Raw genomic sequence first — 85,241 nt, forward strand, 5'->3', positions numbered from 1 at the left:
GCGAAAATAGCAGATTGCCGGGTAAGAGAAGAGAGGAGGGTTTCCTCCTTTTTTTTGTGTTGAAGTATAAGGAAAGGGAGATGTAGTCATAGGATTAATCTCCTATAAATAGTGTGAACTGTTCGTCTATTGGTGTCTATATAGAACAAAAGGAAGGATAGAGATAGATAGATGAATAGTGGTACCTTTCATCTATCTTTTTTTGTTTTATAAGAGGAATGAAGAATAATGATTTTTTTTAAAAATAAATGAAAAAAAGTCTTGTAAATAGGGAATATTTAGTATATAATCTATCCGTTGGCGTGCGAAGAAGTGCGAGGTTGCTGAAACACCGATAAACGTTGTCATGGCAGTGTTTCAGGTAATTCGCATGGAGCAGTCTATTATTTAAATAGACGAAAGGAGGAAGTAAACATGGCAAACAACAAAATTAGAATTAGATTAAAAGCTTTTGATCACAAGATCTTAGATGGGTCAAGTGAAAAAATCGTAGCAGCAGCTAAAAAGACTGGTGCACAGGTGGTAGGTCCAGTACCTTTACCAACTGAAAAAGAAATTTACACAGTATTGAGAGCGGTTCATAAATACAAAGATTCACGTGAACAATTCGAAATCAGAACACATAAGCGTTTAATCGACATCGTTAATCCAACACCAGAAACAATTGATGTTTTAACTAGATTAGAATTACCAAGTGGTGTGGATATCGAAATCAAATTATAGAATGAAAGGTAAAAGGTGTAACTCATGAAAGGAATCTTAGGTCGTAAATTAGGAATGACTCAAGTGTTTACAACTGATGGGTCTTTAATTCCTGTAACTGTAGTTGAAGCTACTGAAAACGTTGTATTACAAAAGAAAACAGTAGAAAACGACGGTTACGAAGCCATCCAAGTTGGTTTCGAAGACAAAAGAGAAAGTTTAGCAAACAAACCTGAAAAAGGGATTGCTAGCAAGGCAAACACTGCCCCTAAGCGCTTCATTAGAGAGTTTCGTTATAGCGAAATGATGAGTTATGAAGTTGGAGACTCAATTAAAGTTGATAGCTTTGTAGCTGGAGAAGTAGTGGATGTGCAAGGAACTTCAAAAGGTAAAGGTTATCAAGGTGTAATTAAGAGACATGGTCAAAAAATTGGACCAAAAGGACATGGGTCAGGGGCTCATAGAATCGTTGGATCAATGGGGCCAATCGCTCCAAACCGTATTGCTCCGGGTAAAAAATTACCAGGACAAATGGGGAACGTAACTAGAACGATTCAAAACTTAGAAATCGTAGCAGTTGACGTTGAAAATAACTTGTTATTAATTAAAGGTTCAATTCCAGGACCTAAAAAAGGATTAGTAATTGTAAAATCTGCTGTTAAAGGAAACGGAAAAGTAAACCCTGCTGTTGAATTAGTCGTTAATCAACAACCAGTGGAAGAAATCGAAGAAGTAACAGCTGTAGAAGAAAATACAGAAGCGGCAGTTGAAGTGACAGCTGAAGCTGCTGAATAATTGTAGGGAAGGAGGATTTTACAAATGGCAAAAGTTGCAGTATACAACCAAGATGGTGCTAATGTAAAAGAAATCGAATTAAACGATATGGTATTCGGTATCGAACCAAATAAACAAGCGATGTTTGATATGGTGTTATTACAAAGAGCATCTATCAGACAAGGAACACATAAAGTTAAAAATCGTACAGAAGTTGCCGGTGGTGGTAAAAAACCATGGAGACAAAAAGGAACAGGTAGAGCAAGACAAGGTTCAACTCGTGCGCCTCAATGGCGTGGAGGGGGAGTTGTTTTCGGACCTACTCCAAGAAAATATGGCTTCAAACTTAATCGTAAAGTTGGTAGACTTGCATTAAGATCTGCATTATCAAGCAAAGTAGTGGACTCTGAATTAATGGTAGTGGATACTATCACAATGGAAGCTCCTAAAACTAAAGCAATGATAAAAGTATTAGAAAATCTTCAAGCTCCAGCAAAAACATTATTAGTTGTTGACGAAATCGATATGAACGTAGCGTTATCTGCTAAAAACATCCCAGGTGTGATGATTTTAGAAGCTAACAAAATCAACGTATATGATATCTTAAACAGTAATAAAATGATCATCACTGAAGCTGCTGTAAAAGCAATTGAGGAGGTGCTTGCATAATGGCACATATTACTGACGTATTAAAGAGACCTGTCTTAACAGAAAAATCTTTAACATTACAAGCTGAAGAAAACAAATATACATTTGATGTTGAATTAACAGCAAACAAGAATGAAATCAAGACTGCTGTAGAAAAAATGTTCGACGTTAAAGTTGAAAGAGTAAACGTAATTAGAGTAAGAGCTAAAACTAAACGTGTTGGTAAATACACAGGTAAAACTAACAGAAGAAAAAAAGCTATTGTTACATTAGCTGAAGGAAGCTCAATCGATTTATTCGGAGAAGAATAGTCGATACATTATTGGGTAAGCTTACCCAGAAAATAGGAGGAAACTAGAGATGGCAATTAAGAAATATAAGCCAGTCACAAATGGTCGTCGTAATATGACATCATTAACTTATGATGAAATTACTACAAATAAACCACAAAAATCACTAGTTGTTCGTATCGGTAAAAAAGGTGGACGTAATAACCAAGGTGTTATCACTACTCGTCACCACGGTGGAGGACATAAACGTTTATACCGTATTATCGATTTCAAACGTAATAAATTTGACGTTCCTGGAAAAGTAGCAACTATTGAATACGATCCAAACAGAACAGCAAACATTGCATTGATTAACTATGCTGATGGTGAAAAAAGATATATCTTAGCCCCTAAAGGGTTGGAAGTAGGAATGCAGATCGTTGCTTCTGAAAATGCGGATATTAAAGTAGGAAACTCATTACCAATGGGAAATATGCCTGAAGGTACAGTTATCCACAATATTGAAATGCACCCTGGTAAAGGTGGACAGTTAGCAAGAGCTGCTGGTGTGTCTGCACAGATCTTAGGGAAAGAAGACAAATATGTCATTATTAGATTAGCTTCTGGTGAAGTAAGAAAATTCTTATCAGTATGTACAGCAACTGTTGGTGTAGTAGGAAATGAAGATCATGGACTAGTAAACTACGGTAAAGCCGGACGTATGAGATGGAAAGGTGTTAGACCAACTGTTCGTGGTTCTGTAATGAACCCTAATGATCACCCTCATGGTGGTGGTGAAGGTAAAACTTCAATCGGTCGTAAAGCACCAATGACACCTTGGGGTAAAAAAGCACTTGGTGTTAAAACTAGAAAATCTAAAAAGGCTTCAACTAAATTAATAGTTCGTCGTCGTAATGCTAAATAAAGGAGGATAAAATAATGTCACGTAGTCTTAAAAAAGGGCCTTTCGTAGATGGTCACTTAATGAAAAAAGTAGAAGCATTAAACGCTTCTGGTAAAAAAGAAGTTATTAAAACTTGGTCAAGACGTTCAACTATTTTCCCTCAATTTATTGAGCATACATTCGCAGTGTATAATGGAAAAGAACATATTCCAGTTTATGTAACTGAAGATATGGTAGGACACAAATTAGGAGAATTCGCTCCAACAAGAACTTACCATGGTCATGGTGCAGATGACAAAAAAGCAGGTAAGAAATAAGAGAGGAGGAAGATGTCATGGAAGCTAGAGCAACAGCTAAAATGATTCGTGTTGCCCCTCAGAAAACAAGATTAGTTGTAGACTTGGTTAGGGGTAAGGATGTAAAGGAAGCGTTAGGTATTTTAGAATATACTAACAAATCAGCTAGTCCAGCAGTTTATAAAGTAGTAAAATCAGCAGCTTCAAACGCTGTTAACAATCAAGGATTAGATGCAGATAAATTATTCATCAAAGAAATTTATGTTGATGAAGGTCCAACTTTAAAGAGATATACTACTAAAGCAAAAGGTAGTGGCGCTCAAATTTTAAAAAGAACTAGTCATATCACAGTTGTGGTAGATGAAAGATAGTAAGAAGGAGGTTACACAATGGGTCAAAAAGTTAGTCCAATAGGATTACGTGTAGGTATTAACCGTAATTGGGATTCAAGATGGTACGCTAATGATAAAGATTTCGCAGGATTATTACATGAAGATATTAAAATCCGTGAATTCTTAGGAAAAGAATTGAAATCTGCTTCTGTATCAAGAATTGAAATTGAAAGAACTAAAAATCGTGTAAACGTTTATGTTCATACTGCAAGACCAGGTATCGTTATCGGTAAAGATGGTGAATCAGTAGAAGCATTACGTAAAAAAGTAGCAAAAATTACTGGTGATAAACAAGTATTTATTAACATTGTTGAAATCAAAAATCCGGATACAGTTGCTCAGTTAGTTGCTAGAAGCATCGCTGAACAATTAGAAAACCGTGCTTCATTCAGAACAGTACAAAAACGTGCTATTCAAAGAGCAATGAGAGCTGGAGCAAAAGGAATTAAAACTAGCGTTTCAGGACGTCTTGGTGGGGCTGATATGGCTCGTGCTGAAGGATATTCTGAAGGTAACGTACCTCTTCATACTTTAAGAGCTGACATTGATTATGCTACTGCTGAAGCGGATACTACTTATGGTAAATTAGGAGTTAAAGTTTGGATTTGCAAGGGAGAAATCTTACCAGAAAAGAAGAAAGGGGATAAATAACCATGTTGATGCCTAAAAGAACAAAATACAGAAGACCACACAGAGTTAGATACGAAGGTAAAACAAAAGGTGGAGCAGAAGTATCATTTGGAGAATATGGATTAAAGGCAGCTGAAGGTGCTTGGATTACAAGCCGTCAAATCGAAGCTGCACGTATCGCCATCAACCGTCACATGAAACGTGGTGGTCAAGTATGGATTAGAATCTTCCCTCATTTAGCAAAAACAAAAAAACCATTAGAAGTACGTATGGGTTCCGGAAAAGGTAATCCAGAAGAATGGGTAGCAGTAGTAAAACAAGGTAGAGTGATGTTTGAAGTAGCAGGTGTTGATGAAGAAACAGCACGTGAAGCTTTAAGACTTGCATCTCATAAACTACCGATCAAATGTAAAATCATTAAGAAAGGTGAGTAATGATGAAAGTTCAAGAAATCAGAGAAATCGAAACTAAAGAGTTACTTAACAAAGTAGAAGAGTATAAAAGAGAATTATTCGAATTAAGATTCCAACAAGCAACTGGTCAGTTAGAAAACACAGCTCGTGTTAGACAAGTGCGTAAATCAATTGCAAAGATCAAAACAGTAATTAGAGAAAGAGAATTAAACCAGTAAGGAGGATGAACAATGGAAAGAAATAGTCGTAAAGTATATACTGGAACTGTTATTTCTGACAAAATGGATAAGACAATTACAGTATTAGTCGAAACTCATGTTAAACATAAGTTGTACGGAAAACGTGTGAAATCTTCTAAAAAGTTTAAAGCTCATGATGAAGAAGGTATTGCAAAAATCGGTGATACAGTAACAGTTATGGAAACAAGACCGTTATCTGCTACAAAACGTTTCCGTTTAGTAGAGGTCGTTAAAAAAGCTGAAGTTATCTAAATACTTCGAAAGGAGGTCAATCAGAAATGGTCCAGAATGAATCTAGATTAAAAGTAGCCGACAATACTGGTGCTAAAGAAGTATTAGTTATCAGAAATCTTGGTGGTTCAAATAAAAAATCAAGCGGTATCGGTGATATCGTTGTATGTACAGTAAAGAGTGCCGCTCCAGGTGGTGCCGTTAAAAAAGGTGATGTTGTTAAAGCAGTTGTGGTAAGAACAAAATACGGTGTAGGTCGTACAAACGGATCTTACATTAAATTTGATGACAACGCAGTTGTTCTTATCAAAGATGATAAATCACCTAGAGGGACTCGTATTTTTGGTCCTGTTGCCAGAGAGTTAAGAGATGCAGATTTCATGAAAATCGTTTCACTTGCTCCTGAAGTATTATAATAGGAGGTATAAGTATGAAAATACGTGTAGGTGACAAAGTAGAAGTTATCGCAGGTAAAGATAAAGGTAAACAAGGTGAAGTACTACAAACTCTTCCTAAAGAAAACAGAGTCGTTGTTGAAGGAGTAAATATGGTAACAAAACATATCAAACCTTCTCAGCAAGATCCTGAAGGTGGTATTATCTCCAGAGAAGCCCCAATCCATGTATCTAACGTAGCTTATTATGATGAAAAAGCTAAATCAATTACTAAAATCGGTTTCGAAAGAGTTGACGGACGTAAGATTCGTATAGCTAAAAAATCAGGAAAACAAATCGATAAAAGTAAGAAAAAATAAGGAAGGAGGACATAACGAATGAACCGTTTACAAGAACGTTACAAACAAGAAGTAGTTAAATCGATGATGGAAAAATTTAATTACAAATCAGTAATGCAAGTTCCAGCTATCGAAAAAATTGTAATCAACATGGGAGTTGGTGATGCTGTATCTAATTCTAAAGTATTAGATGATGCTGTAAATGAATTAGCACAAATCACAGGACAAAAACCAGTTGTAACTAAAGCTAAAAAATCAATTGCGGGGTTCAAATTACGTGAAGGTATGCCAATTGGCTGCAAAGTAACTTTACGTGGAGAAAAAATGTTCGAATTCCTTGATAAATTAGTATCTATCAGCTTACCTCGTGTAAGAGACTTTAGAGGTGTATCTAAAGATGCTTTTGACGGTAGAGGTAACTATACATTAGGTATCAGAGAACAATTAATTTTCCCTGAAATCAATTTTGATAAAGTAAATAAAATCAGAGGGATGGACATCGTAATTGTAACAACAGCAAACACAGACCAAGAAGGTCGCGAATTGCTAGGACAATTAGGAATGCCTTTCCAAAAATAGTAAAGGAGGACTTAACGCATGGCTAAAACATCTATGAAAGTGAAACAACAACGTCCTCAGAAGTATAAAGTACGTGAATATACACGTTGCGAACGTTGTGGAAGACCACATTCAGTTATTCGTAAATTTAAGCTTTGCCGTATTTGCTTCCGTGAATTAGCTTATAAAGGTGAAATTCCGGGTGTAAAGAAAGCAAGCTGGTAATATAGACTTAGATATAATGATCCAAGTGGAAGGAGGACTTGCAGATGGTTATGACAGATCCAATTGCAGATATGTTAACAAGAATCCGTAATGCTAACCAACAACGTCATGAAACAGTTGTTGTGCCGGCTTCAAATATGAAAGTGGAAATCGCTGAAATTTTGAAAAATGAAGGATTTATCAAAGGGTATAAAGTCGAAGGTGAAAAAGCAGAGAGAAATATCACATTGACTTTAAAATACAAAGGTAACGACAGAGTAATTTCTGGGTTAAAAAGAATTTCTAAACCAGGGTTACGTGTTTATGCGAGAGTAAACGAAATTCCTAGAGTATTAAATGGTTTAGGTATCGTTGTCTTATCAACTTCTCAAGGTATTATGACTGATAAAGAAGCAAAAGCTAAACAAATCGGTGGAGAAGTATTAGCTTATATTTGGTAATAAAAAAATTAATCCAGGAGGTACTATAAATGTCTCGTATTGGAAATAAACTTATCCAGGTACCTGAGGGAGTAACAGTTGATATCGCAGCAGATAATACTGTTACTGTAACAGGACCTAAAGGGACTTTAGTGAAACAATTTTCTCCCGTTATTACAATTGAAAAAGACGGAGAAACAATCACTGTAAAAAGAAGCAGTGAAGTTAAATCACATAAACAATTGCATGGTACAACAAGAGCGCTTTTAGCGAACATGATCGAAGGTGTCAACGTTGGGTTCAAAAAAGAATTACAAATCGTTGGTATCGGATATCGTGCTGCTATGCAAGGTAATAAATTAGTAATTAATATTGGATATTCTCATCCAGTAGAAATGATTCCTGAAGAAGGAGTTACAGTTGAAACTCCTAACCAAACAACAATCGTTGTTTCTGGAATCAACAAAGAAAGAGTTGGCGAAGTTGCCGCTCAAATCAGAGCTGTAAGAAAACCTGAACCTTATAAAGGAAAAGGGATTAAATACAAAGATGAAACTATTATTCGTAAAGAAGGTAAAACTGCTGGTAAGAAATAGTTAACTTAAGAAAGGAGTTACAATATTATGATTAAAAAGGTTTCACGTAATGATGTTAGATTAAAACGTCATGCTAGAGTTCGTAATAAAATTAGTGGAACTCCAGAATGCCCACGTTTAAACGTATTCCGTTCTAATTCTCACATTCATACACAAATCATTGATGATGTTAACGGTGTAACTTTAGTGTCTGCATCAAGTGTTGAAATGAAATTAGAAAACGGTGGAAATATTGAAGCCGCTAAAGCTGTTGGCGCTGAGATTGCTAAAAGAGCATTAGCTAAAAATATTGATAAAGTAGTATTCGACCGTGGTGGATATGTATACCATGGACGTGTAAAAGCTGTTGCTGAAGCAGCTAGAGAAGTTGGGCTTAAATTCTAAAAGGAGGTAAAACATGGAACAACGTAGACAAAGAAATCCTAGAAACTCTAGAGGTCCTAAGAATCCAAGAAATCAAGAAAAAGAATTTGAAGAACGTGTTGTTACGATTAACCGTGTTACAAAAGTAGTTAAAGGTGGACGTAAATTCCGTTTTGCTGCTTTAGTAGTAATTGGAGATAAAAAAGGTCGTGTTGGGTTTGGTACAGGTAAAGCAAACGAAGTACCAGATGCAATCAGAAAAGCTTCTGAAGCTGCAAAACGTAACTTAATCAATGTGCCTATTCTTCACGGAACAATTCCTCATGAAGCAACAGGAGTATATGGTTCTGGTAAAGTATTTATTAGACCAGCTGCTCAAGGTACTGGAATTATTGCCGGAGGACCTGTTCGTGCGGTTGTCGAATTGGCAGGATACACAGATATCTTATCTAAATGTATTGGATCAAGAACACCAATTAATATGGTTAGAGCGACTATGGAAGGTTTAGCCGGATTAAAGACAGTTAAACAAGTTTCTCAGTTAAGAGATAAAACTGAACAAGAAATATACGGATAGGAGGCGTAAATAATGGCCAAACAAGTGATGATTACGCTTGTAAAAAGTCCAATTGGGTCTTCTAAGAGCCAAAAAGACACTCTTAAAGCGTTAGGATGTACAAAAATTAGAAAATGTGTTACTAAAGAGGACAACGTGATGATTCAAGGAATGATCAGAAAAGTTGCTCATCTTGTAGAAGTTAAAGATATTTAATAGGAGGTGTCACAATGAAATTACATGAATTGCAATACACTGAAGGTGCTCGTAAATCTAGAAAACGTGTAGGTCGTGGAACAAGTTCAGGTACTGGTAAGACATCTGGTAGAGGACAAAAAGGTCAAGGTGCTCGTTCAGGTGGAGGTAAGAAACCTGGATTTGAAGGTGGACAAACTCCTTTATTCATGCGTCTTCCAAAACGTGGGTTTACTAACTTCACTAGAAAAGAATTCGCAATCGTTAATTTAGATTCATTAAATCAATTTGAAGATGGAACTGAAGTAACGCCAGAATTATTAATCGAAACTGGATTAGTTAAAAAAGAATTAGATGGTATTAAAGTATTAGGTAATGGTGAATTAGAAAAGAAATTAACTGTAAAAGCTAACAAATTCTCTAAATCTGCTATTGCCGCTATCGAAGCAGCAGGTGGAAAAACTGAGGTGATCTAATATGTTTACCTTCTTAAAAAAGATATTTCAAAAAGGTGAATTGAGACATAAGATAATCTTTACGCTTGGGATGTTATTTGTCTTCCGTATTGGAAGTGCGGTAACTATCCCGGCGATCAATTCAGCGAAATTATCTTCCGGTTTAGAAACAACAGGAATCCTTGCTATCATGAATATGCTAGGCGGGGGTTCATTAGAAAGATTCTCCCTATTTTCATTAGGGGTTTCGCCGTATATTACGGCATCCATCATTATTGAATTATTATCAATGGATGTTATCCCAACGTTAACGCAATGGCGTGATGAAGGGGAAACAGGAAGAAAGAAAAAAGATAGAGTAACACGTTATGTGACTGTTATTCTAGCAGCAGTTCAAGCCTTCTCATTGACATATGCATTCGATAAGAGTTATGGAATTTTGAGAGAATCTACGCCGCTTTCATATGCTTACGTTGTTATCATCATGGTAGCCGGAGCTATGTTTGCAATGTGGATGGGTGATCAGATCACAAATAAAGGAATCGGAAATGGGGTTTCTTTATTGATCTTTACAGGAATCGTTTCAAACTTACCTACAAGCTTTATCACCGTCTTCAATACTTTAGTTGTTACGAACCAAGGCACTCAGAAGTTAGTGATGGGTGCACTTAACTATGGCCTGTTCGTCCTACTCTACTTGCTTATTGTAGTATTTGTAGTGTATAACGAAGGCGCTAATAGGAAAATCCCAATTGTTTATGCGACAAATTCGAATCCAATGATGAGAACCAAGGATGGAACTCATATGCCGATCAAAATTAATACATCAGGAGTAATTCCGGTTATCTTTGCGTCATCCGTTTTAGCAACACCGCTGACAGTTTCGCAATTAATTGGGAATACTAATGTAAGTAATATGATCCAAAAGATTTGTACGTATAATCAACCCGTACAATACCCAATCGGATTCGTTCTGTATTTGGTATTGATTGTTGCTTTCTCATTCTTCTATGCGAACTTACAGATTGATGCAGAGAAGATCTCAGGCGACTTAAGAAAGAACGGAGGATCTATTCCTGGTGTTCGTTCAGGAATTGAAACTCAAAACTATATTAAAAAAGTATTAAACCGAGTAACAGTAGTTGGATCAATCTTTTTACTGATTGTTGCGGTTATCCCAATTATGATTCCGGTTATTTGGAAAACAGTAGCCAATTCAGCCGTTACCTTATATGGTACCGGATTGATTATCGTAACAGGGGTTGCCCTTGAAACAGTAAATCAGATCAAAACGCACTTAACTCGTAAAGAATACAGAGGCTACATTCGTAGATAACAATAATAGAAAAGAGGCATTACAATGAATATTATTTTAATGGGTCCTCCAGGTGCCGGAAAAGGAACTCAAGCTGAGAAATTAGTTGAGAAACTGGGACTTGTACAAATCTCAACCGGAGATATGTTTAGAGCTGCCATGAAAGAAAATACAGATGCTGGTGCAAGAGCCAAATCCTACATGGATCAAGGTTTATTAGTACCTGATGAAATTACTAATGATATCGTGAAAGAAAGACTTCTTCAGGGTAATTTTGGTAATGGATTTATCTTGGATGGTTATCCACGTAATGTATTCCAGGCAGAATCTTTAGAAAAAATCTCTGAAGAGCTAAATATTAAAATTGACGCTGTAGTAAATATTGACGTTGATTTTGAAAAGCTGATTGGCAGACTTTCTGGAAGAAGAATTTGCAGAAGCTGTGGGGCAACTTACAATCTTAAATTCAAACCTAGTAAAGTTGAAGGAGTTTGTGATAAATGTGGCGGTGAACTTTATCAGCGCAGTGACGAGGATGAAGAAACTGTTAAAACACGTTTGAACACTTATGTGGAACAAACTCAGCCTTTGATTGATTATTATACAAGCAAAGGTGAATTGATCAGTATTAATGGTGATCAAGCTATGGATGATGTCTTCAATGACATTAAAACTCAGTTGGAGAAATAGAATGATCATTACTAAAAACCAAAGAGAAATTGATCTCATGAGAGAAGCTGGTCGTATTGTGGCTTTGGTTCATCAAAAGATGGCAGAGGTGATTCGACCAGGAATCACTACTTTAGAACTAAATGCTATTGCAGAAAAAATCATTTTAGATCATGGAGCTAAGCCTTCATTCAAGAACTATAATGGTTTTCCTGCAAGTATTTGTACTTCGATCAATGAACAGATCGTTCATGGAATTCCGAGTAAGTATGCTTTAAAAGAAGGAGATATAATCTCTATTGATGTTGGAGCCTGTTATAAGGGATATCATGGCGATAGCGCTTGGACTTATGCTGTTGGCGACATCAGTGATGAGGCAAAGCGTGTGATGGAAGCGACAAAAGGTTCTTTATTTGCCGGTTTGGCAATGGTCAAGCCCGGTAATCGATTGTCTGATATTTCTCACGCTGTTGAAGTGTACTTAAAAGAACATGGTTGTACAACTCCTTTAGAATATACTGGTCATGGGGTTGGAAGTGCATTGCATGAAGATCCGGCGGTGCCTAATTATGGTGCACCGGGACGCGGACCAAGGCTTGTTGAAGGAATGACCCTCGCTATTGAACCGATGGGTCATGGCGGAAAAGCAGATATTCATATACTAGAAGATCATTGGACTGCTATAACGGAGGATGGCTCTTTAGCAGCTCATTATGAACATTCCATCGTCGTTACGAAAGATGGATATGAAATTCTAACAAAACTTTAAGGTGAAGGAGCGATATTCAATGGCTAAATCAAAAGATAATGTAATTGAAGTTGAGGCAACCGTTATAGAAGTATTGCCAAATACGACTTTTAAGGTTGCTTTGGAAAATGGAGCTGTTATTGATGCTCACGTTTCTGGTAAAATCCGTATGAACTACATTCGTATTTTACCAGGGGATAGGGTAACAGTGGAAATATCTCCATATGATTTAACACGTGGGCGCATCACATTTAGACATAAATAAGTCTTCCAAAAGGAGGTAAATGAAGATGAAGGTAAGAACATCAGTTAAACCAATCTGTGATAAATGTAAAGTTATTAAACGTAAGGGAAAAGTCATGGTTATTTGTGAGAACCCTAAACATAAACAAAGACAAGGATAATTAGGAGGAAATAGTAAATGGCACGTATTGCAGGTGTAGATATACCACGTGAAAAACGCGTTGTAATCTCATTAACATATATTTATGGAATTGGTAAGCCAAGAGCTCAGGAAATCTTAAAAACGGTTGGTATCAGTGAAGATGTCAGAGTTAAAGATTTAACTGAAGAAGAAGTTACAAAAATCAGAAAAGAAATAGAAAATTTTAAAGTTGAAGGTGACCTTCGTAGAGAAACAGCATTAAACATCAAGCGTTTAATGGAAATTGGTAGCTACCGTGGAATCCGTCATCGTAAAGGGCTTCCTGTACGTGGGCAAAAAACTAAGACAAATGCTCGTACACGTAAAGGTAAGGCACGTCCAATTGCTGGAAAGAAGAAATAGTGAGGAGGTTGTACTAAATGGCAAAGACTAAAACAAGTACACGTACTAAAAAACGTGTTAAGAAAAATATTGCAAAAGGTGTAGCACATGTGCATTCAACTTTTAATAACACAATCATTACCATTGCAGATGAACATGGTAACGTATTAACTTGGTCTAGTGCTGGAGCATTAGGTTTCAAGGGATCAAGAAAATCTACTCCATTCGCAGCGCAAATGGCAGCTGAAGCAGCAGCTAAAGCTTCAATGGATCAAGGAATGAAAACTGTTGAAGTAAACGTAAAAGGTCCTGGACCAGGACGTGAAGCAGCAGTTCGTGCTTTACAAGCAGCTGGATTAGAAGTATCAGCTATCAATGATGTAACACCAATTCCACATAACGGATGTCGTCCACCAAAACGTCCTCGTGGATAATAACTAAATTCCAAAGAGGAGGGAAAAGGCATGCAGAAATTTGAAAAAGCAAACTTTAATATCCAAGAATATGATGAGTCAGCAAATTATGGTAAGTTTGTCATCGAACCTCTAGAAAGAGGATTCGGTACGACTTTAGGGAATTCATTAAGACGTGTATTATTATCATCTCTTCCTGGATCAGCTGTAAACTCAATCAAAGTTCAAGGAGCAATCCATGAATTTTCAGCAGTTGATGGGGTAGTTGAAGATGTGACAACGATTATCCTTAATTTAAAACAATTAGTTTTTGATATTGATAAGGAAGATGAACAAGTCACTATGGTAATTGACGTACAAGGACCTGCAACAGTTACTGCAGCAGATATCCAATGTCCGTCAAATGTAAGAATGATCAGTAATGATTTAGTCATCTGCCACGTAGCAGAAGGGGCTAATTTTTACATGGAGATGTACGCGAAAAAAGATCGTGGATACATTAGTTCAGATATTAATAAAAAGTCGATTAATCAAATTGGAATTATTCCAACTGACTCTATTTACTCTCCAATTGAAAAAGTATCTTACTCTGTTGAACCAACACGTGTAGGACAAAGTGCTAAATATGATCAGTTAATGATGGAAGTCACAACAAATGGCTCTATCAAACCTCATGAAGCACTAGCATTAGCAGCAAAGATCTTAGTTGAACATTTAAATTTATTTGTTGAATTAAATGATATGGCTGTTAATATGGAAATCATGTCAGAAGCTACTACTGATTCTACTAACAAAGTATTAGATATGACAATTGAAGAATTAGATCTATCTGTTCGTTCTTATAACTGTTTAAAACGTGCAGGCATTCAAACTGTACAAGAATTAGCAGATAAGAGTGAAGATGATATGATCAAAGTTAGAAACTTAGGTAAGAAATCTCTTAAAGAGGTAAAAGAAAAATTACATGAATTAGGATTAGGTTTTAAACCAGTTGAATAATTCTAGATAGGAAGGAGCGCTAATTAATGGCTAGAAATAGAAAATTAGGACGTACATCTGCTCAAAGAAAATCTATGTTACGTAATCTTGCTACTGAAGTAATTATGTACGGGCAGATTGAAACGACTGAAACAAGAGCTAAAGAAGTTCGTTCTGTTGTTGATGAATTGATTACTTTAGGAAAACGTGGAGATTTGCATGCAAGAAGACAAGCGGCAGCTGTTCTTCGTAACATCAAAGATGAAGATTCATCTATGAATGCAGTTCAAAAATTATTTGATGAAATTGCACCTAAATATGCAGATGTGAACGGAGGATACACTCGTATCTTAAAAACTCACAACCGTAAAGGTGACAATGCTCCAATGGCAATCATCACTTTAGCATAACAATCAAGGAGGGTAAACCTCCTTTTTTTAATGTCTTGACAGATGTCTTGTTAAACACTACAATAAATACAGTATATTTTTCAAATAGAAAAATAAGGAGGAACTATGACCAAAAGTATCGAGATTAAAAACTTGTTTTTTGAATATGATGAAAATTTAAATACGATCGATAATGTTTCTTTTGATGTAGAAAACGGAAGCTATACAGTGATCTTAGGTCATAATGGGAGTGGTAAGAGTACGATTGCTAAATTGATCATTGGACTTCTGGAAGCAAAAAGTGGAAAGATCATTGTCGACGGTATTGAATTGAATGATGAAAATGTATATAAAGTTAGGGAAAGAGTAGGAATTGTTTTTCAGAATCCGGATAATCAGTTCATTGGTGCAACTGTGCGTGATGACATTGCCTTCGGTTTGGAAAACCGTTGTGTTCCTCAAGGGGAAATGGATGGGATTATCAACAAATATGCACAAAAAGTAGATATGATTGATTTTCTTGATCACGAACCGACAAAATTGTCTGGTGGGCAGAAGCAGCGTGTTGCCATTGCGGGCATTCTTGCTATGTCTCCGGATATTATTATCTTAGATGAAGCAACCAGTATGCTTGATCCAAAAGGGCGCCGTGAAATCAATGCATTGGTGAAAGAATTGAATGAAGAAACCAATATGACAGTTATCTCTATCAGCCATGATATTGAAGAAGCGGTGAATGCCGATCATGTGGTTGTTTTAAATAACGGAAAAGTAGTAAAAGATGGGACACCGGAAGAAATATTAACGGATGAATCTTTAATGTATTCATTGGAACTTGATGTTCCTTTTGCCTATAAAGTATCGAAGAAGCTTGTTGAAAGCGGAATAAATGTAGGATTAAATCTTAAAGAAAAGGAGTTGATTGAAAAGTTATGTCTATTAAATTTGAACAAGTAAGCCATACATATTCAAAGAATACTCCTTTCCAGTATATTGCGTTAAAAGATGTTGATTTAGCTATTGAAAAAGGTTCGTTTACTGCGATTATCGGACATACCGGAAGTGGGAAGTCAACTTTGATTCAGCATATCAATGGATTGATTTTACCTTCATCGGGTGTTGTAACAGTCAATGATTTTGTGGTGGATGCTAATCATCTGCCAAAGGTATTAAGACCATTGCGTCAGATGGCAGGATTGGTTTTCCAATTTCCAGAATATCAGCTATTTGAAGATAGTGTGGAAAAGGATATTATCTTTGGACCTAAGAACTTTGGCGTAGATGAGGAAACAGCTAAGCAAAAAGCGAAAGAAGCTTTAGCAATGGTCAAAATGGATGAAAGTTATTTGGAAAAATCTCCTTTTGATCTTTCTGGCGGACAGAAGCGCCGTATTGCAATTGCTGGTATTTTAGTCATGGAACCGGATATTCTTGTCTTAGATGAGCCAACGGCAGGATTAGATCCGCAAGGGGCTAAAGAGATGATGGAATTATTTAAAGCATTAAATGATCAAGGAAAGACCGTAATAATTGTTACTCATGATATGAATCAGGTCTTGAATTATTGTGATCATGCGGTAGTGATGAATAAAGGCGAAATTATCAAAACAGGAACAGTCGATGAAATTTTCAAAGATCCGGAGTATCTTGAAACATTAAGCATTGATTTACCGATTATGACACATTTTATTCATGAATTAAATAAAAATGGATTTGATATTGATCCATCGATTAAAGATTTAGATACATTAATTAAAGCGATAGGGGGTAAATAAATGGGAAACATGACATTAGGAAAATATTTACCGTTTGATTCCTTTATCCATCGCTTAGATCCTCGTATGAAGATTGTCAGCTTATTATTCTTACTGATCAGTGTTTTCTTCGATGCAGGCTTTATCGGATATGGCATTATTGGATTGTTTGTGTGTCTGGTAGTGGTTTTATCGAAAATTAAAATTACGTATATCCTTAAATCATTGAAACCAATGATCTTCATGATGTCTTTTTTAATGATTTTAAATGTGTTTATGATACAAAAAGGAGCTGTATTATTCAGTATAGGTCCCTTATCTGTCTACTCAGGCGGTTTAATCCAAACAGCCTATATCTTAATTCGTTTAGTGTTGATCGTCGCTTTAACAACCGTTTTGACAGCTACGACTAAACCTTTAGATCTTACATTAGGATTGGAACATCTCTTTAATCCTTTAAGGAAAATTGGATTCCCAGCACATGAAGTCTCTATGATGATTTCCATTGCTCTGCGTTTTATCCCAACATTATTAGAAGAAACAGAAAGAATTATGAAAGCACAGGCGAGCCGTGGCGTTGATTTTAAAGAAGGTTCTTTAAAGGATAAAGTGAAAGCCATTGTTTCATTGATTGTTCCTTTATTTATTTCTGCGTTTCAGCGTGCGGAGGATTTAGCCAATGCGATGGAAAGCCGTGGCTATAATCCGGATGGTAAACGAACAAAATATAAGGTGTTAAAATGGCGTTTGAGCGATACATTAAGTTTACTGACAACAGTGGTGATGTGTGTTGGAATTATAGTAATGAGTGTGATATAAGATGCCGAGAATTAAATGTTTAGTCAGTTATGATGGCTCTAAGTTTTATGGTTTTCAGGTTCAGGATAAGCAAAGAACGATTCAAGGAGAGATTCAGAAAGCTCTTCATAATATTACCCGGGAAAACATTATTATCCATGCTTCGGGAAGAACCGACGCAAAAGTCCATGCCAGAGAACAGGTCTTTCATTTTGATACAGCAAAAGAATTGCCAGATGAACGCTGGAAGATGGCGATGAATCATTTCTTACCCAATGATATTTATATCCATGATGCTCAGCAAGTAAGTGAAGAATTTCATTCTCGTTACAGTGCTGTCGGTAAAGAATATCGTTATTATTTAAATACAAAGGAATATTCTGTTTTTGACACAAATTATATCTATCAGTATAACCGACCATTAGATACTGCATTGATGAATGAAGCCGCAAAACTATTTATCGGTGAACATGATTTTGCTTCTTACTGCGTCAGTGATCAGCATGGTACAACAGTGCGTACGATTTATCAGTTTGATGTGATAGAAAAAGATGGCATTGTAGAATTTATTGTCAGTGGAAATGGTTTTAGACGCTATATGGTGCGTCATTTGGTAGGGGCATTAATTCAGATCGGTGCTCATCGTTTTACCATAGAAGAAGCAAAGAAACGATTAGAAAGCTGTGGAGAAAAGCATATTTTGTTTAAGGCAAAGCCACAAGGTCTTTATTTATGCAAAGTGAATTATGAGGAAAATGAAAATGACGCTTAATCATACCGGAACGATTGAATTAAAATCGGATCGACTTTGCCTGCGTCCTTTTTCTTTGGAGGATGCATCTCCTTTTTATAAGCATATTACAAACAGTAATGAAGTAAGACGTTACTTTTTGATTCCCTATCATGCCGATTTCAATCAGACAGAAAAGATGATCAGACAGATAATCAAAGGATATCATTCAAAAACATATAATTGGGCAGTCACTTTAAAAGAAGAAAATAACATGATCGGTTTGGTACGTCTCTTTGACGTTAATGATGATGATGTTTCTGCCGAGATTGGCTATGCTCTCGCTTCTGACCATTGGAACAAGGGCTATATGAGTGAGGCGATAACCACCGTTTTAAATCATTTGTTTATAACAGTAGGCTTTAAAAAATTAACCGCAGACTGCATGAGTGAAAATCAAGCCAGTTGCCGTGTACTTGAAAAAAGCGGAATGAAGTTCATCACCAAGACAAAAAACGGAATCTTATGGCAAGGCAGAGATCATGATGTTTTACATTATTCTCTATTAAGGGATGACTATCTAACAAAAAAGCATTTTTAATATAAATATGGCAACCCTAAGCTAGGGGAGAGGTTTGATGAGAAATGTTTTTTTAATTTATATAGAGATGGGAAAGTTGATATGCCATTAAATAAAATAAGTAGCAATTAGTATAAGGGAGTGAGGTCATAGACAAAACATGTGCAAATATTGGGGAAGAACAGACTGTTTTTCCATTACCTTTGAATTGGAGCAACACGACTTGTCTTAATGAAAATTGAGATTAGATGAAAATTGGTTATTTATAGTTTTACCACAAGCATATAAAATTAGATTTATTTGATTAATAGACAATAACAGACCGATTATTATGATTTTAATGCTTAAATAGATGAAATATTTTATTTTAATCTATTGACATTCAAAATACGAAAAAGTATAATGAATACTGGCACTGTTATGCCTAGTAGCCCCGGAAACTACAGGAGGAATTTACAATGCGACAAACAACAATGGCGAAGGAATCAACAATTGAACGTAAATGGTTCGTAGTTGACGCTGAAGGACAAACTTTAGGACGTTTAGCTTCTGAAGTGGCAACAGTATTAAGAGGAAAACACAAACCAACTTATACACCACATGTGGATACAGGTGATTATGTAATTATTATTAATGCTGAAAAAGTAGTAATGACTGGTAAGAAATTAGATAAAGTAAAATATTACAGTCACTCAGGATGGTTAGGTGGTTTAAAAGTTAAAACTGCCAGAACTTTCCAAACTAAAAACCCTACTGGATTTGTAGAAGCAGCCGTTAAAGGGATGTTACCACACAATACATTAGGTAGACAACAAGGTATGAAATTATTTGTTTATACAGGTAATTCTCATCCACATGCAGCTCAAAAACCTGAAGAATTGAAAATTAAAGGATAAGAAGGAGGAAGACTATGGCAATCGTACAATATAGAGGAACTGGAAGAAGAAAATCATCTGTAGCTCGTGTTATTTTAAGACCAGGTACAGGGAATTTCACAATCAACGGAAGAGGCGCTAAAGAATATTTAAATAATTCTGACGTCTTAACAATGGTAATCAACCAACCATTAGAATTAACAGCTACTAAAGATAAATTCGATGTAATTGTTAATGTATATGGTGGTGGATACACTGGTCAAGCTGGTGCTATCCGTCATGGTGTTGCAAGAGCTTTATTAGAAGCTGGTTCTGATTACAGACCTGCATTAAAAGCAGCTGGATTCTTAACTCGTGATGCCCGTGCTAAAGAACGTAAGAAATACGGACTTAAAGCAGCTAGACGTGCTCCTCAATTCTCTAAGAGATAATTACAATCAAGTTTTATCAACTGCATGGACCTCTCAGGGCGTCTCAGGACCCCTCAGAGCGCTTCAAAACCCCATTTTTGGGGTTTTTTTGTTTTTTAAGAGTTGGAGAGAGTTGTGGAAGAGCGATCAGTTGGTTACAAATATGTAACAAATATGTAACAAATCTCCTCATGAGTTGGCGTAAGTCTCGGCGTAAAATTCAGCGTAAAATTATGTGAGAGCACTGACAAACTTTTCAATAAGCGTTAATATATAAATATAAAATAATGTTTTTTGAAAGGAGTAAAATAGGATGAAGTATAAAAATATGAGTGCCGGTATAAAAGCGACTGGAATCCATCGAAAAGAAATACAGGCCTCTGGATTAACTGCTTCAACTCTAGCTAAGAAAATTGATAAACATCATAATGTCATTTTATCTATTGAAAATGGTTCGACTGATCCATCAATAATGACAATGAGTGATATCCTATCCGCGTTAGGAATGGAATTTCATGAGTTCTTTGATGAAAGATATGATGAATTGTTCAAAGAAGCTATTCAGGAGGGTTTTTATGAGTAGGCTTATAATTTAATGATGATACAGTCTTAAAGGCTTTAGGAGACCGATTAAAGCAGTTAAGAGAGCAACATGGACTATCATATAAAGAAATGGCAAAGTCCGCAGGTATTAACTTAGACAATTATATGAGAGTAGAATGAGGACAAAGAAACTCATCATCTGGATTGATTTGTAATATAGCTTCTGGATTGGATATCGTTCCTTCTGAAATCTTTAATGAGGATTATCAGGAGATATTATGTCAACATGAGGAAAAGAGACAAGTAGAATTACTTATGAACAGTGATCAATATTATTTGATAGATAAAAAGAAAGTGATTAGATTACTGAAAAAATATAGAGTAAAAGAAGGAATTAGTCAAAAAATATTATCCATAAGAACAGATGTGTCAAGAGATCTTATTAATAACTTTGAATATGGACGTGGAAAAGTCAAACCAAAACTAATTATAGGATTAGCTGATCTATACCATATAAGCATGGATGAATTATGAGATGAAATCGTATATAGTTGATAAATAAATTAGTGTTCAAATTTAAATGCCTCAATAAGATTGATATCTAAATTTACACCTACTAAACTAATTGATATAATGTAAGAGAGGTGACACTTTCAATATTTATTCTATTCACATATCAGTAAGATTTATGAAAAAAATAATAGCTTTAAGTTTACTTACAATTAGTTTGCTTTTCTTTAGTGTTTTTACACCAGTTATTACATTTGAAAATGATTTATATTCAAGCATAAAAGAGTCAGATTGTTACATATCTCAGTACTTAGATGAGCTATATAACAGTGCGAAGCATATATAAAAGTAGTTCATATCGTGCAGAGTTGGTCAATAAATTTGGTGAATCTTATGATGTAATTGCTTATGAAGTAGATACAAGTGACCTTATTGAAGGAACGGACATGAAATCAAAACTTTTATTGCTGATACACAGGATGTTCAAAATAATAATACAAGATCAATTAAGAAAGATGAGTGGGATTCAATATTAAGTGTCCAAGCCTATATTACTATTTATTATAGTACAAGGAATACACCTACTGAATATCTTTTAACTTCTGTAAGTGGTGGTTATGGAAGAGCAGATACAACAGTTAGTGTAACAAGTCAGGAAGTAACATATGGATGTAATGGAGTTCTTCCATGGGTAGTAACTTCTCAAACTGGTTATCAATATCCTGGCAATTTGATTTATTGGAGTTACAATACCGGATTTTCACAATACGTTGCATTGGATGGGTATTCAGGGTATGTTATAGGATGCAATAATCTTCTGACATTAAAACGTGGAACTTCAAGCGTATGGAGTTTTCGACTAATAAATAATTTATAAAAATAACGCAAGAAAGGATAGTATATGTGGTTAAATAAAAAAGAAGTGTTTGTTGGAAATAATCTTGAAGATTATCAAAACTGTATAAAAGCACTAGAAGCTGGTTCTATAAAATATAAACCAAAGGTAGTCGCAAATGATGGTGCTGAGTTTTCTATATTTAGCATGTTTTTTAGATATGGACGAAGGGCAAGAGGGTCTTACGGACAGGATCCAGATTACATGAAGACTTATTATGTTTATGTCGATCCAAAAGATTATGACGAAGCAATGTACTTATTAAATAAATAAAAAAGCAAAACAACCTGTAATCTCAGTTAGGTTGTTTTGTTTTTTTACATAAAATAGGAAATGTTCAAATTTGAACATATTAAAAAAAATCTTAGTAAAGGGAAATTTTTGACTGATTACAAAGGCTTATTATTGAGAGGAGATATTAAAAAAAGGGATGGAGGTACAGACAATTACTGGATCTTAATTGAAATAGCAGGTCCAAGAAATTGTCCGCACCTCCATCCCTCAAGATAAAGTATTATCTAAATCCAAAATATCCAAAGCGATAAACTATGCATTAAATCATCAACAAGGATTGTGCGAATATCTTAATGACGGTTACCTTCCAATGACAAATAGTCTAGACGAACGTACAATTAGACCGTTTACTGTAGGTAGAAAGAATTGGCTCTTTAGTACGAGCGTTAAAGGTGCTGAATCAAGTGCTACAGCTTATAGTATTATAGAAACAGCTAAAGCTAATAATCTTGATCCATATAAATATCTATCATATATCTTCAAATATTTACCTTGCGAGGATATAACAAATAAAGATATCTTAAATTCATTCATGCCTTGGAATGATAAAATTCAAAAAGAATGTAAATAAGCCAGCAATATCTGTAATCGATATCACTGGCTTTTTAAATACACTATTTTATTTTGCGGTTACGCAGTAAAAGAGAGAACATCAAATAATCTTTTTTCAATTTTGATAAGATGAGTTGAGGAAAGATGGTTACCTTTATAAGTAGTAGGTATAAAAGTACTTCAATTTGTGAAGGAGAAAAAACAACCAGGAAAAGTATATCAAATATAAAGGTGAAAGAGTGACTTCCATTTACAGGAAGTTAAATATTCATTTTACAATAAAAAAGTGCAAAAGTAACATCATCTAAAAAGCATTTAGTCCTTCAAAAATGAATTTACCTTTTCATTTTATTGTCTTTTCTGATAAAAACCTTGACTTAGGGTTTACCCTAAGTTTTATAATCACAGTAAAAAGGTGGGGATAGGTTATGATAAATATTATAGAACCAAAGGTTAAAGTATCAAAAGAAAGACAAATATTCAGTAATTATGATTTAAAAAGATTAATAATACCATTATTAGTAGAACAATTACTACTTCTGCTGGTAGGAATGACAGATACATTAATGGTCAGTTATGCTGGGGAAGCAGCGGTTTCAGGAGTTTCTTTGGTCAATCAAATTAATTCAATTTTTATAGCGGTATTTACTGCTTTAGCATCAGGAGGAGCAGTTGTGATAAGTCAGTATATTGGTAAGAGAGATAGAGAAAACGGTATTCGATCTGCAAATCAATTATTGCTTTTATCCATAATAATATCTATAGTCATTACTATACTTATTAGTATTTTTCATGCTCCATTATTAAGATTGTTATTTGGACGTGTTGAAACTAACGTAATGGAGGCTAGTCAGACATATTTATTACTTACCGCACTATCATTTCCAGCGTTGGCAATTTATAATAGTTGTTCAAGCATTTTAAGAAGTATGTCCAAAACTAAAATAACAATGTATGTCTCTATTATTATGAATCTCATTAATATTGTTGGAAATTATGTAGGTATTTTTGTGTTGAATGCGGGAGTTGCAGGGGTAGCAGTTCCATCACTTATTTCTAGAATGATTGCAGCTATAATTATGTTTGTAATTTGTACCAATAAAAGCCATGCTGTATATTTAAGACTGAAAAATTTATTGCATTTTCAAAAAGAGATAATTCATAAAATTATTAATATTGCAGTTCCAAATGGAATTGAAGGTGGTATGCTTGATGCTTCTAAAGTTGCATTAAGTAGTATTATTGCCATGTTTGGAACAACTCAAATTGCAGCTAATGGGGTTGCCCAAAGTTTTTGGTCAATTGCTGCCTTGTTTTCCATTGTGATGGGACCAGTGTTTATCACTGTCATTGGGCAATGTATAGGGGCTAACGACTATGAGGCTGCTCAATATTATGTTAAGAAACTTTTAAGAATTACTTATTTAGGGTGTTTGGTTTGGGATACTGTCATCTTTATTATTACACCATTCATTTTGAATTTATATAGTTTATCTTCTGAGGCAATTCACCTTGTAATTATTTTATGTTTTCTTCATAATGTTTTTAATGCAATATTGCATCCATCTGGTTTTGTTTTAGCTAATGCTTTAAGGGCAGCGGGTGATGTGAAATATACGATGTATACTTCCATTTTCGCAACAGTGATCGTACGTGTTATTTTATCGATTATTTTTGGAGTTTGGATGAACTTAGGGGTAATTGGTGTTGCGATAGCAATGGGATGGGATTGGCTTGTAAGAGTTATATTAATTGTATCAAGGTACAGAAGTGGAAAGTGGAAACAATTTAAAGTTATATAAAACAAAAAAATGTCAAGATCTTAATTTGACATTTTTTATTTTCTCTTATTCCTATGACGGGGATTTTTTAAATCAATAGTGTTATTTTTAATTAGAGAATCAACATAATCAATTTTTTTTGTAATATATTCGTACTTCTTTTTTGCTTCATCAATGTTCTTTTTGGCTATTTGCTGATGTTTAAGCAAAAGCCTTTCCCTCATTTGAAGAGAGTCTTGATCGTCAAACATACAATATTCATGGTATTCTTGAATCTCACTAATGGAAAAGCCTAAGTCTCTTAAATATTTAACACCACGTAACCAATCTAAATCTTCTTCATCATAAATTCTCCGGTTATTACGATCACGCTTGGGGTTAGGAATTAATTTATTATCAGTATAATGTCGTAGAGTGTGTTCTGACATGTTTAAAATCTGACATACTTGTTTAAAAGTGTACATAAAATCCCTCCTATTAGTTTAATAATTATAACAAAATTGGGGAAGAAAGTAAAATTGGGGATATATGGAACTACAGTTAGTTATAAGAGAATGTGTAAAGGAAATTCTCTCTTATATATAATAAGACAAAAGATATTTGTTTATGTAGCGGTATAATAATTAGTCAATCTTTTAAAAACTTATTTACAGTCAAAAGTTAACCAATGATTACACTATTTAAAGATTATAATTTGATTGTAATTATTGAATTATACCAGTTTTATGAATCTTTATCATCTATAGGTATATAGTTATATTTTTGGGAACCAGTTATTTTTATTGTTTCATCTGAAGAAATTAAAATGAGATATTTTAAACCAGTTTTGAATTATTTAGGATATATGTATTCATTAGATCATAATATTATAAATACTGAAAATATGATTGGTATTGTCATACGTTTAAATGAAATAATACATTTTTGCCTGTTGATTCTATAAGTAGTTCAGATTATGATGAAGGAAATAACTTACATAAAACCACTCCAACAATTTTAAGAATGTTTGATATGAAAACACACGCCTCTATAGATAATGGGGTGTGCTTTGTTGCGCTTGAATATTAATGTAAGTTCTATTTCTAGATGGCACTGTAATGTTTTTATATCATTTTTTTAGTTTGAATCCTTTTTTGTCGGTCTAAATGTTTCACAGATATGTTTACTTACAGGCTACCCTTGTCTTTGGTGAACATTGGTTGACAGATAGGTTTATTAGTCGCTATGCTCAGACAGATAAGTTAGAATCTGCCTTTTTTGCTTTTTATCACCTTACATAGATGGTATATTAGGATTTTAATTCAATAATTTCCAAAATTAAGGTATAAAAGATTTGTTTTGTAACATAACTTAATATATAGTCTGTTTTAATATTATGCTTAAAAAACAAGTGTATTTAGAGAAATATGTTTACTTTTTTAACAAGAACATGTTATATTATAAGGGTAGTAAAGTTATTAAAATCGGAGGACCATAGCCTGAGTTGGAACTACTAAATCGGAGAACCATAGCCTAAGTTGGATGAAACAGACTACAAAACAGGGATAAGCCTCATGCTGTCTCTGTTTTTTGTTATAAAATGAAGGAGGAATTTCAATGAGATTTTTCAAACCAAATCCGAATTATTTAGAATATATGTATTCATTAGATAATAATATTATAAATACAAAAAATATGATTGGTATTGTCATACGTTTAAATGAAATGATTTATTTCTTGCCTGTTGATTCTATAAGCAGTTCAGATTATGATGAAAAGAATAACTTACGTAAAACAACACCAGCCATTTTTAGAATGTTTGATATGAAAACACATGATTATATTGGAAAATGTTTATTCTCCAATATGTTTCCAATTCCATATAAAGATTTAATGCCAGTGGAAATGAGTGATTTTGAAAAGAAAGAAGTATCAATTCATGAAAAAAAGTTAGAATACCTACGTATACAAATGGATAGAGTTCTAAAGGCAGCAAATAGGTTATACACCCAAAAAAACAGAAAATATCATCAAGCATATCTAGCTGCTACAGTAGACTTTCAAAAATTAGAGATTGTAGCCAATCGCTGGGAATTAGAGCGTTATCATAAACATTACAATCGTTTTCCTGATTCACAATATTTTTTGACTAATCCAAATATAAATGGAGTGACAGAATATTATTTGATGAATAAACACACGAAAATAGCGAGGATAGAGTTTGATAATGAGAAACAAAGAGTCATAAGGATTATTGAGTTATATAATACAAAATATGCACCATTAGAGTGCTTTGAAAATGGAATCATGACCCCTATTGCAATGACAGAATGGTTTAGAGGCAGAGGGATACCATCATGGAGAGACGGACTTGATGATTTTTTAGATAATATTGGTATTGAAAATAAAGATACACTATTGAATAAAGCTTTTGGATTATCATTATCAGATCAATATTGGATGAATCCTGCAAATATGATCATGGATTGGAAAGATATTAATTTCTTTGAGAATGATTTTAATAGTTCGGATTATGAAGAGGCTGTTTTTGAAAACAGAATTTTTGATATAAAACAAGTTGATCTATACTCACCCAATAATACTTCAGATGGAATGTTGAAAAAGACCTGGGTTGTAGGAGACAATGGAAAGAGATATATGTTAAAGGGGTCTTATAAAGAAAAAGGTATGGAACCTTTTAATGAAGTTCTGGCGAGCATGATATGTGAGGTATTAGAACTCGATTATATAAATTATACATTAGAAATCTTACATGGAAAGGTTTTATCAAAGTGTGAATGCTTCGTAGATAAGAATACAGAGTTACTATCAGCTTATTCAATTTTAAAATATAATGAAATAGATATGGCTTCTACAAATAAAAATGTTTATGAGACGTATGTAAATATTTTGAAAGAAAACAGATTAAAAAATGTAGAAGAAAATATAGCTAAAATGTTTGTGCTTGATTACATAATTGCAAATGTAGATCGACATCTTGGCAATTTTGGCGTCATTAGAAACGTAGAAACATTGGAATGGGAAAAGATAGCTCCAAATTTTGATAGTGGTCAAGCATTGCTTTCTCAAAAAAGAGTATATGAGATGAATTTTAATAGTGTTTATGGTAGTTTCTTTAATGAGAAAGAAGTTGATTTTGAAGTCATTCTTCAAAAAATAAAGGACTGTATAAAATTTGAAATTGATTTTGATAGTTTATATACTGTATCAGATAAATGGAGAGAATTACTCATTTCGTATCAATATGTATCTCATATAAGTACAGAAAGAATAGAGAGAACGTATAGCGGATTAAGAGAAAGAATAAAAAAATTGAGTTTAAATTTTAAAAATTAATATTCTAATGAATTTGTGCTAGTCTAATAGAAAAAGTAGAGTGACTAGAAACAGATTATCTCTGACAATATTATATCATTGAGATTGAACAATGAATTAAAATCTAATATGTTATATTTTGTATGAATAACAATAATTTAAGACAGTTTAAATTGTACTTTATGTGGGAACCTCATAGATGACAATACTAATAAAAAGTTGGAGAGAGGGTATAGTAGTTGGAAAAAAGGGCTGGGTTGGTTACGGGGTGGTTACAAAATGCCTTAAAACCCTTGAAAACTCTAGGACTGTAACTAAGCAAGAGATAATTACAATCAAGTTTTATCAACTGCATGGACCTCTCAGGGCATCTCAGGACCCCTCAGAGCGTTTCAAAACCCCATTTTATGGGGTTTTTTTGTTTTTGAGGTTTAAAGAGAGTAGTGAAAGAGCGCTCGGTTGGTTACAAATCGCATAGATTTTATTTGGCATAGTATAGAAAATTATGGAAATGAATTAAAGTTATGAAATTAAAGATATATTAGATAAAAAGGTGATGATAGATTGATGTTAAAAATATATTTATAAGATATAATATATTTTTTAATATTAAATGAAGAAAGTCTTTTAAATAAAGATGTTTTTTTCTTTTTAAGTTAAGTATAATTAAATAAAGAAGGGTTAAAGATGGAGGAAGATTTTATTAAATTCTTAGAAATTTGACTCTAAAAAATAGTTTTAATTAAAAAGACTGTTAGTAAAACTGAAATAATTACCGAATAAAATATTAACAGGATTTATGATAGGAAACAAAATAACACAATGATATATTGTTTAGAAAAGCTCTCATTCAGGTATTGAAATGATTTTTGGCTTTTTTTAATAAATGGGTATGTTTAATTACGTATAAAAGTAGATGATAACGAACAGAAGTTCAGAAAGGGTGGAAGATTATGGCAGAATATTTATCACCGGGAGTTTATGTAGAAGAGTTTGACAGCGATGTAAGGTTACTAGAGGGGGTAAGCACGAGTAGAGCAGGATTTATCGGTCTTGCACAAAGAGGACCAATTGTTGATAAACCTATCTTAGTAACAAGTTTCGCAGAATATCTAAGATTATTTGGTAAATATGTTCCAAGTAGCTTTAAAGAAAAGCGTTATTTGGCATACAGCGTTGAACAGTTTTTTGGAAATGGCGGAACTGCCGCCTATATCATGCGAGTAGCCAACCCTAAAGATACCTGTGCCGTTCACGATATAGATGGGGCAATATCGATTCATGTAGAAAGTGCGAATGTTGGTTCGTGGGGAAACCAACTGAAACTAAAAATTAAAAGAAACTATGGGCGGAAGGGGACGGTCTTAGGCGAAGGATCAGCGGCATGCAGTTATATTGTGAGAGAGGCAAATGTCTTTTGTGTAGGTGAGTTAGTAGAGTTCACTGATGGTGAGAAAGCAGGATCGTTCTATAAAATCTTGTCAATTCAAGATCAATGTATAACCCTAGATACTCCATTAAAAAAAGGAGATACCTCTTTAACCGAAAGTTATTTATATGCCATTCAATATGACATACATGTAGGAATTGATGAATTTGAGGAATCTTATATTGGCGTATCGATGCAGCAAGATCTATCGAATAGTTGGGATAAAATAGTGGCAAAATCACAGCTTATTAATGTTAAATTGGATCAAAAAGAAGCGGATAAGGCGGCCTATCAAGAGTTAGATCAGATACTTTGTGCGGATGATGTTTATCAGATGGCTTTCACTCAAGGAACAACCAATAGCGTGGAGGATGATCTATCAATATATTTGGGTGAAGACCATGGTCCTGGTAAGAGCAGTGGACTTTATGCTTTTCAAGAAGTGACAGACGTAAGTATAATGTGTATCCCGGGTATCACCTCTCCTCAGGTACAGTCTGCTTTAATTGCATATTGTGAAAAGAGAGAAAATTGTTTTGCCATATTGGATATGCCTTTCTCTGCAAAAACAGTAGATGAGCTATTAGATCATCGTTCTCATTTTGATTCAAGCTACGGCGCTATGTATCATCCATGGTTAGAATGTTTTGATCGATTGGAAAATCGCCCGGTTTTTTTACCTCCATCAGGGACTATGGCAGGAATATATGCAAGAAGTGATCATGAAAGAGGAGTGCATAAAGCTCCTGCTAATGAAATCGTTCGAAACTGTACAAAATTGTCTGTCAGCTATAATGAAGCTGAACAAGCAAAGCTGAATCCTAAAGGGATAAATTTAATCCGTTCTATTCCTGGAAGTGGCATCCGAGTATGGGGAGCGCGTACATTAAGCTCTGATTCTAATTGGAAATATGTCAATATTCGTCGTTTATTCATTTATATCGAAGAAACTATTCGATCAAATATTCAATGGGCAGTGGTTGAACCTAATGGTGAGCTTCTTTGGGAAAGAGTCCAGAAAACAATTATAATATTTTTAACGACTCTTTGGCGTAATGGCGCATTAATGGGGGCTACTACAGAAGAAGCTTTCTTTGTAAATGTCGGTAAAACAACAATGACACAAGATGACATCTTAAACGGACGTCTCATCTGCGTTATGGGGGTAGCACCTATTCGCCCGGCAGAATTTGTGATATTTAAAATTACTCTAGAAATGGAAGCAGATGCTTAATGCAAATAGAATCAGAAAAACAAAATAAAAGGAGTTATAAAATAGATTACGAAATACAGGATAAACTATAGTGTCAAAATTAAGAAGATATTTATTAAAAATGCACTACTTTTTTTACTTTACTAAAGGGACGATGTGAAAAGTCTGCAGTCATACCCTTGTAACCAATTTTGCTATAATGAAGCAGATAAAAGATATATGGAGAATAGTATAATAAAACAAATTGTTAAAAAGATAGAAGAAACGATATCAAGAAGGAATTTGCTTTTTTTATCAAAGCTAATCTTATTATATGACATCAATTACATGAGTTTGAGAATGTATTTAGGAACATTTAAAAAGTCAGTCAGAGGATAAAATAAAAATATTTGTAGTTTTATAAAATTGTGAGATAATTATATAAAGGAATAAAAAGGAGGAATAAAAAAATGAGTTTTCCTAAAAATTTTTTATGGGGTGGTGCTACAGCTGCCAATCAATGTGAGGGAGCGTGGAATGTGGATGGACGTGGTCCTGCTTTAACAGATGTTACAACGGGTGGATCAGTAACCACAAGACGTCAAGTCACTTATATTGATAAAGATGGAAATCATTGTAAAATGGTGACGAGTGAAGGGCAGGCTCAATTACCTGAGGGAGCACGTTTTGCTTGCTTAGAAGAATGTTTATATCCTAATCATGATGCGATTGATTTCTATCATCATTATAAAGAAGATATTAAAATGTTTGCTGAAATGGGATTCAAGACATTTAGAATGTCTATCTCTTGGTCTAGAATATTCCCAAACGGAGATGAAGAAACCCCTAATCGAAAGGGAATTGAGTTTTACCGCAATGTATTTAAGGAATTAAGAAAATATAATATTGAACCTTTAGTCACAATTTGGCATTTTGATACGCCATTATACTTAGTAGAAAAATATGGCGGATGGTCTAATAGAAAATTAATAGAGTTCTTTGACCGTTATGCTAAAACTGTTTTTACAGAATATAAAGGATTAGTCAAATATTGGCTGACCTTCAATGAAATTAATAATGCGATTATGGGATTAGGTTTATTCTTTGACGCCAAAGAAGAAGATTATCAAAGAGCTTATCAGTTACTGCATTATCAATTTGTAGCCAGTGCCCATGCTGTTAAGATGGGACATGAAATAGATTCAGAAAATATGATCGGCTGTATGATTTGCGGGATCACAAGTTATCCGGCTACATGTGATCCTAAAGATATTCTAGCTAATAGACATCAGTGGGAAAAATCAATTTTCTACTGTGGTGATGTTCAATGCTTTGGTAAATATCCAACTTATGCAAAACGTTTATGGAACGAACATGATATTGAATTAGATATTACGGAACAAGATTTGATTGATTTGAAAGAGGGTACAGTCGATATGTACACATTCTCTTACTACATGTCTTCTCTGACAACAACGCATAAAGTCGAAGATAAAGTGGGAGGAAACTTCACTACCGGAGCAAGAAACGAATACCTTAAATATTCAGACTGGGGTTGGGCATTCGATCCGGACGGATTACAATATTATTTGGAAATGATTTATGATCGTTATCAAATCCCTCTGATGGTAGTAGAAAATGGATTAGGAGCTTTTGACACCGTAGAAGAAGATGGATCTATTCATGATAGTTATCGTATAGATTATTATCGAGATCATATTCAGGCAATGGATACAGCAATAAAAAATGGTGTGGATTTGATTGCCTATACGACTTGGGGTTGTATTGACTTAGTTTCAGCGGGTACCGGTGAAATGAGAAAACGTTACGGATTCATTTATGTGGATAAACATGATGATGGAACCGGTACAATGAAACGTAGCCCAAAGGATTCATTTTATTGGTATAAAAAGGTGATCGCCAGCAATGGTGAAAATCTAGATTAAAACAAACCAGTATTCTATATTGATGAATATTGTAAGGGGTTCTTTATTTAACTGCCAATAAAAAATAGAAGCTATGCTGTTTTAGTTTTGAAATGGTATAGCTTTTTTACTATACATAAAAACGAAGAAGGAATTAGCTATCATGTTTTTAGGGCATTCTAAGTCATCACGATTAAGGAAACTATTTCATGCACTATTCACTAGGTGTCATCATTTCATCTATTTATGCTATTTCATTTATGATAGAATATGAGTGATAGGAAACACGAAAGCGAGTGTGAGATCATGCAGTTATATTTGGAGATAAAAGAGAATAAAATAACAGTTCAATGCCAAATAATGGTATCGAGCGATTCTTTTTCTTTTGCTTTAGGTGCCACATTAGAGGTATTTCATTTTAAAAATAATCAAACAGAAGTTTTCCCGGTTGTAGAACCGTATGAATTTCAGTTTCGGCCACCTATGAAAAAATATACCTTATCAAAATTAGAGAAGGGAATTCTAAGTTTTGAATATTATGGTATTTTGGAAGGAAATCTTTTATTTATGCAGGAAGAGATTTATCATTTTAGCCTATATAACGGCTGGTATCCTATTGGCTTTGATGTTATGGAAGAATATGAATTGACTGTAAAATGTGAAGAAGCTTATAAGTTAATTAATGGCTGTTTTGATAGTGATGCAAGGTGTTGGCATTATACCACGCAAAATCAGAGCTTAGTTGACTGTAATATCATGTTGATTAACAAAGCAAAAGCTCATTGCTTGGAAAATGATGGGATAAGCTTATATTATTTCAATGATGAATATAAAAAAATTCTGCAATTATTCTTTGAGGAATACACTTCTATTTATCAATTTTATCTATCTTTGTATCAAAATAATAAACTGAACTTTAATACAATTGTCTTTCTTCCAAAAAAATTCCAGTTAGGGGCATATAAGCGCGATAATCTTATTGTTTTTAGTGAAGTTAGTAAGGATCTAAAGAAAGAAATTCATAAACTAGCTCATGAAATGGCACATGCTTATGCAGTGGGTGCGGATATGCATTCGTGGGAGGACTGGCTGAATGAGACTCATGCAGAATGGAGTGCATTATTATACGAAGAAGAATATCACCCGGCTTATTTTGAGCACCTGATCCAAATAAAAAAAGAAAACTATCAGGGTGATTGGAGATTGAATCCTAAAGATGGTCATAGACCGAATGATGTTCATGAAACAGGAACTCTGCTTTATTATAAGATTTACCAGAAATATGGCAGTGAAGCTATCAGAACTTTATTGAGAGCATTTGATCGGAGCGAAGAAAAACAGACAACGGCTTTCCTAAATATGCTTATGGAAGAAGAACCAAAGCTGGCTAAGGAAATCGATAGTTTAATATAAAAAGGGATAATGGATAAGGATCATCAGAAAAAGGAGAAGGTTATGAAATTAAATTATTTAACAATTATGGTAAGAGATATTGAAAAATCGGTAGCTTTTTATCAGGAATTGGCTGAATTAAAGGTAATCAGAGAAATGAATCCAGGAGCTGGAAAAATTGTGTTTTTGGCAAATCAGGAAGGTCAAACAATGTTGGAACTCATTCAATTTGATCATGCAGATAAAGTATTAATTAAAGGAATGGTGATGAGTTTTGAAGTGAAAGAAAACCTTGAAGAAATACGTGAAAAAGCAATAGTGAAAGGATATTCGCCTAGTGAAATTATTGAGAAAGGACCAAAGCCAAAACATTTTAGAGTTCAAGACCCAGACGGTATTATTGTAGAATTTGGTATATAAGAAGTTATTTTAACTTATCGTTAAGGAGAGGTTAAACCATAAAATTCATCAATCAGTAGGTTCTATAATCACTATGATTCTATTTTTTTAACCTCTATAACTATTGCAGTTTAGTCATAATAAGAACGGAAAATAAGATCAGTTCAATATTTAAACTAGAATCTTCAAACTAAATAAAAATAGAATATATAATGAAATGAAGGATAGATTGAGCAGATAGTAAAATACATAAACCATCTAATGAGGGGGCATAAAATGAACAGCAATAGGCTAACTGTATCTGTTGTAATATTTTATCTTATAATATTCCTATGTATCGGTTCCTCTATAGCTGCTGGCTGCCATTTGGAAAAACATATTTATTTTTATAAGAATTATATTTCTGTTGGATCCCATTATCATATCTGCAAGGATGTTGTTTAAATATGGATTTAAAGAAGATAAAAATTTGTTAAATAGAATGCTGAAGAAAGTGGGAGCTGTTCTAGGATCCTTGTCTTTGGTGTGATTCTTAGTGGTCTATTCTTTTGGCTTTTTGAAAGAGGCTGCATATTTGCAATATATACGGAAATCATGTAATAGTCGAGGAGGGTGTTTGGCTGGATAATAATCATATCATTACATATGAAAAAAACTTTTTCTTTGTTAAACGTATTGATGATTATGAAAAAATATCTAAATAGCTAAAATGCGTTTGATTAAAACTATTTTGCTGCAAGGTGATAATCTTTAATAAGAATACACATTGATAGCACAAGATTTGACGTAAGGCTATAGGATCTAAAGAGAAGAAGGAAAATGGAAGAATAAGAGAAATGGCACATACATTAAAGAATCTAATGTATCAGAATTGGATATGTGTTCAAATCATTATGAATTGTGCATATGATTACACCTTAGCCAATTATTGAAGCAATAGATATTTTTATCCTTATTATCTAAAGAAATAGGAAGCATCAAAATAATAATATATTCATTAAAAAAGCATAACCAACATTCATAAAGGCTATGCTTTTTTATATACAAACAGCTTTAAATATAGGAAAGAGGGCTGATATTATTTGTAAAGCTTTTATATATTTTCAGAGAGTATAAACCATGTTTCGTCTTAAATTTCTACTGTGATAGAATAGGAAATGATTTTATACTACTGTACAGCTATGAGTTCTATGTGGATAAGATCGTAATATTTTTTAACATATTCTTTAAATAATAATCTCTATTTTTTGTTAAAAAGGGGTTAATGAGCAAATACTTCTTATAGAGATACTGCTTCAAAAATGTAAAATATAACATATAATGTTAAAATAATAATGAATAGAGTGTCTATAGGAGGAAATAAGATGAAAAGGGATCATCAGATCTATGCGGCAATTGATTTGAAATCATTTTATGCATCGGTTGAATGTCAAGAACGAGGCTTAAACCCTTTAACAACTAATTTAGTAGTTGCAGATTCAAGCCGAACAGAAAAAACAATCTGTCTCGCCGTTTCGCCATCTTTAAAAAAGTATGGGTTAGCCGGCAGAGCAAGATTATTTGAGGTTGTTCAAAAAGTAAAAGAAATCAATTATCAGCGGTTAAAAAAAGCAGTTGGGCGGAAATTTACAGGAGTTTCCTTTGATGATTTAGAATTGCAGAAAGATCCTAACTTAGAACTTTCTTATATAGTGGCAACGCCAAGAATGTCTTTTTATATTGAGTACAGTGCAAAAATATATCAGGTGTATTTGAAATATCTGTCACCTCAGGATATCCATGTTTATTCTATTGATGAAGTTTTTGTCGATATCACAAGTTATTTACACACAAATAAAATGACAGCTAAAGAATTTATAAAAAGGATTATTATAGATATATACGAAACCACAGGAATTACGGCAACAGCTGGGATCGGAACAAATCTTTATTTATGCAAGGTCGCAATGGATATAATGGCAAAGCATGTTAGAGCGGATAAAGATGGAGTCCGAATTGCACAGCTCGATGAATCACGATACCGTCAATATTTATGGAGTCATACACCATTAAGAGATTTTTGGCGAGTAGGAAGAGGTTATACAAAAAGACTGGAGAAATTAGGGTTATACACGATGGGGGATATTGCAAGATGCTCCCTTCATAATGAAGATTTATTATATGATGAATTTGGCATTAATGCGGAGCTGCTGATTGATCATGCGTGGGGATATGAGTCCTGTTCTATGAAAGATATTAAGGCATACCGTCCCGAAAATCAAAGCATCGGCAGCGGACAGGTATTGAGTGATCCCTACGACTTCAAAAAAGCAAGACTGGTGGTAATCGAGATGGTGGATCAGCTTGCCCTTGATCTCGTTGATAAACAGCTGGTGACCGATCAAATAATACTTACTGTCGGTTATGATAAAGACAACCTTGCAGATCACAGTTCTTTATATAGAGGAGAAATAACAACAGATTACTATGGGCGCAAAATACCTAAACATGCTCATAAAAGTATTCAGCTTGACATGTTTACCTCATCTTCTAGTTATATTATTGAAAAAGTTTTAAGCGCTTATGATAAGGTTGTGGATAAAAAATTGTATATCAGAAGAATCAATATTTCTGCCAATCATGTAAGGTATGAGGGGGAAACCCAAAATCAGGAGATTGTTCAGCAAATGAATTTATTTGAGGATAATGAAGCAATAGAAATACAAAGAAAAAAGCAAAAAGAAGAATTGGAAAAAGACAAAAGAATACAACTGGCAACATTAGCGATTAAGAAAAAATATGGAAAGAACGCAGTTCTAAAGGTAATGGATCTTGAAGAAGGAGCAACCGCTATTACTCGTAATAAAACGATTGGCGGACATAAGGCTTAGAGATAAACTATGAAAAAAGATATACATCGTTATGAGGATATTATCAATATGCCCCGACCTGTTACTAAGAAACATCCGCAGATGGCAAGACAGGCTCGTGCTATTCAGTTTGCTCCCTTTGCAGCCCTTACCGGACATAAAGAACGAATTGTGGAAGCTGAACGCTTAACTACTCAAAAGAAAGAGCTTGATGCAAGCCAGCAAGAGATCATTAATAGGAAATTACAACAGCTGCTTAGAAACATTGATGATTGTCCAGAGGTCACAATCACGTATTTTATTGCTGATTTAATTAAAACGGGAGGAAAATATATCACAATTACCGGGCAAGTAAAAAAGGTCGATTCCTGTGAAAAACGTATTGTATTATTAAATGGAACTATCGTTAAGATCAGTGATATCTGTCAAATTGAAATACTATCAAGTTCCAATGAGTACAATGGTTAAGTATTATTTATACAATTAATCTGATCGATTATATTAATCAGAGTTTAGAATATTTTCTGTATATCACTTATGAGAGTGATATTTTTAATTCCTTATAAAAGAAAATGACTTAGTAGTGGGTCAATGCTATAATGGGTACATGAAAGTTCTTTATGAGACATAGAAATAATTAAAATGAGTGCGGGAAGGAGAAATGATGATGGAAGGAATGCGATATAAATTTATCGGGAAACCTTATTTATATTCATCTACAAATGATGTAGGTGGTTGGACCATTGTTCCTTTCCCCAAGGCTTTATCAAAAGAAATAAGAGATAATTTTAAACATTTGGAAGAAGGCTGGGGACGAATGAGAATTACCGCTAAAATTGGTAATAGCGAGTGGCAAACCTCTATTTGGTATGATACTAAACAAGGGACTTATTTTCTCCCATTAAAAGCTGTAATTAGAAAAAAAGAAAAGATAATATGCGGTCAAGAGGTAAATATCGTCATCTTGATTTAATTAACTCATCTTTAGAAGGATTAAATCATATTGGAGGCAATCATGTATATAAAAAAAGTAATGAGTGGGAAAAAAGATTATTTAGATTTATTGTTATTGGCTGATGAACAGGAAAATATGATTGATCTATACCTTGACCATGGAGATATGTTTATTTTACAGGATGATGGGATTAAAGCGGAGTGTGTGGTTACAAAAGAGGCTGATGGTGTTTATGAACTAAAAAATATTGCAGTATTGCCCGGTCAGCAGCGAAAGGGATATGGTAAATCTCTCATCGAATCTTTATTTGCTTCATATCCGGATTGCAGGGTCTTATTTGTTGGAACCGGAGATTGTCCTTCTGTTCTTTCTTTTTACCATAGCTGCGGCTTTATAGAATCACATAGAGTAAAAAACTTTTTTGTTGATCACTATAATCACCCCATGTTTGAAGACGGTAAACAACTCATTGATATGATTTATCTTAAAAAGGTACGCTAATATATACCAATTTATAAAGAGGAAAAGAGATAACTATATGAGAAGAATAGATCAGGATACAATAGATTAGAAAGCAGGATACAAGTCACGATAGCGGTAGTTGTCGTGTATTTTTATGTTATTGTATAATTCTGTCTTAAAATAATAACATTGTTCTTTCTTACTTTTAGTTGTCAGCCATGTTGTTTTTATTAAGTTTTGTCATAGTAAAATCCCCTCTGCCGATTTATTCAGCAAAGGGGAATGTATCATTATCTAAATAATGGTTTTATATAAAACTATTTTATCTAACTTTCAACCGTTTCCTTAATAAGCTGTTTATCATACATTTTCATAAAAGGCAGTATAATCGCAATATCCAGTACTAATAGAATTGCCCATAAAATCACGGCTTTAAAATCCATAGTCGAAAGGAAAGCAGCAAGTGGCGCCGGGGTTGTCCATGGTACGGTTAAATACATCTTACCCACGATACCTGTACTCATGGAGATATAGGCAATAGTAACATTAAGTAATGAACTCAGGGTTATTCCGAAAAATGTATAGACATTTAAAACGGTAGGAATACCAAAAATTAGTGGTTCATTAACATTAAATGCGGTTGATATCGGTGCTACCTTACTGATTGATTTTAATTGCGGAGATTTACAGAAAATGATTAATGTAATCAAGATAGCAGTATAGGTAAGCCAACCTCCATAAATACTATTGAAAGAACCCGCGAAAATAGCGGTCATTGGTTTTCCGGCGTTATAACCTTCTAGGTTTAAAGCAATATTAGCGGTAGTGACAGGGGTAACAACTGCACTTACCATGTTGTTGCCATGAATTCCGAAGAACCAAAAGATTTGCGTTAATAATGTAATAAATAAAATAGAAGGCAGTGATCCGGTTGCCGATAGTAATGGCTGGAAGATTTTAAAAACCAACTGTGTTAGTCCAGCTCCGGTCATAGAAGTGCATAATAGATTTATTCCAAAGAAGATAAAAGTTGAAACGATCAATGGAATCAAGACTTCAAATGGACCGGATACATTAGGCGGTACAGATTTAGGCATATTGATTTTTATATTGTGTTCAATTAAAAAATGATTGATCTCTACTCCCACGATAGCGACAATGATAGCGGCAAACATACTGGAAGCACCCAATTGTGCCGTAGGAATGGCACTCACTGTTGCTTCACCTACTTTATAGGCTTCCGGTGCAGCCGATATACAGGTAAAAATAAAGGTTGTGACAAGTGTATTTGCGATGGCGTTCATCTTATAATGAGAAGCTAGTTTGTAAGTAATCCCCGCAACGACATAGATGGAAATAATACCGATGGTCAGATTGTAAGGAATCATCAGTATATTAGAATATTGGCTGGCCCAATCTTTCCATGCCAGCATAAACTGATAAAAGAAGTTTGTTCCTTGCAAGTTAGCACTGACAGGCGGTGAAGAAATTAAAATCGACAATCCACCAATAATGGTAAATGGTACTAAATACGTTAAACCATCACGAATGGAAGCAAGATGGCGTTGACTGCTTAACTTAGATGCTGTAGGTAAAATAAACTCTTCAATTTTTTCTTGAATTTTAGTAATAAATAAGTTTTGATTATCCATGTTTGTATCCCCTTTCACTTTGTAATTTTATTCTATTATAAATTAATAATTAATTCAATATATTTTTATATAAATAGTATAAAATATTCATAATATTGATTTAATGGCGATTTAATGCTATTATGTTTAATATATAAATATTTAATACGTTAATATTTAAAAAAATAAAGAATAAAATATACAGGAGGAATAAAAATGGATATTGCAATACAAAAAAGAAATATTACCCCGGACAAGGCCTGCTTTATGGGCGGTTATGAGCGACAGCAAAAAAGTATAGGGGTTTTAGATGAAATCGATATGATCAGCTGTGTAATGAAATTTGACAAAGAGATACTGATTTTTTGTTCCATCGATACAATTTGTATAGAAAAAGAATTTAGAGACGCTTTGGCAGATTATTGTAAAGAGGAATATGGTGTATGTGACGATCAATTTAATCTTTCTTGCATTCATACACATTCTGCTCCGGCAATTTTTAAACTGCCAACATGCAATGAAGCGTGTGAGGAAGAATTGAAGGAGAAAGCTTTTGAATATTTTAAAGAAGATATTGCGCTATGTATGAATAACTTACAGGAAGTGACGTGTACTTACCGTACAGGATTAATAGATGGCTGCTATGGAAACCGTAATATTAAAGGTGGAAGTCAGGATAAGGAAGTTCTTACGATGACCTTTTATCAGCAGGAAAAGGCAGTGGCGATGCTAGTGAATATGGCATGTCATCCGACTATTTTAAATGGTGATAATCTGTTGCTGTCTTCCGATCTGTTAGGGAATATACGTGAACAATTAGCTGCTTATTATCATGTTCCGGTTATTTTATTTAACGGTGCCTGCGGTGATGTCAGTACACGATTTTATCGAGAAAATCAGCAATCGAATGTTGTAGAGCTGACTGCAGAAAAAGTGGTAAAGCAGATTATTAATCATAAAGAGGAGCCAATCGAGATAGCTTTTATTGGCAAAGGAACATTTGGTTTTAAAACGACGTTTGATATTAAACAGGATGAATGGACAAATAGGGAAATTAAACGTATCCAGCAGGATTTAAACAATGATTTAAAAAAGTATCGCTTTGAAAAAAACTTGCTGCATCGTTTAGAGATGAAAATGAGTAGGGGAAAGATAGAATGTGATCTGATGAGTCATGTCTATGTCTTTAATAAGCTTCTTATCGTCACGATTCCTGGAGAATTGGTTTCAAAAGTAGGTTTAGCACTTAAACACAAATATCATGATTATCATGTCATCATCATCACCTATTGCAACAACTATGTATCTTATTTGGTGGATAAGGAAGATTATGGAAAATATTTTGAAAGCTATGTGGCAATTACTAAAAAAGGAACTGTGGAAACATTAATAAATGGAATTACAACTAAGATTGATCAATTATTAAAAAATAAATAGATATAAAAAAACTGCAATGAAAGAACAATTTAAATTCATCTTGCATCAACAGATGAAAATATTTTCTAACATATTGCAGTTTTTATAATGTCGTATCATGTTTTTCTTTATCAATCAGTAAAGCTAAATGAGAAGTCAGTAAATCTACAAAAACGAAGAATTCCACCTGACTTTCTAATCTTAACGAATAATCATTTCGTACAGCAGGAGGCAGCACTGCCATATAGTCGACTTTATTTTTATATTTATTAGCTTGTGTCATCGTAATTAGCAGTACTTTAGCTTTAAATTCATTATCTAAACTATCATAAAGAGCTTCTAAAGCACCTTTTGAGGCACGAACAGAAAACACGATGATAAGATCGTCTTTTTGAACAATCTCCTTAATATCGCTTATTTCAGTATATGAAACACTGCTTGAATAAAGCCCGAGCTTTCTTAAGTTAATTTCAAACAAGCGGGCGGGAAGAAAACTCTGACCTACTCCGGTAGTAAAAATATGCTTTGATTTGAAGATACATCGTGCTAGTTCAAATAATCTTTCTTTTGTCATAATATGATCAAGATCTTTTAATAAACTGATATAGTTTTCAATGGCAGGCAGATTAAAATTTCCACTTGATTCCTTTTCACTGGTTTTAATTTTCGCGTAAGAATAAATCGCAAATTTAAAATCGGCATACTTATCAAAACCAAGTTTCTGGCAAAAGCGCGTAATGCTGGGCTGCGACACTTTACATATTTTTGCCAAATCGACAATGCTGTTGCGGGGAACTATTTCCGGATCAGCTTTGATTGTTTCATATATTCTTAAATCACTCTTAGAAAAGTTGTCAATATTCATTTCCATTTTCAAAAACGGGTCCATAAAACCACCTCTTTTTAATATTGTACTAAAAAGTAAAGGAATAGTATATAAAATTTTGTCTGAGAAGGAAATCAAATTCAATGGTATTACTTTTAAAATAAGATCAATATTCCTTCATTATGTTTTTATTTTCTTTCAGCCTATATTTTATGTCCTTTTTAAGAAACTAAAAGAGTTTCCTTTTATTATTATGAAATACAGCATAATATTTAATCCTAGCTGTCTTGTCACTAATGGAAATATTGATATGATTGTTGCTGTCATTTCGCATTAAAGTAATATTTGTCCTAAAATGCAGCAAAGCAGAAGAACGAACTATTTCATTAAAAACAGTTTTATCATTTTGAATTAAAAGGTGAGATATTTTGAAAATGACTTCTGCTATGAAAAATGGACTGGTAATTTGATAGGTTCCATAACTTAGATACCAATATGGACATTACCTTATTTAAAAATAAAGGATTAGGAAATTTTATTTGTTTTATGATAGAATTAGTAAAAAGGAGGTTACTATGAGACTGTTATTTAAACAAAGACTTTTTTCATGGCTGGATAGTTATGATATATATGGTGAAAATCAACAAGTTTTATATACTGTTGAAGGCAAATTAAGCTGGGGGCATTGCCTTCATATTCATAATGATCATGATGAGCATATTGGGACGATCAAAGAAGAGGTTTTGACTTTCCTGCCTAAGTTTAATATGTATGTTCAAAATCAGTATATCGGGCGTATTTATAAGGAATTTTCTTTTTTCAAGCCTGTTTTTCGCCTTGATTGTAACGATTGGCAGGTTAATGGAGACTTATGGCAATGGGATTATCAGATTACAGATGCCCATTCCCATTTGATTGCGACTGTTTCCAAAGAGGTGTTTCATCTCACGGATACTTATGTGATTGACGTACTGGATCCACAAAATGCATTGTATGTTTTAATGATTGTTTTAGCCATTGATGCGGAAAAATGTTCACGTCGTAATTAAATATAAAAACTTTATTCATAGTTGCCTAGTTGCCGCTATTTCATCACATAAGATCGTATCATTATTCTTTCGTTTGTATTTTGAAGCATTAATGGAACATAACAATTTCATACTGTACTTATGAAAATGGCTGTCTCAACTCATCTTATTGCGTTGTAGCTTGATATAATTAGAATAAGAAAAAGGAGGATTTAAAGGTGAACAGATATGAAGAGGGTTTAAAATTAATTGAGGAAAGCTGCGGAAACGGAAAAGATAATGTTATTGGTCTTGCGACTGTTGCATTGGAATTAAATTCGGATGGAAAACCACGCCCTTGTATTCGTGATGTAGACGCTTATTATGAAAACGGTGTATTTTATGTTTCAACCTGGGGAAAATCCAATAAAATGCAGCAGATTGCACAAAATAATGAAGTAGCCTTTGCAGTGAATTTTGAGGGGATATCAGGAAAAGGGATTGGTGGGAATTTGGGATGGGTTTTAGATCCTAAAAATGCAGATATTAGAATGAAATTGCGTAAAGCGTTCAGTGATTGGTACGATGATGCAAACGATGAAAAAAATGAAAACTGTGTTATTTTAGCGATCTACATCACTCAGGCTGTAATATTTAGAGATCATGGGGCTGTATACTATCATCTTGACTTGGTTAATAAAAAAGAAATCCAAGATACAAATTAAGTTAAATATTTAAATTTATCATTCATCACTATTTTAATAGGCTAGAATGAGAAGATCAGTACTTACAAAATAAGTGCTTTTTTTGTTTGATTTACACCATTAAATCTAAAATATGGTACACTGATGATAGTAATGAAAGAGATAATTATAAATAGATAAATGGAGGATAAATATGGAAGGAGAATTTATAAACTTAATCCCAGAAAATCTGGCGAGTGAACACGTAAGCTGTATCATCCGTACAAAGAAAGTCCATCAGGGCATAGAAGGAAAACGTCAGTGGCTTGCAGATCGGTTGAAAGAAGGACATGTTTTTAGAAAGCTGAATGAGAAGGCGACTGTGTTTATAGAATATGCGCCTTGTGAAACGGCATGGACTCCGATTATAGGTGACAATTACTATTATATGTATTGTTTATGGGTGGATGGCGCTCATAAAGGGAAAGGCTATGCAAGCTCACTGATGGAGTACTGTATAGCGGATGCGAAAGAGAAAGGAAAATCCGGTATCTGCATGCTAGGGGCAAAAAAACAAAAAGGTTGGCTTTCGGATCAGTCCTTTGCGAAAAAATTTGGTTTTCAAGTGGTAGATACGACAGAAAATGGATATGATCTGCTTGCTCTTTCTTTTGATGGAACGTTACCTAAATTTGCACCTAATGCGAAAAAGATGGAAATCGAGAGTAACGAACTGACGATCTATTATGATAAGCAATGTCCTTATATCGATCAATATATTCAAAGGATAAAAAAATATTGTGAACTAGATGAAATACCTGTTAATTGGATTCTAGTAGATACATTGGAAAAAGCCAAGGCATTGCCCTGTGTGTTTAATAATTGGGCAGTCTTTTACAAGGGTAAATTTGAGACAGTCAACTTAGTAGATGCCACGTATATAAAAAGAATAATGAAAAAATAAGAAACATTAGAAATATTTTTGATCTTATCCTAGGTAAATAAGAGTCATGTAGAGAATGAAATAGATATGAAATTTATAAAGGAGATCTTGAATGAAAATTCGATATATAACGCCTGCAGACGATAGGATGGTAATAAGCAAAATATATGCAGAAAGCTGGAGATATGCTTATCAAGGCATGATTCCTCAAGACTATTTGAATTCCCTTTCAGATGGACAATGGATACCCCATTTAGCCAATCCGAACCGAAAGATTTTACTTTGTATGGAAGGTGATATAATGGTTGGAACATGCAGTTTTAGTCACTCTCAATCAGAACAGTTTAAGGGCTGGGGTGAAATTATTTCGATCTATTTATTGCCTGCTTATATGGGTAAAGGATATGGAAAGACACTGATTAATTTTGCATTAAAAGAATTAAAAAGGCTAGGGGATCGTAAGATCTTTTTATGGGTGCTTGAAGAAAACAGGAAAGCAAGATGTTTTTATGAAAAGATAGGATTTAAACCAACTGATGATTATTTAAATGTTGAAATGGGTGGTAAAGAAGTAAGAGAAATCAGATACATCTATGAAGACTGAGAAATTTTAGATCTTAGAAGAGTTTATCGCTGTATAACTCTCTTAGTTGATGAAGATCATGATTATACAAAAAAGAGCTAGAAAATTATATCTCTAGCGCTTTTTACTTTATTCTATTGGAATGTATCTCTTCTGTTCTACTTGTTTTATCGTATCTTTAGGAATTGAAATCTTCAATTCACCATTATCAAATGATGCTTTAATATCTTCTTCTTTAATACTGTCACCAACGTAGAAGTTACGCGTGCAGCTGCCGCTGTAGCGTTCACGTCTAATAACATGTCCTTCTTCATCTTTTTCTTCATTATTAATATCTTTGGATGCATTAATAATTAAATAACCATCTTTTAGTTCCATTTGAATATCTTCCTTTTTATATCCGGGAAGTTCCATGTTCAATAAATAATTTCCATCTTTTTCAACAATATCCGTACGCATATGTTCCGTTGAAACATGCTGGAATGGATCATGGAATAAATCATCAAATAAAGAATCAATTGCAGGTAGGAATTTCATAAAACATCGCCTCTTTCTTTTATAACTTTTCATCAAAATGATTCTCAGTAATAACGCTGGGAAATGAAATATACTACCTCGTTAGGATACCTCTCCTAACTACAATTTTATTATATCATAATTTTTAGCACTGTCAATATTTAAGTGCTAAAAATAAAGCTTTATGTAATAGTTTAAAAAATTATGGGAGTTATTCTACTTGTCTTGTTCAGCATATTTTGTTTGTTAGAATGATGGATTGAAACTACGGAAAAAGTAAGAATGACGTTATTACTAGAGAAAATCTTTTTTTAATTTTTGAAAATTGTACCGCTGTATGAAACATGTTTCATAATTTAAGATATTGATACGAAAGCCTTTAGAATTCGTTATAATAAATTATAAATATACTATGGGAGGAAAGTAAAAAACAAAACTTTAAAAAGAAAATCTGATCTTATGAAGCTGAAATTAAGATACTGGGAACTTCGTATAATCTAAAAATTTTTGTTGGAAGATAATTATCGTGATCGTTGTATCGATTACAGCACTATTCAACACCATTTAAAGTAGAGTCACTATAAATAGACTGAATATCATTTCGCTTTAAGAAAGCTATGCAAATTTAGAACCTCAATGAGAGCTAAGGTTCATGATACAAGAGATAGGGATCAAAATGAGAGTTCCCATGTTTATCAGGGATTGAGGGTGATTGTTTATTGACGGCTAATATTAATTTTATTAGGCGGAAATTTGATACTATATCTATAGGGTACCAGTGACTCTATAAAAATAAAGAGAGAGAGGAATCAAGATGAAACATAGAGGAATTGTAAGTGGATATAAAGGGATGGTTTCTTCCGCCCATACATTAATCTCCGCATCTGGTTTAAAAGTATTAAATCAGGGAGGAAATGCGATGGATGCCTGTATTGCGATGGCTTTGACGAGCGGGGTTGTATTGCCGGATATGTGTGGATTGGGTGGAGATGCTTTCATGCTTTACTATGATGCTAAAACGAAAAAAATTACAGCAATAAACGGTTCCGGAGGAGCACCTGCACATGCAACCTTGGAATATTTTAAAAATAATGGCTATGAAAGAGTTCCGGGAGATGGAATCTTATCAGTAGCTGTACCGGGAGCGGTAGATGTTTATTTTGAATCCTTGAAAAGATACGGGACAATGAGCTTTGAACAGGTAAGTCAAGATGCTGTTGATCTGGCTGAAAACGGTGTTCCCGTATCTGAAAAAGTGGTTAGACACATGCACACAGATTATGATAAAATGTGCAAATTTAAGAATTTAAGTGATATTTTCTTAAATGAAAAGAAGCCATATGAGTTTGGAGATCTTGTTTATAATAAAGATTATGCAGATAGTATTCGCTATTTGCAAAAACATGGGAGAGATGGTTTTTATAAAGGGGAACTAGCTGATAAAATTGTTGAGTATTCTAAGAAAAAAGGCGGTCTATTTGAAAAAGAAGATTTTATTAACTATCATTGTGATATCCTAGAGCCTATTTCAGTAGATTATAGAGGCTACCGTGTTTATCAGACACCACCGGTTTCACAAGGTATTATTCACTTGGAAGAGTTGGCTATTTTAAATCAATTTGAAATGTCAAAATACCAGCCGGACAGCGCTGAAGCGATTCATTTGATGGTCGAAGCAAAAAAGGTTGCCTTCCATGACCGTATGAAATATTTTGGTGATCCTGATTTTGTTACTAACCCAATCGAACAGCTATTAAGTACTGAATATACAAGTAAAATCGCGTCAATGATCAAGATGGACAGCTGTTTGAATGAATCAGATATATTTGAACCGGATTTAGGACATACTACAAGCATGATTGCAATTGATAAAGAGGGAAATGCGGTATCATTCATACATAGTATTTCTGCTACATGGGGCTCAGGAGAAATTGTTGACGGTACCGGTATTTTATTGAATAATCGTGCGGGAACAGGCTTTAACCTTAAAGAAGGACATCCAAATGTGATTGCTCCCGGAAAAAAGACGATGCATACTTTAAATACGTATCTGATCACAGATCAATTCAATAATTTAAGATATATCGGAAATACTCCTGGAGGAGATAACCAGCCTCAATGGAATATGCAGGTTGTCTGCAATCTGTTAGATTTCGGACTGGATGTGCAAAGTTCTGTAGAACATGGAAAATGGGCAGATATGCATACGATTCATAGTGATGGATCAGTTTCCCATGTTTTAAAAATCGAATCACAGGTAGGAGAAGAAGTGTTGAATCGCCTTAAAGAAATGGGACATGAACTGCTTATTATTGAACCGTTTACTTGTTCCGGGGCATCTCAAATCATAGAGGTTCGTGAAAATGGATTAAGATTGGGCGGCAGTGATCCACGTGCGGATGGAGCTGCTATGCCGGAAGTATAATTGAAATGGAGATATTGATATGAAAGAATTTTGGCAATTATATTTAATTTTTGCTCGAATAGGAAGTATTACCTTTGGCGGTGGCTATGCCATGCTGCCCATTCTTCAAAGGGAGCTAGTAGAAAATAGACAATGGGTGAGTGATGAGGAACTGATGGATTACTTTGCTATCGGTCAATGTACACCGGGGATTATCGCACTAAATGTATCCACCTTTATTGGCAATAAGCGAAAAGGCATTCTTGGTGGTATTATCGCAACGCTGGGATTTATTACGATCCCTATCATTTTGATTATTATCATTGCCCTTTTTCTAAATAACTTTTCTGAATATGCCGTTGTTAAAAATGCATTTGCCGGAATTCGAGTATGTGTATGTGTACTGATCTTGAATGCAGTGGAACGTTTATGGAAAAAATCAATCATCAGCAGGACTACATTTTTGTTGTTTGCGGTGATCTTCTTATTAACAATTTTTACCGAGATACCATTATATCTATTAGTTATTTCTTCTGCAGTGGCAGGAATCGTCATTAATGCTTTAGAAAGGAGCCACGAACAATGATTCTGTTACAATTATTTATTGAATTCTTTAAAGTAGGGCTATTTTCTATTGGCGGCGGATTAGCGACATTGCCATTTCTTTATCATTTGTCAGATACAATGCAGTGGTTTACACATGCAGATATTGTCAATATGATCGCTATCGCTGAATCAACACCGGGAGCAATCGGAATCAACATGTCTACTTATGCAGGATTTACAACAGCGGGATTTTTCGGCGCAGTGATTGCTTCAATCGGACTTGCGGCACCGTCTGTTATTATTATATTAGTAATTGCGAATCTGCTTAAAAAATTCAAAGAAAATAAACATGTACAAAGTGCTTTTTTAGGATTAAGACCAGCTTCTTTGGCGATGATTGCGGCTGCCGGAATTAGTGTTGTCAAAGTGTCTTTAGTCAATATACCTGCCTTTGAACAGACAGGTCAAGTTCTTGATCTATTCGTATTACCTGCTATCCTATTAGGGGTTGTACTTTATATTTTGTCAAAAAAAACAAAATGGAATCCGATTGTACTTATTGCTTTAAGTGCGGCAGCAGGGATCATTTTCCAATTTGCCGGTGCTTAGAGAAAAGTATAAGAAAACTTTATACACTGATAAAATATTACTTTATTTATAAATTTACTCACTTAAATATTCATAAAGATATGAGAATAAGACAACTCATATCTTTTTCATATAGTTTTTAACTATGGCAAAATATGTAATATAGGTATTTGTTATTTTATGAATACCCCTATAAGATAAATATATAAGATGGAAATATATCCTTTGATAAAGTTAGATTAGTAAAATAGATAGTTTAAATGGGTGTAAGACAATCTAGTTTGGTTGGAAATGATTTGTTATAGGAAGGTCTTCATCGATATGCTGGTTATGATAAAGTCAGCAAGCTGTGTATAAGACAGAAATAAAAATGAATGATCAGATGTATTAGGAAGAGGGGGCGAATTAAAATGAATAAAATATTAGTGGTTGTTGGCAGTGGAACTAAAATGGGGAATACCGATCAATTAGCTGATTCATTTATTAAAGGGGCAACAGATGCAGGACATCAGGTACATAAAGTCAATTTAACGGAGCATATAGAAGGATGTCGTGGCTGTGGAGCTTGTCAACGAAATGGAAATCATTGTGTTTTAAATGATATTATGCAAGAGATTTATCCATTATTTAAAGAAGCAGAAATGTTGGTTATGGCTTCACCGCTCTATTTTTGGAGCATTTCCGGCAGATTAAAAAGTTTTATTGATCGCTTATATGCAATATCTACAGAGGATGAATATCCTCATAAAGATACAATGCTGTTAATGACCAGTGGGAGCAAAGGATTTTATGCCTTTGAACAGGCAGTTTCATTTTATCGATTCTTTATAAATGCCCTCGGCTGGACAGATCGAGGCATGATTCTTGCAAAAGGATGTAAGGGGGAACCGGGACATCGCCTTATTGAAGAGCATTATTTGTTAGAAGCTTATAGATTAGGAAAAACAATTTAAACACATGCTCCTGAAGTGGAATGATGACTGTTAATGGATCGATAGTACAAACGTATTATAGGATGGTACATTAACCAAGAATGTAAAAATAAACAGTACGAAGCTTCAACAATATCTTCGTATTTTTTTATATCAATATGGAATATTAAGTTATTTCCAGTTCCTCTTTTTTAAATATTAGTATGCCTAATAAACATGGCTTTCTATTTGATATAGGTATTTGATATTTCAATAATGTGAACCTAAAATAAGATGAAGGAGGGGAACTTATCATGAACCAACTATCAAAAGAGAGCATTAAACGAAATTTAGAGGATGCCGGCTGTGAAACACAGACTATAGAGACATTTTTAAACTATAGAGAAACTGAAACTTTGCAGAAACAAATATTATTTTTGAAATGCCAAAGATGTGGATTATTGGAAGAACTACATCAGGCTCAAAAGAAAATCGATTGTTTAGATTATTTAATTTATATATTGAAAGTAGAAATGACAAACAAAGATATGTCATTGAAATGATAGGTTAACTCTGATAATTGATTTACATAAATAAGGAGGAATTATAAATGGAATTAGTGAAACAGAAATATTTAAGTGGAGAAAGAGCTTTATTCCAAAGTGAAGGAATGAGAATAGAAGATTCAGTTTTTGCTGATGGGGAGTCTCCATTAAAAGAAAGTAAAAACTTGGAAATAGATCAGAGTGTTTTTAAATGGAAATACCCACTATGGTATTGTCAAAATATACAAATGACTAACTCAGCATTACTGGAAACAGCACGTTCTGGGATCTGGTATACACATCATATCCATATTCAAGACAGCGTTATTGAAGCACCGAAAACATTCAGACGTGCAAGTGATATTACTTTAGAAAATGTGGATATGCCTTTAGCTGAACAGACATTTTGGAATTGTCAGGATATTAAATTGAATAAAGTCTCTGTTCGAGGAGATTATTTTGCCATGAATAGCGTCAATATCACAGCAGATCATTTAAACTTAACGGGAAACTATTGTTTCGATGGAGCAAATCATATTGTTGTGAGAAATTCCAAACTGCTATCTAAGGATGCCTTTTGGAACTGTGAAAATGTAACAGTATACGATTCAACCATCATTGGGGAGTATCTAGGGTGGAACTCTAAAAATATAACATTTATTAATTGTACAATTGAGAGCCTTCAAGGTTTATGTTATATGGAGAATGTGAAACTGGTAAACTGTAAATTAATGAACACATCGCTGGCTTTTGAGTATTGCTCTAATATTGAAGCAGATATTCATTCACATATTGACAGTATTAAAAATCCGATTTCCGGAGTGATCCGTGCACAAAGCATCGGAGAAATTATTTTAGAGGAAACTAAGATCAACCCTGCAGAAACCAAAATTGTTGTTGAAAATAAAAGCTATAATGAAACAATTCAATCTGAATGTGTACATTGCTAGAATGTTGAAAAATATAAAAATGAGCTAGGTGGCGGACAATGAAAATATATCGAGTGATTTTAATCATTTTACTCGCCTTATTGATGACCGGTTGTCAAAATAAATCAATTCAGGAACCCGATGCTTTAAATTCAGAGGTGGGGAAGAGTGAGATGAAAATAGAAGTATTATGTGAGAATAAAAGAGTTGTTTTTCAGCTAAATACGAGCAGTGCAAGCAAATCCTTATATGATCAGCTGCCTTTAGAAATCGCAGTAAGTGACTATGCGCATAATGAAAAAATTTTTTATCCGCCCAATTCACTAGATCTAAGTGATACCCCTATGGCAACAGGAGATCAAGGAACCTTAGCATACTTCTCACCATGGGGAGATGTGGTCATGTATTTTGGGAGCTTTGATGCCTATACCGGACTTTATGAATTAGGGTATGTCATAGAAGGTGAAGAGTGGATAAGTGAATTAATAGGAATAATTTCTATAAATAAAATTGAAAGTTAGATGAGGTGAAAAAGATGTATGACTTTTCAAAATTAACCAATCGATTTAATACGGATTCATTGAAATGGGATGTAATGGAGCATGAGTTACCGATGTGGGTGGCAGATATGGATTTTGAAACTGCCCCGGAAATTGTAGCGGCATTAGAAAAAAGAGCAGCTCATAAAGTATTTGGTTACAATATTGTTCCCAAAGAATACTTCGAGAGCATTCAGAAATGGTGGGAAACACGTCATCATTATTCTATTCAAAAAGATTGGATGATGTTTTGTACCGGAGTAGTTCCGGCGATCTCTTCTATTGTCAGAAAAATAACGACAGTGGGGGAGAGCGTTCTAATCCAGTCTCCGGTATATAATATTTTTTATAATTCAATTTTAAATAATGGACGCCACGTCTTATCGAGTGATTTAGTTTACCATGACGGAGAATATCATATTGACTATGAAGATTTGGAAAAGAAACTAGCAATGCCGCAAACAACGCTGATGATTTTATGCAATCCTCATAATCCGATAGGAAAAATATGGAAAAAAGAAGAATTAAAACGTATTGGAGATTTAGCGGCAAAACATCATGTTGTGGTGGTTTCTGATGAAATCCATTGCGATATTGTTGCTCCTGATAAAGAATATATACCTTTCGCAAGCGTTTCAGAAACTAATTTGAAAAACAGTATTACTTGTATTGCACCGACTAAGGCATTTAATTTAGCGGGATTGCAGACTTCTTGCATCGTTGTTCCTAATGAGATATTGCGTCATATGGTCAATCGAGGTATTAATACTGATGAAGTGGCGGAACCCAACAGCTTTGCTGTGACGGCATCTATCGCTGCTTTTGAAAAAGGTGGGAATTGGCTTGATGAATTAAGGGCGTATATCGAAAACAATAAGCAAACGACAGAAGCCTATATAAAAAACAACCTCCCTGATCTTTATGTCGTGCCTAGTGAAGCCACTTATTTGTTATGGATTGATTGTTCAAAGTTCTGTACAAACAGTGTAGAACTTGTACAGTTTATTAGGGAAGAGACAGGATTGTATCTTTCTGATGGACTTGAATATGGTAAAAATGGTGAAAGTTTTGTGCGTATGAATGTTGCTTGTCCACTGGAACGATTGTTAGATGGGTTAGAAAGGTTAAAGGTGGGCATAGAAAAATATAAAATTAAAAACAGTTAATAAGATTTATAATAAAGATCAGTATTTATTAAATATGGAATGAAAAGAGGACAAAACATTGAAAAATGATTATATAAAAGAACTTAGCAGTCAGGTGGAAAGAAAGTCGGTTACTTATCAAAACCGTTATGGTTTCCAAATAGCCGGAGATTTGTATTCCCCTAAGAATAGGAATGAAGTAAAAAAATATCCGGCTTTGATCATAGGAGCTCCCTACGGCGGAGTAAAGGAACAGGGACCTTGTGTTTATGCTGATGAGCTGGCACAACGAGGATTTATCGTACTGACCTTCGATCAGTCTTTTATGGGAGAATCAGAGGGGAATCCTCGACATGTTTCTTCTCCGGATATCTTTACCGAAAACTTTAGTGCCGGGGTCGATTTTCTAGGACTGCAAAAATTTGTGGACAGAGAAAAGATTGGAGTAATCGGTATTTGTGGATCAGGTGGTTTTGCTTTATCGGCGGCACAAGTAGATACACGAATTAAAGCGATTGCCACAGCAAGTATGTATGATATGAGTGAGGCTATTAGAGGCAGCGGTCAATTAGACCAAACAGCCTTGCAATCTTTGAAAGAAAAACTCTCCATGCAAAGATGGAAAGACACCGAAAATGGCTATCCGGAATACATTCCCAGCTTTCCAATCGAACCTTTGAAAGAAGTTCCTGAAGGCTTAGATTCAACTTCTGAATTATGGTTCAGATTTTACGGATTAAAGCGTGGACACCACCCACGTGCAAGAGGTGGATTTACGACAACCAGCAGTTTAACTCAATTAAACTTTAGACTATTGGATTATATTCATGAAATCTCACCAAGACCGATCCTATTTATAATGGGAGATCGTGCTCATTCAAAACATTATAGTGAAATGGCTTATGCAAAGGCTTTGTGGCCAAAAGAATTATATGTGGTAGAGGATGCGGATCATATTGATTTATATGATCGTACAGATCGTATTCCCTTTGATAAATTGGAATCTTTCTTTAAAGAAAATTTATAGGTTTTTATATGTATAGAAATAATCACCGTATTAGGTGGGTACATCTTTATTATTAAAGGAAGTGACAAAATAAAACCAGTTAGTTCGGACGTTGTTATATGATAAAGGACTGCCAAATTGTGCCAACTCTCAAAGTTAGACTATTAGTTTAACTTTTGGAGCTATATCAAATAAGGCAGTCTTTTAACGATTTAAAATTTATCGAGATTGAAGCTTGGCGGTACATCATTCGGATTAAAGTTTTGACCATCAAGATCAGATAAATCAAAATAGATGCGTGAATCTTGGGTTACACCCCAATCCTGCTGTGAACCAGCCGTTTTTTGGATCTTATTAAAAGCTTGTCTGAACATTGTATTATGAGCTTCTTCGCGGTTTAATAAGAAATCGATGGTTTCTCTTACCCCCTGATCGTCAATTTGACGATACAAGTTTTGATAGACTACTTTGGCACGCTGTTCAGACGCTATATCAGATAGGATGTCAGCAGCGAGATCACCGGTTTCATTTACATAAGCAGCAGTCCATAAATAGCCGGATGCATTCGCCAACATTGGGGTTAATCCACTTAGGACATGCGCTTCAACATTTCCTATAGTAGCATTATTAGCATTAGGTTTATCTCCATTCAATAGGTTAATGAGTTGAGCAATCATCTCTAAATGACATAACTCCTCTGTAGCAATATCTAAGAATAAATCTCGGATCTCTTTATCACGGATACGAAAGCTTTGAGCGAAATACTGCATAGCAGCTTTAAGCTCACCTTGCGGTCCGCCTAATTGTTCCTGTAACAATGTGGCGTAGTTTGGATTAGGTTTATCCACTTTAACAGGATGTAAATAACGACTTTCATATTTAAACATAATTTATTCACCTCATAGTTATTATTGCTTGATTTATAGAGAATTATTAAAAAATGTGAATATTGATAGTTTTTGACTGTAAAAAATACTATCAACATCATATTTATGAGCAGCTTATAAATTTCTGAGTATCTTCAAATTGTTTATTTACTGGTATAAAATGAGTGGGAAATTTGAATGAATAGGGAGGATTTATATGGCTGTTTTATATTTAGAAATTGTTTTTTAAGTTATTATACTACTTTTAGTGTTACACCGTCCGTTGTATCAGGCCCTAATTAGGTGGTTTAACGGTATTGCTTTTTCATATCCCAATGCAAATGGTACTGACACAGGTAATGCAGGTCTTTTCAAATTGAAATTCACTGCAGATTTTAGTTTCTTTATATCTGATTACTTTCTTACAAAAATGTTGGAAGCAAGACAGCAAATTAAATTTGTACAGTAGAATCTTAATGGTCTCTTTCATAGGCGAGTCAATGCAAGCGGAGCACCTTTATTTATTGGTTTATTGCCTTTAGCAGCAGATTATTTTCATGTGAGCTTAGGTGATCCGATTCGTAAAACATTACCTAAGACATTAATATTCTGTGCATTTGCTATTGTTTACTACAATATTGTGATCTATCTTTTTTAGTCTGAAGAGAGATTTTTAAAAGAAATCTGTTTTTTATGATCGTCTTACAAAGTAAATTTGATTGTGACTAAGATATAAATATAGTAAGATGAAGATAAGAAAGACAGGGGGAGATGTTATGCTGATTGAACAAAAACTAGAAGAAATAAAACTTACCTCTGCTCAGCAAACAGTAGCTCAATATCTTTTAGATAAGCGCAGTACAATCGAGTGCATGACGATTCATGAGCTGGCAAAGCAGACTTATACCTCTACGGCTACGATTATCCGTTTGGCAAAAAAATTGGGATATAATGGCTATCAGGAACTAAAAGATGACTTTTTAAAGGAAATTCATTATTTAGATACTCATTTCAACAATATTAATCCGAATTATCCTTTTGATCCAAACGATAATATTCAAAAGATTGCCGTTAAAGTATCCGTGCTGGAAAAAGAAACCATTGAAGATACATTGACATTGATTGATCATGATTCTTTGCAGAATGCAGTTTGGACAATGAAAAAATCACGACAGATTCATTTATGTGCGATCTCTTATTGTCTGCTTTTAGGACAGATGTTTAAATTAGATATGATGAGAATCGGGGTATCCGTGAATATCTGTGATCTAAGTGGTGATGAACTATTTTTGCCAGCTCTTGCAGATAAAGAGGACTGTGTTATTTTTATCTCTTATTCAGGACAGATTGATAAATTGTGCTTGCTGGCAAAACAGGTGAAGAAACAAGGAGCAAAAGTCATTGTGATATCTGCATTAGGCAATAATGAATTGAAAAAATATGCCGATAGTGTTTTAAATATTTCAACCCGTGAAAAGCTGCTGTCAAAAGTAAAGGGATATGCCAATGAGGTCAGCATAAAACTAATTTTAGATATTCTTTATTCCTGTTTTTTTGCGATTGAGTATCAAAGAAATAATGAAAAGAGAATTGAAATCAGTAAGTTTGCAGAAACGAGTTCCTATTCAACAAAGCGAAATTCAACAATAGGTGTCATGAAGGAAGAATAGCGTCATAAGAGTACGATTTTGGTTCCTTATTATTCTTTTTATCGAAACGTGAGGTCAATAGAATGAAAATCACTTATCTTTAAAAAAGAAATGGACTAATATTTTGATGATACAAAAGTGAGTAAGGGGGAGAGTATTATGCTGCATTATTTACCTGGTTGTGACGTAAGAAAAAATCATCCTGAGGCTGTTTCAAGGATGCAGGCGTATATGGAAAATAAAGGTATTGTAATCGATCAATGTTGTCGGATAAAGAATAAATTTTTACAGGATGGAGATACTATCATTCATAATTGCACGCTGTGTCAGCTCATCTTAAATGAGGTTTATCCCAATAATGAATGTCTTAGCCTCTATGAATATGTTTTAAATGATCGCAGTTTTCCTTGGGTAGATCATCAAGGTGAAATGATTACAGTTCAGGACTGCTGGCGATCACGAAACAACAAACCATTACAGCTCGCAATAAGAGAATGTCTAAAAAGAATGCATTATACTATTATTGAAATGGATGAAAATTATAGTAAGACGACTTACTGTGGAGTGTGGCTGAATAATGCTCCGGCAAAGGATTGTGTTGAGATTGCACCAAAAACCTTTGCAAGGATTACAAAGAATCATTTGCGTTTGCTTTCATTAGAAGAACAAATAAAAAACATGGAACAGTGGGTTCAGCAATACACTACAAAACAGATTCTTGTTTACTGTAATGGCTGTGAAAAGGGTATCAGGCTTGGTGGAAAACAACCCATTCATTTGATTGAACTGCTGTCAGAAGGATTATAATCATTAACAATGAAAGGGAAAAAACAATGATTTCAGAAATTATGAAGAAAATGATAGAACAGGCAAATGGGAATACACATGATATTCACCATTTTATTAAAGTATGGACCTATTCTAAAATAATTGGCGAATTAGAAAAGCTAGATGAGAATACGCAGTTGATTTTAGAGATTGCCGCTATCACACATGATATTGCCTGCCCTAAATGCAGAGAAAAATATGGCAATACTAACCATCATTATCAAGAAAAAGAAGGGATGGTACTTGTTTTAGAGTTTCTTAATGAGTTTGATCTTACCGATGAACAAAAAGCAAGAGTGGTATATCTTGTAGGACATCACCATACCTTAAAAGATATTAATGGACAAGATTATCAGATCTTGATTGAAGCAGATTATTTGGTCAATGCAGATGAAATGAATTTTTCAATGGAAAATATTAAAAACTTTGCAGATAAGGTTTTTAAGACTGGAACAGGATTGTCTTTATTGAAAACAATTTATAAATTATAAATCTTTTAATACTTTAAACAATGATTGACATAAATGATGAATATCTTAGACAGGTATTCATTTTTGTGCTTTTTCATGAAAAGGTATTGACTTGGAGTCCACTCCATAGGATACAATTTTCATGTAAAGACTAAAGAAAGAAGGATAAAGCATGGAAGATAAGTTTGGTTTTGGTTGTATGCGTTTGCCAATGAATGGTGAGCAGGTAGATTATGAAGAATTTAATAAAATGATTGATATGTATATGGCTTCCGGGTTTAACTACTTTGATACTGCCCATGGTTATTTAGGTGGGAAAAGTGAAACAGCGATTCGTGATTGTCTTGTACCTAGATATCCAAGAGATTCTTATATTTTAACAAATAAGTTAACCGGTAATTTCTTTAATTCAAAGGAAGATATTTATCCTTTGTTTGAAGAACAATTGGAAAAAACAGGGGTTGAATATTTTGATTATTATTTAATGCATGCTCAGGACAGAGAACATTATGCCCAGTTTAAAAAATGTGAAGCTTATGAGGTAGCTCAGGAATTAAAGGCTGCCGGAAAGGTAAAGCATGTTGGTATCTCATTTCATGATACAGCAGAAGTGTTGGATATGATTTTAACGGAACATCCGGAAATCGAAATCGTACAGCTGCAATTTAACTATGTCGATTACAACAGTGCCAGTGTGCAGGGGAAAAGAAATTATGAAGTCTGCCGTAAGCATCAGAAGCCAGTTTTAATTATGGAGCCAATCAAAGGAGGCGGATTAGTAAATTTGCCTGACGAAGCAAAAAAAGTGCTGGATGATTTAGGTACCGGTAAGAGCTATGCAAGTTATGCAATGCGTTTCGCCGCTTCTTTTGAGGGTGTATATAAAGTCTTATCCGGGATGAGCAATTTAGAGCAGATGGAAGACAATATTGATTCAATGAAAGATTTTAAACCATTTACGTCAAGAGAGTTCGAAGCTGTTCAAAAAGTAACCGACATCTTAGACAGTTTGGGCGGAATTCCGTGTACTGCTTGCCGCTACTGCACAGACGGCTGCCCGAAAAAGATATCAATTCCTGACCTGTTTAACTGCTATAATGCTAAAAAGCAGTTTAACGATTGGAACAGTGACTATTATTATGGTGTTTATACAAAAGAGAACGGAAAGGCAAGTGAATGTATTGGCTGCGGTCAATGTGAACGTGTCTGTCCACAGCATTTGAAGATCATCGATCATTTAAAAGAGGTAGCGGAAACATTCGAAAAGAAATAATATAAAAATGATGATTCATTGAATATTTCATATTAAGAAGAAAAGTCCTGTTAACAAGTGTACCCGATATTATTTTTTTAAATTTCGGATGCCGATAGGACTTTTTTATTATAAATTGGTATGAAGTCATCTTATATCGATAAGGATTGAATGATCGCTTGTTTTTTTAATTTTATCCTGTTAATACTTCTCTCTTTGTTTTTATTCTTCATTAGTAAGATTTTTTTGTCTCCTCATCTTTAATGTGCATAGACTGTAATATTCGGACTGTTATATGCTGTTTCAGATATAAATCTAATAAACGAACGCAGTTCAAAGTCATTTAATCCGCATATTTGATGTCACGTTATCATATTATGACTTGGGTGATATAGATGATAACATATGATACAGAACTGCAACTACATCAAAGTTATAAAATACCAGCCTTTGAAGGTTGGTATTTTCGTATAGTGGATAATCAGATTTCCATTGCTGTTATTATAGGCATTGCGAAAACAAAGGAGAAACAAGAAGTATTTATACAAATTTTTCATACATTAAGTGAATCAATGGAAAAAGTCAATTATGATATTGATTATTTTCAGTATCAAAAAGAACCGTTTCAGATTATGATTAAGGATAGTGTATTTAGAAAGGATCATCTTCATATTGAAGATGAAAGATTATCTGTCACATTGGATATTGATATAAACGCACCTAAACTACTTTGTCAGACAAAATATGCACCGACTATTATGGGACCGTTTGCTTACCTTAAAAATATGCAGTGCAATCATGCTGTCTTGAATTTAGGGAGTCCAACGCAGGGAACACTCATTTATCAGGATCAATCTTATAAACTGGAGGGACTCCTATATCAGGAAAAGGATTGGGGAAATTCTTTTCCTAAAAAGTATATCTGGGTTCAATCCAACTGCTGTAAGGAAAAGTCAGCTGTACTATTTTTGTCGTGTGCTACAATCCCGTTTAAATGTATTGGTTTTACTGGGATTATCATGGTCTTGATGATCGGGGAGCAGCAGTATCGTTTTGCTTCCTATTATGGTGCTTTAATCACACACGCCAAAAAAGTTCAGGATACTTACCAACTTACGATTAAACAAGGCAAATATAAGATTAAATTCAAAATAAAAGCCGGGCAGACATATCGTTTAGATGCTCCGGAGAATGGTGTGATGGAGCGAAATGTTGAAGAATCTCTGCTTGGTCATACGGAGATAAAGCTTTATAAATATCATCAGTGTTTAGAAACGCTTTCTTTTGATTGCTGTGGTATTGAAAATGACCATTTCTTTTTATAAATAGGAAATACGAATATTAAAAGCCTCTTCAAAAGAGGCTTTTAAACTGTCTTAAGATTGTAAAAATAATTGCAGCATTTCACTGACCATCATGATCGAATAACGTATTTCTCCGCTTGGAGTACGAGTAGAATGACAATCTTCATAAAGAATGAGAATGTGTGTGTCCACAATATCTTTTGTGTAATAAACAATACTGGAAATTGTATTTCGATCTAAAAACCATGCCTTAATTTTTTCATCATCCATTAGCTGAACGTTTTCGTAGGCAAAAAATTTATTACCGGAAGTTACTACGTTGATGAGATCTGCGGCAATGGTCAGCTCTTCTTCCTCTATCACATAGATATTCTCCCTGACGTATTGAAAAGTTTTATAATAAGAAGATTCGTACAGTTCATAGATTGTGATGCGGTCACAATCAAAAGCTCTCGCCATCATTTCCAACAGGGAAGGAATTACAATTTGCCTATTGGATTCTTCTAATAGACATTGAAGAGTATATTCGATAATACGATCATGGAAAGTTTTCTGCATGTATTTTTGAGGAAGAATATGATAAGTATTCTTAGATTTACCTTGCTGATAGACGCGATATCGTCCTTTACCGTCCTTTTTAGCTTCATATAAGGCAAGATCGGCACATTCTAACAAAGAAGTGAAGTCAAGCCCATCGGTAGGATAGAAACTAATGCCAATGCTGCAGTTGATCTTAAAACCAAAAGCGTCTTTCAAGCTTTCTCCAAAAATATTTTGGATACGTTCAACTTTATTGAATGCAACTTGTGCATCAGGAAGATTCATTAAACAAATGACAAATTCATCTCCGCCGATTCTGGCAATCATATCGTTTTTTCGTATGACTGAGGTTAATTCTTCACTAATTTTTCTTAATGTAAGATCTCCTTTAGAATGACCATACACATCATTAATCATTTTAAAATCATCCACATCAATTAAGATAAAAGCAAACAAGGCATCAGTAACAGAAATGTAGTTTTCAATACAGCGAATACACTCTCTGCGATTGAATACACCTGTGAGAGGATCTAATGCCGCTTCTTGACGTGACTTGAGAATTTCTTGTCTCTGATCATGGATATCTGTAATAATGCCAATGATTTTAATTAACTTATTATCACTGTCTCGCAGGGCGGTTGCTTGAAGATGAACCCACCGATATCCTTTGCTGCGATATTTAAGACGATATTCGCACTGCATTTCATTTTTTCCACCAATAATAGATTGAAATCCATTGCGCAGCGGAAGAACATCTTCTTCATAAATAATATTTGTTTTAAACATGGAATCCGGGAATCCCTTAGCCGGAATGGTATAGCCAAATTTCTTTTCTAAATTATCTGAATAGTAAATCTCATTGAGTGCACAGTCATATTCAAAAATAATATCCTGAGTCTGAGAAAGAATAAAGTCAAGTCTTTGCTTGCTTATTTTTAAATCTTCTTCATTCACTTTGTTTTTAGTGATGTCATGGAAAATACAATGATAATAGTATTTTTCATTTTCATCGCTCATTAATTGAGCACTGATCCACACCCATTTCAACGTATTGCCTTTGCATATAAGACGGTTTTCATACATGAAGACCCCGTTTTCTTTCACTTGACGGCGAATCTCTTTGTCTATTTGTGTTCGCTCTTCTTCGTAAATAGAAAATAAAAGCTGATTATTAAATAATTCTTCAAATTCTTCTTTTGTATAACCCAGCATTTTATATAAGGAATCATCAGCTTTGATTAAAGTAAAGAACACATCACATTGGCAGTCAAATACTCCGCCGATATCGCTTTTACCTGTTGCTGTCTTTATTTTCATAAGCTAATCTCCTTTCATTAATATTAGACAATACGGTGATTTATTACTTTCATTATACCACTAAGTAAGATGGGATAAAGATATTTTGCCAAACTTAAAAGTAAAATTGTGACAGAATTTGTGATATAAATAAAATATAAGAAACTTTATATATTACAAGTGTTTTAAATTAATTAAATATGTATATATTTATACTATTACATAATGAAAGCCAAACAATATTATGATAATCCATATAAAATATATTTTTTAAATAACCTACCATGCTTATATACCTAAAAAAGTAGAGTGATCGTATGAAGTGATAGCCAATAAAATAGGATAAATGATATAATAGGTCAACAGTATTGCGCTTGATGAAGAACATGCATGTAGATGGATAAAATGAATCTTGTCATGATCTATACTGAGAAAATATTACAGGGGAAATTGATTTAGATAAGATCGTATCCCATGCCCCTAAATGTGAAATATGGATGAGGATTGAGGAAACTGAGTTCTCTTTTTTGGACACAAACTAAGAGGAAAAGTGATCATTAATTTACTATACTGGTTATAAATAGGAGGAATAAACGTATGGAACAACCATTTAGAATTGAAAAAAGAGAATGTTTTCGAGTTATTGGTTATAAAATAACCACTACTAATAAAAAGAAACAGGGGACAAAGGATATCCCAGCAATGTGGATAAAGTTTAAAGAAGGTCAACAGCAAGAAAAACTGATGTCATTAATGAATAAGGAACCTTATGGGATATTGGGAATCAATGCCTATAATACAAATGAAACAGATGCCCGTGAATTTGATTATTATATTGCGGTGTCAACTGATCTTGCCGGAGAGGATACAATGTCCTCTTATATAGTACCCCAAGCAACTTGGGCGGTTTTTCCCTGTACAATTGAAACGATGGGAAAAACAGAAGCAATGGCAATTATGAAATGGCTGCCTAAATCAAAATACAAGCCTTTAAATAAAGGCTATCTCACGGGAAAGATGAAATCAGGGGCTCCGGATATTGAATATTACGGTAAAGATGGTGAGATGGAAGTTTGGATTGCAGTAAAAGAAAAGTAAACAAAAAAGATCGCTAACTAAAAAGCTAGTGATCTTTTTTAATATGACTGCTGGGGAATAACCAAGTCATCAAGTCTTGAATAAATTCATCTTGTTTACCAAGTGTTTTGTAATAAGAAGCTAACTCGGGACGATCGGTCACTATACCATCGATATTCATTGAAAATAATCGTTTCATCTCACTTTCTTTATTGACGGTCCATACAAAGATCGACTTTTCTTCGAGATGCAAACGTTCAATCATCGTTCTATTGACAAAAGTAGATTCTACACTAAAGATATCAATAAAATCCAAATCATAATAATCGCCGTAGACTACAGGAGTAATATAAACTGTCTTTAATTGGACATTTAATTCTTTCACCTTGATAAGAATATCAAGATCCATTGAGGCAATGGTACACTGATCCTCGAACTGATATTTTTGAATTAATGCAACTGTTTTTTCTTCTAGCTGATCCTCATGTCCGTTTTTCTTTAATTCAATCATCAATTTTATCCTATGATCTGCAGTCTGTATCATCTCTTCTAAAGTAGGAATAGGAGTCCCAGTAAAACTTGAACTATAATAATGACCGGCATCATAATTATTGATTTCATCTGAAGTAACTTCCCAAATATTTTTATCAATTCCAGTTGTCCTTTTAAGATTTGTATCATGTAGGATATATAGCTGACTGTCCTTTGTTTGCTGAACATCAATCTCCGCATAATCCGCTTTTATATGTATTGCGTTATTTAATGCAGGGATTGTATTTTCCGGAGTAAAGGCAGTTCCGGCACGATGGGCGGCAATTTCCATTGGTTTATCCATAAGACTATATTGATAATAAATATTCCCTTTGTAATCAAAATAGATGTTTAACGCAATGAAGATAATGAGCAGCTCCATGATACTGATTAGAAATATTTTTATGGATCGTTTAGCTTTTTCTTTTTTAGCGAGAATAGGAATACCGGTATAATTGTGATACATATACATCATAACAGCAACACTGCCGGTAAATAAACTGGACTGAAAAATAAAGCCGGCAAATTGCTTTAACAGCATATAGTGAAGCAAAAACTGAGCAGCATAATCTTTGGTATCCGGTAAAAAGAAATAACGTACTGCTAGTATCAGTAAAAAAACTCCACAGACAAGAAAAAATAGTCCAATTAGAGTGAGCAGCCAAAATATATAGGACATCATCGTTTTAAAAAAGTGTGTTTTAATCAGCTGACAACTTCGTTTGAAGGCATCGGTAAAGTCTCTTTTCTCAATAAGAAAAGCTGGTAAAGTAAACAGCATCGAAAATACAAAAATATTAAGAACGAAGATTACCGTCATATAAAGAGAATAGAAATGACCATTCTCCTTAAAAAAATCGGTAACGTATTCAGGAATGCGCACTTGAAGAAAAGCGGTTGGCGTTAAGGAGAACATAGTCAGTGGAAATATCAAAAGCAATAGGATTATAAATATCCAATTGCGTGGTTTTAAAATATGAATATTCTGTTTGAAAGAAGTAATGATTAATTCATTAAAAGTCATAGAGTGATGTATTCGTGCGAAATGATAATACTGCACTAAAACACTTATTTCGTATAAAATATAGATTCCCCACAAGAAAAAACATAAAAACAAAAGAGGCAAAGTCAAAGGAGAAAAGAGCCATGTTTTAATATTATCTAAATAAAGATAAGGAAGACCTGCGTCAGTCAAGGTTTTTTGTAATAAAAATTTTAAAAAAGGAGAGAGTATAATACCGCCCAATAATTTATAAAGAAATTCAAACAACAAGAGAATTCGCCAGTGGAAAAAGATATCCTTCATTATATTCTTAATGTGTAATAAGTAGGCTTTCATTTTGTCTCCATTTTTTAATCAGTTATTATAGTATGAGCTATATTAGGATTCTTATTGCCTATTTTAGTGTAGAATTAACAGTAAAAATACTTCCTATAAATAATTTCAGGAAGTATTTTTGATTTGATTATGGACGTAAGCCGGAACCGCCTTGTAAGACAATAGTTTCTCCGCTGATAAAGCTGGCATCTTCACTTGCTAAGAAAACACAAGTACGGCCGACATCTTTTTTAGCGTCACCAAAGCGCTGCAACGGAATATCATGAATCGTTTTGGCATATTGCTCCGGATAGTCCTCTTTCCATTTCAGCATTTGGGGTGTTTCAACTAAGGGACATATAATATTGACATTAATGCCATCGGGTCCCCATTCTGTAGCGGCAACACGACTTAAACCGCGAATGCCTTCTTTTGCTGCCGCATAAGAAGATTGACCGATACGTCCTGCAAAACCGGCACCGCTGGCAAAGTTAATAATGGCCCCCTTACTTTCCTTTAAATAAGGATAAGCTTCACGCATATAGAAGAATGTAGCATAAAGACCGGTATTGACAGCTAAGGCAAAATCCTCTTTGGTATGCTCAATAAACATTTTACCGGATTTACTTGCCATTGCATTATTGATTAATACATCAAGATGACCAAAGTAATCAATTGTTTTTTTAATGACATTTTTAACGTCTTCTTCTACTGCTCCATCTCCGCGGATCGCTAAAACTCGGTTATGGTACTTTTGCTCTAGTTCTTCTTTGGCTTTTAAAAGAGAAGCTTCATCACGTCCGGTAATCACTAAATCCGCGCCTTCTTCACAAAAGGCTTCACTGACACCGCGACCGATTCCTTTACCGCCGCCGGTAATTAAAACAACTTTATTTTTCATTTTCATAAATCTTCCTCTTTCGTTGGTTTAGTGGTTTTCTACACATAAATCTTCTGCAGTTAAAATTTCACCGGTTTCTTCGTTGATATAGGCAATACGTACAGAAGCCCCGTTATGTTTCAGGCATTTAAAGCTCTTATTAAGATGCTTATCTCCCCAAATTAAAATGGCATTATATACATCATCGAGATCTTGGCTGCTTTTTGTTAAATCATATTGATAACGAGGAGGATGCTGTGAATAAAGATGACAGACAAGCAATTCCTCATGACAAAGATCTTTTAATCGTTTGCTTAATAAATTGGTAGGGATTCCCGGCAGTGCTTCACTGATTTCCTTATAGGAATGGGCACCGCCTTTAATGGCATGCAGTATTAAAAGAGTCCACTTATCCCCGATTAAGTTTAAGCTTTGAGCAATATTGCAAGGCAGATCATATTGTTTTTTCATCAAAATACAGCTCCTTCTTTTTCGTTTTTTAATTGATGGCTAAAGTTTGGCTGATGAGCTTTTCCATCATTTCCTTTGTCAGCTGCCCTTTGGCATAACCATACGGTGTTCCATCTCTATTAATCATCAGAGTTGTTGGAAAACTATTGATGCCAAAGTATCCAAACATTGTACCATCATCAAATAATACGGGCATAGTATACTCATTTTCTTCTATAAAATCAAGGATATCGTGTTTTGATACACCTCGATCCCATGGAAGAACGATGGTTAATATAACGACATCTTCGCTTTCTTTATATTGCTCAGATAATTCTTGAATATGCCCAAGTTCTGCCACACAGGGCGGACACCAAGTTGCCCAAAAGTTTAAAAAGATAATTTTCCCGCGATAGTCTTCAAAACTTACCAGCTGTTCATTTTGATCATAGAGAGCAAAAGTGAGCGGAGGATTTTTAGGGGATTCTTTTTCTTCCTGTGCCGTTTCATTTTGTACCATTGGACTTACATAATTGCTGATGCTGTTGGCTTTTCCGGTAAACATCATGATCCCAATCAAAATCAGTATGACAGCTCCTATTTTAACGCTATAGTTGACAAAGCGCTTGTATTTAGAGAACCAGTGCAGAGCTTTGTTGGTAAAGATTCCCAGAATAAGAAAAGGAATCGTCAATCCTAAAGCATACGTCAACATCAATAGATTGCTCATCAAAAAGCTTTGTGAGCTGTTAGCTAGAAGTAGTATGCCCGATAGTGCGGGACCGATGCAGGGAGTCCAGGAAAAGCTAAAGGCAAATCCGAGACCAAAAGCAAACAGATAAGAAGGAACATTTTTCTTCTTGATCTGAATGCGAAAAGTTTTTTCTAACGTGTTGAATTTAATGATGCCTAATTGATGAATCCCTAATAAAATGATCAGTATTCCGCCGATACGAATAATGAACGTCATGTGTTCTTTAAAGAACTGGCTGAAAATATTAAGACTTGTATTTAGTAAAAGCAGAGCGGAGAAGATTCCGATAATAAAACATAAGGTTAATATCAGAATCTTTCGTTGAGCATGAGGGTTCTTGTTATCGATCTGTCCACTCAAATATCCCATATAGACAGGAAGCAGAGGCAGGACACAGGGAGATAGAAAGGATAAAAGTCCTTCTATAAAAACAAGCAGGAAACTCACGTTGGGAAATGACATAGATTAAGATTCCAATATTTTTTTTAACTGAACATAGGATTGGAATCCGATCGACTGATGTTGAATTTCCCCATTTTTAAAAACAATGAGGGTAGGAATCGTTTGAATACCATAGCGCTGTGCCAAGGCAACCTGCTGATCCACATCGATTTTTAATACAGGTAGTTTTCCCTGATATTGCTCTGCTAATTTTTCAATTTCCGGTGCCAGCATTTTGCATGGTCCGCACCATGTCGCAAAGAAATCCACAAATACAGTTTCATTGCTGGAAATAATTTCATCAAATTCTTTTTCATTTGGGTAAATAATGTTTGACATAGGTTTGTCCTCCTTTAAATGGTAAATAAATCGTTTAATGCTTCTGACATAGTCGGATGAGTAAAAATATGATCTCTTAGTTTTTGATAAGGTAATCCAAGATCCATAGCTAATGCTACAAAATTAATCATTTCCTCCGATTCCGCACAGAACAGAACACAGCCTAAAATCTTATCTGTATTTTTATCGATAATCGCTTTTAATATTCCATTAGGCTGAGAAATGACATTGGCTCTTGGAATTGCCGCTGCCGGGAGCTGGGTTACTTTTATATCGTGACCGGCTTGTAAGGCTTCCTGCTGGCTTAATCCAACACGTGAAAAGGTAGGTGAAATAAAGACAGAGTAGGCAACGTTACCACGGTTTTTAGTGGTGCGTTTTCCTTCACCAAATATATGATCTTTTACAATGCGATAATCGTCTAGTGAGATATACGTAAACTGTAATCCTCCTTTGACATCGCCCATTGCATAGATATGGTCTTCATGAGTTTGAAGATGCTCATTGACAATAATATTCCCACGGGAATCTAATTGAACATGCGTATTTTCTAAACCTAAATCATGAGTATTGGCTTTGCGTCCGGTTGCCAGCAATACGCCATCAAACGTTTCTTCTCTTTTATTTCCTTGCTGATCCTGATAAGTAATGCGTACAGTGTCACCAATATTTTCTACGCAAGTTACACTCGCGTTAAAATGAAAGTGTACGCCTTGATTTTCAAGTACCTTCTGAATTTCCTGAGCAACATCTTCATCTTCTCTTTGAACAAGACGGCTGCCAAACTCAAAAACAGTCACATCACTTTGATAGCGGGCATACATGCTGCTGAATTCAAGACCGATATAACCACCGCCGATGATCGCTAAGCGTTTAGGCAATTTTTCTAAACTCATCATTTCTGCACTGGTATAGATATAGCGTGTATCTAAAATTCCTTCAATATTTGGGATGACAGGGGCAGCACCTGTATTAATAAAGATACGTTCCCCATAAAGGGTATCTTCCATTTCTTCATTTTGAATATGCACTTCATGACTGTTTTTAAATGTCGCTTTTGCAGTGTAAATAGTAATATTATCGAGTTGATCTAATTTATCGAAATTCTTTTGACGAAGTCTTGCGACTAAAGCTTCTTTATTTTTAACGGCTTGTGAATAGTCTGCTTGTCCTGCTTGAATAATCAATGATTTTGATGGAATACAGCCAACATTAATACATGTTCCGCCATACATCTTATTAGACTTTTCAATCATGGCAACCGTTTGTCCGCGCTTTGCCAGTTCTCCGGCAAGTGTTTTTCCTCCCTTGCCAAAACCAATGATAATCGCATCATATGTTTTCATAATTTTATTTCCTCCTCTGATTACATTCTCACTATAACACTATGAATTAACTTTGTAAAGTAACTTGAATAAATAAAGTTACTTATTTTAAAATTATGTTACTGCTGAATAATTATGATATAATAAAAAATAATGGAGGGATGAAGATGATGAAAGTAATTTATCATGTAGATGAAAATGAAAAATGGCAGCTATGTCTTGGTAATGTTCGCAATATGCTAAACTATGGTAAAGAAAATCAGATAGCATTTGAAATTGAGATCTTAGCCAATAGTATCGCTGTGTTAAAGCTGAAAAGAGAAAGTGAATGGGAATCCGCAATCCATGAACTCCTTGAAGATGGAGTAGTTATTGCGGCATGTCAGAATGCCTTAAATGCACAAAAAATTGTTAAAGATGATTTGATCGATCGAATTACAGTAGTTCCGGCAGGGGTAGTTGAATTAGTTATCAAGCAAAATGAAGGGTTTGCCTATATCAAACCATAATTAAAAGGGAACGCTCGTTCCCTTATTCTATATTCTCTTTAATTTCTTTTGTTTGGTTCAAGGCATTTTCCTTTTTTATGATATGCATTCTTAATAGTTTGTAGAGACTGGCTACTGTTGGAATTCCTAAAAACATACCCGGTATTCCGGCAACTGCACCAAATACGATAACCGAAGCCAAAACGTAAATGCCCGGTAAGCCAACTGAATTTCCGACTACACGCGGATAAATGACATTACTTTCAAACTGCTGCAGGATAATGAGGTAAACCAAAAAGGCTAAAGCTTGCATTGGGCTGACTGTAAATACCATAAATACCCCAATCGCCCCACCAATGTAAGCCCCGATAATAGGGATGATATTGATTGTACCTACGAGTGTCCCAATCATGATCGCATAAGGCATTTGCAGAATCATCATCCCTAATGCACATAAGGAACCAAGAATAGCGGCTTCAATGCACTGCCCGCCAATAAAGGAACTAAAGGATTGATGTGTCACTTTTAATACAACACCGATCTTTTTGCGTTGATCATCACTCAGATATAGGGTGGTAAGACGATAGTAAAGATGGATAAAGCGATCTTTATCGATCAATAAGTAAATCGCAAAAACGATAATCAGCAGCAAATTGAAGAGACTGCCCATAATTGAACTCACGATATTGAATGTTGTACCTAGAACACTGCCTAAACCATTTCCGGCAATTGTTAGGAAATTATCAACAATCCCTTTCCAGTTTAGCTGAAGATTATTTAAATACTGAGATATATCCGGCATATTCTCAAATGCATCAATTAAAAATACTCTTAGCTGTTCAGCATATGTAGGGATGGTTTCAATGAGGACGGTTACTGCCTTTAAAAATTCCGGCACAATAAGATTAATTAATAGATAAAAAATCAATACTATTGTTACTAATGACAAAACCACACCAAAGATGCGTTTTCTTTTAATAAGAAAAGGTTGGTCTGTTTTCACAATGAGCTTTTCAATTCGGCTCATGATAATATTAATAACATAGGCAATCATCGCCGCTAAAATGATATTTGCAAAAGCGGTAAAAACTAAACTGATTGAGTTTATAATAAAGTTCATATTTGTTACAGCTAGTATTAATAAGACAATGATAATAAGATATTTCATTATCAATTTATCTATCTTTCTATAATCCATTTTATAGATCACACTCCTTGAGATTTTGTTAATAAGATTATACTATAAACATAACAAAATAAGTAGTTATTCGAGTATTTAATATGTTTATTAGAACCAAAGACAAGAAATATCTATAATATTGATTTATACGAGTAAAACGGGCTAATTAATGTAACATTTTTAAGTAATTTTCTGTGATTTTTGGTCAAAACTATTTCTTTTTTACAGGTTTTATGTATACTATTTATAAAGGGACGTTAAATAAACGTATGGAGGAGATAAAAGATGTTAAATAAGATTAAACAATTGAAGAAAAATAAAAAAGGATTTACTTTAATTGAATTAGTAGTTGTGCTTGTGATTATTGCAATCTTAGCTGCTATCACAGTTCCTGTTGTAACAGGATATATTGAAGATGCGAATGATGCACGTTATGTATCAGAAGCACGATCAATTTATTTGGTTGTGCAGGCAGAAGAAGCGAAAGATAGAGCAAAGAATGTAGACACTTCAGACTATGCTGAGATTGCAGATACAGCCGAAGAAAAGATTAAAGATACCGCATCTGGAGCAAGTAAGATTACAAATATTACTATTACACCAAATAAACCAGCGGCTGGTCAATATGAAATTATCTTTACTAGTGACTCTAAAGTAATTACAGCAGAAATTGATCCAAATAATGAAATTAAAATTAAAAGTAAAGCATAATAAAGATATCGGGACATGAATCCCGATATTTTTTATTTTATATGGTAGATAGAACAAATTTGACACAATTTGACAAAGGTCGAACTATACAAATTATAGTGGAAAATGCTATAATAAATAATAAGTGCAGTGTAGGAGGAAACTATGTCCGGAGCGTTAGTTATTATCAGTGTTTATTTGTTTTTAGTAGGAAGCTGTGTGGCGAGTTTTATCAATGTTGTGATCGATCGTGTACCACAAGGAAAATCAATTGTAAGTGATCGAAGTCACTGTGATGCCTGTCAGCATCCGATCAAAGCTTATGATCTGATACCGGTCATCAGTTATATCCTATTAAGAGGAAAATGTCGTTACTGTAAACAAAAAATAGGCTTGCAGTCATTTATAATAGAATGTCTTGGCGGGTTGATGATGTTGTTTTGTTTTTATCGTTTTGGCGTATCTTGGATGACGCCTTTATCATTTTTAATATTTATGATTTTACTTGCAGTTACGATGATTGATTTTGATACAATGACAATTCCAAATGGATTGGTTATCAGTCTTTTTGTTTTGGCTGTCTTGCACTGTTTTATTTGGCCGGAGTTAGATTTACTTACGCGAGTAATTGGCATGGTCAGTGTGAGTGGAATCATGCTGGCTATGACATTGATGATACCGGATAGCTTTGGTGGCGGTGATATTAAGTTAATGGCGGTAAGTGGATTTTTATTAGGCTGGGCAAATAATTTGTTAGCAGCATTTATTGGAATTCTTATAGCCGGTGTTTATGCGATCTATTTATTAATGACAAAGAAGAATTCAAGAAAAGATCATATAGCCTTTGGACCCTATCTTAGTGTAGGTATTTTCATGGCTTTATTATACGGAAATGATATAATTCGTTTGTATTTATCACTATTTCATTTATAGGAAGAGGGTGTGGTATGGCTACATATAAATATACAGCGCGAAATTTAGCTTCTAAAAAAACAAGCGGTGAGATGGAAGCTCAAAGTCGTGAGGAGCTGGCAAGAAAACTACGTCAGGATAATCTTTATCTTATTGACTGCAAAGAAGCAGTCAGTGCAAATGCCGGTGAATATAAAATGAAACTAAATGAACTTTCTTCCTTTTCTCGAGATATTGGAACAATGCTGTCATCTGGATTAAGCTTGATTAATATTTTTAGTATTATGATTAAAAGAGAAACGAAAGAAAAATTAAAGCATATTTATAATGATATTTACATTCAGCTACAGCGTGGTGAAACATTATCTTCTGCGATGGAAATGCAGGGAAAAGCTTTTCCGTCTTTGATGATTCAAATGTACCGTTCAGGTGAAACGAGCGGACAGATGGCACAAGTAGCTTTGACGATGGCAAAGCAGTATGAAAAAGATCATCGATTGAATAAAAAGGTACAAAGCGCTATGATTTATCCTATTGTTTTGGTTATTGTAACAATCATCATATTGATTGTTATCTTCGTTGGAGTACTGCCTAAATTTTTTGATTTATTTGAAGGGGTAGATGTTCCATTCATTACGACACTTATAATGGGAATGGCAAAAGGTTTTGTGAATAACTGGCTCTATCTCATAATTGGCTTTTTAGTTCTTTTGATACTTTTAAGTTCATTAATGCAGGTAAGCAGTGTGCGTTTATGGGTGGATCGAAAGAAATTAAAAATTAAGAAGTTTGGAAGACTGCTAAGTATTATTTATACAGCCCGTTTTGCAAGAACACTGTGTTCATTATACAGCAGTGGGATTGGAATCGTGACGGCGTTGATGATTACCCGTTCAACGATAGGTAATAAATATTTAGAAAGTCAATTCGATCAGGTCATACGAAGTGTCAGAAACGGAACATCATTATCGAATTCAATCAGTGAAATAGATGGGTTTGATCCGAAGCTGACAAGCAGTATCTATGTTGGAGAAGAAAGTGGACGTCTAGGAGATATTTTGACTTCACTAGCAGATGACTTTGATTATGAAGCGGAAGTTGCTTCTACACAGTTGGTCGCAATCATGGAACCTTTGATGATCATTGTTTTAGCACTTATTATCTTAGTTGTTGTTTTAGCGGTCATTTTGCCAATCTATTCCATCTATCAAAATGCCGGAAAATTGTAGGAGGATAATCTATGGAAACTATTATGTATTTATCGAATCGTGGGATTCAGGTGGTACAAGGAACTTACGAACGTCAGACTTTAAAAATAAATCAATGCCGAGTTTATCCTTTTGATGAAGGGGTTATTATTGATGGAACTATTTTAAATGAAGACAGTGTTCGTCATGTTTTGGCACAGGCAAAAGGTTTAGGAATAAATAAGGCAAGACTGGTCTTGTGCACAGGGAAAATATTAAAGAAAATATCAATCCTGCCTAAAGCAAGAGAACAAGAGATGCGTCAATTAATTGTGGATGAATTAAGAGATATTAATGATACTCAAGAGGCATTCCTATATGACTACAGTATTTTAAGAAGCAAATTAGAAGATCAAAGTGGTGTGGAAGTTCTATGTGTTGGAGTAGAAAGAGAATTTCTTGAAACGTATATCACTTTATTTAACAGTGTTAATATTGAGCTTCAGAGTGTAGATGTAGGGACAAACGCTATTATTAAATTGGCTAGCATAATTCCGGAATTAAACGAAAAGTCTTATATTATTATGACGATTGATGGCAATGATTTAACAAGCTATATGTTTAATCGGGGACATTATGTATTTTCTCATAAATCAAGGATGTTAGCTGAATATGGGAGTCAGGCTTTTATCTTGGAGTTAACCAACAGTCTTTCTCAGCTGATTCAGTTTAGACGTGGTGGCGGTAAAGATGAAAAGATTGAAAATGTTTATTTATGCGGCGATACGATTGGAAATGAAGAGATGACATTTGAAACCATCGGAGACAGTTTGGACGTTGATGTGGATTATCTGATGCCATCACAATGTTTTTCCAGTGTAAATGGTGCAAAGATCGATTATTATCAATATGTCTATCCATTAGGTACTATGATTAGAAGGAAGGGGAAATAAGATGTTTAACAGCAATAAAGATATTGACTTATTAGTCCCCTATAATTATAAAGAATCTTTCTATAGTAAAAATCGTGCAGTAATCAAACGGATTATTCCCATTGTTTGTATTATTGTGGTATTTATTGGTGGATTTATTTATTTAAATTTAGATATACATAAAAAACAGCAGAATGTCTTGGATATGCAAAATAATATTACGGATTTACAGACAAAAATGGCACTTGCGAATCGTCAGGAAGAATATAATTTATATGTACAGATTGATAAAAACAATAAAAATTTAGAAGAGATCACAGCGAATATAGACAGTTACCCAACTTTAGATAAGTATCTTTTAGTTGCTATTGATTCGGCTTGTTCATCAAACAGTATAATTAAAACAATGGTATATAATTATGAAACGGCAACCATTGATATTTATATTGAAACGACAGATGTTACCAAGGGTGAGAATGTTGTCAGAACATTGAAATCACTGCATTACTTTAATTCAGTTAGTCATGAAGGATATATCGGAAATGAGATGACAACAGTGACGACGGAAAAAGAAACTGTAGAATTAAAGTATAATATGAAAATCACCTGTGTATTGGAGGCAAATTAAGATGAAAACATTGACACATAGAGAAAAAAAGCTTCTATACATATTATTGCTGTTACTAATCTGTGTTGGCGGATGGCTGCTTTTGATCCAGCCTTCATTAACGAAGCAGCGATATCTTAAGAGTGAGTATGATACACTCAAAGGAACTTATCAAACCTTAGAGAGCAGTCAAATGGATTATAGTACTTTAGATGAAGATATGGTGAATGCAGCTAATAAATATGCTGAATTGAGTGAACGTTTTTATAAAACTACCTTTAACAGTGAAGATGTGGATGATCTTTATACTAAGAAAACGGTGAATTATGCGTTGATGCCTTTAGATTTATCAATTAAGTTTACTGTTACGGAGCCTATTAAACCGTTTGCTGGACAAGAAGAGGAAGAAGAAGCTAAAACCGAAACGAAAACAGAAGAGCTGACGGTTGAGGAAATGCTGGCTTCTAAAGTTATGCCGTGTTATGAAGTGACACAGCGTGTGCGTGGATTACCGGGAAATGTATATTCCTATATTGAGGATATGAATTCTGACAAAGGGATGCAGCTGACAACTATGGTGGCTACTCCGAGCACAACAGTTGTTGGACAATATGAATTTACTTTAACATTTATCTTATATCTAATATAAAAAGAAAGCAGGTGGTGATAATGAAGAAAAATGAACGTGGTTCAGCTTTGGTTTGGGCTATTGTTGTGATCATGGTTATAACCATCATTATTGCTGCCGGGCTAATGATTGTTCAAAAGAATTACAATACATCTATTAAAAATGCCAGTCGTACTCAGGCGGAACTATCTGCACGATCAGCAATCGACAGTGTTATTTATGCGTTAGAGACCGGAGACTATGATAAAACTTTGATACCGGAAAAAACAAATGACAGCCTTAATTTAGATATTACCTTGCCAGAAAATATGGGAAAGGTTGAAGATGCATATATTACGCTTAAAACAAGTTCGGAAGATGAAACAGTCACCTATTTAGTCGTAGGCGTAAGTACAAAATACAATAATCAGACAGCGTCGATCTCGGCATATCTCTATGATGATGGTGGAAACTGGAAATTAGATTATTACGGTGGTGAAGAGTATGTTAAATAAGAAAGGGATGACTTTAATTGAAGTGGTTATTGCGACAGCCATTATTTCAATTGGGGCGGCTATTCTCTATTCCGGTTTTACAACAGTCGCTAAAATGATGATTGATTCTAAAGTGTATACGCAAAATGTAAACGACCAGTTGTCAGCTCTTAATGGAAAAGGGGAAAATGGAACACAGTTGGATCAAAATGATACAACAATTATGATCAATGCAAATGGAAAAGAAATTGAAGTCGAAGCAACGATGGTCACTGCAACAAGTGAGGTGGATACAGTAGGAACATTGAGCTTGAAGAAGATCAGTTATGGAGAAGTGGAAGAAAAGAGTAATATTGACTCTGTTATTAAAGATTGGACAGAATTATTGATTCAGCAGGCGATGCTGGCTACACAAAATGATCGAATAAATTATTACAATCAATTACTGGCTGATAAGGGTGTTGATCCAATCACAAATAATTATTATGGGTCTTATAGTAACGATTTATTGAATATTGTGTATTATTTAAAATATCAGGATAATGCCTATTATCCAACTTTAGAAAAAGAAGTCGTTGATCGCTGCAACATTATTTTTGATAATGACCATAAGCCGCCGATTGCTACTTCCCATGAAGCCAATATGCGTTTAGGTGATAAGCAATATTACATTCATGCCTATATTGCCAATCCTGATGCATTATGCGCAAAAATTAGGGCTAAAAATGGAGAAATTACTTCTGAAGAAATGGCAGAATATGTCATTTACTATGCGGCACCATCCTATAGTAATGCAAATACGTATCAGTGGCGAACTTCGCTTATTTATAATCAAGAAGAGAAGGCCTGGTATTATCGAAGATTTCCTTCTGGGAATATGGATAAAGATGCCTATATTAATTTAGCTAATTATCTTAAAGTGGATGCAAGGGAATTATACTTAGAGTTTTTAAACCCAACTAAATGGGCTAAAATTAAATAATTTGAGGAGGAGAGAATGAATGAAACGAAAATTAGATCATAAAGGATTTACTTTAGTTGAAATCGTAGTGGTATTATTGATCGTTTCGATCGTCATGGCACTTGCTGGATCCATCATTCTTTCCTCTTTTGATTTGTTTGGAGATTCAACTCAGGAAGATGTCAGTAAGCGAGCATTGGACGAAATCAGCCGATATGTAAAAGAAGAGTTGGAATATGCCAGTGATATTCGCATTACACAAACTAAACCGGAAGGGGATAATTGGTGTTATTTGGATATTGTTGATGGAGCTTTGACTCAAAATGACGATGCTGGAAATGTGATGAATGAGTACAAAGTATTTTCCTCTGCTTTTTATTATGGAAATCGATTAGAAATGACTCTATCTGATTTTATGAATAGTGATCAATTTGATATACAGTATTCCTTTGTGAAAAATGAAAAAGAAGAATACAGTGTTCTTAATACACTAAAACTTTCAAATCTGACATTACGTTCTGAGAAAGACAGTTCCTATTTACCTTTTGCTGGATTAAATGAAGCTTATGCACTTTCTAGTCAAAATGTACGTATTTATTATATAAGAAATGCGACACAGACTGTGGTTGATGAGAAACCATTGAAAATAACGGGTACCGTAGCAGATCAGATCGCTTTCTTAAATAATTATAATAATAATCAGATGTGGATCGACAATTATAATTATCGTCGAGGGGATATGGTGTTTTATAATGGGTATTGGTGGTACTATTTGGTAGATGGTCAATCAGAGCCGCCTGGACAATCGAAATGTACCTGGAAGAAAATAGATGCTTATTTTGATATAAAAAGTGGATATCAAAGGGGGGATATAGTTATTTTCGAAGAAAATTATTATCGCTGTAAAGCAGATATTATTCAAACTGGCTATAATCCAGTTCCAACAGATCCAAACAGCGGTCATTGGGAACTTTTAAAAGATACATCGGATAAAACAGTGGAGGACATCCTTAAAGGAACGGTTTATACAAATTCTTATCAGATTAAAATCCAAACAGTGCGCAATGAATTAGATGGTGCAGTCAATATCAAGGAATATAAAAAGGGGCAAAGCTATCAAAAAGACGATATCGTTAAAATTTATGCAAATGGATATGAAGGAAACGACGATCTGGCAGATTACTATATCTGTATAACCGGAAGTACAAAAGAAAATCCAAAAGACAGTGATAAATATGAGTGGAAGCATTTGCAAATTCGATTTGATGATATGAGTGGTTATGAAAAAGACGATGTTGTATCTTTTGATAAATACAAGGGAATTCCCTATATTAAAGCAAAAAAAGATATTAAGGAAAAGACAAATCCCAAAAGCGATGTAGATAATACACAGAATTATTGGTTTGGTATTTGGAATTAGGATGAAGGAGAATCGGTTATGAAGAATATACCTATCGGGGAAGTATTAAAAGAATATGGCTATATTGATGATGAACAATTAAATATTGCCTTGAATGCTCAGAAAGAGGATCGTTCGATGCGTTTAGGGGAACATCTTGTTCGTCTAGGCTTTATTACTGAGGAGCAAACGTTGCAAGCTTTGTCTGATAAATTGGCTGAACCGATTATTCCTTTAGGAACAATTGATGTCAATATGGAAGCTGTGGAAAAGATACCAGAGCCGGTTGCAAAGAAATACAATATCTTTGCTTATGGTTTAGATGAAACAGGAAATTTAATGGTAGTTACCAATGATCCGTTAAATTTTTATGGGATAGAGGATGTAAGGCTAGTTACTGGACTAAATATTAAAGTGGCTTTGGCAACGAAGAATGAAGTAAATAATGCCATTCATTATTACTATCAGGAACTTGAAACACGAAAAGTAGCCAGTCAGGTGAATAGTAATGTACAAAAGGTGAATGATGAAATTTTAGATTTGTTTGATGCTAATGAAGATGATACACCGGTTGTAAAATTGTTCAATTCATTAGTCAGCCGAGGGTATACAAATAATGCCAGTGATATTCATATCGAACCGTTTGAAGATGAAATCCTAGTTCGTATGCGTATTGATGGTATGATTGTTGACTTCTTGAAGTTAAATAAAAGCTTATTAGATTCATTAGTAGTTCGTATCAAAATTTTATCTAATCTGGATATTGCGGAAAAACGAGTGCCGCAGGATGGACATTTTGTGGGTATTATTGATGGGATAGAAATTAATGCTCGTGTCTCTATTATTCCTACAATTTTTGGTGAAAAGGTGGTATTGCGTTTTCTTAATACGAACGCTAGAATTGTGCAGCAGAATACATTTGGAATGACACCTGAAAATTACAAGAAAATATGTAAAATGATTAATATGCCCCATGGGATTATTTATGTGACAGGACCGACTGGGAGTGGGAAAACGACAACACTTTATATGATTTTAGAGGAATTATCAAAACGTCAAATTAATATCTCTACCATTGAAGATCCAGTTGAAAAACGTATTGACCGTGTTAATCAGATGCAGGTGAATAATATGGCGGGGTTAACTTTTGAAAGTGGATTGAGGGCTTTATTAAGACAGGATCCGGATGTAATCATGGTTGGAGAAACACGTGATGCAGAAACAGCGGCTATTTCAGTCAGAGCTTCAATTACTGGGCATTTAGTGTTCTCTACACTGCATACCAATGATGCAGTCAGCGCTATTGTACGTTTAGAGGATATGGGAGTAGAACCTTACATGGTGGCAAACTCTTTAGTGGGTGTTGTTGCTCAGCGTTTAGTTCGTACAATTTGTCCGCATTGCAAGGAAAAAGTTTTAGCCAGTGCTGCAGATAAAGTGGCAGTAGGAGAAGATCTTGATTATGTGTATCGTGGCAAGGGATGTCCAAACTGTAATAACACGGGATATAAAGGACGTATGGCGATACATGAAATTATTATTATTGACAGTCAAGTTCGTAAAATGATTTCCGCTCATGCAGATATTGATGATATTTATGCTTATATAAAAGAAAGTCAGCATCTTGTATCGTTAGGTGATGGCGCATTAGACTTAGTGAAAGCTGGGCAAACGACAGTTGAGGAATTACAAAAAGTTGTTGTCTACCTATAAATAGGAGGAAGAACTATAATGAGTAAAATAAATGAGATTTTAGCCTATGCACGACAGCAGAAATGTTCTGATGTTCATATCAGTGAAGGAGAAAACATTAAGCTTAGAAAAGATGGCAATCTGTTTGACTATTTTGAACCAATTGACGCTTCATTATCAAATTTGATGATAGAATCGATTATACCTGAATATTTAATTGAAGCTTTTCAGCATCGAAGAGATTTAGACTTTGTCTATGTGGACGATCAAAATATGCGATATCGTGTTAATATATTTCGTCAACAGTACAAAGTATGTGCGGCGATACGTGTGATTAATGAAGAAATTCTATCAATTGAACAGTTAAATCTTCCGCCTGTCTTAAAAGAATTGGCAATGGCGCCTAATGGATTGGTATTGATTACAGGTCCAACGGGGAGCGGTAAATCCACTTCTTTGGCAGCAATTATCGATTATATTAATGAGCATCGCAGCTGCCATATTCTGACTGTGGAGGATCCTGTAGAATATGTATACAAGCAAAAACAGGCATTAATTCATCAAAGAGAGATCGGGGCAGACGTGAGTGGTTTTGATGAGGCACTTCGTTCTGCAATGCGTGAAGATCCAGATGTAATACTGGTAGGAGAAATGCGTGATTATGAAACGATGAGTGCGGCAATTACGCTAGCTGAAACAGGACATTTGGTATTTTCGACATTGCACACCATTGGCGCAGCAAAAACGATTGATCGTATTATTGATGTTTTTCCATCAGAAAAACAGGAACAAATCCGTATGCAGCTTTCCGGAGTAATTAACGCTGTTATCACACAGACATTACTGCCAAAAGCGGATGGCACCGGACGAATTGCTGGATTTGAGATCATGATCGGAACAGACGCAATAAAAAATCTTATTCGTAAAAAAGAAATCCATCAAATTGATTCAGTTATACAAACAGGTAAAAGTGTAGGGATGCAATCTTTAAATTTCTCTTTGGCACAATTGGTAAGGGAAAGAAAAGTATTAATCCAAGATGCTCAGAAAGTTGTAAAAGATCTTAATGAATTTAATCAGTTTTTATAAAAATAAAGATGGGTTTTCTTTAATTGAATTGATTGTTGTGATTGCAATCATTGTTATCTTAGCGGCAGCTGTAGCGCCTAATTTAAGCTGGTTTGTTAAAGATGCAGGAGAAGCAGAATTAATTGCACAAGGAAAAGTTGTTTTGATAAGTACAGAAACAAAGATTGCCGACTTAAGAAAGATTGCAACAGATACCGGACAGTCTTTGCAAGATTTGGTTGATATGAAAAAAGAGGATATTTTAAAAGAGGCTGAATTGATTGAAGAAGTTGATCCGGATACTTTTGTTATCGAAATTAAAAACAGGCAATTATACTATTTTGAATTTGTTTTAGATGGACAGTATGTTTGCTATAACGATGGAAAAGTATATGTCAATAAGACTTCACAGGCTGGAAATAGCGATTCTCTTTTGTCAGTATATCAGTTTTTAATAAATAAGGTTAAGGTACCTGCCATGGAGCTTTCACTATTTAAGGAGTAAATAAGAATGAATTATATAGATTTAATAAAGAATTTTAAGCCAAGTAATGAACAAGAGGAAGCAGATCAGCGCATTATGCTTAATTATGTTGAAACTTATCAGGATAATGTTCTTTTGCGGGATAATGAAATCGCTCATATTACCAGTTCAGGCTTTATTATGAATCCGGCATTGGATAAAGTATTACTGATTCATCATAATATCAGAAATGCCTGGGCATGGACAGGTGGTCATGCGGATGGTGATGATGATCTATTAGGTGTAGCGATTAAAGAAGCAAGGGAGGAAACCGGAGTACAGCACATCATCCCCCTTACAGATGGAATTGCTTCATTGGATATTTTACCAGTATTCAGTCATACTAGGCGGGGTAAATATGTCAATGCACATCTGCATTTATCGGTTGCATATATATTGATTTGCGAAGAGAGTGAATCCTTATCTATTTGTCCAGGTGAAAACAGTGGAGTAGAATGGTTAGCTATTGATAAGTTTACGAGTGAGTATTTCGATGCACATGACGTATATTTGTATAATAAACTTATTCACTTTGCTAAAGAGGTAAATGATAATCGGTGATATATAGTGTAAGATCTTGTTTGCAAGGTCTTTTTTTATTAAAATGAATGCCTGTTTATTAGTTCAAAACAAAGTAATTAAAATAATAATTAAGTAAGAAGAGTTTACTTTTTACTGATAAACGCATATGTTATATTGGTGAATAAAATGACAACAATAAGTGTATGCATGATTGTAAAGAATGAAGAAGATGTATTAGATCGAGCATTAAGTTCAGTTCAGGATATTGCCGATGAGATCATCATTGTTGATACAGGGTCAACGGATCGTACCAAAAAAATTGCCGAAAAATATACTGATCAGGTCTATGATTTTGTATGGTGTAATGATTTTTCTAAAGCAAGAAACTATTCTTTTTCTAAGGCTACAAAGGATTATTGTATGTGGCTTGATGCAGATGATGTGATTTTGGAAAAAGATAGAGAAGGATTGTTAGAGTTGAAAAAAACTTTACCAGAGGATACCTCAGTAGTGATGATGAAATATAACACTGGCTTTGATGAGGCTGGTAAACCAACTTTTACGTATTACCGAGAACGTCTTTTAAGAAGAATTGATAATTTTCGTTGGGGAGGATTTGTACATGAAGCAATTTTACCTAGAGGAAAGATTATCTATAGTGATGTAGCAATCAGTCATAAAAAGATTAAACAGTCCAATCCTAAACGAAATCTTCAAATATTTAGAAGCAAGTTAAAGGAAGGTGCTGTTTTTACTCCAAGGGAAATTTTCTATTATGCCAGAGAATTGTACTATCATCGACAGTATGATGAGGCAATTATGGAATTTAAACATTTCTTAAACACTAAAAAGGGATGGGTTGAAAACAATATTTCTGCTTGTCAGTTCCTTGGTTACTGTTATCATCAGCTAGGTAATATGCAAGAAGCTGTAAGTTGGCTGTTAAACAGTATGCGCTATGATCTCCCAAGGGCAGAAGTTTGCTGTGATTTAGGAAAATATTTTTTAGAGATGCGTTCATATGAGCAGGCTATTTATTGGTATGCGGTAGCGATGTCTTGCAAACGCGATGATACTTCAGGTGCTTTTGTATTGCCAGATTGTTATGACTATATTCCTAGCATTCAAATATGCTTATGTTATGATACGTTAGGTGATTATGAAACGGCTAATTTCTATAATGAATTGGCTGGACAAGCTAAACCGGACAGTCCGGCGTATTTGCAAAATAAGCGATACTTTGAGAAAAGGTTAAAAAATAAGGAATAGCAGATACCAATTATTTGTTTCGGCAAATGATTGGTATCTTTTTTATTATGGTGATAAAGCCTTATGGAGATAACACACACTTTTCTAGTCTGACTGCGTATCTTATATTAAACCAATTAAAGGAGGTGAAATAATGATGAACAGATATGACCAATGTTGGGGCTGTATTCCTAATTGTCCTCCAATTATTGTTAATTGTCCGGAGGGGATAACTGGTCCGGTCGGACCAACTGGACCAACCGGAGAACAAGGACCAAGAGGGTTAACAGGAAATACGGGACCGACTGGAGCAACCGGAGAACAAGGACCAATAGGATTAACAGGAAACACAGGTCCAACGGGTGCAGCTGGATCAACGGGTAATACGGGACCAACTGGGGCAACCGGAGAACAAGGACCAACAGGATTAACAGGAAACACAGGTCCAACGGGTGCAACTGGATCAACGGGAAATACGGGACCGACTGGAGCAACTGGAGAACAAGGACCAATAGGATTAACAGGAAATACAGGTCCAACGGGTGCAACAGGTGCGACAGGAAATACGGGGCCGACTGGGGCAACTGGAGAACAAGGACCAATAGGATTAACAGGAAACACGGGTCCAACGGGTGCAACAGGTGCGACAGGAAATACGGGACCGACTGGGGCAACCG

99 protein-coding genes and 2 pseudogenes are annotated in these 85,241 nt (G+C 34.4%); 88 read left to right on the top strand and 13 right to left on the bottom strand.

Annotation, left to right across the window (positions count from 1 at the left end):
- Positions 1-414 precede the first annotated feature (414 nt).
- From rpsJ to ACLRVU_RS10975, 43 genes and pseudogenes are all read left to right on the top strand, one after another.
- Positions 415-723 carry a 30S ribosomal protein S10 gene (gene rpsJ / locus ACLRVU_RS10765; protein WP_041139878.1) on the top strand — a complete coding sequence of 103 codons (309 nt, stop codon included), beginning with the start codon at positions 415-417 and terminating at the stop codon, positions 721-723.
- 24 nt (positions 724-747) lie between these two features.
- Positions 748-1,497: a 50S ribosomal protein L3 gene (gene rplC, locus ACLRVU_RS10770; RefSeq protein WP_147553640.1), complete on the top strand. Its 750-nt coding sequence runs from the start codon at positions 748-750 to the stop codon at positions 1,495-1,497.
- 24 nt (positions 1,498-1,521) lie between these two features.
- A complete protein-coding gene (gene rplD, locus ACLRVU_RS10775) occupies positions 1,522-2,145 on the top strand; it encodes a 50S ribosomal protein L4 (RefSeq protein WP_147553639.1) in 624 nt (207 codons plus the stop codon).
- A complete protein-coding gene (gene rplW / locus ACLRVU_RS10780) occupies positions 2,145-2,435 on the top strand; it encodes a 50S ribosomal protein L23 (protein ID WP_147553638.1) in 291 nt (96 codons plus the stop codon). Before rplD ends, rplW begins: the two co-directional genes overlap by 1 nt.
- A gap of 49 nt (positions 2,436-2,484) precedes the next feature.
- Complete coding sequence (rplB, locus tag ACLRVU_RS10785; protein WP_412891863.1) at positions 2,485-3,318, top strand: 50S ribosomal protein L2; 834 nt, start codon at positions 2,485-2,487, stop codon at positions 3,316-3,318.
- A gap of 14 nt (positions 3,319-3,332) precedes the next feature.
- Entirely contained in the window at positions 3,333-3,614 is a 282-nt protein-coding gene (rpsS, locus tag ACLRVU_RS10790) for a 30S ribosomal protein S19 (RefSeq protein ID WP_041139873.1), read from the top strand.
- A 17-nt stretch (positions 3,615-3,631) separates the two neighbouring features.
- Entirely contained in the window at positions 3,632-3,964 is a 333-nt protein-coding gene (rplV, locus tag ACLRVU_RS10795; protein WP_041139872.1) for a 50S ribosomal protein L22, read from the top strand.
- A gap of 18 nt (positions 3,965-3,982) precedes the next feature.
- Positions 3,983-4,636, top strand: coding sequence for a 30S ribosomal protein S3 (rpsC, locus tag ACLRVU_RS10800; protein WP_147553636.1), 654 nt, complete (start codon positions 3,983-3,985; stop codon positions 4,634-4,636).
- A 2-nt stretch (positions 4,637-4,638) separates the two neighbouring features.
- A complete protein-coding gene (rplP, locus tag ACLRVU_RS10805; protein ID WP_147553635.1) occupies positions 4,639-5,049 on the top strand; it encodes a 50S ribosomal protein L16 in 411 nt (136 codons plus the stop codon).
- A gap of 2 nt (positions 5,050-5,051) precedes the next feature.
- Complete coding sequence (gene rpmC, locus ACLRVU_RS10810) at positions 5,052-5,246, top strand: 50S ribosomal protein L29 (RefSeq protein WP_041139869.1); 195 nt, start codon at positions 5,052-5,054, stop codon at positions 5,244-5,246.
- 12 nt (positions 5,247-5,258) lie between these two features.
- A complete protein-coding gene (rpsQ, locus tag ACLRVU_RS10815) occupies positions 5,259-5,519 on the top strand; it encodes a 30S ribosomal protein S17 (RefSeq protein ID WP_041139868.1) in 261 nt (86 codons plus the stop codon).
- Between the two features lie 26 nt (positions 5,520-5,545).
- Complete coding sequence (rplN, locus tag ACLRVU_RS10820; protein ID WP_041139867.1) at positions 5,546-5,914, top strand: 50S ribosomal protein L14; 369 nt, start codon at positions 5,546-5,548, stop codon at positions 5,912-5,914.
- A gap of 14 nt (positions 5,915-5,928) precedes the next feature.
- A complete protein-coding gene (gene rplX, locus ACLRVU_RS10825) occupies positions 5,929-6,252 on the top strand; it encodes a 50S ribosomal protein L24 (RefSeq protein ID WP_041139866.1) in 324 nt (107 codons plus the stop codon).
- A gap of 18 nt (positions 6,253-6,270) precedes the next feature.
- On the top strand, positions 6,271-6,810 hold the full coding sequence (rplE, locus tag ACLRVU_RS10830; RefSeq protein WP_041139865.1) for a 50S ribosomal protein L5: 540 nt from the start codon (positions 6,271-6,273) through the stop codon (positions 6,808-6,810).
- Between the two features lie 18 nt (positions 6,811-6,828).
- Complete coding sequence (locus ACLRVU_RS10835) at positions 6,829-7,014, top strand: type Z 30S ribosomal protein S14 (protein ID WP_003536834.1); 186 nt, start codon at positions 6,829-6,831, stop codon at positions 7,012-7,014.
- Positions 7,015-7,058: 44 nt separating this feature from the next.
- The gene (rpsH, locus tag ACLRVU_RS10840) at positions 7,059-7,454 is read left to right on the top strand and encodes a 30S ribosomal protein S8 (protein WP_147553634.1); all 396 of its coding nucleotides are present in this window, start codon (positions 7,059-7,061) and stop codon (positions 7,452-7,454) included.
- Between the two features lie 29 nt (positions 7,455-7,483).
- The gene (gene rplF, locus ACLRVU_RS10845; RefSeq protein WP_412891864.1) at positions 7,484-8,029 is read left to right on the top strand and encodes a 50S ribosomal protein L6; all 546 of its coding nucleotides are present in this window, start codon (positions 7,484-7,486) and stop codon (positions 8,027-8,029) included.
- Positions 8,030-8,056: 27 nt separating this feature from the next.
- Positions 8,057-8,413 (top strand): 50S ribosomal protein L18, encoded by a 357-nt coding sequence (gene rplR / locus ACLRVU_RS10850; RefSeq protein WP_412891865.1) that lies wholly within the window; start codon positions 8,057-8,059, stop codon positions 8,411-8,413.
- 13 nt (positions 8,414-8,426) lie between these two features.
- A complete protein-coding gene (gene rpsE, locus ACLRVU_RS10855; RefSeq protein ID WP_041139861.1) occupies positions 8,427-8,969 on the top strand; it encodes a 30S ribosomal protein S5 in 543 nt (180 codons plus the stop codon).
- A 12-nt stretch (positions 8,970-8,981) separates the two neighbouring features.
- Complete coding sequence (gene rpmD, locus ACLRVU_RS10860) at positions 8,982-9,164, top strand: 50S ribosomal protein L30 (protein WP_147553632.1); 183 nt, start codon at positions 8,982-8,984, stop codon at positions 9,162-9,164.
- 14 nt (positions 9,165-9,178) lie between these two features.
- A complete protein-coding gene (rplO, locus tag ACLRVU_RS10865) occupies positions 9,179-9,619 on the top strand; it encodes a 50S ribosomal protein L15 (protein WP_041139859.1) in 441 nt (146 codons plus the stop codon).
- Between the two features lies 1 nt (position 9,620).
- On the top strand, positions 9,621-10,934 hold the full coding sequence (gene secY / locus ACLRVU_RS10870; RefSeq protein WP_412891866.1) for a preprotein translocase subunit SecY: 1,314 nt from the start codon (positions 9,621-9,623) through the stop codon (positions 10,932-10,934).
- 24 nt (positions 10,935-10,958) lie between these two features.
- Positions 10,959-11,603, top strand: coding sequence for an adenylate kinase (locus ACLRVU_RS10875; protein ID WP_412891867.1), 645 nt, complete (start codon positions 10,959-10,961; stop codon positions 11,601-11,603).
- Position 11,604: 1 nt separating this feature from the next.
- Positions 11,605-12,351 (top strand): type I methionyl aminopeptidase, encoded by a 747-nt coding sequence (gene map, locus ACLRVU_RS10880; protein WP_412891868.1) that lies wholly within the window; start codon positions 11,605-11,607, stop codon positions 12,349-12,351.
- Positions 12,352-12,370: 19 nt separating this feature from the next.
- Entirely contained in the window at positions 12,371-12,595 is a 225-nt protein-coding gene (gene infA / locus ACLRVU_RS10885; protein ID WP_041139855.1) for a translation initiation factor IF-1, read from the top strand.
- A gap of 25 nt (positions 12,596-12,620) precedes the next feature.
- The gene (gene rpmJ / locus ACLRVU_RS10890; RefSeq protein WP_041139854.1) at positions 12,621-12,734 is read left to right on the top strand and encodes a 50S ribosomal protein L36; all 114 of its coding nucleotides are present in this window, start codon (positions 12,621-12,623) and stop codon (positions 12,732-12,734) included.
- 17 nt (positions 12,735-12,751) lie between these two features.
- Complete coding sequence (gene rpsM / locus ACLRVU_RS10895) at positions 12,752-13,117, top strand: 30S ribosomal protein S13 (RefSeq protein WP_412891869.1); 366 nt, start codon at positions 12,752-12,754, stop codon at positions 13,115-13,117.
- A 17-nt stretch (positions 13,118-13,134) separates the two neighbouring features.
- The gene (rpsK, locus tag ACLRVU_RS10900; RefSeq protein ID WP_041139852.1) at positions 13,135-13,530 is read left to right on the top strand and encodes a 30S ribosomal protein S11; all 396 of its coding nucleotides are present in this window, start codon (positions 13,135-13,137) and stop codon (positions 13,528-13,530) included.
- A gap of 30 nt (positions 13,531-13,560) precedes the next feature.
- Complete coding sequence (locus tag ACLRVU_RS10905; protein WP_041139851.1) at positions 13,561-14,508, top strand: DNA-directed RNA polymerase subunit alpha; 948 nt, start codon at positions 13,561-13,563, stop codon at positions 14,506-14,508.
- 26 nt (positions 14,509-14,534) lie between these two features.
- Entirely contained in the window at positions 14,535-14,897 is a 363-nt protein-coding gene (gene rplQ / locus ACLRVU_RS10910; RefSeq protein ID WP_041139850.1) for a 50S ribosomal protein L17, read from the top strand.
- A gap of 105 nt (positions 14,898-15,002) precedes the next feature.
- Positions 15,003-15,833: an energy-coupling factor transporter ATPase gene (locus tag ACLRVU_RS10915; RefSeq protein WP_412891870.1), complete on the top strand. Its 831-nt coding sequence runs from the start codon at positions 15,003-15,005 to the stop codon at positions 15,831-15,833.
- Entirely contained in the window at positions 15,809-16,651 is an 843-nt protein-coding gene (locus ACLRVU_RS10920; RefSeq protein WP_412891871.1) for an energy-coupling factor transporter ATPase, read from the top strand. Before ACLRVU_RS10915 ends, ACLRVU_RS10920 begins: the two co-directional genes overlap by 25 nt.
- Positions 16,652-17,449 (top strand): energy-coupling factor transporter transmembrane component T family protein, encoded by a 798-nt coding sequence (locus tag ACLRVU_RS10925; RefSeq protein ID WP_412891872.1) that lies wholly within the window; start codon positions 16,652-16,654, stop codon positions 17,447-17,449.
- Between the two features lies 1 nt (position 17,450).
- Positions 17,451-18,200, top strand: coding sequence for a tRNA pseudouridine(38-40) synthase TruA (gene truA, locus ACLRVU_RS10930; RefSeq protein ID WP_412891873.1), 750 nt, complete (start codon positions 17,451-17,453; stop codon positions 18,198-18,200).
- Positions 18,190-18,759, top strand: coding sequence for a GNAT family N-acetyltransferase (locus tag ACLRVU_RS10935; RefSeq protein ID WP_412891874.1), 570 nt, complete (start codon positions 18,190-18,192; stop codon positions 18,757-18,759). The genes truA and ACLRVU_RS10935 overlap by 11 nt, the downstream gene beginning before the upstream one ends.
- 437 nt (positions 18,760-19,196) lie before the next feature.
- Positions 19,197-19,634, top strand: a complete 438-nt coding sequence (rplM, locus tag ACLRVU_RS10940) for a 50S ribosomal protein L13 (RefSeq protein WP_412891875.1) — start codon at positions 19,197-19,199, stop codon at positions 19,632-19,634.
- A gap of 14 nt (positions 19,635-19,648) precedes the next feature.
- Entirely contained in the window at positions 19,649-20,044 is a 396-nt protein-coding gene (gene rpsI, locus ACLRVU_RS10945; RefSeq protein ID WP_041139843.1) for a 30S ribosomal protein S9, read from the top strand.
- Positions 20,045-20,336: 292 nt separating this feature from the next.
- Positions 20,337-20,606, top strand: coding sequence for a helix-turn-helix domain-containing protein (locus ACLRVU_RS10950; RefSeq protein WP_412891876.1), 270 nt, complete (start codon positions 20,337-20,339; stop codon positions 20,604-20,606).
- 44 nt (positions 20,607-20,650) lie between these two features.
- A pseudogene (locus ACLRVU_RS10955) lies at positions 20,651-20,746 on the top strand (hypothetical protein); the annotation flags it as partial.
- Positions 20,747-20,881: 135 nt separating this feature from the next.
- Entirely contained in the window at positions 20,882-21,100 is a 219-nt protein-coding gene (locus ACLRVU_RS10960) for a helix-turn-helix domain-containing protein (RefSeq protein ID WP_412891877.1), read from the top strand.
- A gap of 877 nt (positions 21,101-21,977) precedes the next feature.
- Positions 21,978-22,244 carry a hypothetical protein gene (locus ACLRVU_RS10965; protein WP_412891878.1) on the top strand — a complete coding sequence of 89 codons (267 nt, stop codon included), beginning with the start codon at positions 21,978-21,980 and terminating at the stop codon, positions 22,242-22,244.
- 208 nt (positions 22,245-22,452) lie between these two features.
- On the top strand, positions 22,453-22,836 hold the full coding sequence (locus ACLRVU_RS10970; protein ID WP_412891954.1) for an IS66 family transposase: 384 nt from the start codon (positions 22,453-22,455) through the stop codon (positions 22,834-22,836).
- A 409-nt stretch (positions 22,837-23,245) separates the two neighbouring features.
- On the top strand, positions 23,246-24,619 hold the full coding sequence (locus ACLRVU_RS10975; protein WP_412891879.1) for an MATE family efflux transporter: 1,374 nt from the start codon (positions 23,246-23,248) through the stop codon (positions 24,617-24,619).
- A gap of 35 nt (positions 24,620-24,654) precedes the next feature.
- Here the strand turns inward: ACLRVU_RS10975 and ACLRVU_RS10980 are convergent, their stop codons facing one another.
- Entirely contained in the window at positions 24,655-25,062 is a 408-nt protein-coding gene (locus ACLRVU_RS10980) for a MerR family transcriptional regulator (protein ID WP_412891880.1), read from the bottom strand.
- A gap of 1,132 nt (positions 25,063-26,194) precedes the next feature.
- Here ACLRVU_RS10980 and ACLRVU_RS10985 point away from each other — a divergent pair.
- The 9 genes from ACLRVU_RS10985 to ACLRVU_RS11025 all read left to right on the top strand — a co-directional run bounded on the left by ACLRVU_RS10985 (position 26,195) and on the right by ACLRVU_RS11025 (position 38,555).
- Complete coding sequence (locus ACLRVU_RS10985) at positions 26,195-27,934, top strand: type III toxin-antitoxin system ToxN/AbiQ family toxin (RefSeq protein WP_412891881.1); 1,740 nt, start codon at positions 26,195-26,197, stop codon at positions 27,932-27,934.
- 932 nt (positions 27,935-28,866) lie between these two features.
- Positions 28,867-30,576 (top strand): phage tail sheath family protein, encoded by a 1,710-nt coding sequence (locus ACLRVU_RS10990; RefSeq protein ID WP_412891882.1) that lies wholly within the window; start codon positions 28,867-28,869, stop codon positions 30,574-30,576.
- 428 nt (positions 30,577-31,004) lie between these two features.
- Positions 31,005-32,480: a glycoside hydrolase family 1 protein gene (locus ACLRVU_RS10995; RefSeq protein ID WP_412891883.1), complete on the top strand. Its 1,476-nt coding sequence runs from the start codon at positions 31,005-31,007 to the stop codon at positions 32,478-32,480.
- 285 nt (positions 32,481-32,765) lie between these two features.
- A complete protein-coding gene (locus tag ACLRVU_RS11000; protein ID WP_412891884.1) occupies positions 32,766-33,872 on the top strand; it encodes a hypothetical protein in 1,107 nt (368 codons plus the stop codon).
- Positions 33,873-33,914: 42 nt separating this feature from the next.
- Complete coding sequence (locus tag ACLRVU_RS11005; RefSeq protein WP_412891885.1) at positions 33,915-34,271, top strand: VOC family protein; 357 nt, start codon at positions 33,915-33,917, stop codon at positions 34,269-34,271.
- 1,343 nt (positions 34,272-35,614) lie between these two features.
- Positions 35,615-37,120: a DNA methylase gene (locus ACLRVU_RS11010; protein WP_412891886.1), complete on the top strand. Its 1,506-nt coding sequence runs from the start codon at positions 35,615-35,617 to the stop codon at positions 37,118-37,120.
- 9 nt (positions 37,121-37,129) lie between these two features.
- A complete protein-coding gene (locus tag ACLRVU_RS11015; protein WP_412891887.1) occupies positions 37,130-37,567 on the top strand; it encodes a hypothetical protein in 438 nt (145 codons plus the stop codon).
- A gap of 199 nt (positions 37,568-37,766) precedes the next feature.
- Positions 37,767-38,072, top strand: a complete 306-nt coding sequence (locus tag ACLRVU_RS11020; RefSeq protein ID WP_412891888.1) for a DUF1905 domain-containing protein — start codon at positions 37,767-37,769, stop codon at positions 38,070-38,072.
- 42 nt (positions 38,073-38,114) lie between these two features.
- Positions 38,115-38,555, top strand: a complete 441-nt coding sequence (locus tag ACLRVU_RS11025; RefSeq protein ID WP_412891889.1) for a GNAT family N-acetyltransferase — start codon at positions 38,115-38,117, stop codon at positions 38,553-38,555.
- Positions 38,556-38,842: 287 nt separating this feature from the next.
- On the opposite strand, the gene ACLRVU_RS11030 is transcribed toward ACLRVU_RS11025, so the two are convergent.
- On the bottom strand, positions 38,843-40,168 hold the full coding sequence (locus tag ACLRVU_RS11030) for a PTS sugar transporter subunit IIC (protein WP_412891890.1): 1,326 nt from the start codon (positions 40,166-40,168) through the stop codon (positions 38,843-38,845).
- 195 nt (positions 40,169-40,363) lie between these two features.
- Between ACLRVU_RS11030 and ACLRVU_RS11035 the strand changes: the two genes are divergently transcribed.
- On the top strand, positions 40,364-41,584 hold the full coding sequence (locus ACLRVU_RS11035; RefSeq protein ID WP_412891891.1) for a hypothetical protein: 1,221 nt from the start codon (positions 40,364-40,366) through the stop codon (positions 41,582-41,584).
- A gap of 82 nt (positions 41,585-41,666) precedes the next feature.
- Here ACLRVU_RS11035 and ACLRVU_RS11040 read toward each other — a convergent pair whose 3' ends face one another.
- The gene (locus tag ACLRVU_RS11040) at positions 41,667-42,452 is read right to left on the bottom strand and encodes a MurR/RpiR family transcriptional regulator (protein ID WP_412842484.1); all 786 of its coding nucleotides are present in this window, start codon (positions 42,450-42,452) and stop codon (positions 41,667-41,669) included.
- A gap of 512 nt (positions 42,453-42,964) precedes the next feature.
- Here ACLRVU_RS11040 and ACLRVU_RS11045 point away from each other — a divergent pair.
- From ACLRVU_RS11045 to ACLRVU_RS11060, 4 genes are all read left to right on the top strand, one after another.
- A complete protein-coding gene (locus ACLRVU_RS11045) occupies positions 42,965-43,438 on the top strand; it encodes an LURP-one-related/scramblase family protein (protein WP_412891892.1) in 474 nt (157 codons plus the stop codon).
- 197 nt (positions 43,439-43,635) lie between these two features.
- Positions 43,636-44,121: a pyridoxamine 5'-phosphate oxidase family protein gene (locus ACLRVU_RS11050; protein WP_412891893.1), complete on the top strand. Its 486-nt coding sequence runs from the start codon at positions 43,636-43,638 to the stop codon at positions 44,119-44,121.
- Positions 44,122-44,293: 172 nt separating this feature from the next.
- The gene (locus ACLRVU_RS11055) at positions 44,294-45,043 is read left to right on the top strand and encodes a GNAT family N-acetyltransferase (RefSeq protein WP_412891894.1); all 750 of its coding nucleotides are present in this window, start codon (positions 44,294-44,296) and stop codon (positions 45,041-45,043) included.
- A gap of 91 nt (positions 45,044-45,134) precedes the next feature.
- Positions 45,135-45,626: an N-acetyltransferase family protein gene (locus ACLRVU_RS11060; protein ID WP_412891895.1), complete on the top strand. Its 492-nt coding sequence runs from the start codon at positions 45,135-45,137 to the stop codon at positions 45,624-45,626.
- Between the two features lie 108 nt (positions 45,627-45,734).
- Here ACLRVU_RS11060 and ACLRVU_RS11065 read toward each other — a convergent pair whose 3' ends face one another.
- Entirely contained in the window at positions 45,735-46,142 is a 408-nt protein-coding gene (locus ACLRVU_RS11065) for an Hsp20/alpha crystallin family protein (RefSeq protein WP_412891896.1), read from the bottom strand.
- Positions 46,143-46,935: 793 nt separating this feature from the next.
- Here ACLRVU_RS11065 and ggt point away from each other — a divergent pair.
- From ggt to ACLRVU_RS11110, 9 genes are all read left to right on the top strand, one after another.
- Entirely contained in the window at positions 46,936-48,546 is a 1,611-nt protein-coding gene (gene ggt / locus ACLRVU_RS11070; RefSeq protein WP_412891897.1) for a gamma-glutamyltransferase, read from the top strand.
- A 19-nt stretch (positions 48,547-48,565) separates the two neighbouring features.
- The gene (locus tag ACLRVU_RS11075; protein ID WP_412891898.1) at positions 48,566-49,111 is read left to right on the top strand and encodes a chromate transporter; all 546 of its coding nucleotides are present in this window, start codon (positions 48,566-48,568) and stop codon (positions 49,109-49,111) included.
- Positions 49,108-49,680: a chromate transporter gene (locus tag ACLRVU_RS11080; RefSeq protein WP_412891899.1), complete on the top strand. Its 573-nt coding sequence runs from the start codon at positions 49,108-49,110 to the stop codon at positions 49,678-49,680. The genes ACLRVU_RS11075 and ACLRVU_RS11080 overlap by 4 nt, the downstream gene beginning before the upstream one ends.
- A 389-nt stretch (positions 49,681-50,069) precedes the next feature.
- The gene (locus ACLRVU_RS11085; RefSeq protein WP_412891900.1) at positions 50,070-50,612 is read left to right on the top strand and encodes a flavodoxin family protein; all 543 of its coding nucleotides are present in this window, start codon (positions 50,070-50,072) and stop codon (positions 50,610-50,612) included.
- 272 nt (positions 50,613-50,884) lie between these two features.
- Complete coding sequence (locus ACLRVU_RS11090) at positions 50,885-51,133, top strand: hypothetical protein (protein ID WP_412891901.1); 249 nt, start codon at positions 50,885-50,887, stop codon at positions 51,131-51,133.
- Positions 51,134-51,180: 47 nt separating this feature from the next.
- A complete protein-coding gene (locus tag ACLRVU_RS11095; RefSeq protein ID WP_412891902.1) occupies positions 51,181-52,065 on the top strand; it encodes a DUF3737 family protein in 885 nt (294 codons plus the stop codon).
- 38 nt (positions 52,066-52,103) lie between these two features.
- The gene (locus ACLRVU_RS11100) at positions 52,104-52,565 is read left to right on the top strand and encodes a cyclophilin-like fold protein (protein ID WP_412891903.1); all 462 of its coding nucleotides are present in this window, start codon (positions 52,104-52,106) and stop codon (positions 52,563-52,565) included.
- 14 nt (positions 52,566-52,579) lie between these two features.
- Positions 52,580-53,749, top strand: coding sequence for a MalY/PatB family protein (locus ACLRVU_RS11105; RefSeq protein WP_412891904.1), 1,170 nt, complete (start codon positions 52,580-52,582; stop codon positions 53,747-53,749).
- Between the two features lie 58 nt (positions 53,750-53,807).
- Complete coding sequence (locus tag ACLRVU_RS11110; protein ID WP_412891905.1) at positions 53,808-54,755, top strand: alpha/beta hydrolase; 948 nt, start codon at positions 53,808-53,810, stop codon at positions 54,753-54,755.
- A gap of 191 nt (positions 54,756-54,946) precedes the next feature.
- Here the strand turns inward: ACLRVU_RS11110 and ACLRVU_RS11115 are convergent, their stop codons facing one another.
- Positions 54,947-55,621: a manganese catalase family protein gene (locus ACLRVU_RS11115; protein WP_412891906.1), complete on the bottom strand. Its 675-nt coding sequence runs from the start codon at positions 55,619-55,621 to the stop codon at positions 54,947-54,949.
- A 755-nt stretch (positions 55,622-56,376) separates the two neighbouring features.
- Here ACLRVU_RS11115 and ACLRVU_RS11120 point away from each other — a divergent pair.
- From ACLRVU_RS11120 to ACLRVU_RS11140, 5 genes are all read left to right on the top strand, one after another.
- Positions 56,377-57,270 (top strand): MurR/RpiR family transcriptional regulator, encoded by an 894-nt coding sequence (locus ACLRVU_RS11120; protein WP_412891907.1) that lies wholly within the window; start codon positions 56,377-56,379, stop codon positions 57,268-57,270.
- Between the two features lie 138 nt (positions 57,271-57,408).
- Positions 57,409-58,056 (top strand): hypothetical protein, encoded by a 648-nt coding sequence (locus ACLRVU_RS11125; protein ID WP_412891908.1) that lies wholly within the window; start codon positions 57,409-57,411, stop codon positions 58,054-58,056.
- 26 nt (positions 58,057-58,082) lie between these two features.
- Positions 58,083-58,568 carry an HD domain-containing protein gene (locus tag ACLRVU_RS11130; protein WP_412891909.1) on the top strand — a complete coding sequence of 162 codons (486 nt, stop codon included), beginning with the start codon at positions 58,083-58,085 and terminating at the stop codon, positions 58,566-58,568.
- A 151-nt stretch (positions 58,569-58,719) separates the two neighbouring features.
- Positions 58,720-59,820: an aldo/keto reductase gene (locus ACLRVU_RS11135; protein WP_412891910.1), complete on the top strand. Its 1,101-nt coding sequence runs from the start codon at positions 58,720-58,722 to the stop codon at positions 59,818-59,820.
- Between the two features lie 374 nt (positions 59,821-60,194).
- Positions 60,195-61,124 (top strand): tocopherol cyclase family protein, encoded by a 930-nt coding sequence (locus ACLRVU_RS11140; protein WP_412891911.1) that lies wholly within the window; start codon positions 60,195-60,197, stop codon positions 61,122-61,124.
- A gap of 51 nt (positions 61,125-61,175) precedes the next feature.
- Here ACLRVU_RS11140 and ACLRVU_RS11145 read toward each other — a convergent pair whose 3' ends face one another.
- Complete coding sequence (locus ACLRVU_RS11145) at positions 61,176-62,960, bottom strand: diguanylate cyclase (RefSeq protein WP_412891912.1); 1,785 nt, start codon at positions 62,958-62,960, stop codon at positions 61,176-61,178.
- Positions 62,961-63,536: 576 nt separating this feature from the next.
- On the opposite strand from ACLRVU_RS11145, the gene ACLRVU_RS11150 reads away from it, so the two are divergent.
- The gene (locus ACLRVU_RS11150) at positions 63,537-64,037 is read left to right on the top strand and encodes a GyrI-like domain-containing protein (RefSeq protein WP_412891913.1); all 501 of its coding nucleotides are present in this window, start codon (positions 63,537-63,539) and stop codon (positions 64,035-64,037) included.
- Between the two features lie 25 nt (positions 64,038-64,062).
- Here ACLRVU_RS11150 and ACLRVU_RS11155 read toward each other — a convergent pair whose 3' ends face one another.
- The 6 genes from ACLRVU_RS11155 to ACLRVU_RS11180 form a co-directional block, all read right to left on the bottom strand.
- Positions 64,063-65,886 carry a glycerophosphodiester phosphodiesterase family protein gene (locus ACLRVU_RS11155; protein ID WP_412891914.1) on the bottom strand — a complete coding sequence of 608 codons (1,824 nt, stop codon included), beginning with the start codon at positions 65,884-65,886 and terminating at the stop codon, positions 64,063-64,065.
- Between the two features lie 127 nt (positions 65,887-66,013).
- Positions 66,014-66,772: an SDR family NAD(P)-dependent oxidoreductase gene (locus ACLRVU_RS11160; RefSeq protein ID WP_412891915.1), complete on the bottom strand. Its 759-nt coding sequence runs from the start codon at positions 66,770-66,772 to the stop codon at positions 66,014-66,016.
- Positions 66,773-66,793: 21 nt separating this feature from the next.
- Positions 66,794-67,216: a winged helix-turn-helix transcriptional regulator gene (locus ACLRVU_RS11165; protein ID WP_412891916.1), complete on the bottom strand. Its 423-nt coding sequence runs from the start codon at positions 67,214-67,216 to the stop codon at positions 66,794-66,796.
- Positions 67,217-67,244: 28 nt separating this feature from the next.
- Positions 67,245-68,411 carry a cytochrome c biogenesis protein CcdA gene (locus tag ACLRVU_RS11170; RefSeq protein ID WP_412891917.1) on the bottom strand — a complete coding sequence of 389 codons (1,167 nt, stop codon included), beginning with the start codon at positions 68,409-68,411 and terminating at the stop codon, positions 67,245-67,247.
- 3 nt (positions 68,412-68,414) lie between these two features.
- Positions 68,415-68,729: a thioredoxin gene (trxA, locus tag ACLRVU_RS11175; protein ID WP_412891918.1), complete on the bottom strand. Its 315-nt coding sequence runs from the start codon at positions 68,727-68,729 to the stop codon at positions 68,415-68,417.
- A gap of 14 nt (positions 68,730-68,743) precedes the next feature.
- The gene (locus tag ACLRVU_RS11180) at positions 68,744-70,075 is read right to left on the bottom strand and encodes an FAD-dependent oxidoreductase (protein WP_412891919.1); all 1,332 of its coding nucleotides are present in this window, start codon (positions 70,073-70,075) and stop codon (positions 68,744-68,746) included.
- A gap of 146 nt (positions 70,076-70,221) precedes the next feature.
- Here ACLRVU_RS11180 and ACLRVU_RS11185 point away from each other — a divergent pair, with 146 nt between their 5' ends.
- A complete protein-coding gene (locus tag ACLRVU_RS11185) occupies positions 70,222-70,563 on the top strand; it encodes a DsrE family protein (RefSeq protein ID WP_412891920.1) in 342 nt (113 codons plus the stop codon).
- 22 nt (positions 70,564-70,585) lie between these two features.
- On the opposite strand, the gene ACLRVU_RS11190 is transcribed toward ACLRVU_RS11185, so the two are convergent.
- Complete coding sequence (locus tag ACLRVU_RS11190; RefSeq protein ID WP_412891921.1) at positions 70,586-71,740, bottom strand: AI-2E family transporter; 1,155 nt, start codon at positions 71,738-71,740, stop codon at positions 70,586-70,588.
- Positions 71,741-72,007: 267 nt separating this feature from the next.
- On the opposite strand from ACLRVU_RS11190, the gene ACLRVU_RS11195 reads away from it, so the two are divergent.
- From ACLRVU_RS11195 to ACLRVU_RS11265, 15 genes and pseudogenes are all read left to right on the top strand, one after another.
- Positions 72,008-72,433, top strand: a complete 426-nt coding sequence (locus tag ACLRVU_RS11195) for a type IV pilin protein (RefSeq protein WP_412891922.1) — start codon at positions 72,008-72,010, stop codon at positions 72,431-72,433.
- A 144-nt stretch (positions 72,434-72,577) separates the two neighbouring features.
- Positions 72,578-73,345, top strand: coding sequence for a prepilin peptidase (locus ACLRVU_RS11200; protein WP_412891923.1), 768 nt, complete (start codon positions 72,578-72,580; stop codon positions 73,343-73,345).
- A 14-nt stretch (positions 73,346-73,359) separates the two neighbouring features.
- A complete protein-coding gene (locus ACLRVU_RS11205; RefSeq protein WP_412891924.1) occupies positions 73,360-74,553 on the top strand; it encodes a type II secretion system F family protein in 1,194 nt (397 codons plus the stop codon).
- An 11-nt stretch (positions 74,554-74,564) separates the two neighbouring features.
- The gene (gene pilM / locus ACLRVU_RS11210) at positions 74,565-75,464 is read left to right on the top strand and encodes a type IV pilus biogenesis protein PilM (RefSeq protein ID WP_412891925.1); all 900 of its coding nucleotides are present in this window, start codon (positions 74,565-74,567) and stop codon (positions 75,462-75,464) included.
- 1 nt (position 75,465) lies between these two features.
- Positions 75,466-76,071, top strand: coding sequence for a hypothetical protein (locus ACLRVU_RS11215; protein WP_412891926.1), 606 nt, complete (start codon positions 75,466-75,468; stop codon positions 76,069-76,071).
- Between the two features lies 1 nt (position 76,072).
- Positions 76,073-76,699, top strand: coding sequence for a hypothetical protein (locus ACLRVU_RS11220; RefSeq protein WP_412891927.1), 627 nt, complete (start codon positions 76,073-76,075; stop codon positions 76,697-76,699).
- A gap of 20 nt (positions 76,700-76,719) precedes the next feature.
- Positions 76,720-77,172 (top strand): hypothetical protein, encoded by a 453-nt coding sequence (locus ACLRVU_RS11225; protein ID WP_412891928.1) that lies wholly within the window; start codon positions 76,720-76,722, stop codon positions 77,170-77,172.
- On the top strand, positions 77,162-78,133 hold the full coding sequence (locus ACLRVU_RS11230) for a prepilin-type N-terminal cleavage/methylation domain-containing protein (protein WP_412891929.1): 972 nt from the start codon (positions 77,162-77,164) through the stop codon (positions 78,131-78,133). The genes ACLRVU_RS11225 and ACLRVU_RS11230 overlap by 11 nt, the downstream gene beginning before the upstream one ends.
- Before the next feature lie 19 nt (positions 78,134-78,152).
- Positions 78,153-79,532, top strand: coding sequence for a prepilin-type N-terminal cleavage/methylation domain-containing protein (locus ACLRVU_RS11235; protein ID WP_412891930.1), 1,380 nt, complete (start codon positions 78,153-78,155; stop codon positions 79,530-79,532).
- Positions 79,533-79,550: 18 nt separating this feature from the next.
- Complete coding sequence (locus ACLRVU_RS11240) at positions 79,551-81,224, top strand: GspE/PulE family protein (RefSeq protein ID WP_412891931.1); 1,674 nt, start codon at positions 79,551-79,553, stop codon at positions 81,222-81,224.
- An 18-nt stretch (positions 81,225-81,242) separates the two neighbouring features.
- Complete coding sequence (locus ACLRVU_RS11245) at positions 81,243-82,292, top strand: type IV pilus twitching motility protein PilT (RefSeq protein ID WP_412891932.1); 1,050 nt, start codon at positions 81,243-81,245, stop codon at positions 82,290-82,292.
- On the top strand, positions 82,270-82,776 hold the full coding sequence (locus ACLRVU_RS11250) for a prepilin-type N-terminal cleavage/methylation domain-containing protein (RefSeq protein WP_412891933.1): 507 nt from the start codon (positions 82,270-82,272) through the stop codon (positions 82,774-82,776). The genes ACLRVU_RS11245 and ACLRVU_RS11250 overlap by 23 nt, the downstream gene beginning before the upstream one ends.
- A gap of 6 nt (positions 82,777-82,782) precedes the next feature.
- Positions 82,783-83,355 carry an NUDIX hydrolase gene (locus ACLRVU_RS11255; protein ID WP_412891934.1) on the top strand — a complete coding sequence of 191 codons (573 nt, stop codon included), beginning with the start codon at positions 82,783-82,785 and terminating at the stop codon, positions 83,353-83,355.
- Positions 83,356-83,502: 147 nt separating this feature from the next.
- Positions 83,503-84,585, top strand: coding sequence for a glycosyltransferase (locus tag ACLRVU_RS11260; RefSeq protein ID WP_412891935.1), 1,083 nt, complete (start codon positions 83,503-83,505; stop codon positions 84,583-84,585).
- 133 nt (positions 84,586-84,718) lie between these two features.
- Positions 84,719-85,241: pseudogene (locus ACLRVU_RS11265) on the top strand (hypothetical protein); the annotation flags it as partial.

The organism is Beduini sp. (assembly GCF_047239305.1).
Taxonomy (GTDB): Bacteria; Bacillota_I; Bacilli_A; order Erysipelotrichales; family Coprobacillaceae; genus Beduini.

Bases quoted from the DNA above. Each gene is read 5' to 3' on its own strand.
- rpsJ (WP_041139878.1), top strand. From the start codon at position 415: ATGGCAAACAACAAAATTAGAATTAGATTAAAAGCTTTTGATCACAAG.
- rplC (WP_147553640.1), top strand. From the start codon at position 748: ATGAAAGGAATCTTAGGTCGTAAATTAGGAATGACTCAAGTGTTTACA.
- rplD (WP_147553639.1), top strand. From the start codon at position 1,522: ATGGCAAAAGTTGCAGTATACAACCAAGATGGTGCTAATGTAAAAGAA.
- rplW (WP_147553638.1), top strand. From the start codon at position 2,145: ATGGCACATATTACTGACGTATTAAAGAGACCTGTCTTAACAGAAAAA.
- rplB (WP_412891863.1), top strand. From the start codon at position 2,485: ATGGCAATTAAGAAATATAAGCCAGTCACAAATGGTCGTCGTAATATG.
- rpsS (WP_041139873.1), top strand. From the start codon at position 3,333: ATGTCACGTAGTCTTAAAAAAGGGCCTTTCGTAGATGGTCACTTAATG.
- rplV (WP_041139872.1), top strand. From the start codon at position 3,632: ATGGAAGCTAGAGCAACAGCTAAAATGATTCGTGTTGCCCCTCAGAAA.
- rpsC (WP_147553636.1), top strand. From the start codon at position 3,983: ATGGGTCAAAAAGTTAGTCCAATAGGATTACGTGTAGGTATTAACCGT.
- rplP (WP_147553635.1), top strand. From the start codon at position 4,639: ATGTTGATGCCTAAAAGAACAAAATACAGAAGACCACACAGAGTTAGA.
- rpmC (WP_041139869.1), top strand. From the start codon at position 5,052: ATGAAAGTTCAAGAAATCAGAGAAATCGAAACTAAAGAGTTACTTAAC.
- rpsQ (WP_041139868.1), top strand. From the start codon at position 5,259: ATGGAAAGAAATAGTCGTAAAGTATATACTGGAACTGTTATTTCTGAC.
- rplN (WP_041139867.1), top strand. From the start codon at position 5,546: ATGGTCCAGAATGAATCTAGATTAAAAGTAGCCGACAATACTGGTGCT.
- rplX (WP_041139866.1), top strand. From the start codon at position 5,929: ATGAAAATACGTGTAGGTGACAAAGTAGAAGTTATCGCAGGTAAAGAT.
- rplE (WP_041139865.1), top strand. From the start codon at position 6,271: ATGAACCGTTTACAAGAACGTTACAAACAAGAAGTAGTTAAATCGATG.
- ACLRVU_RS10835 (WP_003536834.1), top strand. From the start codon at position 6,829: ATGGCTAAAACATCTATGAAAGTGAAACAACAACGTCCTCAGAAGTAT.
- rpsH (WP_147553634.1), top strand. From the start codon at position 7,059: ATGGTTATGACAGATCCAATTGCAGATATGTTAACAAGAATCCGTAAT.
- rplF (WP_412891864.1), top strand. From the start codon at position 7,484: ATGTCTCGTATTGGAAATAAACTTATCCAGGTACCTGAGGGAGTAACA.
- rplR (WP_412891865.1), top strand. From the start codon at position 8,057: ATGATTAAAAAGGTTTCACGTAATGATGTTAGATTAAAACGTCATGCT.
- rpsE (WP_041139861.1), top strand. From the start codon at position 8,427: ATGGAACAACGTAGACAAAGAAATCCTAGAAACTCTAGAGGTCCTAAG.
- rpmD (WP_147553632.1), top strand. From the start codon at position 8,982: ATGGCCAAACAAGTGATGATTACGCTTGTAAAAAGTCCAATTGGGTCT.
- rplO (WP_041139859.1), top strand. From the start codon at position 9,179: ATGAAATTACATGAATTGCAATACACTGAAGGTGCTCGTAAATCTAGA.
- secY (WP_412891866.1), top strand. From the start codon at position 9,621: ATGTTTACCTTCTTAAAAAAGATATTTCAAAAAGGTGAATTGAGACAT.
- ACLRVU_RS10875 (WP_412891867.1), top strand. From the start codon at position 10,959: ATGAATATTATTTTAATGGGTCCTCCAGGTGCCGGAAAAGGAACTCAA.
- map (WP_412891868.1), top strand. From the start codon at position 11,605: ATGATCATTACTAAAAACCAAAGAGAAATTGATCTCATGAGAGAAGCT.
- infA (WP_041139855.1), top strand. From the start codon at position 12,371: ATGGCTAAATCAAAAGATAATGTAATTGAAGTTGAGGCAACCGTTATA.
- rpmJ (WP_041139854.1), top strand. From the start codon at position 12,621: ATGAAGGTAAGAACATCAGTTAAACCAATCTGTGATAAATGTAAAGTT.
- rpsM (WP_412891869.1), top strand. From the start codon at position 12,752: ATGGCACGTATTGCAGGTGTAGATATACCACGTGAAAAACGCGTTGTA.
- rpsK (WP_041139852.1), top strand. From the start codon at position 13,135: ATGGCAAAGACTAAAACAAGTACACGTACTAAAAAACGTGTTAAGAAA.
- ACLRVU_RS10905 (WP_041139851.1), top strand. From the start codon at position 13,561: ATGCAGAAATTTGAAAAAGCAAACTTTAATATCCAAGAATATGATGAG.
- rplQ (WP_041139850.1), top strand. From the start codon at position 14,535: ATGGCTAGAAATAGAAAATTAGGACGTACATCTGCTCAAAGAAAATCT.
- ACLRVU_RS10915 (WP_412891870.1), top strand. From the start codon at position 15,003: ATGACCAAAAGTATCGAGATTAAAAACTTGTTTTTTGAATATGATGAA.
- ACLRVU_RS10920 (WP_412891871.1), top strand. From the start codon at position 15,809: ATGTCTATTAAATTTGAACAAGTAAGCCATACATATTCAAAGAATACT.
- ACLRVU_RS10925 (WP_412891872.1), top strand. From the start codon at position 16,652: ATGGGAAACATGACATTAGGAAAATATTTACCGTTTGATTCCTTTATC.
- truA (WP_412891873.1), top strand. From the start codon at position 17,451: ATGCCGAGAATTAAATGTTTAGTCAGTTATGATGGCTCTAAGTTTTAT.
- ACLRVU_RS10935 (WP_412891874.1), top strand. From the start codon at position 18,190: ATGACGCTTAATCATACCGGAACGATTGAATTAAAATCGGATCGACTT.
- rplM (WP_412891875.1), top strand. From the start codon at position 19,197: ATGCGACAAACAACAATGGCGAAGGAATCAACAATTGAACGTAAATGG.
- rpsI (WP_041139843.1), top strand. From the start codon at position 19,649: ATGGCAATCGTACAATATAGAGGAACTGGAAGAAGAAAATCATCTGTA.
- ACLRVU_RS10950 (WP_412891876.1), top strand. From the start codon at position 20,337: ATGAAGTATAAAAATATGAGTGCCGGTATAAAAGCGACTGGAATCCAT.
- ACLRVU_RS10960 (WP_412891877.1), top strand. From the start codon at position 20,882: ATGAACAGTGATCAATATTATTTGATAGATAAAAAGAAAGTGATTAGA.
- ACLRVU_RS10965 (WP_412891878.1), top strand. From the start codon at position 21,978: ATGTGGTTAAATAAAAAAGAAGTGTTTGTTGGAAATAATCTTGAAGAT.
- ACLRVU_RS10975 (WP_412891879.1), top strand. From the start codon at position 23,246: ATGATAAATATTATAGAACCAAAGGTTAAAGTATCAAAAGAAAGACAA.
- ACLRVU_RS10980 (WP_412891880.1), bottom strand. From the start codon at position 25,062: ATGTACACTTTTAAACAAGTATGTCAGATTTTAAACATGTCAGAACAC.
- ACLRVU_RS10985 (WP_412891881.1), top strand. From the start codon at position 26,195: ATGAGATTTTTCAAACCAAATCCGAATTATTTAGAATATATGTATTCA.
- ACLRVU_RS10990 (WP_412891882.1), top strand. From the start codon at position 28,867: ATGGCAGAATATTTATCACCGGGAGTTTATGTAGAAGAGTTTGACAGC.
- ACLRVU_RS10995 (WP_412891883.1), top strand. From the start codon at position 31,005: ATGAGTTTTCCTAAAAATTTTTTATGGGGTGGTGCTACAGCTGCCAAT.
- ACLRVU_RS11000 (WP_412891884.1), top strand. From the start codon at position 32,766: ATGCAGTTATATTTGGAGATAAAAGAGAATAAAATAACAGTTCAATGC.
- ACLRVU_RS11005 (WP_412891885.1), top strand. From the start codon at position 33,915: ATGAAATTAAATTATTTAACAATTATGGTAAGAGATATTGAAAAATCG.
- ACLRVU_RS11010 (WP_412891886.1), top strand. From the start codon at position 35,615: ATGAAAAGGGATCATCAGATCTATGCGGCAATTGATTTGAAATCATTT.
- ACLRVU_RS11015 (WP_412891887.1), top strand. From the start codon at position 37,130: ATGAAAAAAGATATACATCGTTATGAGGATATTATCAATATGCCCCGA.
- ACLRVU_RS11020 (WP_412891888.1), top strand. From the start codon at position 37,767: ATGGAAGGAATGCGATATAAATTTATCGGGAAACCTTATTTATATTCA.
- ACLRVU_RS11025 (WP_412891889.1), top strand. From the start codon at position 38,115: ATGTATATAAAAAAAGTAATGAGTGGGAAAAAAGATTATTTAGATTTA.
- ACLRVU_RS11030 (WP_412891890.1), bottom strand. From the start codon at position 40,168: ATGGATAATCAAAACTTATTTATTACTAAAATTCAAGAAAAAATTGAA.
- ACLRVU_RS11035 (WP_412891891.1), top strand. From the start codon at position 40,364: ATGGATATTGCAATACAAAAAAGAAATATTACCCCGGACAAGGCCTGC.
- ACLRVU_RS11040 (WP_412842484.1), bottom strand. From the start codon at position 42,452: ATGGACCCGTTTTTGAAAATGGAAATGAATATTGACAACTTTTCTAAG.
- ACLRVU_RS11045 (WP_412891892.1), top strand. From the start codon at position 42,965: ATGAGACTGTTATTTAAACAAAGACTTTTTTCATGGCTGGATAGTTAT.
- ACLRVU_RS11055 (WP_412891894.1), top strand. From the start codon at position 44,294: ATGGAAGGAGAATTTATAAACTTAATCCCAGAAAATCTGGCGAGTGAA.
- ACLRVU_RS11060 (WP_412891895.1), top strand. From the start codon at position 45,135: ATGAAAATTCGATATATAACGCCTGCAGACGATAGGATGGTAATAAGC.
- ACLRVU_RS11065 (WP_412891896.1), bottom strand. From the start codon at position 46,142: ATGAAATTCCTACCTGCAATTGATTCTTTATTTGATGATTTATTCCAT.
- ggt (WP_412891897.1), top strand. From the start codon at position 46,936: ATGAAACATAGAGGAATTGTAAGTGGATATAAAGGGATGGTTTCTTCC.
- ACLRVU_RS11075 (WP_412891898.1), top strand. From the start codon at position 48,566: ATGAAAGAATTTTGGCAATTATATTTAATTTTTGCTCGAATAGGAAGT.
- ACLRVU_RS11080 (WP_412891899.1), top strand. From the start codon at position 49,108: ATGATTCTGTTACAATTATTTATTGAATTCTTTAAAGTAGGGCTATTT.
- ACLRVU_RS11085 (WP_412891900.1), top strand. From the start codon at position 50,070: ATGAATAAAATATTAGTGGTTGTTGGCAGTGGAACTAAAATGGGGAAT.
- ACLRVU_RS11090 (WP_412891901.1), top strand. From the start codon at position 50,885: ATGAACCAACTATCAAAAGAGAGCATTAAACGAAATTTAGAGGATGCC.
- ACLRVU_RS11095 (WP_412891902.1), top strand. From the start codon at position 51,181: ATGGAATTAGTGAAACAGAAATATTTAAGTGGAGAAAGAGCTTTATTC.
- ACLRVU_RS11100 (WP_412891903.1), top strand. From the start codon at position 52,104: ATGAAAATATATCGAGTGATTTTAATCATTTTACTCGCCTTATTGATG.
- ACLRVU_RS11105 (WP_412891904.1), top strand. From the start codon at position 52,580: ATGTATGACTTTTCAAAATTAACCAATCGATTTAATACGGATTCATTG.
- ACLRVU_RS11115 (WP_412891906.1), bottom strand. From the start codon at position 55,621: ATGTTTAAATATGAAAGTCGTTATTTACATCCTGTTAAAGTGGATAAA.
- ACLRVU_RS11120 (WP_412891907.1), top strand. From the start codon at position 56,377: ATGCTGATTGAACAAAAACTAGAAGAAATAAAACTTACCTCTGCTCAG.
- ACLRVU_RS11125 (WP_412891908.1), top strand. From the start codon at position 57,409: ATGCTGCATTATTTACCTGGTTGTGACGTAAGAAAAAATCATCCTGAG.
- ACLRVU_RS11130 (WP_412891909.1), top strand. From the start codon at position 58,083: ATGATTTCAGAAATTATGAAGAAAATGATAGAACAGGCAAATGGGAAT.
- ACLRVU_RS11135 (WP_412891910.1), top strand. From the start codon at position 58,720: ATGGAAGATAAGTTTGGTTTTGGTTGTATGCGTTTGCCAATGAATGGT.
- ACLRVU_RS11140 (WP_412891911.1), top strand. From the start codon at position 60,195: ATGATAACATATGATACAGAACTGCAACTACATCAAAGTTATAAAATA.
- ACLRVU_RS11145 (WP_412891912.1), bottom strand. From the start codon at position 62,960: ATGAAAATAAAGACAGCAACAGGTAAAAGCGATATCGGCGGAGTATTT.
- ACLRVU_RS11150 (WP_412891913.1), top strand. From the start codon at position 63,537: ATGGAACAACCATTTAGAATTGAAAAAAGAGAATGTTTTCGAGTTATT.
- ACLRVU_RS11155 (WP_412891914.1), bottom strand. From the start codon at position 65,886: ATGAAAGCCTACTTATTACACATTAAGAATATAATGAAGGATATCTTT.
- ACLRVU_RS11160 (WP_412891915.1), bottom strand. From the start codon at position 66,772: ATGAAAATGAAAAATAAAGTTGTTTTAATTACCGGCGGCGGTAAAGGA.
- ACLRVU_RS11165 (WP_412891916.1), bottom strand. From the start codon at position 67,216: ATGAAAAAACAATATGATCTGCCTTGCAATATTGCTCAAAGCTTAAAC.
- ACLRVU_RS11170 (WP_412891917.1), bottom strand. From the start codon at position 68,411: ATGTCATTTCCCAACGTGAGTTTCCTGCTTGTTTTTATAGAAGGACTT.
- trxA (WP_412891918.1), bottom strand. From the start codon at position 68,729: ATGTCAAACATTATTTACCCAAATGAAAAAGAATTTGATGAAATTATT.
- ACLRVU_RS11180 (WP_412891919.1), bottom strand. From the start codon at position 70,075: ATGAAAACATATGATGCGATTATCATTGGTTTTGGCAAGGGAGGAAAA.
- ACLRVU_RS11185 (WP_412891920.1), top strand. From the start codon at position 70,222: ATGATGAAAGTAATTTATCATGTAGATGAAAATGAAAAATGGCAGCTA.
- ACLRVU_RS11190 (WP_412891921.1), bottom strand. From the start codon at position 71,740: ATGGATTATAGAAAGATAGATAAATTGATAATGAAATATCTTATTATC.
- ACLRVU_RS11195 (WP_412891922.1), top strand. From the start codon at position 72,008: ATGTTAAATAAGATTAAACAATTGAAGAAAAATAAAAAAGGATTTACT.
- ACLRVU_RS11200 (WP_412891923.1), top strand. From the start codon at position 72,578: ATGTCCGGAGCGTTAGTTATTATCAGTGTTTATTTGTTTTTAGTAGGA.
- ACLRVU_RS11205 (WP_412891924.1), top strand. From the start codon at position 73,360: ATGGCTACATATAAATATACAGCGCGAAATTTAGCTTCTAAAAAAACA.
- pilM (WP_412891925.1), top strand. From the start codon at position 74,565: ATGGAAACTATTATGTATTTATCGAATCGTGGGATTCAGGTGGTACAA.
- ACLRVU_RS11215 (WP_412891926.1), top strand. From the start codon at position 75,466: ATGTTTAACAGCAATAAAGATATTGACTTATTAGTCCCCTATAATTAT.
- ACLRVU_RS11220 (WP_412891927.1), top strand. From the start codon at position 76,073: ATGAAAACATTGACACATAGAGAAAAAAAGCTTCTATACATATTATTG.
- ACLRVU_RS11225 (WP_412891928.1), top strand. From the start codon at position 76,720: ATGAAGAAAAATGAACGTGGTTCAGCTTTGGTTTGGGCTATTGTTGTG.
- ACLRVU_RS11230 (WP_412891929.1), top strand. From the start codon at position 77,162: ATGTTAAATAAGAAAGGGATGACTTTAATTGAAGTGGTTATTGCGACA.
- ACLRVU_RS11235 (WP_412891930.1), top strand. From the start codon at position 78,153: ATGAAACGAAAATTAGATCATAAAGGATTTACTTTAGTTGAAATCGTA.
- ACLRVU_RS11240 (WP_412891931.1), top strand. From the start codon at position 79,551: ATGAAGAATATACCTATCGGGGAAGTATTAAAAGAATATGGCTATATT.
- ACLRVU_RS11245 (WP_412891932.1), top strand. From the start codon at position 81,243: ATGAGTAAAATAAATGAGATTTTAGCCTATGCACGACAGCAGAAATGT.
- ACLRVU_RS11250 (WP_412891933.1), top strand. From the start codon at position 82,270: ATGAATTTAATCAGTTTTTATAAAAATAAAGATGGGTTTTCTTTAATT.
- ACLRVU_RS11255 (WP_412891934.1), top strand. From the start codon at position 82,783: ATGAATTATATAGATTTAATAAAGAATTTTAAGCCAAGTAATGAACAA.
- ACLRVU_RS11260 (WP_412891935.1), top strand. From the start codon at position 83,503: ATGACAACAATAAGTGTATGCATGATTGTAAAGAATGAAGAAGATGTA.